115 protein-coding genes and 2 pseudogenes (2 of these 117 only partly in view) are annotated in these 115,343 nt (G+C 44.0%); 31 read left to right on the top strand and 86 right to left on the bottom strand.

Going from position 1 to position 115,343, the window contains the following annotated elements:
* The 5 genes from JKJ11_RS18650 to JKJ11_RS18630 form a co-directional block, all read left to right on the top strand.
* A protein-coding gene (locus JKJ11_RS18650) for a LysR family transcriptional regulator (RefSeq protein WP_252039743.1) crosses the window boundary here: on the top strand, positions 1 to 245 show its 3' portion. Its footprint begins 679 nt before the window's first position; the window shows 245 of its 924 coding nt (coding positions 680-924); its start codon lies beyond the left edge, outside the window; the stop codon is at positions 243 to 245.
* Positions 246 to 259: 14 nt separating this feature from the next.
* Entirely contained in the window at positions 260 to 646 is a 387-nt protein-coding gene (gene gloA2, locus JKJ11_RS18645) for an SMU1112c/YaeR family gloxylase I-like metalloprotein (protein ID WP_006074341.1), read from the top strand.
* A gap of 363 nt (positions 647 to 1,009) precedes the next feature.
* Positions 1,010 to 2,101, top strand: a complete 1,092-nt coding sequence (gene pdhA / locus JKJ11_RS18640; RefSeq protein WP_252039742.1) for a pyruvate dehydrogenase (acetyl-transferring) E1 component subunit alpha — start codon at positions 1,010 to 1,012, stop codon at positions 2,099 to 2,101.
* Positions 2,094 to 3,092, top strand: coding sequence for an alpha-ketoacid dehydrogenase subunit beta (locus tag JKJ11_RS18635; RefSeq protein ID WP_252039741.1), 999 nt, complete (start codon positions 2,094 to 2,096; stop codon positions 3,090 to 3,092). Before pdhA ends, JKJ11_RS18635 begins: the two co-directional genes overlap by 8 nt.
* Entirely contained in the window at positions 3,089 to 4,237 is a 1,149-nt protein-coding gene (locus JKJ11_RS18630; RefSeq protein ID WP_031493776.1) for a dihydrolipoamide acetyltransferase family protein, read from the top strand. The genes JKJ11_RS18635 and JKJ11_RS18630 overlap by 4 nt, the downstream gene beginning before the upstream one ends.
* 17 nt (positions 4,238 to 4,254) lie before the next feature.
* Here JKJ11_RS18630 and JKJ11_RS18625 read toward each other — a convergent pair whose 3' ends face one another.
* The 8 genes from JKJ11_RS18625 to JKJ11_RS18590 form a co-directional block, all read right to left on the bottom strand.
* A complete protein-coding gene (locus tag JKJ11_RS18625) occupies positions 4,255 to 4,623 on the bottom strand; it encodes an MmcQ/YjbR family DNA-binding protein (protein ID WP_006074345.1) in 369 nt (122 codons plus the stop codon).
* An 84-nt stretch (positions 4,624 to 4,707) separates the two neighbouring features.
* Entirely contained in the window at positions 4,708 to 5,751 is a 1,044-nt protein-coding gene (locus tag JKJ11_RS18620) for an NAD(P)H-dependent flavin oxidoreductase (RefSeq protein WP_252039740.1), read from the bottom strand.
* Between the two features lie 34 nt (positions 5,752 to 5,785).
* Entirely contained in the window at positions 5,786 to 6,439 is a 654-nt protein-coding gene (locus tag JKJ11_RS18615) for a glutathione S-transferase family protein (RefSeq protein WP_252040012.1), read from the bottom strand.
* Positions 6,440 to 6,466: 27 nt separating this feature from the next.
* Positions 6,467 to 6,898 carry an NUDIX hydrolase gene (locus JKJ11_RS18610; protein WP_252039739.1) on the bottom strand — a complete coding sequence of 144 codons (432 nt, stop codon included), beginning with the start codon at positions 6,896 to 6,898 and terminating at the stop codon, positions 6,467 to 6,469.
* Positions 6,882 to 7,319 carry an ACT domain-containing protein gene (locus JKJ11_RS18605; protein ID WP_006074349.1) on the bottom strand — a complete coding sequence of 146 codons (438 nt, stop codon included), beginning with the start codon at positions 7,317 to 7,319 and terminating at the stop codon, positions 6,882 to 6,884. Before JKJ11_RS18605 ends, JKJ11_RS18610 begins: the two co-directional genes overlap by 17 nt.
* 149 nt (positions 7,320 to 7,468) lie before the next feature.
* Positions 7,469 to 8,212 carry a class I SAM-dependent DNA methyltransferase gene (locus JKJ11_RS18600; RefSeq protein ID WP_006074350.1) on the bottom strand — a complete coding sequence of 248 codons (744 nt, stop codon included), beginning with the start codon at positions 8,210 to 8,212 and terminating at the stop codon, positions 7,469 to 7,471.
* A 238-nt stretch (positions 8,213 to 8,450) separates the two neighbouring features.
* Complete coding sequence (locus tag JKJ11_RS18595) at positions 8,451 to 9,395, bottom strand: electron transfer flavoprotein subunit alpha/FixB family protein (RefSeq protein WP_252039738.1); 945 nt, start codon at positions 9,393 to 9,395, stop codon at positions 8,451 to 8,453.
* Positions 9,396 to 9,422: 27 nt separating this feature from the next.
* A complete protein-coding gene (locus tag JKJ11_RS18590; protein ID WP_252039737.1) occupies positions 9,423 to 10,172 on the bottom strand; it encodes an electron transfer flavoprotein subunit beta/FixA family protein in 750 nt (249 codons plus the stop codon).
* A 135-nt stretch (positions 10,173 to 10,307) separates the two neighbouring features.
* Between JKJ11_RS18590 and JKJ11_RS18585 the strand changes: the two genes are divergently transcribed.
* Positions 10,308 to 11,975 carry an electron transfer flavoprotein-ubiquinone oxidoreductase gene (locus JKJ11_RS18585; RefSeq protein WP_252039736.1) on the top strand — a complete coding sequence of 556 codons (1,668 nt, stop codon included), beginning with the start codon at positions 10,308 to 10,310 and terminating at the stop codon, positions 11,973 to 11,975.
* A gap of 22 nt (positions 11,976 to 11,997) precedes the next feature.
* Here JKJ11_RS18585 and JKJ11_RS18580 read toward each other — a convergent pair whose 3' ends face one another.
* Genes JKJ11_RS18580 through JKJ11_RS18550 form a run of 7 tightly spaced genes read right to left on the bottom strand, consistent with a single transcriptional unit; the run spans position 11,998 to position 19,562 of the window.
* Complete coding sequence (locus JKJ11_RS18580; RefSeq protein WP_031493739.1) at positions 11,998 to 12,756, bottom strand: SDR family oxidoreductase; 759 nt, start codon at positions 12,754 to 12,756, stop codon at positions 11,998 to 12,000.
* Positions 12,757 to 13,680: a 3-hydroxyisobutyrate dehydrogenase gene (gene mmsB / locus JKJ11_RS18575; RefSeq protein ID WP_252039735.1), complete on the bottom strand. Its 924-nt coding sequence runs from the start codon at positions 13,678 to 13,680 to the stop codon at positions 12,757 to 12,759. It lies immediately after the preceding gene.
* 11 nt (positions 13,681 to 13,691) lie between these two features.
* Positions 13,692 to 14,822: an enoyl-CoA hydratase/isomerase family protein gene (locus JKJ11_RS18570; RefSeq protein ID WP_252039734.1), complete on the bottom strand. Its 1,131-nt coding sequence runs from the start codon at positions 14,820 to 14,822 to the stop codon at positions 13,692 to 13,694.
* 9 nt (positions 14,823 to 14,831) lie between these two features.
* Entirely contained in the window at positions 14,832 to 15,614 is a 783-nt protein-coding gene (locus tag JKJ11_RS18565) for an enoyl-CoA hydratase (protein WP_252039733.1), read from the bottom strand.
* Positions 15,615 to 15,638: 24 nt separating this feature from the next.
* Entirely contained in the window at positions 15,639 to 16,793 is a 1,155-nt protein-coding gene (locus JKJ11_RS18560; RefSeq protein WP_252039732.1) for an acyl-CoA dehydrogenase family protein, read from the bottom strand.
* 59 nt (positions 16,794 to 16,852) lie between these two features.
* Positions 16,853 to 18,346, bottom strand: a complete 1,494-nt coding sequence (locus JKJ11_RS18555; protein WP_252039731.1) for a CoA-acylating methylmalonate-semialdehyde dehydrogenase — start codon at positions 18,344 to 18,346, stop codon at positions 16,853 to 16,855.
* A 16-nt stretch (positions 18,347 to 18,362) separates the two neighbouring features.
* Complete coding sequence (locus JKJ11_RS18550) at positions 18,363 to 19,562, bottom strand: thiolase family protein (protein WP_252039730.1); 1,200 nt, start codon at positions 19,560 to 19,562, stop codon at positions 18,363 to 18,365.
* A 244-nt stretch (positions 19,563 to 19,806) separates the two neighbouring features.
* Between JKJ11_RS18550 and JKJ11_RS18545 the strand changes: the two genes are divergently transcribed.
* From JKJ11_RS18545 to JKJ11_RS18525, 5 genes are all read left to right on the top strand, one after another.
* On the top strand, positions 19,807 to 20,184 hold the full coding sequence (locus tag JKJ11_RS18545; protein ID WP_006074362.1) for a MerR family transcriptional regulator: 378 nt from the start codon (positions 19,807 to 19,809) through the stop codon (positions 20,182 to 20,184).
* 71 nt (positions 20,185 to 20,255) lie between these two features.
* A complete protein-coding gene (locus JKJ11_RS18540) occupies positions 20,256 to 21,425 on the top strand; it encodes an isovaleryl-CoA dehydrogenase (RefSeq protein WP_252039729.1) in 1,170 nt (389 codons plus the stop codon).
* Positions 21,426 to 21,436: 11 nt separating this feature from the next.
* Positions 21,437 to 23,050, top strand: a complete 1,614-nt coding sequence (locus JKJ11_RS18535; RefSeq protein WP_252039728.1) for a carboxyl transferase domain-containing protein — start codon at positions 21,437 to 21,439, stop codon at positions 23,048 to 23,050.
* A gap of 12 nt (positions 23,051 to 23,062) precedes the next feature.
* A complete protein-coding gene (locus tag JKJ11_RS18530; protein ID WP_031493625.1) occupies positions 23,063 to 23,860 on the top strand; it encodes an enoyl-CoA hydratase-related protein in 798 nt (265 codons plus the stop codon).
* 6 nt (positions 23,861 to 23,866) lie between these two features.
* Positions 23,867 to 24,793, top strand: coding sequence for a hydroxymethylglutaryl-CoA lyase (locus JKJ11_RS18525; RefSeq protein ID WP_252039727.1), 927 nt, complete (start codon positions 23,867 to 23,869; stop codon positions 24,791 to 24,793).
* Here JKJ11_RS18525 and JKJ11_RS18520 read toward each other — a convergent pair whose 3' ends face one another.
* Positions 24,794 to 27,208 (bottom strand): beta-mannosidase, encoded by a 2,415-nt coding sequence (locus JKJ11_RS18520; RefSeq protein WP_252039726.1) that lies wholly within the window; start codon positions 27,206 to 27,208, stop codon positions 24,794 to 24,796.
* Between the two features lie 351 nt (positions 27,209 to 27,559).
* Here JKJ11_RS18520 and JKJ11_RS18515 point away from each other — a divergent pair, with 351 nt between their 5' ends.
* Complete coding sequence (locus JKJ11_RS18515; RefSeq protein ID WP_088878374.1) at positions 27,560 to 28,126, top strand: PhnA domain-containing protein; 567 nt, start codon at positions 27,560 to 27,562, stop codon at positions 28,124 to 28,126.
* Positions 28,127 to 28,185: 59 nt separating this feature from the next.
* Here JKJ11_RS18515 and JKJ11_RS18510 read toward each other — a convergent pair whose 3' ends face one another.
* Positions 28,186 to 29,127, bottom strand: coding sequence for an endonuclease/exonuclease/phosphatase family protein (locus tag JKJ11_RS18510; RefSeq protein ID WP_252039725.1), 942 nt, complete (start codon positions 29,125 to 29,127; stop codon positions 28,186 to 28,188).
* Between the two features lie 577 nt (positions 29,128 to 29,704).
* On the opposite strand from JKJ11_RS18510, the gene JKJ11_RS18505 reads away from it, so the two are divergent.
* The 4 genes from JKJ11_RS18505 (at position 29,705) to JKJ11_RS18490 (ending at position 33,662) form a co-directional block, all read left to right on the top strand.
* On the top strand, positions 29,705 to 30,943 hold the full coding sequence (locus tag JKJ11_RS18505; RefSeq protein WP_252039724.1) for an aromatic amino acid transport family protein: 1,239 nt from the start codon (positions 29,705 to 29,707) through the stop codon (positions 30,941 to 30,943).
* Positions 30,944 to 31,087: 144 nt separating this feature from the next.
* Complete coding sequence (locus tag JKJ11_RS18500; protein ID WP_252039723.1) at positions 31,088 to 32,524, top strand: methyl-accepting chemotaxis protein; 1,437 nt, start codon at positions 31,088 to 31,090, stop codon at positions 32,522 to 32,524.
* 178 nt (positions 32,525 to 32,702) lie between these two features.
* Positions 32,703 to 33,149 carry an IS200/IS605 family transposase gene (tnpA, locus tag JKJ11_RS18495; RefSeq protein WP_252039722.1) on the top strand — a complete coding sequence of 149 codons (447 nt, stop codon included), beginning with the start codon at positions 32,703 to 32,705 and terminating at the stop codon, positions 33,147 to 33,149.
* A 300-nt stretch (positions 33,150 to 33,449) separates the two neighbouring features.
* Positions 33,450 to 33,662 (top strand): hypothetical protein, encoded by a 213-nt coding sequence (locus tag JKJ11_RS18490; protein WP_006074373.1) that lies wholly within the window; start codon positions 33,450 to 33,452, stop codon positions 33,660 to 33,662.
* Here JKJ11_RS18490 and JKJ11_RS18485 read toward each other — a convergent pair.
* The gene (locus tag JKJ11_RS18485) at positions 33,637 to 34,296 is read right to left on the bottom strand and encodes an HAD-IA family hydrolase (protein WP_006074374.1); all 660 of its coding nucleotides are present in this window, start codon (positions 34,294 to 34,296) and stop codon (positions 33,637 to 33,639) included. The two genes, JKJ11_RS18490 and JKJ11_RS18485, sit on opposite strands and share 26 nt — an antisense overlap.
* 124 nt (positions 34,297 to 34,420) lie before the next feature.
* The gene (locus JKJ11_RS18480; RefSeq protein ID WP_038226690.1) at positions 34,421 to 34,921 is read right to left on the bottom strand and encodes a hypothetical protein; all 501 of its coding nucleotides are present in this window, start codon (positions 34,919 to 34,921) and stop codon (positions 34,421 to 34,423) included.
* Between the two features lie 73 nt (positions 34,922 to 34,994).
* On the opposite strand from JKJ11_RS18480, the gene JKJ11_RS18475 reads away from it, so the two are divergent.
* Positions 34,995 to 35,471 (top strand): CreA family protein, encoded by a 477-nt coding sequence (locus tag JKJ11_RS18475; protein ID WP_006074376.1) that lies wholly within the window; start codon positions 34,995 to 34,997, stop codon positions 35,469 to 35,471.
* Positions 35,472 to 35,523: 52 nt separating this feature from the next.
* Here the strand turns inward: JKJ11_RS18475 and JKJ11_RS18470 are convergent, their stop codons facing one another.
* Entirely contained in the window at positions 35,524 to 36,471 is a 948-nt protein-coding gene (locus JKJ11_RS18470) for a sensor domain-containing diguanylate cyclase (protein WP_124942026.1), read from the bottom strand.
* A 213-nt stretch (positions 36,472 to 36,684) separates the two neighbouring features.
* Here JKJ11_RS18470 and JKJ11_RS18465 point away from each other — a divergent pair, with 213 nt between their 5' ends.
* Together JKJ11_RS18465 and JKJ11_RS18460 are read left to right on the top strand one after the other, a co-directional pair.
* Positions 36,685 to 37,989, top strand: a complete 1,305-nt coding sequence (locus JKJ11_RS18465; RefSeq protein WP_124942025.1) for an inosine/guanosine kinase — start codon at positions 36,685 to 36,687, stop codon at positions 37,987 to 37,989.
* 165 nt (positions 37,990 to 38,154) lie between these two features.
* Positions 38,155 to 39,903 carry a formate--tetrahydrofolate ligase gene (locus JKJ11_RS18460; RefSeq protein ID WP_252039721.1) on the top strand — a complete coding sequence of 583 codons (1,749 nt, stop codon included), beginning with the start codon at positions 38,155 to 38,157 and terminating at the stop codon, positions 39,901 to 39,903.
* Between the two features lie 68 nt (positions 39,904 to 39,971).
* Here the strand turns inward: JKJ11_RS18460 and JKJ11_RS18455 are convergent, their stop codons facing one another.
* Entirely contained in the window at positions 39,972 to 40,598 is a 627-nt protein-coding gene (locus tag JKJ11_RS18455; protein WP_081836463.1) for an OmpA family protein, read from the bottom strand.
* Between the two features lie 189 nt (positions 40,599 to 40,787).
* Here JKJ11_RS18455 and JKJ11_RS18450 point away from each other — a divergent pair, with 189 nt between their 5' ends.
* Both JKJ11_RS18450 and bamJ read left to right on the top strand, forming a co-directional pair.
* Positions 40,788 to 41,414: a thioredoxin domain-containing protein gene (locus JKJ11_RS18450; protein ID WP_252039720.1), complete on the top strand. Its 627-nt coding sequence runs from the start codon at positions 40,788 to 40,790 to the stop codon at positions 41,412 to 41,414.
* 15 nt (positions 41,415 to 41,429) lie between these two features.
* Complete coding sequence (bamJ, locus tag JKJ11_RS18445) at positions 41,430 to 41,903, top strand: BamJ family beta-barrel-assembly machinery protein (protein ID WP_006074753.1); 474 nt, start codon at positions 41,430 to 41,432, stop codon at positions 41,901 to 41,903.
* A gap of 65 nt (positions 41,904 to 41,968) precedes the next feature.
* Here the strand turns inward: bamJ and JKJ11_RS18440 are convergent, their stop codons facing one another.
* The gene (locus tag JKJ11_RS18440; RefSeq protein WP_256200716.1) at positions 41,969 to 42,565 is read right to left on the bottom strand and encodes a beta-phosphoglucomutase family hydrolase; all 597 of its coding nucleotides are present in this window, start codon (positions 42,563 to 42,565) and stop codon (positions 41,969 to 41,971) included.
* A gap of 269 nt (positions 42,566 to 42,834) precedes the next feature.
* Between JKJ11_RS18440 and JKJ11_RS18435 the strand changes: the two genes are divergently transcribed.
* On the top strand, positions 42,835 to 44,580 hold the full coding sequence (locus tag JKJ11_RS18435) for a methyl-accepting chemotaxis protein (protein ID WP_124942021.1): 1,746 nt from the start codon (positions 42,835 to 42,837) through the stop codon (positions 44,578 to 44,580).
* A gap of 53 nt (positions 44,581 to 44,633) precedes the next feature.
* On the opposite strand, the gene helD is transcribed toward JKJ11_RS18435, so the two are convergent.
* Both helD and JKJ11_RS18425 read right to left on the bottom strand, forming a co-directional pair.
* Positions 44,634 to 46,703, bottom strand: a complete 2,070-nt coding sequence (gene helD, locus JKJ11_RS18430; RefSeq protein WP_252039719.1) for a DNA helicase IV — start codon at positions 46,701 to 46,703, stop codon at positions 44,634 to 44,636.
* A gap of 207 nt (positions 46,704 to 46,910) precedes the next feature.
* Positions 46,911 to 48,485 carry an arylsulfatase gene (locus JKJ11_RS18425; protein WP_420883079.1) on the bottom strand — a complete coding sequence of 525 codons (1,575 nt, stop codon included), beginning with the start codon at positions 48,483 to 48,485 and terminating at the stop codon, positions 46,911 to 46,913.
* A 307-nt stretch (positions 48,486 to 48,792) separates the two neighbouring features.
* On the opposite strand from JKJ11_RS18425, the gene JKJ11_RS18420 reads away from it, so the two are divergent.
* Complete coding sequence (locus JKJ11_RS18420) at positions 48,793 to 50,358, top strand: arylsulfatase (RefSeq protein ID WP_006074758.1); 1,566 nt, start codon at positions 48,793 to 48,795, stop codon at positions 50,356 to 50,358.
* Positions 50,359 to 50,432: 74 nt separating this feature from the next.
* Here JKJ11_RS18420 and ssnA read toward each other — a convergent pair whose 3' ends face one another.
* The 8 genes and pseudogenes from ssnA to JKJ11_RS18380 all read right to left on the bottom strand — a co-directional run bounded on the left by ssnA (position 50,433) and on the right by JKJ11_RS18380 (position 63,355).
* Entirely contained in the window at positions 50,433 to 51,761 is a 1,329-nt protein-coding gene (gene ssnA, locus JKJ11_RS18415) for a putative aminohydrolase SsnA (protein WP_006074759.1), read from the bottom strand.
* Between the two features lie 15 nt (positions 51,762 to 51,776).
* On the bottom strand, positions 51,777 to 54,893 hold the full coding sequence (gene ygfK, locus JKJ11_RS18410) for a putative selenate reductase subunit YgfK (protein WP_006074760.1): 3,117 nt from the start codon (positions 54,891 to 54,893) through the stop codon (positions 51,777 to 51,779).
* Between the two features lie 411 nt (positions 54,894 to 55,304).
* A pseudogene (locus tag JKJ11_RS18405) lies at positions 55,305 to 55,784 on the bottom strand (MarR family winged helix-turn-helix transcriptional regulator); the annotation flags it as partial.
* 105 nt (positions 55,785 to 55,889) lie between these two features.
* Complete coding sequence (locus JKJ11_RS18400) at positions 55,890 to 57,248, bottom strand: NCS2 family permease (protein WP_038223062.1); 1,359 nt, start codon at positions 57,246 to 57,248, stop codon at positions 55,890 to 55,892.
* A gap of 116 nt (positions 57,249 to 57,364) precedes the next feature.
* Positions 57,365 to 58,681, bottom strand: a complete 1,317-nt coding sequence (gene guaD / locus JKJ11_RS18395) for a guanine deaminase (RefSeq protein ID WP_038223055.1) — start codon at positions 58,679 to 58,681, stop codon at positions 57,365 to 57,367.
* A 118-nt stretch (positions 58,682 to 58,799) separates the two neighbouring features.
* Positions 58,800 to 61,670 (bottom strand): molybdopterin-dependent oxidoreductase Mo/Fe-S-binding subunit, encoded by a 2,871-nt coding sequence (locus tag JKJ11_RS18390; RefSeq protein WP_038226665.1) that lies wholly within the window; start codon positions 61,668 to 61,670, stop codon positions 58,800 to 58,802.
* Entirely contained in the window at positions 61,670 to 62,467 is a 798-nt protein-coding gene (gene ygfM, locus JKJ11_RS18385; RefSeq protein WP_252039718.1) for a molybdopterin-dependent oxidoreductase FAD-binding subunit, read from the bottom strand. Before ygfM ends, JKJ11_RS18390 begins: the two co-directional genes overlap by 1 nt.
* 294 nt (positions 62,468 to 62,761) lie before the next feature.
* Positions 62,762 to 63,355 (bottom strand): NTP transferase domain-containing protein, encoded by a 594-nt coding sequence (locus tag JKJ11_RS18380; protein ID WP_006074766.1) that lies wholly within the window; start codon positions 63,353 to 63,355, stop codon positions 62,762 to 62,764.
* Positions 63,356 to 63,412: 57 nt separating this feature from the next.
* On the opposite strand from JKJ11_RS18380, the gene yqeC reads away from it, so the two are divergent.
* Both yqeC and yqeB read left to right on the top strand, forming a co-directional pair.
* On the top strand, positions 63,413 to 64,216 hold the full coding sequence (gene yqeC, locus JKJ11_RS18375; RefSeq protein WP_252039717.1) for a selenium cofactor biosynthesis protein YqeC: 804 nt from the start codon (positions 63,413 to 63,415) through the stop codon (positions 64,214 to 64,216).
* 22 nt (positions 64,217 to 64,238) lie between these two features.
* The gene (yqeB, locus tag JKJ11_RS18370) at positions 64,239 to 65,828 is read left to right on the top strand and encodes a selenium-dependent molybdenum cofactor biosynthesis protein YqeB (RefSeq protein ID WP_252039716.1); all 1,590 of its coding nucleotides are present in this window, start codon (positions 64,239 to 64,241) and stop codon (positions 65,826 to 65,828) included.
* Between the two features lie 261 nt (positions 65,829 to 66,089).
* Here yqeB and JKJ11_RS18365 read toward each other — a convergent pair.
* From JKJ11_RS18365 to JKJ11_RS18355, 3 genes and pseudogenes are all read right to left on the bottom strand, one after another.
* Positions 66,090 to 66,485 (bottom strand): annotated as a pseudogene (locus JKJ11_RS18365) (MGH1-like glycoside hydrolase domain-containing protein); the annotation flags it as partial.
* Between the two features lie 66 nt (positions 66,486 to 66,551).
* Positions 66,552 to 67,034 carry a tetratricopeptide repeat protein gene (locus JKJ11_RS18360; protein WP_038226657.1) on the bottom strand — a complete coding sequence of 161 codons (483 nt, stop codon included), beginning with the start codon at positions 67,032 to 67,034 and terminating at the stop codon, positions 66,552 to 66,554.
* A gap of 485 nt (positions 67,035 to 67,519) precedes the next feature.
* The gene (locus JKJ11_RS18355) at positions 67,520 to 67,768 is read right to left on the bottom strand and encodes a DUF3297 family protein (RefSeq protein WP_006074773.1); all 249 of its coding nucleotides are present in this window, start codon (positions 67,766 to 67,768) and stop codon (positions 67,520 to 67,522) included.
* Between the two features lie 295 nt (positions 67,769 to 68,063).
* On the opposite strand from JKJ11_RS18355, the gene JKJ11_RS18350 reads away from it, so the two are divergent.
* The gene (locus JKJ11_RS18350) at positions 68,064 to 68,294 is read left to right on the top strand and encodes a PAS factor family protein (RefSeq protein ID WP_063603473.1); all 231 of its coding nucleotides are present in this window, start codon (positions 68,064 to 68,066) and stop codon (positions 68,292 to 68,294) included.
* Between the two features lie 77 nt (positions 68,295 to 68,371).
* Here the strand turns inward: JKJ11_RS18350 and JKJ11_RS18345 are convergent, their stop codons facing one another.
* The 28 genes from JKJ11_RS18345 to JKJ11_RS18210 all read right to left on the bottom strand — a co-directional run bounded on the left by JKJ11_RS18345 (position 68,372) and on the right by JKJ11_RS18210 (position 85,662).
* Positions 68,372 to 68,590: a DUF7661 family protein gene (locus tag JKJ11_RS18345; RefSeq protein WP_062458998.1), complete on the bottom strand. Its 219-nt coding sequence runs from the start codon at positions 68,588 to 68,590 to the stop codon at positions 68,372 to 68,374.
* Between the two features lie 28 nt (positions 68,591 to 68,618).
* Positions 68,619 to 69,083 carry a GNAT family N-acetyltransferase gene (locus tag JKJ11_RS18340; RefSeq protein WP_198558855.1) on the bottom strand — a complete coding sequence of 155 codons (465 nt, stop codon included), beginning with the start codon at positions 69,081 to 69,083 and terminating at the stop codon, positions 68,619 to 68,621.
* A gap of 47 nt (positions 69,084 to 69,130) precedes the next feature.
* Positions 69,131 to 69,964 carry a DUF3626 domain-containing protein gene (locus JKJ11_RS18335; RefSeq protein ID WP_252040011.1) on the bottom strand — a complete coding sequence of 278 codons (834 nt, stop codon included), beginning with the start codon at positions 69,962 to 69,964 and terminating at the stop codon, positions 69,131 to 69,133.
* Entirely contained in the window at positions 69,957 to 70,472 is a 516-nt protein-coding gene (locus JKJ11_RS18330; protein WP_252039715.1) for a 2-thiouracil desulfurase family protein, read from the bottom strand. Before JKJ11_RS18330 ends, JKJ11_RS18335 begins: the two co-directional genes overlap by 8 nt.
* Before the next feature lie 243 nt (positions 70,473 to 70,715).
* Complete coding sequence (locus JKJ11_RS18325) at positions 70,716 to 71,972, bottom strand: Nramp family divalent metal transporter (RefSeq protein WP_286036767.1); 1,257 nt, start codon at positions 71,970 to 71,972, stop codon at positions 70,716 to 70,718.
* Positions 71,973 to 72,136: 164 nt separating this feature from the next.
* The gene (locus tag JKJ11_RS18320) at positions 72,137 to 72,589 is read right to left on the bottom strand and encodes a GNAT family N-acetyltransferase (RefSeq protein WP_252039714.1); all 453 of its coding nucleotides are present in this window, start codon (positions 72,587 to 72,589) and stop codon (positions 72,137 to 72,139) included.
* A 162-nt stretch (positions 72,590 to 72,751) separates the two neighbouring features.
* A complete protein-coding gene (locus tag JKJ11_RS18315) occupies positions 72,752 to 73,216 on the bottom strand; it encodes a GNAT family N-acetyltransferase (RefSeq protein WP_171390788.1) in 465 nt (154 codons plus the stop codon).
* A 98-nt stretch (positions 73,217 to 73,314) separates the two neighbouring features.
* A complete protein-coding gene (locus JKJ11_RS18310; RefSeq protein ID WP_252039713.1) occupies positions 73,315 to 73,908 on the bottom strand; it encodes an O-methyltransferase in 594 nt (197 codons plus the stop codon).
* Positions 73,909 to 73,985: 77 nt separating this feature from the next.
* Positions 73,986 to 74,363 (bottom strand): DUF805 domain-containing protein, encoded by a 378-nt coding sequence (locus tag JKJ11_RS18305; RefSeq protein ID WP_006073470.1) that lies wholly within the window; start codon positions 74,361 to 74,363, stop codon positions 73,986 to 73,988.
* A gap of 43 nt (positions 74,364 to 74,406) precedes the next feature.
* Positions 74,407 to 75,189 carry a carbon-nitrogen hydrolase family protein gene (locus JKJ11_RS18300; RefSeq protein ID WP_252039712.1) on the bottom strand — a complete coding sequence of 261 codons (783 nt, stop codon included), beginning with the start codon at positions 75,187 to 75,189 and terminating at the stop codon, positions 74,407 to 74,409.
* Positions 75,190 to 75,301: 112 nt separating this feature from the next.
* Positions 75,302 to 75,766, bottom strand: a complete 465-nt coding sequence (locus JKJ11_RS18295) for an OsmC family protein (RefSeq protein ID WP_096442644.1) — start codon at positions 75,764 to 75,766, stop codon at positions 75,302 to 75,304.
* A gap of 33 nt (positions 75,767 to 75,799) precedes the next feature.
* Positions 75,800 to 76,324: a GNAT family N-acetyltransferase gene (locus tag JKJ11_RS18290; protein WP_096442646.1), complete on the bottom strand. Its 525-nt coding sequence runs from the start codon at positions 76,322 to 76,324 to the stop codon at positions 75,800 to 75,802.
* A 92-nt stretch (positions 76,325 to 76,416) separates the two neighbouring features.
* A complete protein-coding gene (locus JKJ11_RS18285) occupies positions 76,417 to 77,103 on the bottom strand; it encodes a hypothetical protein (protein WP_252039711.1) in 687 nt (228 codons plus the stop codon).
* 161 nt (positions 77,104 to 77,264) lie between these two features.
* Positions 77,265 to 77,861, bottom strand: a complete 597-nt coding sequence (locus tag JKJ11_RS18280) for a DJ-1/PfpI family protein (RefSeq protein WP_252039710.1) — start codon at positions 77,859 to 77,861, stop codon at positions 77,265 to 77,267.
* Positions 77,862 to 77,891: 30 nt separating this feature from the next.
* Positions 77,892 to 78,422 carry a GNAT family N-acetyltransferase gene (locus tag JKJ11_RS18275; protein ID WP_096442654.1) on the bottom strand — a complete coding sequence of 177 codons (531 nt, stop codon included), beginning with the start codon at positions 78,420 to 78,422 and terminating at the stop codon, positions 77,892 to 77,894.
* Positions 78,423 to 78,460: 38 nt separating this feature from the next.
* A complete protein-coding gene (locus JKJ11_RS18270; RefSeq protein ID WP_252039709.1) occupies positions 78,461 to 78,697 on the bottom strand; it encodes a hypothetical protein in 237 nt (78 codons plus the stop codon).
* Between the two features lie 8 nt (positions 78,698 to 78,705).
* Complete coding sequence (locus tag JKJ11_RS18265; RefSeq protein WP_252039708.1) at positions 78,706 to 79,206, bottom strand: opioid growth factor receptor-related protein; 501 nt, start codon at positions 79,204 to 79,206, stop codon at positions 78,706 to 78,708.
* Positions 79,207 to 79,243: 37 nt separating this feature from the next.
* On the bottom strand, positions 79,244 to 80,020 hold the full coding sequence (locus tag JKJ11_RS18260; RefSeq protein WP_252039707.1) for a carbon-nitrogen hydrolase family protein: 777 nt from the start codon (positions 80,018 to 80,020) through the stop codon (positions 79,244 to 79,246).
* 103 nt (positions 80,021 to 80,123) lie between these two features.
* Entirely contained in the window at positions 80,124 to 80,561 is a 438-nt protein-coding gene (locus JKJ11_RS18255; RefSeq protein ID WP_236110320.1) for a GNAT family N-acetyltransferase, read from the bottom strand.
* Positions 80,562 to 80,707: 146 nt separating this feature from the next.
* Complete coding sequence (locus tag JKJ11_RS18250; protein WP_088878331.1) at positions 80,708 to 81,172, bottom strand: acyltransferase; 465 nt, start codon at positions 81,170 to 81,172, stop codon at positions 80,708 to 80,710.
* A 113-nt stretch (positions 81,173 to 81,285) separates the two neighbouring features.
* Positions 81,286 to 81,771: a P-loop nucleotide/nucleoside kinase family protein gene (locus JKJ11_RS18245; RefSeq protein ID WP_252039706.1), complete on the bottom strand. Its 486-nt coding sequence runs from the start codon at positions 81,769 to 81,771 to the stop codon at positions 81,286 to 81,288.
* A gap of 50 nt (positions 81,772 to 81,821) precedes the next feature.
* Positions 81,822 to 82,088, bottom strand: a complete 267-nt coding sequence (locus JKJ11_RS18240) for a hypothetical protein (protein WP_088878328.1) — start codon at positions 82,086 to 82,088, stop codon at positions 81,822 to 81,824.
* Between the two features lie 145 nt (positions 82,089 to 82,233).
* The gene (locus JKJ11_RS18235) at positions 82,234 to 82,644 is read right to left on the bottom strand and encodes a GNAT family N-acetyltransferase (RefSeq protein WP_252039705.1); all 411 of its coding nucleotides are present in this window, start codon (positions 82,642 to 82,644) and stop codon (positions 82,234 to 82,236) included.
* A 142-nt stretch (positions 82,645 to 82,786) separates the two neighbouring features.
* Positions 82,787 to 83,524: an SDR family NAD(P)-dependent oxidoreductase gene (locus JKJ11_RS18230; RefSeq protein ID WP_252039704.1), complete on the bottom strand. Its 738-nt coding sequence runs from the start codon at positions 83,522 to 83,524 to the stop codon at positions 82,787 to 82,789.
* A gap of 86 nt (positions 83,525 to 83,610) precedes the next feature.
* Positions 83,611 to 83,931 carry a DUF4144 family protein gene (locus JKJ11_RS18225; RefSeq protein WP_124942000.1) on the bottom strand — a complete coding sequence of 107 codons (321 nt, stop codon included), beginning with the start codon at positions 83,929 to 83,931 and terminating at the stop codon, positions 83,611 to 83,613.
* 80 nt (positions 83,932 to 84,011) lie between these two features.
* On the bottom strand, positions 84,012 to 84,428 hold the full coding sequence (locus tag JKJ11_RS18220; RefSeq protein WP_252039703.1) for a GFA family protein: 417 nt from the start codon (positions 84,426 to 84,428) through the stop codon (positions 84,012 to 84,014).
* A 126-nt stretch (positions 84,429 to 84,554) separates the two neighbouring features.
* Positions 84,555 to 84,959, bottom strand: coding sequence for a bleomycin resistance protein (locus JKJ11_RS18215; protein ID WP_252039702.1), 405 nt, complete (start codon positions 84,957 to 84,959; stop codon positions 84,555 to 84,557).
* An 85-nt stretch (positions 84,960 to 85,044) separates the two neighbouring features.
* Positions 85,045 to 85,662, bottom strand: coding sequence for a nucleotidyltransferase domain-containing protein (locus JKJ11_RS18210; RefSeq protein ID WP_252039701.1), 618 nt, complete (start codon positions 85,660 to 85,662; stop codon positions 85,045 to 85,047).
* Between the two features lie 360 nt (positions 85,663 to 86,022).
* Here JKJ11_RS18210 and JKJ11_RS18200 point away from each other — a divergent pair, with 360 nt between their 5' ends.
* Entirely contained in the window at positions 86,023 to 86,262 is a 240-nt protein-coding gene (locus tag JKJ11_RS18200) for a hypothetical protein (protein ID WP_252039699.1), read from the top strand.
* An 11-nt stretch (positions 86,263 to 86,273) separates the two neighbouring features.
* Here JKJ11_RS18200 and JKJ11_RS18195 read toward each other — a convergent pair whose 3' ends face one another.
* The 15 genes from JKJ11_RS18195 to JKJ11_RS18125 all read right to left on the bottom strand — a co-directional run bounded on the left by JKJ11_RS18195 (position 86,274) and on the right by JKJ11_RS18125 (position 100,695).
* Positions 86,274 to 86,417 (bottom strand): hypothetical protein, encoded by a 144-nt coding sequence (locus JKJ11_RS18195; RefSeq protein ID WP_252039698.1) that lies wholly within the window; start codon positions 86,415 to 86,417, stop codon positions 86,274 to 86,276.
* Positions 86,418 to 86,514: 97 nt separating this feature from the next.
* Positions 86,515 to 87,327: a DUF2971 domain-containing protein gene (locus JKJ11_RS18190; protein WP_252039697.1), complete on the bottom strand. Its 813-nt coding sequence runs from the start codon at positions 87,325 to 87,327 to the stop codon at positions 86,515 to 86,517.
* A 145-nt stretch (positions 87,328 to 87,472) separates the two neighbouring features.
* A complete protein-coding gene (locus JKJ11_RS18185) occupies positions 87,473 to 88,036 on the bottom strand; it encodes a hypothetical protein (RefSeq protein WP_252039696.1) in 564 nt (187 codons plus the stop codon).
* A gap of 26 nt (positions 88,037 to 88,062) precedes the next feature.
* Positions 88,063 to 89,004 carry a hypothetical protein gene (locus JKJ11_RS18180; RefSeq protein WP_252039695.1) on the bottom strand — a complete coding sequence of 314 codons (942 nt, stop codon included), beginning with the start codon at positions 89,002 to 89,004 and terminating at the stop codon, positions 88,063 to 88,065.
* Between the two features lie 148 nt (positions 89,005 to 89,152).
* The gene (locus tag JKJ11_RS18175; protein WP_252039694.1) at positions 89,153 to 89,908 is read right to left on the bottom strand and encodes a HEPN domain-containing protein; all 756 of its coding nucleotides are present in this window, start codon (positions 89,906 to 89,908) and stop codon (positions 89,153 to 89,155) included.
* Between the two features lie 143 nt (positions 89,909 to 90,051).
* On the bottom strand, positions 90,052 to 91,137 hold the full coding sequence (locus JKJ11_RS18170) for a YecA family protein (protein ID WP_072611967.1): 1,086 nt from the start codon (positions 91,135 to 91,137) through the stop codon (positions 90,052 to 90,054).
* Between the two features lie 106 nt (positions 91,138 to 91,243).
* Entirely contained in the window at positions 91,244 to 92,434 is a 1,191-nt protein-coding gene (locus tag JKJ11_RS18165) for a hypothetical protein (RefSeq protein WP_252039693.1), read from the bottom strand.
* Positions 92,435 to 92,564: 130 nt separating this feature from the next.
* The gene (locus JKJ11_RS18160; RefSeq protein WP_252039692.1) at positions 92,565 to 93,326 is read right to left on the bottom strand and encodes a hypothetical protein; all 762 of its coding nucleotides are present in this window, start codon (positions 93,324 to 93,326) and stop codon (positions 92,565 to 92,567) included.
* Positions 93,327 to 93,541: 215 nt separating this feature from the next.
* Positions 93,542 to 93,772, bottom strand: a complete 231-nt coding sequence (locus JKJ11_RS18155) for a hypothetical protein (RefSeq protein ID WP_252039691.1) — start codon at positions 93,770 to 93,772, stop codon at positions 93,542 to 93,544.
* Positions 93,773 to 93,941: 169 nt separating this feature from the next.
* Positions 93,942 to 94,205 (bottom strand): hypothetical protein, encoded by a 264-nt coding sequence (locus JKJ11_RS18150; protein WP_006073519.1) that lies wholly within the window; start codon positions 94,203 to 94,205, stop codon positions 93,942 to 93,944.
* A 179-nt stretch (positions 94,206 to 94,384) separates the two neighbouring features.
* On the bottom strand, positions 94,385 to 95,227 hold the full coding sequence (locus JKJ11_RS18145) for a histidinol-phosphatase (RefSeq protein WP_252039690.1): 843 nt from the start codon (positions 95,225 to 95,227) through the stop codon (positions 94,385 to 94,387).
* 188 nt (positions 95,228 to 95,415) lie between these two features.
* Positions 95,416 to 96,060: a M91 family zinc metallopeptidase gene (locus tag JKJ11_RS18140; protein WP_006073522.1), complete on the bottom strand. Its 645-nt coding sequence runs from the start codon at positions 96,058 to 96,060 to the stop codon at positions 95,416 to 95,418.
* 261 nt (positions 96,061 to 96,321) lie between these two features.
* Positions 96,322 to 97,434, bottom strand: a complete 1,113-nt coding sequence (locus tag JKJ11_RS18135; RefSeq protein ID WP_252039689.1) for an NADH:flavin oxidoreductase — start codon at positions 97,432 to 97,434, stop codon at positions 96,322 to 96,324.
* A 212-nt stretch (positions 97,435 to 97,646) separates the two neighbouring features.
* Positions 97,647 to 100,145 (bottom strand): hybrid sensor histidine kinase/response regulator, encoded by a 2,499-nt coding sequence (locus tag JKJ11_RS18130; RefSeq protein ID WP_252039688.1) that lies wholly within the window; start codon positions 100,143 to 100,145, stop codon positions 97,647 to 97,649.
* 154 nt (positions 100,146 to 100,299) lie between these two features.
* The gene (locus JKJ11_RS18125) at positions 100,300 to 100,695 is read right to left on the bottom strand and encodes an ASCH domain-containing protein (RefSeq protein ID WP_252039687.1); all 396 of its coding nucleotides are present in this window, start codon (positions 100,693 to 100,695) and stop codon (positions 100,300 to 100,302) included.
* A gap of 283 nt (positions 100,696 to 100,978) precedes the next feature.
* Here JKJ11_RS18125 and JKJ11_RS18120 point away from each other — a divergent pair, with 283 nt between their 5' ends.
* From JKJ11_RS18120 to JKJ11_RS18105, 4 genes are read left to right on the top strand one after another with little or no spacing between them, the layout of a single operon-like run.
* Entirely contained in the window at positions 100,979 to 101,812 is an 834-nt protein-coding gene (locus JKJ11_RS18120; protein WP_252039686.1) for a phosphate ABC transporter substrate-binding protein, read from the top strand.
* Positions 101,813 to 101,814: 2 nt separating this feature from the next.
* Positions 101,815 to 102,672, top strand: coding sequence for a PstC family ABC transporter permease (locus tag JKJ11_RS18115; protein WP_252039685.1), 858 nt, complete (start codon positions 101,815 to 101,817; stop codon positions 102,670 to 102,672).
* Entirely contained in the window at positions 102,669 to 103,529 is an 861-nt protein-coding gene (locus JKJ11_RS18110) for a PstA family ABC transporter permease (RefSeq protein WP_252039684.1), read from the top strand. The genes JKJ11_RS18115 and JKJ11_RS18110 overlap by 4 nt, the downstream gene beginning before the upstream one ends.
* A gap of 1 nt (position 103,530) precedes the next feature.
* The gene (locus JKJ11_RS18105; RefSeq protein WP_252039683.1) at positions 103,531 to 104,247 is read left to right on the top strand and encodes a phosphate ABC transporter ATP-binding protein; all 717 of its coding nucleotides are present in this window, start codon (positions 103,531 to 103,533) and stop codon (positions 104,245 to 104,247) included.
* Positions 104,248 to 104,362: 115 nt separating this feature from the next.
* Here JKJ11_RS18105 and arcC read toward each other — a convergent pair whose 3' ends face one another.
* The 8 genes from arcC to JKJ11_RS18065 form a co-directional block, all read right to left on the bottom strand.
* Positions 104,363 to 105,304 carry a carbamate kinase gene (arcC, locus tag JKJ11_RS18100; protein WP_006073540.1) on the bottom strand — a complete coding sequence of 314 codons (942 nt, stop codon included), beginning with the start codon at positions 105,302 to 105,304 and terminating at the stop codon, positions 104,363 to 104,365.
* A gap of 94 nt (positions 105,305 to 105,398) precedes the next feature.
* Positions 105,399 to 106,835: a dihydropyrimidinase gene (gene hydA, locus JKJ11_RS18095; RefSeq protein WP_006073542.1), complete on the bottom strand. Its 1,437-nt coding sequence runs from the start codon at positions 106,833 to 106,835 to the stop codon at positions 105,399 to 105,401.
* A 187-nt stretch (positions 106,836 to 107,022) separates the two neighbouring features.
* Positions 107,023 to 108,243 carry a YgeY family selenium metabolism-linked hydrolase gene (locus JKJ11_RS18090; protein ID WP_006073544.1) on the bottom strand — a complete coding sequence of 407 codons (1,221 nt, stop codon included), beginning with the start codon at positions 108,241 to 108,243 and terminating at the stop codon, positions 107,023 to 107,025.
* 101 nt (positions 108,244 to 108,344) lie between these two features.
* Positions 108,345 to 109,547 carry a diaminopropionate ammonia-lyase gene (dpaL, locus tag JKJ11_RS18085; RefSeq protein ID WP_006073546.1) on the bottom strand — a complete coding sequence of 401 codons (1,203 nt, stop codon included), beginning with the start codon at positions 109,545 to 109,547 and terminating at the stop codon, positions 108,345 to 108,347.
* Between the two features lie 76 nt (positions 109,548 to 109,623).
* On the bottom strand, positions 109,624 to 110,811 hold the full coding sequence (gene ygeW / locus JKJ11_RS18080) for a knotted carbamoyltransferase YgeW (RefSeq protein ID WP_006073548.1): 1,188 nt from the start codon (positions 110,809 to 110,811) through the stop codon (positions 109,624 to 109,626).
* 411 nt (positions 110,812 to 111,222) lie between these two features.
* Entirely contained in the window at positions 111,223 to 112,518 is a 1,296-nt protein-coding gene (locus JKJ11_RS18075) for a nucleobase:cation symporter-2 family protein (RefSeq protein WP_006073549.1), read from the bottom strand.
* Between the two features lie 11 nt (positions 112,519 to 112,529).
* Complete coding sequence (locus tag JKJ11_RS18070) at positions 112,530 to 113,036, bottom strand: (2Fe-2S)-binding protein (RefSeq protein ID WP_006073551.1); 507 nt, start codon at positions 113,034 to 113,036, stop codon at positions 112,530 to 112,532.
* A gap of 12 nt (positions 113,037 to 113,048) precedes the next feature.
* Positions 113,049 to 115,343, bottom strand: partial view of a molybdopterin cofactor-binding domain-containing protein gene (locus tag JKJ11_RS18065; protein ID WP_124941982.1) — the 3' portion only. The gene runs 930 nt beyond the window's last position; the window shows 2,295 of its 3,225 coding nt (coding positions 931-3,225); the start codon falls outside the window, past its right edge; its stop codon occupies positions 113,049 to 113,051.

The following is a 115,343-nucleotide window of genomic DNA, read 5'->3' as shown; positions in this document are numbered from 1 at the left end:
ACCACTCTCAGATGCGCCTCCATGGCGTTAAACAAGGTCTCGGCATCGGAATATTTCATGATTTTGTTATTTCTGAAGCCATAGAAGATGGCAGTGTTGTGCCCGTCCTCTCGGATTGGACCATCAAGAGTAACTACCATGGAGCCGTTGCACTCCAATACGCACAAACCAAGTATATGCCGGCCCGCTTACGCGTGTTTATTGACTATGTCGTCAAGGAACTGCCATCCAAGCTAACCAATTAACGACGGAAGACAAAATGCTTAATGGGATCCATCACACCGCCATCATTTGTTCCGACTACGCAAAGTCGAAACACTTTTATGTCAACATACTAAAGCTGGAAATCATCGACGAGAACTATCGCGAACATCGAGACTCCTATAAACTAGATCTCGCCTTACCTGATGGCACGCAACTTGAGCTGTTCACTTTCCCTGGAGCTCCTGAACGTCCTAGCTTTCCAGAAGCTATGGGTTTAAGACATTTAGCATTTAATGTCACCAAACTAGAGCAAATTGTCGATTATCTAAAAGCAAATGATATTGACGTAGAACCAATACGAATTGACGAATACACTGGTAAGCGTTTTACGTTTTTCCAAGATCCTGACGGTCTACCACTCGAACTATGTGAAGAGATCTAGAGCTCAAGACCCACATATGTCAGAAAACCTGTTGTAGTTGCCCAACCTCTACATGAAATTACAACAGGTAATACCAGTGACATATATCACACCAAACAATCGCGCTCGTTCAAAACCAGTCGATATCCCCAGATTTGATTTTCAATTCCATATATTAATTCACATAAGTACCCCTGTAAGGTTAATTTTACTAGTATCAGGGCATCTAAATGCGGCACTTTTTAACAATTTGATTACACTTATAGTATCAATGATTCTTTTGTCTTCAGACGATTACCATCATGTCTGAAAACAAAAATCAAGGTTGTACCCTGGGATTTTCTAGCACTAGCTCTTATCAGAGCGTGCGAAAAGGAGTTCGAGATGAACGTACAAGCATTACCCATGCATCGTTTTATCGACTACCAAGGTAATCTCGTTAAGCCGTTGCCCCACTGGGCAGATGAGAACACCTTACTTCAGTTCTATCGCGACATGGTAGTTGCGAGAACATACGATGCAAAAGCCGTTGCTCTTCAGCGAACCGGCAAACTTGGTACCTACCCTTCCCATCTTGGCGCAGAAGCCATCGGTATCGCCATCGGTCACGCTCTCACAAGATCAGACGTCTTTGTTCCTTATTACCGTGATATGCCCGCTCTCTGGGTTCGTGGTATCGCTATAGAGAAAAACCTCCAATACTGGGGAGGCGATGAGCGAGGCAGTGATTTCGAATTTGATGATGGCTCACCATGCACCGATCTTCCCTTCTGCGTTCCTATCGCCACACAATGCACTCATGCCGTAGGAGTGGCGTCCGCGTTAAAAATTAAGGGGAAGCACGATGTCGCTTTGGTAACTTGTGGAGATGGAGCCACATCTAAAGGCGACTTCTTGGAATCACTCAACTGTGCTGGTGCATGGAACATTCCTTTGATTTTTGTCGTCAACAATAACCAATGGGCGATTTCCGTCCCTCGCTCGCTACAATGTGGCGCAGAATTTTTAGCAGACAAAGCGGTTGGAGCAGGATTACCCGGCCTGACAGTAGACGGCAACGATGTTATTGCGATGTATGACACCGTTTTACAAGCGGTCGATCGAGCTAGAAAAGGAAAAGGAGCCACTTTGATTGAAGCTATCAGCTATCGACTAAGTGACCATACTACCGCTGATGATGCTAGTCGTTACCGTAGTGATTCAGAGCTACAACAAGCGTGGGACTATGAACCAATAAAACGTCTGAAATCCTATCTAATCGCGCGCAGCCTTTGGTCTGATGAACAGGAACAGTTACTGGTTCAAGAAGCCAAAACCATCGTTGAAGAGGCTGTTACTCGCTATTTAGCCACCCCACCTCAACCACCAGAGTCGGCATTCGATTATCTCTACGAAGCCCCGCCAAGCGAACTAGCACCACAAAGAGATACGCTGATTAATAAGACGTTGCGAATACAGGGAGGCAAACATGATTAATCAACAAACTCCCGAAATCACGCTCATTGAAGCGGTTAACTTGGCACTTCATTATGAAATGGAGCACGACAACAACGTCGTGCTACTAGGCGAAGACGTTGGAGACAACGGCGGTGTGTTTCGCGCTACTGTCGGTTTAAAAGAGAAATTTGGATTAAGAAGGGTGATTGATACTCCTCTTGCCGAAGCCCTAATAGGAGGTGTTGCAGTTGGCATGGCAACACAAGGGTTAAGACCTATTGCGGAATTTCAATTTCAGGGCTTTGTCTTTCCTGCGATGGAACACCTCATCTGTCATGCTGCAAGAATGAGAAACCGCACTAGAGGTCGGTTAACCTGCCCTGCGGTATTTCGGGCACCGTTTGGTGGCGGCATACACGCCCCTGAGCATCATTCTGAAAGCATCGAAACCCTGTTTGCTCATATTCCTGGATTAAAGGTCGTCGTTCCCTCCTCTCCTCAACGAGCATACGGACTTCTGCTAGCTGCGATTCGTAGTAACGACCCTGTAATGTTTTTCGAGCCAAAGCGAATCTATCGAACAGTCAAATCACCCGTAGTAAACGATGGACAAGCTCTGCCTCTTGATACCTGCTACACACTAAGAAAAGGACGAGATCTCACGGTCGTCACTTGGGGAGCTTGTGTAGTTGAAACCCTGCAAGCCGCCCAATCGCTTTCGGAACAAGGAATTGAAGCAGAAGTCATCGATCTCGCGAGTATAAAGCCTCTCGATATGGACACCATTATTAAATCACTGGAAAAAACCGGGCGTTTACTTGTCGTCCATGAAGCAAGCCAAAGCTGTGGTGTCGGAGCGGAGATCATTACTCGAGTTTCCGAACATTCTATGTGTCTTCTCAAAGCCCCACCTAGGCGTGTTACTGGGCTCGACACCGTTATGCCATATTACAAAAACGAAGACTATTTCTTAATTCAAGAACAAGACATCACACTTGCCGCACGCGAACTTGTGGAGGGCTGGAAATGAAGTCATTTTTATTACCAGATTTAGGGGAAGGACTCGCTGAGTCTGAAATTGTTCAATGGCATGTTAACGTTGGTGAACATGTAGACGTTGATCAGGTGATCTTAACCGTCGAAACCGCGAAAGCCGTTGTAGAAGTGCCAGCACCTTACAGTGGGAAAATCGTCAGCCGTCATGGGGAGGAAGGTGACGTCATCAACATCGGCAGTTTGCTGATTGAGATTGAAGAAGTGGTCACGGAAGCGTCTGCCACCCACTCTAAAGCCACATCAAGCGATGCAGCAACCGTTGTTGGCAATGTGTCAAATCACACACACCACGTTGAAGTTGATGACTTTTGGGTTGGGCCTGCTCATCATTCAAACTCAGAACAAACAGTCACGGCGATGCCGTCTGCTCGGCTTCTCGCTAAGAAGCTCGGTGTTGACCTATTAAAGGTGAAAGGAAGCGGACATGACGGTGTTATCACTGACACAGATATTTACAACGAACTCGACCGACAGACACCCGGAACGGAAGTGCTTAAAGGTGCAAGACGCACCATGGTCGGCACTATGGCGGAGTCACATCACAACGTTGCTTCTGTGACGATCACTGAAGAAGCGTTGTTGTCCAATTGGTCACAAAAAGAGGATATCTCCGGCCGTTTAATTAAAGCTGTTGTGTTTGCTTGCCAAAAAGAACCGGCTTTAAACGCATGGTTTGATGCCGATACAATGACTCGTTGTGTTCATAGCAAAGTGAATATCGGAATCGCGGTAGATAGTAGCCATGGATTGTATGTCCCTGTACTCAGAAACGCCGACAGCTTTGACCAACAAGGAATTCGCCATTGGTTAAATGACACTGTAGAGGGCATTCGAGCCAGGCGAATAGGCAGAGAACAACTACAACACGCGACGATAACACTGTCGAACTTTGGTGCCATTGCTGGAATTTTCGCGACCCCTGTCGTCTCACCGCCTCAAGTCGCTATCGTAGGAGCTGGTCGAATTATCGAGAAACTAGTTTTACAAGACGGCCAGCCAATAGTCATCAAAGCGCTACCTTTGTCGATCACATTCGATCATAGAGCCTGTACTGGTGGCGAAGCGGCGCGATTCGTCAAAGTACTGGTTGAACACCTGCAGCAGCCAACTATTGACTAAACGTTAAACGGGGTGAGTTAGTCGTCAATCACGATACCTAGCTCACCACGTTTTTTCTTACTTAGACCTAACGCCACCAACCGATATGATTCTTTAAGGTAATATTGTAATTCTTCGTCAAGTCGACCTGACGTCTCCACCTGCTGTATCCACTTCATTCCACGACTCGCAAAGTATGGCGCAGGCCGATAGCCTTCACTGTCACTAAGAAAATCAAAATTCAAATCCGACGTTTTGAAAGTAAACGCTGCCCCGCTCTCTTTGTTCCAGCCCCCAATAGCGAAGACTTTGCCACCGACCTTCCAGACATGAGCATCACCCCATTGAATAACATGACTGGTCGCAGGGAAAGCGCCGCAAAATTCGTTGAATTGGTCGTAATCCATTGTGGTTTCTCTATAGTAATTCGGGTTTATTAATAGCCATGGTTTATGAATAAATAAGGTTTATCGCAATATTACGTTAATTACTCAGACTCTAGCGAGATCTCTGAGTATCTTTTCTGCCGATACTTCTTTACAACCGTCAGTGCTTTCTCCACACCAAAGCGGTGAGAAGTCTGCGCTACCTTGCTGCTCTGCCTGTCCTCTGAGCTGCGTGATATCGATAGACGCATAGGGAAATTGCGGTGCTTCCTGTGTTACAAAACCAAGCTCCCTCATTGCACGATTGACTATTCCTCGTGCCGGTCGGCCCGAGTATACATTGGTAATTGCAGTATGCTGAGACTGAGTGCTTTTGATAGCATCACGATGTAACGTCGATGTCGTGGCCTCATCGCACAATAGAAATGCGGTCCCCACCTGAACTACCTCAGCACCTATGTTAAACGCGTGCTCAACCTTGTCAGCAGTGCTGATGCCTCCAGCCGCCACGACGGGTACAGTAACATTATCAACAATTTCCTTGATAAGATCTTCGACCGGTAATTGAGTATCAAGATCATCCGTTAGGAACATTCCCCTATGACCGCCCGCTTCCACTCCTTGAGCAATAATCGCATCCGCCCCGTTTGTCTCTAACCAAACCGCCTCTTCGACGGTAGTCGCCGAAGACAAAATACATGTCCCCCAGCTTTTTACTCGTTCTAAAAGAGCCTTGTTCGGCAACCCAAAATGGAAACTGATGTAAGGAGGTTTAAATGCTTCAATAGCATCAGCGATATCCTCGCTAAATGGCATGCGCGTTGCCATGCTAGGTTGAATGGCAATATCGAGTTTCAACTCTTCAAAATAGGGTGCAAGTCGATTACGCCACTGAGCTTGGCGTTCTTGATCAAAGTTAGGCATTAAGTGGCAGAAAAAATTAAGATTGTATGGTTTATCGGTCGCTGATGTAATGGACTCTAACTCTTCTACAATACGCTCTTTAGAAAGCATGCCACAAGGTATGGAGCCTAAACCACCAGCTTCGCTTACTGCTATCGCAAGCTTACTGTCTTGCACTCCGGCCATAGGCGCTTGAATGATTGGCAGTTCAGTATGCAGCCATGATGAAAACGTCCTTTGTTTCATGTGTAATTCCTTATTAGTCTATCCGGCTATCCCGTTATTTGTAATATCCTTTGATAAATGGAGAAAGGTCTATTTCTTCTATTTCACTGACTGCTTTAATCGTTGGGTTAGTAGACAATCTTTGTAGATAATCCGCCAAATGAGCAAACGTCATTGGATTTCTTTCTACAGGGAGTGACCATTCTGCCAGCATAAATAAAAAATAATCACAGGCAGAAATGTTTGCACCTAATAGGTATTCGTTACCCTCAAGCTGATCATTAATAATGCCCAGCGCCTCTGCAATACGCTCGTCTTGGGCCGACAAGAGATTGGGAATGGTCGAATCATCATTGGTATGACGATGTGGATAGTAACGCACCATCAATTCGGCTTGCAGTGTATTGTTTAAATAGGTTAACCACTGAAAAAATTGCGGACGCAACGGACTCCCAATCGCCGGAATCAGCTTGTGTTCGGGGTGACTTTCACAAAGGTGAATACAAATCGCTGGACTTTCAAAAATAGCCTGACCGTTCGCTACAAGAGTAGGAATTCGTCCCGCAGGATTCAGCTTTAAATAATCTGCAGACTTTTGAACCTTCTCCTTTTTGTCCACCAAGAGCAGTTCATAGGGAAGCTTCATATGATGAAGCAAAAGATGCGGTGCCAAGCTCGCATTGTTAGGGTAATAATATAATTGATACAAAACAGCGTCCTTTCTTCTTTTCATTCCTTACGTTGGTAACATCTCTGAGATACCCTCTGGATAAATCGGTATCTTTCCTGCCAGTAGCTCGCTTTCTTCAACCCATTTAACGACAAATTCCACTCCATTAGTTTCAATCCCATCGATATGCGTCTTTTGATAGTAACCTTGATCAACAAATCGCCCCTGATAGACAAACACAATCTCATGTCCAGAGCGTCCATCGAAGGTAAAGAGGTTCTCACTAACGCCAAGAAGTTCAAGGGACGTTACATCTGCGCCGATTTCTTCTTTTACTTCTCGTTCAGCGGCCTCTAGCGACGTTTCACCAAACTCAATGCCACCACCAACGGGGCTCAGGTAGTGCTGGTCTTTTGCAGGGTCGTAACCTTCTGCAAGTAACACCTTTCCGTTATGTCGAAAAAGGCAAACGGCTTTAGCTCTAATGGCAGCGGTCATTAGATGCTCCATCATTGCTGGATTTGTCGTCACTAAACTCTTGTAAAGCTAGTAAAGCTTTTTGAGCTTCTAGTGATGGCACGAAAATATGGTCGTGATAGTAGGCAGCAATAACGTTGGCACTAATGCCTTTGTCTGCCAATTTTGAGGCGACGGCTGCGGTTAGACCTACAGCGTCAAGGCTAGAATGAACATTAAGCGTAATTTGTTGAAATACTGACTCAAAACTCAATTTCGCTTTGACAGCTTCGGCTTTAGGTAGGACAAGTGTGAGGCCTTCCGCTTCAATGAAGGTAGCAATCAACTCGAGTTTTGTATATTCCTTAAGCGCCCCTTTCACATGACAGAATACGACTTCGTCTTCGAGAAGACATGGACTCATAGAGCTCAATAACTGCTCTAGCTCGGTAATACCAGCCATCAAACATTCCTTAGTGACTTAAAACAGAGTGCATTATCCTGCAAGCGAAGTGCACTCGCTTCAAGTTAAGGGTGTTCAATATGATAGCTAGGTTGCATATTTAACGAGCTTTGGTTTTCTTACTATCGCTGCAACCTAACTGTATGCTGTTACTTCTTAACGCATACCGCTAGAACATTGCCAGATTGCTGATCCCAAGGCGTGATTTTTTCATAGTCATGTTCAAACAGGTGTACGTCGAATAGCGGTTCTAATAGTGCTTTTAGTTCTTGGATAGTAAAAGCCACCATCGGGTGTTCATCAAACCAACTTTGCGTTTCGTCACCTGTGTTTTTTTCAATGTTAAGCTTAAGCGCCTGACATTCACCTTGGCCTTCATAATACCAACCTGAACGAAACGTAAATTTACTGCCTTCGCTCTCTACCGAATGCTGAACAAAAGAATGGTTATTGATTTTTAACCTATCAACCGCATTGAAGCAAAATACGCCACCGACTGACAGAGCATTAAATACACTATTGATGCACTGTTTAAGCCTTTCTATCCCGTCACAGTAGTGAATCGAATAGAGAAAACAGGTAATCAAATCAAGTGGCTGTGTAACAGTAAATTCGCTCATATTTTGTAGCGAAAACTGAGCTTCCGGACATCTAATCGACGCGAAATCCAACATAGGTTGATTGATATCCAAACCACTACTTTGATAACCATAATCAATAAAGTGACGAACATGAGGGCCAGTGCCACATGCTAAATCAAGATGAGTATTTCCTTGGTTTCCAAACAATTGATGCAATCGTTTTACGTTATGACTCTGCGCTTGGTAATCAATATCGACACACATTAGGTCGTAGTAACCAGAAAGGTCAGTATAGAGAGAATTGGCGGACATGTTTGCCTAGTCGTTGCCGACGAAAAAATGCGGGTGGCGCATCCTATACGAAATCAACGATATTCATAACAAAAAGTTAGCACCCAAAAGCAACTTCTCTACCAATTCACTTTTAAGAGCAAAATAGTCTTTACTATTCAATATATTGGAAATACATTATCGAGTAACAACCAACCTCATACGCGCTGTAGGAATTGTCCTAACAGCAAAGTAGCGACTTTGTTTTTAACCTAAGCTCTTAAGGTACTTTGTCGATAAGCTCCGGCATAATGTCAAACAAATCCCCTACTAATCCATAGTCCGCAACTTGGAAAATGGGCGCTTCAGGATCACTGTTTATCGCGACGATCACTTTAGAGTCTTTCATCCCTGCCATATGTTGGATTGCACCTGAAATACCGATAGCAATGTACAAATCCGGTGCGACTATTTTACCCGTCTGACCAACTTGCAGGTCATTTGAAACAAACCCTGCATCAACCGCAGCTCGCGACGCACCAATAGCACCACCGAGTTTATCAGCGAGCTGTTCCACCAAAGTAAAGTTGTCTTTACTGCCTACGCCACGCCCACCTGAAATAACAACACGAGCAGCCGCCAATTCAGGGCGCTCACTTTCATTTTGTTGTTGAGAGACAAATGCAGAAAGACCATTCCCAACATCATGACCGCCGACCGTTATCACTGTCGCTTGATTCGCGGGGTCATGCCCCACTGCTTCAAACGCCGAACCGCGTATCGTCATGAGTATTTTTTCCTCTGTCGACTTCACTTTCGCTAGCGCGTTACCGGCATAGATTGGACGGATAACCGTATCTGCCGTCACAATTTCCACTACATCAGATAGCTGGCCGACGTCGAGCAGCGCAGCAATACGTGGCAGCAGATTTTTCCCAAATGTCGTCGCTGGAGCCAAAATATGTGTAAAGTCTTTGGCAAGCTGCACCGCTATTGGTGCTCCATTCTCAGCAAGTAAATGACTAAATTGTTCATTGTCTGCGACGATCACCTGCTTGACGATATCGCATTGGCCAATACACTCTATTACCTCCTGGCATTGATACCCCATGACAAGCACCGAAATGTCTTCACCTATTTGCGCTGCTGCGGATAGCGTTTTAAAGGTATCAAGCGCTACGCTGTGGTTATCGTGCTCTGCAATAACAAGAATTTGCGTATTCATAATCCTTTCTCCTTGATACTCACCGGCTTAAAGTACTTTTGCTTCATTCGTTAACTTATCGATCAACTCATCTACAGTTGCGACTTTCACGCCTGCTGGACGCGCTTTGGGAGCTAAGACTTCCAAAACCTGATGTTTCGGACTCAAGTTCACGCCCAATGAGTCAACATCGATAACATCCAGTTGCTTGCGCTTGGCCTTCATGATGTTAGGTAAGGACGCATAACGAGGCTCGTTCAACCTCAAATCGGTACTGATTATGGCTGGTAACGTCAGCTTCAAGGTCTCCAGTCCCCCGTCTATCTCTCTAGTGACTTCAACATACTCACCCGACAGTATGACTTGCGAGGCAAACGTTCCTTGAGGTCTACTCGTCAAAGCCGCTAGCATTTGCGTAACTTGATTGTTGTCCGTATCGATCGATTGTTTACCTAGTAGAACCAATGTTGGCTGTTCTTTCTCAACCATCGCTTTCAAGATTTTTGCTACAGCTAAAGGCTCAGGTGATGTTGCCGCTTCTATATGAATCGCTCTGTCAGCTCCCAAAGCAAGGGCATTGCGCAACGTTTCTTGCACTGTCTTATCACCAATACTCACAACCACTACTTCGTCTACAGAGCCAGACTCTTTAAGTCTTATGGCTTCTTCCACGGCAATCTCACAGAAAGGATTCAGCGACATTTTGACGTTAGCGGTTTCAACGCCACTACCATCTTTAAGGACACGAACTTTCACATAGGGATCAACGACACGCTTTACAGCAACTAACACCTTCATACCGACTCCTTGAATAGAACGAACAAGCCTAATGGTTATTATTTGAGCTTAGTAAAGTTTACGTTTACGTCAACTGCACTATAGTTATACGTAGAGTTCCGAAATGGGCCCATTTGGTAAAATTAGGTGGTGAACATGGAAAGAGAATGCATGGAATTTGACGTGGTTATTGTTGGAGCTGGCCCAGCGGGGCTTGCTTGTGCCATCCATCTTACACAGCTTGCGACGCAAAACGACTCAGAGCTATCGGTATGTGTGATTGAGAAAGGTGCCGAAATTGGGGCTCATATCCTCTCTGGTGCAGTGTTTGAAACCAGAGCGCTTGATGAGCTTATTCCTGACTGGCAATCGCTAAACGCACCTGTGAACAATCCTGTGCAGCAAGATGACTTCATCTATCTAACTACCCAGTACAATCATCTAAACATACCGCCATTTCTGACGCCAGCCACCCTACACAACAACGAAGAGAATCACATCATCAGTCTTGGCTTGTTGTGTCAATGGCTTGCAGAGCAGGCAGAACGCCTTGGCGTTGAAATCTTTCCTGGCTTTACAGCGCAGAACGTTCTTTATTCAGATACAGGCGCAGTAGTTGGTGTTTGTACTTCAGATATGGGATTAGATAAGCAAGGAAAACAAAAAAGCACGTTTGAAGCAGGAATAGAATTAAAAGGTAAGTACACCATTTTCGCTGAAGGTGCGCGTGGCCATTTAGGCAAGGAACTTATTCATAGATTTAAGCTCGATCAGGGCAAGCAGCCACAGCATTACGCTCTTGGATTCAAAGAAGTTTGGCAACTACCCGATGAGCAGCCCCACTACGCCAAAGGCAAAGTCATTCATGGCGTCGGTTGGCCCTTGCACGACTCTAAAACCACAGGAGGCACCTTTGTCTACCACTTGGACAATCATCAAATCGCTGTAGGTCTTATTGTCGACCTTAATTACACCAACCCTCACCTAAGTCCCTTTGACGAATTTCAACGCTTCAAGCACCACCCAGCCATTGCGAAATACCTTCATGATGGAGAACGTATCTCGTTTGGTGCAAGAGCCATCGCTAAAGGTGGTCTTCGTTCGCTCCCCAAACAGCAATTCCCTGGAGGGCTGCTCATTGGTTGTGACGCTGGCACACTGAACATGGGCAAAATAAAAGGCACTCATACCGCAATGAAGTCCGGCATGTTATCTGCCGAGGCGGTTTATCAGCAACTCGCGAAGGGATGCGCGCATAATGAAGCGGATTATCAAACCTTGTTTGAAGCGTCTTGGCTCCATCAAGAACTCAGCGACACACAAAACTTTGGCGCTAACTTGCATCGTTTTGGCGAACCTCTAGGGGGCATGCTCAATGTGCTCGAGCAAAATGTGTGGACCCGTTTATTCAAACGCCCGATTCCTTGGACAGTCACTGATACCAATGACGATCATTCACAGTTAGCACATAAAGCCAACGTTCCTAACATTAGCTACCCAAAACCCGATGGCGTCTTGAGTTTTGACAAACCCTCATCCGTCTATTTGTCGGGTACCCAGCATGAAGAGAATCAACCGTGTCATCTGCAACTTCTCGATGTCAATGTGGTCACCGATAGCCATATTCCACAGTTTGACGAGCCTAGTCAGCGCTATTGTCCTGCTGGTGTGTATGAGATTATTGAGGTGGGAGGTCGCAAACAGCTGCAAATCAACGCCAGTAACTGTCTGCACTGCAAGACTTGCGATATTAAAGACCCATCAGCCAATATAAAATGGACCCCACCAGAAGGCGGTGGCGGTCCAAATTATCAAGCTATGTAATCGTCAATGAGAACAAAGGCGGTTAAATCACTAAGCCGCCATCCACTTCGATGACACGACCGTTCACGTATTCATTTTCCAGTATAAAACGCACCGTATGAGCGATCTCTGACGGATCGGCCATTCGTCTTACGGGAACCATATGCTCAAGTCTTTCACGAGCTTCTGGCTTCATTTGCGCGGTCATTGATGTCTCAACGACGCCCGGAGCAATGGCAGCAGCGCGAATGCCATAGCGCGCAAGTTCTTTCCCCCAAACAGAAGCCATGGTCGCCACCGCCGCTTTAGAAGCGGCATAGTTGGTTTGCCCCATGTTTCCCGCCCTCGACACGCTTGAGATGTTGATAATCACACCTCTTGAGTCCGTTTCGATCATTTTTACTGCGGCTTCACGGCCACATAAAAACGTACCGGTGAGATTGACGTTAATGACCGAGTTGAACTGGTCTAAAGACATCTTAGATATCTCACCATCTCTCGCTTTAACTAGCATGCCATCACGAAGAATACCGGCATTATTGATTAAACCATTTAGCGCACCAAAATCAGTGACAATGTCACTAAATACAGATTCCACCTGTTCTTCATTGGTCACGTCAACTTGGTAGATCTGTGCTTTAACCCCTAAATCCTCACACAACTGTTTGGTCTGTGCCAACGCTTCAAGGTTCACGTCCATCAATGCGAGATGCGCTCCTTGTTGTGCGAGACTTGTCGCCATTGTTTGACCTAATCCTTGGCCAGCACCAGTAATGGCGATAACGCTCTGTTTCAGTTCCATCTACTTCTCCCTTTCACTACGAAAATACTCAAACAGACTGGAGAAATCTAACTCTGCATTGCCATTATTGTTATGAAATGCATAGAGATTACGCGCTAATGCGCCCATAGGAACAGCCGATTGGCTATTAGCCGCTGCCTGCATCCCTAACCCCAAGTCTTTTGACATCAACTTACTCATAAAGCCCGGAGCGTACTGATTGCTCGCTGGAGCGGATTCCATTACTCCCGGACAAGGGTTATATAGTTCTAAAACCCAGTTTCTTCCAGAGCTTTGTTGCATAATATTTGAGAGTACCTCAGGGTTGAGACCGTTATCGATACCAAGGCTTAAGGCTTCGCAGGTGCCGGACATTACAATACCCAATAACAAGTTATTACAAATTTTGGCCATTTGGCCATCGCCAGCTTGTCCGGCATGAAATATGTTCTTACCCATATGAGCCAAGATTTGTTTGGAGGTTTCAAACGCTTGATCAGTTCCACCAACAATAAATGTAAGCGTTCCAGCCTTGGCACCTGCTACGCCACCAGAGACAGGCGCATCAACAAAACTCAATCCATTTTTGGTCGCCTCTTTAGCAACTAACTTTGCGGAATCCGGCTCGATTGTCGAAGAATCTATAAGGAATGTACCCGGTTTTACCAGTTTGAGTAGCCCTTCTCCTCCATGGTGGTCACCTAAATACACCGCTCGCACATGCTCTCCCGCAGGAAGCATGGTTATTACAGCATCAACATTTTCAACCGCAGCTTCTAGGCTGATAAATGCCTTCGCACCGACAGACTCAAGCTGCTTAGCAAGCTCAGGGACAAGGTCAAAGACATTGACGGAAAAACCCGCTTTTAACAGGTTTTCCACCATAGGGCTGCCCATGTTACCAAGCCCAACAAACGCAATGGTATTACATTCTGACTTATTCATAGCGCTTCTCCTTAAACCCGACCAAGCTGAAATAGCGGATGTTCTTGCTCTCGCCACAATGAGGTAAACAACTCGTCAATTACGGCTTTATTAACTGAGTTGATGTTTGGATACTTCCAATGCGGTGCGCCGTCTTTGTCAACTAGACGTGAACGCACCCCCTCTTCAAACTCCCCCAATGTGGCACTCCTAACACCAAGAATCAGTTCGAGTCGAAAGCAATCTGCAAGTGTTAAATGACTATAATCGTTGATTTGTCGAAAGCAGATGTGAGCTGTGATAGGGCTGCCTTGTGACAGGTTATGCTTTGCCGCCACCAACCACTTATAGTTACCCTGTAACGCCATAATGTTGGCAAACACACTACCAATGTCAGTGGCGTTACACGCTGCACAGATTTCATCCAAACGTGGTTTCAACTGTGATGCTGGTAAAGTAGTGTCATCTTTTTCGGCCAATTTCTCCAAGCACTCAGAGAGAAATTCGTAACTGTCGTCAACGCAGCTCCAATCGGTTTCCTGCAATTGATTAATCAGTTTCTCTTTTGCATCTGGGGCAACTAGGTGATCTGCCATATGAATGTCCATCGCATCCGTGGCATTAAACATGACGCCCGTCAGTCCTAAAAATAGGCCCAAGCGGTCTTCAAGTTGATTAAGAAAGTAGGTAGCGCCTACATCGGGGAACAGACCGATGCTGATTTCTGGCATGGCTAAGCGTGATGTAGGCGTGACAACCTTATGGCTAGTTCCCATAAAAAGCCCCATTCCTCCGCCCATTACAATACCGTTCCCCCAACCAATGATAGGCTTACAGTAGCTATGAATGAGGTAGTCGCATTCGTATTCCACGCTAAAAAACTGCTCGCAATACGCTTTGGCCACATCCGCGGGTTGTGTCTTCATCATAGTGTGCATGGCTCTGACATCGCCACCAGCGCAAAATGCCTTTTCTCCCGCACCATCCAACACGACACACACAACTCGCTCATCCTGATGCCATTGTTCAAGTTGTTGTTTTAGTAACACAATCATATTGTGAGTAAGTGCATTCAATGAGGCGCTATTGTCTAGAGTGGCAACTGCGATAACATAACCACCTTCACCACAAGGAATTTCTTGAAAGTTAACCGTATCTGACATTTTGCTCTCCTAGCTGTTCTTCCATTCGGGTGGCCTTTTTTCTAGAAAAGCATTCACCCCTTCTCGCTGATCTTCAGTATCAAACAATCGGATGAACAGTTCTCGTTCTTTGACTAAACCATGAGAAATAAAATCGTGTCGATTTGACTGAATCAATGTCTTGCATGCCGTTACCGAGCTCGGTGATTGATGAGCTACTTGCTCTGCCAATGCTAACGCAACAGACAACGCCTTACCCCTTTCGACAACCTCTTCAACCAATCGTATATCCAGTGCTTTTTGTGCCGACACTTGTTCTCCACACAAAATGATTCGTTTTGCCCAGCCTTCACCTACCAGAGCCGTAAGGTTTTGCGTTCCCCCCGCACAAGGTAGTAAACCAACTTTAGCTTCCGGAAGTGCTAAAACGGCCTGTTGCTCTGCAATTCGAATATCACAAGCGAGCGCTAGCTCTAAACCGCCTCCCATTGCGTAGCCGTTAATAGCGGCAATTGATACGCCGCGAAAAAGGGACAACGCCTCAAACGCTTCTCCGAACACTCTTGACATGGTGCAGGCACTTTCTTTATCCCCTTGAGCAAAAACCTTCAAATCAGCACCGGCGGAAAAGAATTTGTCTCCGTTGCCGGTGATAACCAGCGCATAAACATCTTTGTTATCGTTTAGCTCAAATATCAGCTGTTTAAGACGAACTAAGCTTTCACACGTCCACGTATTGGCAGGTGGATTGTGCATGGTTAACACAGCCACGTGATTATCAATGGTATAAGGAATCGAACTGACCTCTGACATTTTGTCTTCTCCGTGTTGAATGCGTTACTCAATCGCGAATGCGTCGCTTAGAACTCGTCTTGCGATGATCATACGCATGATCTCGTTGGTCCCTTCTAAGATTTGATGCACTCTTACGTCTCTGAAATGACGCTCAAGCGAATACTCTTTGATGTATCCGTAACCGCCAAAGAGTTGCAACACACCATCGCACACCTTAAATCCAACGTCGGTAGCAAATCGTTTCGCCATCGCGCAATAGGTTGTCGCATCTGGATGTTGGTTATCGAGTTTAAATGCCGCCAAACGTACCATCTGTCTCGCCGCAACCAACTCCGTTGCTAAGTCTGCTAACTTAAACTGTAAGGCTTGAAACTGACTCAAACTGCTTCCAAACTGCTTTCGTTCATGGAGATACTGAGCAGCTTGGTTTAACGCATGTTGTGCCGTTCCTACGGAACAAGTCGCGATATTAATTCGCCCACCATCCAGCCCTTTCATAGCAAAGGTAAAGCCTTGTCCCTCTTCACCTAAGCGATATTTCGCGGGGACAACAACGTTATCGAATGTTATGGCTCGCGTTGGTTGACTATTCCAGCCCATCTTAGGCTCTTTGCGCCCATAACTGATCCCATCACAATCTGCTGGTACAACAAATGCCGAAATACCTTTAGCAGCAGCGCCACCCGTTCTTGCCATTACCACTAGTACATCGGTCTCCCCACCTCCTGAGATAAAGGCTTTTGAACCGTTAATGATATAGCTATCGTCCTGTCTCTCAGCAGTTGTCAGCAGAGAAGCCGCATCTGATCCCGCAGTCGCCTCCGTTAGACAGTAAGACCCCAGCCAGTCTCCACTAATTAAACTAGGACAAAACGCCTGCTTAGCCTCTTCCGTACCAAAACTGGCTACCATCCATGTCACCATATTGTGGATGGTCATAAAAGCCGTGGTGGAGGTACAACCCATGCTTAGCTTTTCAAACACAATAGACGAGTCAAGGCGGCTTAATCCTAAGCCACCTTCTTGCTCTGGTGTATACAGTGCCAAAAAGCCCAATTCACCTGCTTGCTTTAACACATCTTTAGGGAAGATACATTCTTCGTCCCATTGTGCTGCATTAGGCATTAAGTGCTCATTGGCAAACTGAAAAGCCGTCTCCGAAAACGCTCGTTGGTCTTCATTCAGTTCAAAATCCATAGCATTACCTCACCATCCACTGTCATGACTTAATCACTCTGCGATTTTCCGCAGTGAAACTACTTAAGTTGAATCGTCAAATTAGGCCCATCAGGAATATCATCGTCAAACCAACGCGACGTGACTGTTTTGGTTTCCGTATAGAACCGCACAGCTTGCTTACCGTAAGCATGCAGATCACCATAAAAACTCCCACGCCATCCGGTGAAAGAGAAAAATGGTAATGGCACGGGAATAGAAACATTGATCCCTACCTGACCGACAAGCACTTCGTGTTGATATTTCCTTGCAGCAGCGCCACTAGCAGTGAAAATTGAAGTTCCGTTACCGTAGGGATTTCGATTTACTAGCTCAAGCGCCTGTTCGAGCGTATCCACTTCAATGCACACTAAAACCGGACCAAAAATTTCTTGTTGGTAGATAGACATGTCAGTCGTAACACCGCTAAACAAGGTGGGGCCAACCCAATTGCCATTGGGATAGCCATCTACTTTACAGTGACTACCATCCAGTTCGCATATCGCTCCAGATCGCTTACCTTCCTCAATAAAAGACAAAACTCGCTGCTTAGCCTGTTGGCTGATTAATGGACCGTAAGCAGCTTCAGGATCCTCTTTGGATCCAGGTTTAATCTTCGCCATTTCAACTTTCAGTTCAGCTATCCATTGCTTAGAGGAACCAACAAATACAGCGACTGAAATCGCCATACATCGCTGCCCCGCCGCTCCGACGGATGCTCCTACAAGGTTATTTATTACCTGAGCTTTATTTGCATCCGGCATAACCACCATATGATTTTTAGCCCCTGCAAATGCTTGAACCCGTTTGTGGTATTGAGTGCCTACTTGATAGATGTATCGAGCGGTCGGTACCGAGCCTACAAATGATATGGCTTTGATATCCGGATGTTTCAGCAAATAATCCACTTGAGGCTTAGTACCGTGAATCACTTGAAGAACTCCCCTAGGTGCACCCGCCTGCTGAAATAACTCGGCGAGCATTATGGATGTTAGCGGCACCTGTTCAGAGGGTTTGAGGATAAAGCTGTTTCCGGCCGCAATCGCAATAGGAAACATCCAAAGCGGAATCATGGCTGGAAAGTTAAAAGGCGTAATGCCACAGCAAACGCCAAGAGGCTGAACAATAGAATAGCCATCTATGTCTGTCGCTACATTCTCGACGGTCTCTCCCATCATATTGCTGGCAATATTGGCGGCTTGCTCGACGACCTCAATGCCACGCCAAACATCTCCCTTGGCATCCGCCAATGTTTTGCCTGTCTCTTTTGAAAGCAATTCAGCGATATCATCATGATGTTCCTTGAGTAAATGCTGATAACGAAGCATCACTCGCGCGCGTTCAGAAACAGGTACGTCTTTCCAATCCTTTTGCGCTTGTAAGGCACTTTCAATAGCACGCTGCATCTCAATGTCTAGCGTGACTGGTACCGAGCCAATGATTTCATTGGTCGCTGGATTGGTGACGTCTAGCCATTCAGATGCTAATGATTGACGGCATTCACCGTCGATAAACAAAGGCACTTTCTCACTCATGATCTCCCTCTCCTTATTAACGTGGAATTTCCACAGCTATTGCGGTCGCTTCCCCACCACCAATACACAATGCAGCTACACCTTTGAGCGAGCTTTTCTCGCTCTCTGAATCCGCTAGTTTTGCTATCAAACTATGAATTAGAGTAACCAATATTCGTGCGCCACTTGCACCAAGAGGATGACCTAACGCACAGGCTCCTCCATTCACATTCACTTTGTCGCTATCCAATTTAAAATGATTCACCGCTATTTGCGTGACGACAGCAAACGCCTCATTGATCTCCCATCCATCCACGTCATCCACGCGCCATTCGAGTCTAGTAAGTAACTGTTTGATAGCTCCAACGGGGGCCAGGGTAAATTCACTAGGCTTTCTGGCAAACGATGCATGTCCTTTAATAATGGCTAAAGGTTTGAGCTGCTGAGCCATAGCCTGCTCTTTTTCCATCAGTAGAAGCGCAGCCGCTCCGTCAGAGATAGCACTTGAGTTCGCTGCGGTAATAGTGCCATGTTGACTAAAGGCGGGTTTCAGCTTTGGAATTTTGTCGAGATTGATGGTTTTTGGCAGTTCGTCATCATTAATGGGCCCATATCGCTTGCTATCGAGTGGCGCTATTTCGTTGCTAAATAAACCTTGTTGCTGCGCATTGAGCGCACGCTCTGCAGACATGGTCGCCCAGCTGTCCATTTGCTCGCGAGAGAAACCAAGCTCATCAGCGACGGCTTGACCGTACACGCCCATTAGCTTGCCTTCATAGGCATCCTCTAAACCATCGGTAAACATATGGTCGTACACAGACTTGTGTCCGATTCGCATCCCTTGTCTTGCATTGGGCAACAAGTAAGGCGCGTTGGTCATGCTTTCCATACCACCAGCGATCACACAGTTTGCCTCGCCAAATTGAATCATCGAATGGGCAAGCATTACCGTTTTCATGCCAGAGCCGCATACCTTATTAATCGTGGTACAAGGAACCGACTCCTCTATTCCAGCGCCTAGAGCAGCCTGTCTTGCTGGCGCTTGACCACACCCAGCAGGCAACACACATCCCATCAAGAGTTCATCAACGGAAGATCGGTCTAAAGCAACATCATTCAACACCGCCTTTATCGCAGCACTTCCCAACTGTGGAGCAGTGAATGACGACAGTTCACCTTGAAACCGTCCCATCGGTGTTCGTTTTGCAGCGACAATCCAGACTTCTCGTTGATGCATTACTCTCTCCTTGTGCCCTTGTGACGACGTTGGTCTTTAAACTGCATTCTCGACTATTTCCTTGACGTATGAGTAAGCATAGCACTAACATTTACGTAAACGTAAAGAAACAACTTAATAACGTATCATTTTTTCATTACGCTAATGTCGGACATCACTACATCAAACGACTGGGTAATGACTTTTAAAATTAATGCAGTGGTCGCGAAGCCTGACCAAAACATAGTTCGGAGAGCAGTAACCGATGGAAACTTATAAGATCAGCGAGCTCGCAAAAGAATTTGATGTAACAACTCGCAGCATTCGTTTTTACGAAGATGAAGGATTAATACAACCTGACCGTAAAGGGACGATGCGAATCTATCAACGAAGAGACAAGATTCGCTTGAAGTTAATACTGCGCGGTAAAAGACTTGGGTTCTCTCTTGCTGAGATACGCGAGTTATTTGAGCTTTATGACACACATCAGGGAGAGCATCAGCTCACGCAAATGCTCAACATCATTGATGAAAAAGAAGCGGTTTTAAAACGCCAACTTGAAGACATTAATGCACTACTGGAAGACTTATCTGTGGCAAAGAAACGTTGTATCGAAGCCTTAGGAAAGCAGAAAACAAGCTAATTGCTCCTGACGCTGTGATGCATTGCCAAAGTAATAGGATGTAGAGTCTCTTCCAGATAAAGGGAGGTTCTATGATTAGTCAGTACAGCCCACTGAATTTTGGGCTTGATGAATCCATCAATTTACTGCGCGAGCATGTCAATGGTTTTGCTCGTGAGCGCATCGCCCCTATCGCTGCGCAAGTGGATGCGGATAACGCATTTCCAAACCACCTTTGGCCAGAGCTTGGTGAGATGGGTCTACTCGGCGTAACCGTTGACGAGCAATATGGTGGTGCTGCCATGGGGTATCTTGCTCATGTCATCGCTCTAGAAGAAATCAGCCGCGCTTCTGCTTCCATTGCCCTCAGTTACGGAGCTCACTCCAACCTTTGCGTTAATCAAATCTTTCGAAATGGTAATGACGCCCAGCGAGCAAAATACCTCCCAAGACTCGTTGACGGTACTCACATTGGTGCATTAGCGATGAGTGAAGCAAATGCAGGCTCAGATGTCATAAGCATGCAGCTTCGCGCAGAAAGACACGGTGACCACTTTGTGCTTAATGGCTGCAAGATGTGGATTACCAATGGCCCAGATGCGGATGTGGTTGTGGTTTATGCCAAGACTGAACCTTCAGCGGCTCAACACGGCATTACTGCTTTCATTATTGAAAAACAATTCGAAGGATTCAGCCACGCACAAAAACTCGACAAACTTGGCATGAGAGGCTCCAACACCTGCGAACTTGTGTTTCAAAACTGCAAAGTACCCTTAGAAAATGTTCTAGGGGAAATCAATCACGGTGTTGAAGTACTGATGAGCGGGCTTGACTACGAGCGTGTCGTGCTAGCAGCGGGTCCGCTAGGCATCATGCAGGCCTGCCTTGATTTGGTTGTCCCCTACGTTCACGAACGAAAGCAGTTCGGCCGCTCTATTGGTGAGTTTCAATTGGTCCAAGCAAAACTCGCTGATATGTATACACGCTGCAATGCTGCACGTGCCTATTTGTATGCGGTCGCCAGCGCTTGCGATAGAGGCGAAATTACTCGAAAAGATTCTGCTGGTGTCATTCTCTACAACGCTGAGCTTGCAACACAAATGGCGTTAGATGCGATCCAATTGTTAGGCGGGAATGGCTATATCAATGAATATGCAGCAGGACGTTTGTTGCGTGACGCTAAGCTATATGAAATCGGTGCCGGCACATCGGAAATCCGCCGCATGCTTATCGGCCGAGAGCTATTCCAAGAGTCTCAATAGCGGAGGGATTTATGACTAAAATTGTCAGTAAAGTGAAACCCAATTCAGAGCTTTATCTAAAAAACCAAAAAGCAATGAATGCGCTTGTGGCACAGCTTGAAACCGACCTTTCAACCATCGCGGAAGGCGGTGGCGAAAAAGCCATTCAACGTCAACGTGCAAAAGGAAAGCTTCCGGTTCGCGAACGTATTAATGCCCTGCTCGATCAGCATTCTGATTTCCTTGAAATTGGTCAATTTGCAGCATGGGAGGTATACGAGGACAAAGTACCTTGTGCAGGAGTCGTCGCTGGAATTGGTACGGTTTGCAACACTCAATGTATGATCATTGCTAACGATCCCGCCGTTAAAGGCGGAACCTACTACCCGCTGACCGTCAAAAAGCACCTTCGAGCCCAAGAAATAGCGGCGCGATGCCACCTTCCCTGTATCTATCTTGTTGACTCCGGGGGAGCAAATTTGCCTCACCAAGCCGAAGTATTTCCAGACAAGGACCATTTCGGGCGCATTTTCTTTAATCAAGCTCGAATGTCGGCAAAAGGCATACCGCAAATCGCTGTGGTTCTCGGCCTATGTACCGCTGGCGGCGCGTATGTTCCCGCTATGGCTGACGTATCCATTATGGTCAAAAATCAAAGTACGATTTTTCTCGCAGGCCCCCCTCTCGTAAAAGCAGCGACCGGAGAAGAAGTGACCGATGAAGAACTAGGCGGCGCGGACGTACACTGTAAAAAGTCCGGTGTCGCTGACTATTATGCCCACAACGAACAACACGCGTTGGAGTTAGCACGACAAGCCGTTTCGAGCACTAACATAAGCAATACGCTACCAGCCACTCATACCGCGACAAAAACAGGATCACCTAGTTATGACCCAACTGAGATATATGGCATTGTAAACTGTGACTTAAGGCTGTCCTTCGATGTCCGTGAAGTGATAGCTCGAATCGTCGATGACTCTGAATTTGACGAGTTCAAAGCACTTTACGGAGCAACCTTAGTCTGTGGTTTTGCTCGAATTGATGGACGACTCATTGGAATTGTTGCCAACAACGGCATCTTATTTTCCGAGTCAGCCCAAAAAGGCGCGCATTTTGTTGAACTGTGTGCCAAACGTAAAATCCCGCTGCTGTTTCTTCAGAATATCACCGGTTTTATGGTCGGCAAGCAATATGAAGAAGGCGGTATAGCAAAACATGGCGCGAAACTGGTCATGGCGGTCTCATGTGCCGATGTGCCCAAGTTCACTATCATCATTGGGGGTTCATATGGCGCAGGCAATTACGGCATGTGTGGCCGAGCCTACGACCCAACAATGATGTGGATGTGGCCAAATGCGCGTATCTCAGTGATGGGGGGATTACAAGCGGCCAACGTACTCACTCAAGTAAAACGTGAGGTGAAGAAACGTCAGAATCAACAATGGCCTGAACAGGAAGAGCAAAGCTACAAACAAAATATCGTCGACCGATATAACAATGAAGGCCATCCCTATTACGCCAGTGCTAGGCTTTGGGACGATGGCATTATCGATCCCAAAGACACACGCCGTATTTTGACACTTGCATTGCATGCTACTGATAACGCTCCTATCCTCGATAGTGAATTTGGCATCTTTCGAATGTAACGGGCGGCGGCTATGACTGAACTTAATGCTATTCAATTTACCGTCGACACTAAGGGAGTCGCTCATCTGACGTTAGATCGTCAACATAAAAGCAATGCCTTTGATGACGCGATGGTTGCCGATCTGCTCGATGCACTGCATCGCGTTGGGAACGACAAGAATATCCGCTGCTTAGTGTTACGTGGTAACGGAAAGCACTTCTCCGCAGGGGCTGATTTAGCCTGGATGAAATCCATGGCTAACAAAAGTCAAAACGAAAACTTGGAAGATGCCCAAAAACTTGCCGAACTAATGAAGCGTCTAGACACGCTAACGATTCCAACCGTAGCTGTCGTTCAAGGTTCGGCATTTGGCGGGGCTTTAGGGTTGCTGTGCTGCTGCGATGTAGTGGTTGCCCATGCCGACTGTCGATTTTGTCTTAGCGAAGTGAAACTTGGACTTGTACCTGCGACCATTGGACCTTACGTCATTCGTACCATAGGTGCCCGTTATGCTCGACGTTATATGCTGAGTGCTGAAGTCATGGGCGCCCCTCAAGCTCTGGAGCTTGGAATTGTTCACGAGGTGCTACTAGGTAGTAAGATAGATCCCTTCGTGGATGCACTGGTCGACAAATTCGTTGCCAATAGTCCAAACGCAATAGCAAACACTAAGGCTTTGATTCAGCACTGCCACAATCATCCAATCGATCCTCAATTGATTGATTTCACAAGCCAAGTTATTGCCGAGGCCCGTACCTCTTCTCAAGGTCAGAAAGGTCTGCAAGCCTTCTTCGACAAAGTGCCGCCTATTTGGAAAGAAGAGGAGTAAATTCTAATGGCTACCCTTACTAATCCTGTCCTTCCTAGTCACGTTAATATTGTTGAAGTAGGTCCGCGAGATGGATTACAGAACGAAAACAACGTAGACACGTCACACAAAGTGAACCTAATCAATCAACTGACAGCCGCTGGACTAACACATATTGAGTCAGGAGCGTTTGTGGCGGCAAAACGTATTCCTCAAATGGCGGATTCATCGGAGGTTTTTCAACAAATAACGAAGAAGGAAAACGTCACCTACTCCACACTAACGCCTAATTTACAAGGCTTAGAAGCGGCTATCTCAGCAGGTGCTGACGAAGTGGCCGTATTTACTTCCTGCTCTGAGTCTTTTACTCAACGAAACATCCATTGCTCAATTGGAGAAAGCATTCGACGGTTCATTCCCGTCATTGAAGCTGCTCATCAACACAATTTAAGAGTTCGTGGCTACCTCTCGTGCATCGTTGATTGCCCCTATGAAGGTAAAACCACGCCTGAGCAAGTGGCAGCGATCAGTGACACCCTAATAGAGTTAGGTTGTTATCAGGTGTCACTAGGCGACACCATCGGTACAGGAACACCACTGAGAATAGCTAGGGTGTTAGAAGCTATCTTGGAGAATGTCCCCACATCGCAATTGGCCGTTCATTTTCACGATACGTACGGACAGTCGCTTGCCAATCTTTATCAAGCGCTACTAATGGGTATTCAAACCATAGACAGCAGCGTCGCCGGACTTGGGGGATGCCCTTACGCCGATGGAGCGTCTGGAAATGTGGCAACTGAGGACGTGCTCTATCTCTGCCATGAGTTGGGAATCGCAACAGGTGTAGACCTTGAGTCTGTCGCCCAAGCTGGTTGGACAATCTGTAACGCACTGAACAAAGAGCCAGCATCAAAAGTGTCACTGGCTCTAAGGGCGAAGCAAGGTCAACGTTAATTAGTAGCTATTGCTTAAGTCATAAACACGTAGCGTCGATAGCAGTGTCTCTAACTCCTCACCAATATAGTTAACCTGATAAGGCTCATTAGGCAACAAAGTAAAACTGGAATCACTAAATCGCCCAGAACCGTCGTGCTCCAAATGAACGAAAAACGCTGGTTTATCGGAGGTTAATATTATCGTACTTCCGTCGATCTCCACTTGGATTTTCGCTTTGTTAATGGCCAACTGTTTCACTTCCGGTTTGGCAAACCATGTATTCTGACTCCCCTCACCTTGAGATTCGAAGCGGACAAAGAAGAAACCCTGGTCAGCTCTCGTCTGCCACTGCGATTTGTTCAACGACCAAACTTCTTGGTTTTCATCCGGTGCGATATCAAGGTTCAAATTCCAGTTGCCAAGTGATTCACCATTCCAACTCATCCACACCACTTCACCAGTGACCTTCTCTTGAGTTCTTCGGTTGTTAACCAGCCTCAATGTCAAGGCATCATCAGTCTCAACAAACGGCACATAGGTAGGAGCAAATACACGTTTGGCATGATAATGAAGTTGTTTCCAACGACCGCTGTATTCAATACTCGACCAAGAGCTTACTGGCCAGTTATCATTTAACTGCCAGTACAACATGCCTCGGCAAATCGGTGATATAGAGCGCCAGTACTCACAACCGGTTTTAATCGCAATGGATTGCTGTACTTGGCTTAAATACAGCATCTGCTCAAAGCTAGCTGGAAAGCGAAAATATCTGGTAAACATCTCGGTAATAATGCTATTACCAGAGGCATTCTTTTGGTGTCCTTCAAATGTAGGTGAGGTTACGTTCCAATCTTCTTGCGGTACAAAGGTTTTTACTTCTGATAATGAAGGCCACGACTGAAAGCCAAACTCCGAACAAAATCGGGGTTTAATATTATGGTAAGCATTAAACGACGCACCAGAATGCCACACTTCCCAAAAGTGCATATCACCTCGAGCGTCATCGTGCCATGAATCGCCATAATCGAGTTCTCCGTTACAAGGAGACGAAGACCAAAACTTTCGTGATGGATCTTCTTGAGTGACAAAATCGGCGAGTTTACGATTTAATCGGTCATAATTTACGACATAGCGATCTCTGCTGTTTCTCGATTCTTCATACCAATTTAATGCACCTATTACTTCGTTATCACCACACCACAAGGCAATACAGGCGTGGTCTTTTAACCGCTGAACTTGGTAGCGTACTTCGGGTTCTACATCGTCAATGAATGTCTGAGTGGATGGATAAAGCGAACAGGCAAACATGAGGTCTTGCCATACTAGCAAACCTAACTCATCACATGTTTGATAGAAGATATCGGCTTCATACTGGCCGCCACCCCAAACTCGAATCATATTCATGTTAGCGGCGACCGCATCACCCAATAAGGACTCATAACGAGTTTTGCTTTCTCGCGCAGGCATGGCATCCATAGGAATCCAGTTCGCACCGCGCGCTGTAATAGGAAAATCGTTAATACGAAATTCCATCGCAGAGCCAATGTCATCTTCTGCATTGTTAAGCTCTAGCTTACGCAAACCAAGGCGTTTGTTTATTGTTTGACCGTCCATTGTGACGTTTAAATCATACAGTGGCTGCTCACCATATCCCGCTGGCCACCAGAGTTTGGGAGTCTCAATGGTAAAACTCACTGACGTCACCTCGCCGTCTGAGCTTTTAACTCGCGTTTCAATTTCATCAAATCCAATCGATATCTCTACGCCAGAAACAGCTTGGTGGTAAACCTGTACCACAACTTCAACTGAGCCGTCCTCTTTCCAGATTTGCTCCGTTGATACGCGATCTAAGCTAGCTTCGTTAACCACGCTGATGAAGACATCGTCATAGATGCCGGAAACAACTAGGCAAATTCCCCAATCCCAACCCGAGTGGCACTGGGTTTTACGGAGCAAGTTCATATGAGGAATTTGGTTATTGCTTCCCATCGAAGACGGTATTGGGAAAGGTAATGATATCGATCTATTTTTAGCTTCAAGATGGGCTGGCGTAAAAGTGATACAAATGGTGTTAATGCCAAGCTGAACATATGGCTTGATATCTATCCTACGCGAGACAAACATATTGGAAAAAGTGTCGACTTCTGTTCCGTTGATGACAAGCTTCGCTACCGTATCTAGGCGAGACAAGCACAAGAGTAACTGCTCAGAGGATAACTGCTGCTGACTCAATTCAAAGGCGCGACTAATTTGCCACTCACAATCCCGAACCCACTGAGCCTCTTGCTCGTTACAACCCCAATATGGGTCGTTAATCACACCGGCTTTAAGTAGAGCAGAGTAATTATCGCCTGGTACTTGCATTGTTACTTCAACTTCCGGTTTTTGTTTACTTGTTAACAGCCAATCACCGTTCAGATTTATTCTCGTCATACACTTTCCCTAATATGCTTCAGACTTAAAATAACTATATAGTTTTATATTTACTCTTAAACTATATAGTTATCTAGTGAAACAAATGGGTTATGTGAACTGTTTATTTGTGGAGTAACAAAAGTTTGAACTCATACCCAAACCTTGCTTTGATGCGCATTTTAATCTCACTCAGTGAGAATATTCTTACAGCCCAAAAAGTCTATCGTGCGGTTTTAGTCGCTCCCGATCACACTTTTGGCTAAAACCATGTATAATGCGCGGCTATCAAACCGGTGATACTCAAAGTAAGTACCACATAACTATTCGGACGGAGGCTTAGGCCCGTCTCACCAAATAAAAGGTATAAGTATGTCTATTGAAGCAACTATGCTTGAACGCTGCGAAAACAAATGTGAACTATGTGGTGCTGAAACAGCACTTAAGCCTTTCGCGGTGGCTCCACATACCCAAATCACGGTTGATCACGCGATTATGCTTTGTGACACTTGCACAGACCAAATTGAAAACCCAGAAACAATGGATGTTAACCACTGGCGCTGCCTAAACGACAGCATGTGGAGTCAAGTTGCTCCTGTTCAGGTTATGGCTTGGCGTCAACTTAAACGTCTTTCTGCTGAAGGCTGGGCTCAAGATCTTGTTGATATGATGTATCTAGAAGAAGAAGTAGCCAAATGGGCAGAACTTGGCCTAGATGAAAACATTGAAAAGCCACGTGATGTCAACGGCGTAGAACTTAAAAAAGGTGACGACGTAACGGTTATTAAAGACCTGCCAATCAAAGGTTCTTCTCAAGTTATCAAACAAGGTACTGTGATTCGTGGCATTAGCGTTAACGCAGACGACCCTAAACACGTTCAAGGCAAAGCAAACGGCCAAGCCATGTATGTGATTGCAGAATACTGCCGCAAGAAATAAAGATGTTCAATTTATAATGAACGAAAGAGCGACCTTAGGGTCGCTTTTTTGTTGCTCCCCTATAACTTAAAACGTGTTTCGACCGGAACATGGTCCGACCCTTGAATCTGTTTTAAACTCTCTCGAAAGCAAATAGTATTTTGCGAATCACCAACACGCCGAATCCAAAAATGATCTATTGCAACTACAGGCACAAAAGGTATCGACAAACGTTTAATGAATTTAGGCCAACTGGCAACGGGTTGCTTATCAAAGCTTGGTAGTATTTTATTGAATCGCTTTGTCGTACTCGCCAAATTAAAGTCCCCGACCACAATAGTCACATCTAACGGCGACGCTTGCGCCATATCAACAACATCTTCAATCACCTCATTTCTTTCACGCCAGAGGAGTACCGATCGCGGTGATGGCGGATGGGCAGCTATCAAAAACAAATCTCGTTCGCTAGATGCTCTCCAAACCACTTGAATAATGTTGTGCCCCGATATCGAGGTGGTGGTATTCATACCATACAACGGTGCGCGGCTAAGTATCATTTGACCACTTGGATAACCGACTCGCCTCTGCCCACCATATTGATAAGGATAAAGGTCTTTCAACAGTTTAAGCTGTTCCCCATGTTGCGGGGACACTTCTTGTAATACCAAAATATCTGGGCGTCGCTCACGAACAAAATCAATAAAGTTCCCAAGCTGTTGATTGTCATAATAGGTGTTGTATTGCATCACACTGACGTAATTCTCATCACAACCATCAGAAGTAATAAACTGTGGCGTCGTTCCGAATAGAACCAATGAGATAACCGACAACACCGCAGCCATCATTGCTGCTGACGTCTGTTTAATAATAATCAGAACAATCGTGAAGATAAGATAACACGCGGGAATGAAGACAATAAATGCGGCCAGATTTTCCAGCTGCCAGTTCAGGTCAAAATAGTAGAGATAACACCCCGAAAGTATGGGGAATAGAATAATGCAGAGTAGTAGTAATCGTTGCAAACCATCTCATCTCCAACCGAATTCATATATTCAGTGTAGCGGCTTTAAGTCTATGTGCTCACACAGTTAATTGGTACGAGCTGGTTTGCATGTAGTAATGTTGATTAGTCTTCCGTTTGCGACAATTCTTCGCAGTCAGGTAATTCGAAGCCGATCTCCATAGCATCAAGCCATTCAAGTGCTTCTTCGTTTGTTTGTGTTTCCATAATGTCATCCTGTTTTAGAACAAGCGCCTTTGTATTCATAGCCCTAAACACTAGGCCGCTAACTACAAATCGCTTGAACACTCGTCATAGAGTTTTACCTAACGTATATGACAAAAGTAAGAAACCCAAGAGAAATCGACATTTATTTTGATACAACTCATTGTTAAACGATTGCGGAGCCAATAAATCTCCTACTCCAACGCTCACTGTAAACCAAAATTTACACTAGATAAATTTATGTTTACATTATGCTTGTTATTTGGATTATTACACTGCATACTTCTCGAAAATTCAGCATTAATGACTCAAATTTGAGTCTTCGTTAAAACGATAATGCAAAGTAACCTACAAGCTGTAAAGTAGACTGTACAATGAAATCAAAAGTTCTCGGAAGCACACTTATTATTGCCGGTACAACCATTGGTGCTGGTATGCTCGCCCTTCCAATAGCCTCTGCTGGTATTGGTTTTGGTACTTCTTTAGTACTCATGTTCGCCTTATGGGCCTTAATGGCTTATACCGCTCTGTTGATGGTAGAACTTCACCAGTACGCCGATCATTCCGCGACATTACACACACTAGCTAAACAAGTACTAGGGAAAAAAGGCAAATACATCGCGAGTTTCGCCATGCTATTTTTGTTCTATGCACTTTGTGCGGCCTATATCGCGGGTGGCGGTGGCCAGTTCGCTGACCGTTTAGATATGCTTTTTGGTATTCGTTTGCCAGGAACCGCGGCCACTCTTCTTTTTACCGTTTTAGTCGCGTTAACAGTTACCATTGGTACTCATGCGGTAGATAAACTCAATCGAGTACTCTTTACGCTGAAACTGATCGCAATGGGCAGTGTTCTATTTCTACTAGCTCCTAATGTCACCCAAGGCTACCTGATGAGTATGCCTGTTCAGCAAGGTCTCATTGTCGCTTCTATCCCAGTCATTTTTACTTCTTTTGGTTTCCACGGCAGCATTCCTGCGATTGTGAACTACCTCGAAGGCGACACAAAAGCGCTGAAAAAAGCAATTGTTATTGGCTCTAGCTTACCCCTTGTTATTTATATTTTCTGGCAAATTGTTACCTTAGGCGTGGTACAACAAAGTACACTGATTGAAAACTCTGGTTTGTCTAACCTAATTGGCTTATTGGCGGAAGCAGTCCATGTCGAGAAGCTCGCTACTATTATCGGTGTATTCGCTGATTTAGCCCTAGTAACATCATTCTTGGGTGTGAGCTTAGGTCTTTTTGAATACTTAAGAGATTTGGGCAGCAAGTTCACTTCAAAACAAAATGGCACCAAGCAAACAGAAGGCCTGTCATTCTCTCAACGCGCAATTGCTGCGCTAGTGACATTCCTTCCACCGCTATGTTTTGCTTTGTTCTATCCACAAGGTTTCATCATGGCACTAGGTTATGCAGCGATAGCACTTGCTGTACTGGCTATCTTCCTACCAACCATCATGGTGGCCAAAACACGTAAACAGTTTACAAGTGAAACTGGCTATCAAGTCGCTGGCGGACACATTGCACTTTATTCCTCGATGTTGATCGGTGTGATTATTGTTGGTTCTCAGTTACTTGTATCATTTAAGATCCTCCCTGCACTTGGCTAGTTAAGTGATCGTTATCACATTTAAAATGAATGCAGCTAAATGTATTTCATAAAATGTCGATATCATACCAAGATTGAAGGTCCTCAATGAGGGCCTTTAATTTTATCAGTCTATTCAAATAACAATATCACTCCCGGAGTTATCATGAGAGAAGTGAAATTTAGAAAGATCGACGCCTTGTTCATCAAGATGTCGATTAATGACAAGATGTGGGTACTATTTGCCCTATTTTTCGCCGCACTTACCTTTTCTGCGGTCAGTCGTTATCAAGACAGCATCTCAAATGCAGAGCAACAAGCAATCGCTAGTGCTGAAGCCAGGCTATCTAGTTATTTAGAAGTAAGTTCAGCAACGGGTAACTCAAGCATTTTGAAAAACTTCAACGTTATAGAATCCACAAGCCAAGCATCTTCGATCAATAGCGGTCAGGTAACAGCAACAGCTCGCGGGTTGGATGGCAAAAATTACAGCCTAACCACTTCAGCTTCTATACAAATAGACAACGCCAAGTCTCAAGCACTTACCACTCTTGCTCTCACTTATCTCTGGCTACTGCCTTTTTCTATCTTTAGCTATTGGTTGGCCACTTTCCTCGGTGGTGCACTATTTACTCTTTACTCTACCACTCAAAAAATTGCCGACGGCGACCTAACCTCTCGTCTTAATTTTGTCGCTGGCCGCGATGAGTTTGGAACCATAGGTGTGGCATTGGACCGCGCTATGGACACTTTAACTGAGCTAGTCACCACCGTTAAGTCATCTGCAACCAGCCTGGAAGAAACAGCCTCTTCTTTTCAAGAGGAAATGGCGAAAAGTAACAACCAAATCAACAATCAATATGCGTCACTTGACTCAGTTGCTACCGCTATGGAACAGATGACGGCTTCCGCTCAAGAAGTGTCGAACATTTCTCGTCAGTCAAATGAACAAGCGGAAGAAGATACCAAGCAAGTTGAGCTCAGCTATCAACGCGTTCAACAAGCTATTGGTGATATCAATCAATTGTCTGCGTTTATCGAAGAAGCTTCACATTCTGTAGCGGCTTTGACGGATAATACGACCCAAATTAATGAAGTAATTACCACCATCAATGCAATCTCTGAACAGACTAACCTATTAGCGTTAAACGCAGCTATTGAAGCTGCAAGAGCGGGTGAACAAGGCCGAGGTTTCGCAGTCGTCGCAGATGAGGTTCGCACGTTAGCTGGTCGTACTCAGACAGCCACGGTCGAGATTCAAGCTATGATTGAAAAGCTTCAATCTGAAAGCCAAAATATTGCCGCCATTACTCAACAAACGGTAGAACAAGCCGAATCCAGTAGCGCACTGATTTCGGAGATTGGACATGACGTCAATTCTATCGCCGACTCATCTCGCGCAGTAATGGACATGAGTACTCAAATTTCTACATCAGCGGCGGAACAAAGCGCGGTGGCTGCTGAAATCGCAGCAGAGCTCAGTGATATTCGAGTTCAGTCCGGTACCATTCGCGAAGTAGCGGAACAAAGCGAAGTGGGCGTATCAAACCTGACTAAAGCGACGATTACACTGGGAGAAGTACTGACTCGTTACCGCACTTAACGTGCTCTGCTCATAAAGCAGTATTTCAAATTAGAAAGCCAGCATAGCTGGCTTTTTTGTTTTCTAATCCTAAACCACCTTCTAGGAAGGTGGTGATCGTCCATTAGGGCTTTGCCCGAAGGACGCTCATGTTCAAGATATCCAAGTTTGTAACCAGCAAATCAAGGACAAAAAGAACATGAGCAGATATGAATCCGCTTCGCACGTATATTACAGGTGCCAGTACCATATAGTTTGGACGCCCAAGTACCGCCTCAAAATACTCAAGGGTAACTTGGGCAAAGAGCTGTACCGAAGTATCTACATCTACAGCAACATGAAAAACTGCAAGGTTGTAGAGTTGAACGTTCAAGTAGATCACGTCCACTTGGTTGTGAGAATGCCACCAAGTTTGAGTATTTCAAAGTATATGGGATTTGTAAAAGGACGGACAGCGATAAGGTTGTTCAACAAATTTCCGTATCTAAGAAAGCAGAAGTTATGGGGCAATAAGTTTTGGCAGCGTGGTTATTTTGTTGATTCGGTAGGAATGAACGAGGAAATAATCCGAAGATATGTCAGGCATCAAGATCGTGTTGGAAAGGAAGAAGATGAGCGTCAGATGCATCTGGGGTTGAGTAACTAAAAGTTAGCCCCCTTTTAGGGGGCCATTCAAAGCCACCTGCTCAGCAGGTGGATTATTTACTGGCTTATTTTCAATATACAAAGAAACACCAAATACAAACCTAGATGCATATTAAATTACACATCAACACGCATATTCATTCGTTGAACCAATATCTCATCTGTACAAATAGCGACCAATAATGACTGTTAGTGACATAAGTCGCATTAGCGCGTGAAATCGAGCAGTTTTCCACACTAGATATTTGAGCTCGTATTACTATTAGGAGGGTCAAGGTAACTTCGAGTAGTTAGGAGAGATATGTCACATAGCAAATCACAAGAACCATATACAGGACTATGTCCCGAGTGCGGAGCAGATGAAGGCCTGTTGTCTGAAGATAACGAAACGTTCTTGTGTGCGGAATGTGGCTACTACACCACAGAATTGACGAAGCAAACAACTCGTAGCTACCAACAAAAGTTCAATGCCACGTCAATCAAACCTTTTACGCTAAACTGTTCTGTTCATTAATGTGTTCAATGACCTGTTTCATTGATGTCAAACAGGTTGCATTTTTCTGTTCGTAGTCACAGCTGGTGGCAAAGTGTACGGTTCTAATACCCGCTGCTATGCCCATTTTGACGCCTTTCGATGTATCGTCAATATAAACGCACTCATCCGGTAGAAAACCCATCATGGTTACTGAGTATTGAAGCAAATCGGGTTCAGGCTTCCAACTGTTGGCATCAAAAGCAGAAATGACTTTACCTCTGAATTTATCACTCAAGCCAACAATAGAGAGCATCTTTTGGGCTTTAGAAAGTGGACTGTTGGTAACAACACAATATTCAATGCCTTGTTGGTCCAAGTGAGAGAGCAGCTCCAATGCTCCTTCCATAGGTCTAAGCTTCTGCTCAAACAAGCGTTGAGTTTCATTACGATAAATAGGTTCTAGTAAATCCAGCGAAACATGACTTTGTGCCAACGATTGAGCGGAAGATAGAACGTCCGCTATCTTGCCGCCCGAAAAGTTATCCGATACCGCTTCTATACTTAGCGTTACCCCTACCTGCTCAAACGTGGCAACTATCGCCTCACAACACAATCTTTCACTATCGACCAGTGTTCCATCACAATCAAACAACACACATTTTACTTTTGACATCAAACACCAAGCCTTACAACACTTATTTTTCGTAAAATATTAATATACTTCCCTGATCAATATGTGGGGCTAGGCGTGAGTTTTTATATATTGTTTTACTTGATGATCGAAACTTCCAAGCAGATCACCGTTTTTCAATCCAAAGGTCAGATTCTTTTGCAATATCTAAGGTTTGTATTAGAGACGCTATAATGGGCTCCGGGCTTAAATCCTGTGCGCTATGACAGGTAACTAAGTCCGAGAAAAGAACAACGGTGTCTTCTTTACTCACTAACACCGCGGCACAAGCTTCGCCACCCTCAAAGCCCAGATATAGGTCATGCGACTGGTCTAAAATAATTTGTGCGAAAAATTCCACTATCGCATTCTGATGGTGTTCAACCGCCCACCTTTTCGCCTGCAATAGAGCAAACATGACTGTTAATCTATGAAAATCAACCTTGTGCCACTCGATGTTCAAATCGCTTTCAGAGTCCACCTTAAGCGACTCTAAGTAGTTGCTCGACAACGACTCCTGATACAGTTCCCTTCCCTGTACGCTTTCAGGTGTTGGGAAATCAACGTCTATCTGGCTCGCTAGCCATTGATTTTTGTTGGTATAAAGTCGTTCTGCGACATCTTTCATAATAATCCTGTTCGATTTTTCGAGTAACCTTGGTTATGGTATACAAAAGCGTTAATAAAAAGGAATGCTCTCTATGTTTAAAAAGCTCTTGCTGGTCCCTGCCCTGACACTAGCCTTATACGGTTGTGGTGATAAAGAGGTAGGTGATGTATCGCTGGGTATGTTCACATTAAAAGATATCAAACTCAATACTCTAACCGATCCTATTGTTACCGGTGTTACTTGCCATATTGCCAGCATTGAAGCTGACTTAAGCCTATCTGATCCAAGTGATAGCTCTATCTCATGTCGACAAACTGGTGAGATAACACCAGAAATGATCGCGCAAATCGATAAGTCGAAGTCAGGTGAAGTGGTCTTCAAGAAATCTAAGAGTATTTTCTTTAAGAGCATGAAAGTACGTCGCATCTATGACAAAGATAACCAAACGCTTATGTATCTTTCATACTCTACCAAAGAAACGTCAGGTAGCTTTAAGCACAGTCTCTCAACTGTTCCACTATGGAATACTGCTGCCTATGTTGAGCCGGCCACTGAAGTAGCCCAATAAAACATAAGCGGGTACTTTAATAATTAGAAGTACCCGCTTCCGCCAATAGTCATTATTTACATTGACCCGCTTGTATACAACCATTACAGCTTGTGACGGAATCTAAATGGTCACAAAACACGTAACTGGTATTCTTCCCTTTAGCGTTGAGCTTTACTTCCATTAAGGCTTTATCTGCCAATGCCAACAGTTGATCTTCCAATCCTTTTTGCAGAGATGCGACCCCAAGACTTATCTTGATCTTGAACGGATGACCAGTGCTCGAATAGAGGGTTTTACTTGCTACCGATTCACGTACTCTTTCAGCCAATCTATAAGCATCCGGCAGCGAGGTTTTTGGAAGTAAAATAGTGAACTCATCTCCACCAAACCGAAAACAAAAATCCTCTTCTCGCACCGTCCCTAACAGGGTCTTCCCTATCGACTGGAGAACGTAATCTCCAATACTATGCCCAAATCGGTCGTTAATGGATTTAAATCCATCCACATCCAACATTAAACAGGACATGTCATGGCCATGTCGTTTAAACGATGCGATCTCATGCTTTAATTGGAGTTCAAGAAATCGACGATTATACAAGCCGGTTAGTACATCCCGAATAGCGAGGAACTCAAGTTCATTGTGGCGCGCCACGGTCTTTGAAATATCAATCGCTAACCCAAATATTCCGACCACCTCATTATGGCTGTTGAAAATGGGTGACTTCATATTTTGGTAGTGCTTAACCTCACCCGATTTCAACGTGTTCACTTCAACGTTTGAAACCGTTTTTCCATTCAGAACCGACACATCATTTTTGATAAGGTCACTTGCCTGCTCTATCGAGAAAAACTGATTGTCATCAGCACCGATAATCTCTTCTCTAGCACGAGCAAACAATTGACATACCGCTTCATTGACGTAGGTGTAACATCCGTTTTTGTCTTTAATAAAGAAATAACAATCCATGCGATCAAGCACTTCTTGAATTTTCTCTGGGCTTAGGCTTGAAATATTCAATATGCAATCCGTGTCATTGTAACTAGTCTTAGGTTAGTCGGCTGATAAACCATGTCAAGACTATGGTTATGCATTGGTTAACAGTCTGATTAAAGATTGGATTTCACCCCTTTCTGCATATGGTCAAAATCACACAAACGCTGCAATTTTATGAAACATTATTGAAGTCATTGTGATATCATGCCGCCAAATTTCGTTCCATCAGCGTTTACTATGAGATTCCCTGGACAACGTAAGTCAAAACACTATTTCCCAACTAGCAAGAAAGATCTGTCTGTTAGCCAAGCTCAGTCAGCTCCAAAGCTATTCCGACCGACTATTATTGGTGTTGGTCAAACGATCGTTGATATCGAAGCACGAGTTGACGATGCTTTTCTTGCTAAATACGACCTAAGTAAAGGTCACTCTCTGGTACTTGAAGAAAGTAAAGCAGACGCGCTTTATGAAGAACTGGTTGCTGAAGGACTAATTACTCACCAATTCCCAGGTGATACTATTGGTAACACGCTACACAACTATTCAGTTTTGGCAGATAGCAAATCTGTTTTACTGGGCGTTATGTCAAAGAACATTGAAGTAGGTTCGTACGGTTACCGTTATCTATGCCGAACGTCTTCACGCATGAACCTGAACCATTTACAAACTGTTGATGGTCCAATTGGCCGTTGCTACACGCTAATCACCGACGATGGTGAACGAACATTTGCGATCAACGAAGGTGAAATGAACCAACTTAAGCCAGAGAGTATTCCAGAGTCTGTGTTTAACAAGGCTTCAGCTTTGGTTGTTTCTTCTTATCTAATGCGTGGTAAGCCAGAAGATCCGATGCCTAAAGCGGTTGCACGTGCAATTGAGATCGCAAAATCTAAATCGGTACCCGTGGTGTTAACGTTAGGAACTAAGTGGGTTATCGAAGGCAACGAAAAGTTCTGGCAGGATTACATTAAAGACAATGTCACTATCGTTGCTATGAATGAAGAAGAAGGTGAAGCACTCACTGGATTCTCCGACCCACTACTTGCCGCCGACAAAGCGTTAGACTGGGTTGATTTGGTATTGTGTACAGCTGGTCCTGACGGCCTATATATGGCCGGTTATTGCGACAATGTTGCACTCCGTGAAACGACGCACGATATTCTTGAAGGCGAAATCGATGAGTTCAACAAATTTGAATTTAGCCGAGCAATGCGTAAAGCGGATTGTGCAGACCCGCAGAAAGTCTACTCTCATATTGGCCCATATTTAGGTGGCCCACTGGAAATTAAGAACACCAACGGCGCAGGTGATGGTGCTCTTTCGGCTCTACTTCACGACATGACAGCCAATGACTTTCATTGCCAGAATGTTCCAGAGTCAGATAAACATGTTGCACCTTGCTTAACCTACTCTTCTCTTTCACAAATTTGTAAGTATGCGAACCGAGTGAGTTACGAAGTCCTAACACAGCACTCGCCACGACTCACCCGCTCTTTACCAGAGCGAGAAGACAGCTTGGAAGAAGCATACTGGGATCGATAAAAAAGAGGCTTCGGCCTCTTTTTGTTTTCAAAACAATCAACTAAATAAAGAGTGATTAAAAATAGAACAGATTGCTGAATATTTAACTTTACAAAGGATTTTTAACCAGTATTATCCTGACGCAAACGTTTTCCTCAATAATTTTGTGGCTTTTAAGGACCGTTAATGCTATCTGATATTGATATCTGTCGTACGACGTCTCTTTCCCCTATTTCTGAGATTGCTAAGCAATCTGGACTACTCGACTCTGAGTTTCATCCTCAAGGTTTTCACAAGGCAAAAGTATCCTTAAACGCGGTAAACCGACTCAAAGACAATATTGATGGCAAGCTTGTTGTCGTCACTGCCATCACTCCTACACCACTAGGTGAAGGCAAAACCGTGACAACAATTGGTTTATCACAAGGCCTGAAAAAGCTTGGTCAATCGGTCATGGCGTGTATTCGTCAGCCGTCAATGGGTCCAATTTTCGGTGTGAAAGGTGGCGCTGCAGGTGGTGGTTACTCTCAAGTTGCACCGATGGAAGAATTGAACCTTCACCTGACGGGCGATATTCACGCGGTTACCGCCGCTCACAACCTTGCTGCTGCCGCAATTGACGCTCGTATTTACCACGAACAACGCCAAGGTTATGAAGCGTTCGAATCTCGTACTGGGCTTAAAGCATTAAAAATTGATATCAAGAATGTCGTCTGGAAACGCGTAGTTGACCACAATGACCGAGCACTTCGCATGGTGACAGTTGGCCAAAACGAGGTGAACAAAACCATTAATGGTTATGAACGTGAAGACGGATTTGATATCTCCGCAGCCTCAGAGCTGATGGCGATTTTAGCACTATCGAAAGACTTAAAAGATCTGCGTTCACGTATCGGCCGCATTGTCGTGGCTTACTCTTTAGATGGTGAGCCAATTACCACCGAAGATCTTCAGGTTGCAGGTGCTATGGCTGTTAGTATGAAAGAAGCCATTGAGCCAACCTTAATGCAGACTCTTGAAGGGGTTCCAACGCTTATCCATGCGGGTCCTTTTGCCAATATCGCTCATGGTAACTCATCCATTATCGCCGATAGCATTGCGACAAAGTTGAGCCGCTATACGATCACTGAAGGTGGTTTTGGTTCTGATATGGGTTTTGAAAAAGCGTGTAATATCAAAGCCTCTGCAACAGATAAAAAACCTGACTGTGCTGTGATCGTGGCGACACTTCGTGGCTTAAAAGCGAACTCTGGACTCTATGACCTCAAACCAGGTACGCCTATTCCAGACTCTATCTACGGTAACGACTCGAACGCCCTGCAAGCTGGGTTCGAGAACTTGAAATGGCATATCAACAACGTAGCTAAATATGGTGTACCAGCGGTCGTCGCTATTAACCGCTTCCCTCAAGATAGTGACGAGGAACTTAACCTTCTAAAATCTTGGATTGAAGCGCTTGAACAAGATTGCCGAGTAGCAATTAGTGAAGGATTCGCAAAAGGTGGCGAAGGCACTAAAGAACTCGCACAGCAGGTTATAGCGGCCTGTGAGAACGAAGCGAACTTCAAACCACTTTACACACTCGATCAATCCATTGAATCTAAACTAATGGCCGTATGTGAAGGTGGTTACGGTGCCGCTCGAGTCACTCTGTCTTATCAAGCGCAAAAGCAGCTTGAACTATATGAAAAACATGGCTTCAATCACCTCGCCGTATGTCTTGCTAAGACCCCTCTGTCTATCACCACCGATGGCAGTATCAAGGGCGCACCAAAAGACTTTGATGTTGTAATACGTGAACTGCGTTTGTGTGCTGGTGCTGGTTTTATCTATGCACTTTGCGGCAATGTAATGACGATGCCAGGCTTACCAGACAAACCAGCCTTTATGTCTCTTGATCTTGATGACGAAGGCAACATCATTGGACTAAGTTAATCTACTTATCTGATTTAGCTATAAAAAAGCGACGTTACAACGTCGCTTTTTTTTAATCTATTAACTATCTACTGCGCTACTATCAAGGTCAATTCGACTCGCCTATTACAAGCCTTCCCATATTGTGTTTGGTTCGTGCACTCTGGAACATTTTCGCCATAACCACGCGTATAGATCATCTGCCTAGGTACTCGTTGACTGATCAAGGTTTGGCGAACGGACTCAGCACGTTTGTCAGATAGCTTATCGTTGATTGCCACAGTTCCGGTATTATCTGTATGTCCCCCGATTACAACATCAATCCCTTGCTGGCCAGATAAGAAGCTCGCCAGTTGTTGAAGCCATTGTGCAGAGGTGCTAGCTACATGTGCAGAGCCAGTATTAAAGTGGATTTTTTGCTTTAAACGGATCATGACATAGTCACCAGGAACTAACTCATAGTCGAGACCATTGTTGACCAAGTAGCGCTCAAGAACATTCCAAGACTCGGTGCGCATTTGCCCATAAGGTCCTTGAACGCTGGTTGAGGCGATTTTTGGCGCATCCGCCCATTCTGGATGCATCACATCAAACTCTGACTTCGGAGCCGTTTGCAGCATGTCTGGAAATAGTTTACTTGTTGTCGATGACACGGCACTACATCCCGCTAGTAAGGAGGCAGCCAATACCATCCCTGCTTGTTTCAACGTAAACATGTCACTCTCCAATTATTCCTTTATACGCTGTTAACTATCGGCGATTAATACAGAAACTTTATAGCGAAACATAAAAAAACTGACGGAATTTAGGTTTCGCTTTGTAACGATTTGACGAGCTGAATTGCTTGTAAGCAGACTTAAATAAACGTTAAACTCTGTGAGTTATTTTCATATAGAAGCTCAAACATGTTTAAAACTCTTACTAAAACTTTATCCGTGATGGCCTTGGCTCTTGTTGTTTCGGCTTGTAGTGACTCTGATACAACACCCGTTGAGGGCAAGCAATATCGCACACTTGATGCCAACCTGAGCACACTGCGCTTACCTCAAGTTACCGAAGTATTCTCTCTAGGCTGTGGTCACTGTCGTAACCTTGAACCAATGCTCCCTGAGTTAGAGTCATTGACTGACAGTAAACTTGGTAAAGTCCATGTGATGTTTAATGAAAGCGCACAAATCGCTGGTATGTTGTTCTACTCTGCCGTCATGCAATCAGAAAACAACGTCGTTCCTGCTGACATGAAAGACGAGCTATTTGCACTCGTTCAAAACCCAGATATGGATGGCAGCGCAAAGAAAGTTGAATTGGATCGAATCTTTGAATCTCGTGGAATGGTTAGCCCATACAACCTGAGCGAAGCGCAGCAAAAAGAGCTGTTTAATTACATTCAAACCGCAGAAACCGTATCGACTAAAGCGCAAATTAATGCAGTTCCAACGTTTATCGTTAATGGTAAATACGAGGTGATGCTATCGGGTCACCAAGACATTAATGAAATCGCTGAAACCATCAACTACCTAAAAACAAAATAACAATAAGGAATTACTGTGTCTAAAGTCTTAATCCCTCTCATTGTTCTGCTATTAGCGGCATTCATGATCTATCGAACTTGGACCAACAGCAAAGCTGGTGAGGAGAACTTTCAGCAAGGCCAAGCATTCCTTCTTGAAAACGCTAAGAAAGAAGGCATTATTACTACCGAGAGCGGCTTACAATATGAAGTGCTTGAAACTAGTGGCAATACTGAAAAACCAGGTCCTAAAAGCAAAGTTAAAGTGCATTATCACGGCACGCTTATCGACGGTACTGTGTTTGATAGTTCAGTTGACCGTGGTACACCAATTAGCTTCGGGCTGAACCAAGTTATCAAAGGATGGCAAGAAGGTCTTCAACACATGTCTGAAGGTGACAAATATCGCTTGTACATCCCAAGTACATTGGGTTATGGCAAGAAAGGTACTGGCCCTATCCCTCCGTCGGCAGTATTGATTTTTGATGTTGAATTGATTGAAATTCAATAATCAAAACTATAAACAAAAAGAGCACCTATAAGGTGCTCTTTTTGTTTCGTTCTCTATCGAAAAGGTCACTGTACCGGATGAAATTCAAAGCCTGACTCAGTAACCAAATAACAGTCCATTCCACCAGCATGCGCAGCTTGAAGGCCTAATTGAGTGTCTTCAAAAACTACACACTTCTTAGCGTCTACACCCATATTCTTAGCCGCTAACAAGAACGTTTCTGGATTAGGTTTGTGACTCTCAACATCGGTTGCCGACACTACACAGTCTAAGTCATTCAAAACTCCAGCGTGCGTCAATAGCTTCAAAGCAGAGTCACGTTGGCTCCCTGTACCTATCGACATGGGTTTGGTGCCTTTATATTGCTGAAACACTTCATAAGTGTGTGCTATTGGCTTACCTGTTAGTGGCAATTGTGCAAAAGCATTCATCTTAAATATCGACACTTGTTTCGGATCCAATTCGATACCATAACGCTTTGACACCTCACCCGCGATCTTGACACTTGGCATACCTCCCAGAGAATGCAGCCAATGGCGATCAAATGGAAAATCGAATTTCGTTGCCGTCATTTCCCACGCTAAGACATGGTTTGGCATGGTATCCAACAACGTGCCATCCATATCGAAGATAATTCCATCATACAACTCTAAATCTAACAACTGGTTAACCTCTTGTGGTTCATTAAGGGCATTAACATTACAAATTTATTACTAAAGAACGGCGTACGCTTACCGATACAATAGTAAATAATAAAAAAACGGCTTAGTTTTGTGTAGTCTTTCCATTTTTGAGTTTAGAAAAACTTTTATAAGTGACTAGAAATCAACAAGTTGATACATTCCGCGCTCAGAAATATTTAAGCACACATATTCATATTGCCAATCCAATTGCTGGCAATATCTTTCTCGCGAATATGAAAAGGTTGATAATGAAGATCAAGCACCAACTTCTACTTTTAGGGTCAATATCCGTATTGGCTATCGCCTCAATGTTAATGTCTAGTAGCTACTTTGCGAAGACTACAGATAACCTTACCAATGCTCTCACTAAACTGAGTCAACTTGAAGTCACTTTGTTGAATCTTCGTAGAAATGAAAAAGATTTTTTATTACGTAAAGACGAAAAGTACCTAGCAAAGTTCAGAGTCAACGCTGAACATTTCCGTAATCAACAGAATGAACTTCAACTCACCCTTGCCAACGCAGGTGTCTCTCTTCCAAATCAACTATCAGCGGAGCTTGCAGCGTACGAACAAGCCTTCACAAAACTAGTAAATGGTTACGTTGTACTTGGTCTAAACCTTTCACAGGGTCTGTCTAAGCAATTTCTTGAAGTATTCCATCAAGAGCTTGAGCGAGACATCACTCATGAATTATTGCAATACCACGATGACGTTATGTTTGGCAATGTTGCGACCGTGAAACCAACCAACAACCCATCACTTAATACTGTTGGTCAAAATGTCCTTAAGCAACGTGAAGTCATTGGCTTTGCCTACGACCAAGGTTTGCTTGGGCTAACTCGCAGCAATTCTCATAAGATTGAAACAGATTTTGAGGATTTTAATGCTCAATTAAACCGTGTACTTGATGACAAGATCCAAACCATCATGACCGCAAAATGGACCATTTCTGTTCTATTACTTGTTGTCATTGCCGCTCTCATCACTTACATAGTCAGAGCAATCAACCTTAATGTAAACCGCTTGCAGTCTACTATCTCGGATATTGCTGAACACAATGACCTAACCAAAAGAGTATCAGTTAAAGGCAACGATGAGATAGCCTCGATTGGTAAAGCCGTCAATTCATTGCTGGATAACTTTGCTTCATTAGTTGGCAACACACAGAAGCAGTCTTCAGAGCTTAGAAGCAGCAGTACCAATATGGAAGATGAATTGGAGAATGTGATTCATCAATTCCATAGTCAAAGTGACCACACTAACTCAATGGCAACGGCGGTTCAGCAAATGGTAACCACCATTGACGAAATTGCACAAACTACTCACAACGCCGCTGATGTGGTAAACAAAGCAGCGGACAACTCTCAAAACAGCCGCGCATTTGTTGAAAACACTGTCGGTAATATCGAGTCCCTTTCTTCCGTACTAGCGGAAAGTAACAATGAAATCCGTTCCTTGAATGAGCATGTTGGCAAAATTGGCGGAGCGGTTCATATTATCCAAGATATCGCGGAGCAAACTAATTTATTAGCACTAAACGCAGCTATTGAAGCAGCTCGCGCTGGCGAACAAGGACGTGGATTCGCAGTGGTCGCAGACGAAGTTCGTGCCTTGGCTAGCCGAACACATCAATCAACGGAAGAGATCACCAACCTCGTCAGTGCGATTCAGGCTCAAATGACAACGGTGGTTACCGACATAGAGCAATGCAACGCTCAAGGAGCAGAAACATTGTCTGCCTCTGCGAAGCTTGATAGCGCACTACAGCAAATCTCTGAGGACATGGCTGAAATTCAGACCAACTCCGATCAAATTGCCGCGGCGATTGAAGAGCAAGGCATAGTAATGGGTCAGGTAGGCGAATCCATCACAGAGCTTAATGAAATTTCTAATGACAACATGTCGAATGCACGTAACTGCTTAGATGAAGTGAAAAACGTGTCTAGCCAAACCACCAAAATGGACAGTGCCATTTCAATCTTTAAGATTTAGGGAACGGTAACTAAGACAAAGGCCACGTCAAAATGTGGCCTTTTTGTATTCCATTACTTTTTAACAAGCACTTGTTCGTGCTCCATAAGTTCACGTACAAATATCGATGGTGAGGATTGATACGTCACCCACACTTTGTTTTTTGCTCTTGTTAATGCAACATAGAACAAGCGCCGCTCTTCAGCGTGTTCATAAGTATCTGTGCCTATGGTCAGGGCATTATTTAGGTGAACGAACTTCCTTTTCGCTGGGAATTGTCCCTCATCAGCGCCTATCACAATAACGTAATCCGCCTCTTTGCCTTTACTAGAGTGACAGGTCATAAACTCCAACGACAAGTTTGCAAACTGCTTACACCAATCACCAAACAATTCCGGTTTATGATAGTGGTTACGTCCTAACAGCAACACTGATTTACCTTGTTTGGACTTGCTATTAAGTTCCTCAAGAATTTTCTCTACATGGCTGCCCTGCTCCACAATCACTGCCTTTTGCTTAGCGGATTTGTGGCTCTTAATATCTTTAGTCAGTTGTGTCGGATTGGCTTGAATGAAGTCAGACGCCACTACCAACAACTTGTCATTAAAACGATAAGTCGTATCTAACAAGTGGATAGAGGCGTTAGGGAATCGCTGTTCAAAGCCTGTCGTCAAATCCACATCAGATCCAGTAAACTGATAGATGGACTGCCAATCATCGCCCACAGCATAGAGTGTTGCATTGGTACCATCTTGAAGCTTTTGTTCACAAAGGGCTTGAACCAACTCTAAACGATCAGGGGAAATATCCTGATACTCGTCGACCATGACAAACTTCCAGTTCGATTTAAAGCGCGAAGCAGAAACATGTTTAGTCGCTTTAGTAATCATCGAGGTAAAGTCAATTTGCTCATTCTCTTTGAGCATCTTTTGCCACGCTTGATAACAAGGCCAACATAGCGCCAACTCACTATTAAGCCGCGCATACTCTTCTTCGTCTATGATCTTCTCTTGAATCGCTTTCTTCGATAATCCAGCAGAAATCAATTGGTCTAGTTGCTGTTCTAGCCACGCGATGAGCTTAGGGTTTTCACTTTGACTGCCAAGCTCCTCATCTCCTTTTAAGTAGGCAATAGGCCATTTAGATAAGTGTTTTTGCCAACGTTTGAAGTTGGTTGGTGTCATCCAATGCTTCTTCAGCCAGTCAATGCACCAGGCCGTTTTTTGTGTTTGCTCAGTCGCTAATGGCGTTAATTGAGGTGGTTGATTCTCAGTTTCTTTGAGTATCTTCAGTCCTAATTGATGGAAGGTCAGCACCGAAATAGCGTCAGCCGTTTGCCCCAGCTTTTTCTCAAGACGTTGCTTCATTTCATTAGCAGCGTCCCGACCAAACGCCACCAATAGTATCTGGTCAGCCTGTGCGAGATGACTTTGGAGCAGATAGGACACACGCGCCATCAGCACACTCGTTTTACCTGAACCTGCTCCGGCAAGGATCAAATTTTGATCATTGTTATGCAGAACCGCCATTTGTTGTGAGTAATTAAGTGGAGATGACTCAGATTGCGAAAATAATACTTGCCAATTCTCACGCTCATTTTCCAACCATGTTTGGTTTCGTTCTGCTAGCACTGTCGCTGTATCATCCAACCATGGAATGAGGTTGTTGATTCGCTTTGGCATTGTGCGCATCGCTTCAGAAAGTGACATGTTGATTTCAAGAAACTCGGAGTTTACTTCATCCGCCCATGACACCATTTGTGATTGAGGCAAAAATTGTGGCAGAGAACGCAAGCGTCGTAACTCATCTTCCCATTTCGGTAGATAGGTATTCAGCAAACCGCATTGTTTATGGTGCCATTGCTGGTAACAACTCACAGCATGTTTGGCAAAGTCCTGCGCTTCTCTCCAAGGTACCCCCTGAACCACCCAGCATACCTGTTTGCCATTCTCTTCGTGCGCAAACACCGACACGGATGACCATACTAACCCTCGCTTAACACTTAATTTTCCCGACCATTCACTAAACGGAATTCGAACCTCGGCGCGCACCGAGTGCAGCACAAGGCTATCGCCATTAAGTTCAAGAGAGCGAAATTCGTGTTGAGTAAATAACTCAGCGGTTGGGGAGGCAGTTAGCAGCATGTTGTTCTAAGGGTTCTAATCAGCAAATCTCTCACTAGTCTACTGTATCAGCCAATGATTTCCAGATAACTTTATGTAAAATCTGCGAAAAGGAATCCAAACTCGAATTACGATTTCCTATTATTCTCTAACAGACAGAGTGCTTTTCATTACGAACATGCACAAAAAAGCGCCCAATACTTAGGGCGCTTTCCGGACACAGATTAACTACTTATTCGTCGGGGTCTGAAGTTTGTCCATAACCTCATCCAAGTTAAAGCTTGCTGCTTTTTGCCTTGGCGGGAATTCTTTAAAGGTCTCTAAGAACTTCCCTACATAGACTTGAGCCGGAACTAACAAGTAAACACGATCCAACATCCAGTCATAGTAAGTATTGGAGGTAACATCAGCGACTTCATAAGGGTCCATTCTCAAGTTAAAGATTTTTGGCACGCGGAGTGTCACGAAAGGTTCTGCCCATATTTGCAACGTCCCCTCTACCCTCTGCTCCATAAATACGACTTTCCAGTTGTTATAACGCAGTGCGGTTAAATCACCATCGTCTGAGAAGTAGAAAATCTCCGCACGCGGTGACTCTTCACTTTCACCTGTTAAGTAAGGAAGGAAGTTGTAACCATCAAGGTGAACTTTAAAGGTCTTGTCACCGGCTTTGTGCCCCTTAAGAAGTTTCTCTTTTACATCAGGCTCACCAGCCGCTGCTAACAACGTAGGCAACCAATCCATGTGATGCATAATATTGTTGGAGACCGAGCCCGCTTCGATTTTACCCGGCCATTTCACCATCGCAGGGACACGATACGCTCCTTCCCAGTTAGTGTTTTTCTCACCTCGGAAAGGAGTAAGACCCGCATCTGGCCACGTATTCATGTGCGGACCGTTATCCGTTGAGTAAAAGACAATTGTGTTGTCTTCGATTCCCAACTCATCGACTTTTTTAAGGAGTTCGCCTACTTGGTTGTCGTGCTCAATCATCCCGTCAGCATAAAAACTAATGCCTGATTTACCGAGGTTTTCATCTTTCACATGAGTACGGAAATGCATGCGTGTCGCATTCCACCATACGAAGAAAGGTTTCTTGGCCGCTACCGCGCGATCCATAAAGTCTAGAGCCGCGGAAAGAGTCTCTTCATCCACGGTTTCCATACGCTTACGAGTTAAAGGGCCAGTATCTTCAATTTTGCCGTCGGCATAAGATTTGATAACCCCTCGAGGTCCAAATTGTTTACGGAATTCGGGGTCTTTCGGATAGTCGATATTTTCAGGTTCTTCCTCAGCATTTAGGTGGTAAAGGTTACCAAAGAACTCGTCAAAGCCGTGATTGGTAGGTAAAAACTCATCTTTGTCGCCAAGGTGGTTTTTACCAAATTGCCCTGTCATATAACCATGAGGCTTTAGAAGCTCCGCAATGGTTGCATCTTCCGCTTGTAACCCAAGGTCAGCCCCCGGTAGACCCACTTTACTTAAACCTGTGCGCAATACACTTTGACCGGTTATAAATGTCGAACGTCCTGCCGTACAAGATTGCTCGCCGTAGTAGTCGGTGAACATCATGCCTTCTTTCGCAATGGAATCAATATTAGGCGTTTTATACCCCATAAGACCAAATGTATATGCACTAACATTGGACTGACCAATGTCATCCCCCCATATCACCAAGATGTTGGGCTTATCTTCCGCATATGCACTGGCTGATATACCAAATAACGCGGTAGCCAAAACTGCTAAGCTCCGCTTAAACCTTCTGTGTGTTGTCATGTAAACCTCTACGTTAGTTGGTCGCATCCTGCCCATTAACGTATAGTCGCAAACACTCATAAGCGCCAAAAATCTAAGGCAATTTTCACTATTAATAGATTAATAAACATTAGCCAGATTTTTTGATTAATCTCACATAGCACTAAAGTTGTAAGTGACCACCCCATTGGAACTCAACCTTATGATTTAGATAAGAATATTTACCAGTTATAACTTTTTTTTATAGTGTTTATAAGACGACACCATCTCTGACCTCAAATAGAGTGCGAGGCAAATAAGCACCTCACTGGGTGTTTACTGCAAAATCAATGAGTAAAAGACGATGGAGTCTAGAATGGCAAACCACTTAAGTAAGATTGCAATGGGCGTTGGGCTTATTGCTACATCTTCAGTTGCAGTTGCAGCAGATAAACCGAATATCCTTGCGATTTTCGGCGACGATGTTGGTTATTGGAACATTAGCGCGTATAACCAAGGCATGATGGGGTATGAAACTCCAAATATCGACCGTATCGCTAACGAAGGTGCACTTTTCACTGACCATTATGGTCAGCAATCTTGTACAGCAGGTCGCGCAGCCTTCATTACTGGTCAAGAACCTTTCCGTACTGGTCTATTAACAATTGGTATGCCAGGTTCAACACACGGTATTCCAGACTGGGCTCCAACCACTGCTGATCTACTCAAAGAGCAAGGCTACATGACGGCACAGTTTGGTAAAAACCACTTAGGTGACCAAGACCAACACTTGCCAACTAATCATGGTTTCGATGAGTTCTTTGGTAACCTTTACCACCTAAATGCTGAAGAAGAACCAGAAACTTACTACTACCCTAAAGATCCAGAGTTCCGTAAGAACTATGGCCCTCGTGGTGTAATCAAGTCTTTTGCTGATGGCAAAATCGAAGATACTGGTCCTATGACGCGTAAGCGTATGGAACATGCTGATGAAGAGTTCCTAGAAACGTCTCTCGCGTTTATGGAAAAGGCAGTAAAAGCTGATAAACCATTCTTCATCTGGCACAACACCACACGTATGCACGTTTGGACTCGTCTGCAAGAGAAGTATCAAGGTAAATCTGGTATCTCTATTTATGCCGACGGCATGCTAGAGCACGATGACCAAGTTGGTATCCTGCTAGACAAACTGGACGAGCTAAACATCGCTGACAACACGATTGTTATCTACTCTACTGATAACGGTGCTGAAACAGTTAGCTGGCCTGATGGCGGTGCGACACCATTCCACGGTGAAAAAGGCACAACTTGGGAAGGCGGTATGCGCGTTCCTCAACTTGTCCGTTGGCCTGGCGTAATTGAACCAGGTACTAAGATCAACGAGATGATGGCTCACCAAGACTGGCTACCAACGCTTCTTGCTGCAGCAGGTGTTCCTGATGTGAAAGAAAAGTTAGCTAAAGGCTACAAAGCAAACGGTAAAGACTGGCGCGTACATATTGATGGCTACAACTTCAAGCCATTCTTTGAAGGTAAAACTGACAAGGCACCACGTGAGTCTCTACTTTACTTCACAGCAAACGGCGAATTGAATGCGGTTCGTTGGAATGACTGGAAACTACACTTCGCAACGTTAGAAGGTAACATCACTGACGCGGTACGTTTCTCTCCTAACTGGCCGAAGATCATTCACCTACGTGCTGACCCATTTGAGAAAGCACCACACGAATCTGGCATGTACCTACGTTGGATGGCAGACAACATGTGGCTATTCGTTCCAATTCAAGACGTACTTGGCGAATTCTTCCAAACTCTGCCTAACTACCCAATGCAGCAAGGCCAGATGATGAACCCTGCTTCGATTGACTACCAGTCTCTAGGTCTTCAAGGCAAAATGAAGCAACTTGACCAGCTTCAAAAACAAGTACAACAAATGAAGTAATCACCTCAGATTCTTTTCATAAAAAAGACCAGCTTATGCTGGTCTTTTTATTATTGGTCAATCAAACGAAAGGGTTAATCAAGATTGTCCATGTCTTTCCATAAACGAGCTGCGACTTCCCTCGCCTCTTTATAGATAGGCTCAACGTCGAATGGGAACTCACGGTTTAGATAAGAGAACTTACCTTCCACCATCACACTGTTTACGTTGCTCGCATTGAGTGCGAATGCAAAGTGACCCGGCAAGTTATCAGCAACCAAAGGTGTTGGTGAGGTGTAATCAAGAATCGTTAGATCCGCTTTATATCCTGCTTCCAAACGACCAAACTTAGCACCAAAGTTACGACCAAGAATCTCGTTGCCGTTCCATAGATGGCGCATAAAGCTATCAGGCCACATTTGACCACCAGCATCACGATGCTTGAAGAACGCAAATTTAAGCTCTTCGAACATATCAGCACCAATGCCATCGGTACCAATCGCGACATTTTTGAACTGACGTAACTGATGGTTATAACCTACATTGTTGTTCATATTCGAACGTGCATTATGAACCAAGAAACCATCGTGTTTGTTCAAGATATTAATGTCCTTCTCGGACAAGAATAAACCATGAGCAAGCAGTGTTTTGCTATCGATTAAGCCAAAGCTATCGAGGCGCTCAACAATATCTTGGTCGTAATGATGATGACTATGAGTCACATCGTAACGGTCTTCTGCAACGTGAATATGTAAGCCACGCCCAGTCGCTTTCACCGCTTCCGACAGCATTGCCATACCTTCATTCGACACGGTAAACGGAGCATGAGCGCCGATATGAGCTTCAACCAGATAAGGCTCAACACCTCGCTCTTTTTCTGCATCCACAAGTTGTGCGAAGCGAATATTCTCTTCTACACCTGCCGCCATTTCTTCAACGCCGCCGTTACGGTCAGTCGTCTCAAAACAGGTCATACCGCGAAGGCCAGCTTTTAAGAAGCCTTTACGAAGTGTCGCCAGAGACCCTTCAATGTAGTTCGGTGAGGCGTGATGGTCGATAACCGATGTACAGCCATGACGAATGGCTTCTAATGAACAAATCAAACCGCTGTAGTACAAAGCTTCTTCATCCAACGCACGGTCCATTCGCCACCATAGGTTCTTCAGGATGGAGATAAAATCTGGACTTGGTTTAATGTCCGCCATGATGCCGCGAGCCAATCCAGAATAGAAGTGGTTGTGAGAACAGACAATGCCCGGCATTACTAACTTACCAGTAAAGTCCTTCACTTCAGCGTTTGGATACTTGGCACTAAGAGACTCACCGACTTCTATGATAAGGTCGTTTTCAATCGCAATATCAATCCCTTCCTTAATAAAGGCAGGTTCCATCTGTACTGCTGTTGCGTTCTTAATTATCAACATAATTCTATTCTCCTTTTACACTTCTACAGCGCCAAGCAAGTATTTGTGGTTCGATAGAACGTACTGAATAATAGTGGCTTCATCAGCTAACGTTTCTGGCAACTCGATTTGACCATTTTGATTAATTGGATACGTTGCGACTTCCCCTTTAGCTCTTAGCAACAGTTCATCGCCTTGAACCAAGAAACCTGGGTTAGTGCTTGAATCAAAGTCTTCTTTCAGACTGAACAACGTAAATTTGTCTTTGTATGGTTTGCTGTCCCAAGGGCAGAACTGAGCACAGTTGCCACACTCGTTACAGTAAGCATCAAGGTGGAGCGTTTGATACTGGTCTTTAAAGCCCGGAATCGGCAGTGACATGTTGGCACGGTTCGGACAAACATCTACACACTTACTGCACACATAAGAACACTCTAAGCAGCGCTCTGCTTCTTGCTTAACAAACTCATTGCGGTCGTTTTCTTCTAGCTTGTTCGCTTCAAGCAGTGCAACTTTGATTTCGCCCTTCTTACGATAAACTTCTGCGGCCGTTACTGAAGACTCAACTTGAGCTAACGTTTCAGATTGAAGTTCACGTTCGATAATTGCTGACGCCGCTTTGCGACCACCAGAAATTGCCGAAACAATCGATGATGGACCGGTTTGCGCATCACCTAACAAGAACACGTTTTCGACCTGAGTCTCACAAGTGTCATTGTTGACTGCTGGCCAACCGTCGTCACCCATTGGCACACCAATACGCGTTAACACATCACGGTTCGCTTGTTCACCTACCGCTGTAATGACTGCGCTGGCTTTGAGTGAAATGGTTTCATCGGTTGCTACTGGACGTCTACGGCCTTTCTCATCAGGCTCACCCAATGTCATGACCCGCGCTACAATAGTGCCATCTTGATGGAACTCTTCTGGATTGGTTAAGAACTTGAAGTTCACGCCATCTTCGACCGCTTCGTCATACTCTTCTTTGTATGCTGGCATTTCAGCTTCAGTACGGCGATAAAGTACCGTTACTTTCTCAACACCTTTGACTTTAAGCGCGGCACGCGCACTATCCATCGCGGTATTACCTGCCCCAACTACTACCACATGGTCACCAAGCGCTAACGCTTCGCCATCGTTGTAGCGACGTAAGAAGTCTAGAGACTTGTAAATGTTGTTATTGTCACCCGCTAACTTGATAGGGTTACCTTTATCTGCACCGATACCCAGACAGATATACTGATAGCCCTGCTCTTTCAGTTGGTCGATAGTGATATCTGGATTCGCGCCATACTCAAATTCCACACCATGAGCTTCAACAAACTCAATGTCATGTCTAATGGCTTTCTCAGGAATTCTAAATTGAGGAATAATGTGTTTCACCACACCACCTGCGCTCTCTTCTTTCTCGAAGATTTTCACAGGGTGACCAGCTCGAGCAATGAAGTACGCCGCTGATAGACCTGCAGGACCTGCTCCAATAACCGCGACTGGCTGTTTGGTTGTATCCAGATTTGGATGATGCCATTTAGATTGGTAGCCATCCCAACCTTTATCCAGCGCAATTTTCTTCATTTCACGAATGTTCAATGCACCTTCGTAATCGCGACGAGTACAGTTGTATTGGCATTGGTGATCACAAATATGACCTGTGATGGAAGGCAGAGCGTTTCGAGCGTAAATGACTTCCAACGCTTCGGTATACTTGTGCTGACCCATTAGGCGTAGGTATTCAGGGATATCTTGGCTGATAGGACACGCTGTTACACAAGGTGCGACATAACAATCCGTTAGTGGCACTGGTTGTTCGACAGTAATTTCTTCTGGACCACGCCACTCTTTTTGCGTGTATTCAGCGCACAAAGACTTCTCGGCCAGTTTTTCCAAACGCTCTAGGTTAACACCACGCATTGCCCAATCAGTGCTCACTTCAAGCTCTTTGGCACAGTCAGCGAGGCGCAAGTAGCCACCTGGTTTGAGCAGGTCTGTCGCCATAGTGATTGGGCGAATACCAGTTTCAAAGATCTCTCTGATGTTAAACTTGCTTGCACCACCAGAATAAGAGATTGGTAACGTGCCATTAAATTCGCGAGACAGTTCCAACGCCACATTGATAGATAGCGGGAACAATGCGCGGCCAGACATGTACATTTCTTTGTCAGGAAGACGGCCTTTATTGTTCAATGTACCAAGAGTGTTGGTCAGTTTGACACCAAAGCCGATGTTCTTGTCTTTACCAAGCTTAACTAGACGATGAAGCATGGCCTTGGCATCTTGCAGTTGCAAGTCGTGAGAGAACGCTTCTTTGCTAAGGGAGATATAGTCAAAACCCGTTTGATCAAGAATGCTGCGAACACGGTCATAACCTAGCAGCGTAGGGTTTAATTTAACGAAGGTATTGATACCCTTGTCTTCCAACATATAACGACAAATCGCTTCGATTTCGTTTGGTGGACAACCGTGCATGGTTGATAGTGTTACCCCTTCAGTCAAACTAACTGGGATATCATCTACCATTTCGAATAATTGTTGCAGTTCAGTTTCTGATGTTTTGCTATTCAACAGTTTATTATTGGCAATAAAGTCTTTTAATTCTGTTGAATATTGTGCAAATTTAGGATGCTTTGAAGAATCGAGCATATTATCAATATACTCTTGCATTGGCTCGGTCAAAATACCATCTAAATCATAGCCAACACTCATGTTAAAAATAAATGATTTCGCTTGCTTCGCCGCTTTACTATCAAATACTGATTCCAGTAGATGCAGCGCAAACCATGCTTTCAAATATTCGTCATACGCTTTGTGTAACGTAAACTCGGTTGACCATTCCGTATTGAAACACTCATCTTCTGCATCAATACATGGTTTAGCAATTTCAAGACGATCTAACTTCTGAACAGTCTTAAGCTCCATGAAGCGACCACCAGCAAGCCAAGACGTAACTATATTCTGAGCTAATTGAGTATGAGGTCCGGCGGCAGGTCCTACAGGGGTTTCGCAGTTTTCACCCCATACCGCAAGGTGTTGGTTTGTCTGTTTTTTATAGAACTGCTTTTCTGGGATGCCGAAAATCGATTTGCTTTGATGATACTCACCAAACATGCGTTCAAGCAGCTCGGTGAATGGAATTGGGCGCATGATATCTCCCATGGTAACACTCCTTTATTAATTCGCTTGTACTTCTGTGTAAATGAATTAATGAGATAAGAGCAATCACTAAGCCAAGGTTGTCTAATTACTTAACATGAAGACATTTTAACTGCTATTTCGTGACAGAGGTCTGATAATAAAGGCTATTGAGAATAGTTATTAATTTGATTAAAGTGTAATCTTATTTAATACCGTTTTTTATGATAGTCAGCTCGAGTGTTTTGTTAATTACATCTATCATAACAATAAAAAAGCTATCATATTGATAGCTTATTATTCTCACAATAATTGTCTGCTAAATGTTTAGCTTTCTAATACGACTTCTGACTGGTTAGGTATATCGATCGCTTTAGCTTTGCGCTGCCGTTGGAGTACATTCTCGTCCTGCTTCGGCTCCGCATAACCACCTTTCTCTACATGCTCCAACCAAACTTTCAAATGCGCTGTGGTTTGTTGTCGTTGTTCCAACGAAAGACCGGACACCAACTGTTTTTGCTTATCAACGTGAGCATCAATCAGAGCGTTAGCGATGTCATATCCCGTTTGTGTAAGTTGAACCACAACACAACGTCTATCGCAGTTCGAATGGTATCGGGCAATCAGTTTTTTACTCTCTAAACGATCCAGCCGATGGGTCATTGCGCCTGATGTCAGCATTAAAGACTGTGTAAGTTCACTGGGAGTTAAACGATAAGGTGCAGAAGAGCGCAGTAGTGAAGCTAGCACATCAAACTCTCCGGTTTTTAAACTGTATTGACGGCATAAACTCGCGAGTTCTTGTTCCACACATTTACTCACTCGCATTAATCGCCCAATAAGAACCATTGGCTCTGTATCTAGCTCCGGTCGCTCGTGTTTCCACAGTTCAGCAATACAATCCATCAGGTCCATATTAATCCCCTTCCAACCAACAATAAGGGCACCAAGAAAGTGATTCGAGGTGCCCTTGCTTTTATATACTAATAATCACGTTCATCGAGCTCATCGACATGCGTCTTAAATCGCCCAACCGCCCGCGTAGAACACCACCAATACGATAGTAATCAACACAGTACCAACGTTAAGTTTTTTCCATTCGCCTGATACTACACGGCCACATACTAGTGTTAGGAAACCAAGCATGATACCTGTCACGATGTTACCAGTTAGTACGATGAATACCGCACAAACAAGACCTGATAACGCATCAACAGAGTCATCGAGATTAAGCTTGCTGACGTTACTCATCATCAATAAACCTACATACATCAGCGCAGGTGCAGTAGCGTAAGAAGGAACAAGGTAACTCAATGGAGCAAGGAACAGTAGCAATAGGAACAAACCACCTACCACAACGGCTGTCAGACCCGTTTTACCACCCGCTGCAGTACCTGCTGCAGATTCGATATAAACCGCAGCTGGCGCACCACCAACAAAACCAGAGAAAATACTACTGACTGAGTCAGACGTCAGTGCTTTACCACCATTGATTATGTTGCCATCTTTATCGAGTAGGTTAGCTTGTCCCGCTACCGCACGAATCGTACCAGTCGCATCAAAAATCGCTGTCATAACCAAGGCTAATACACTTGGTAGAACAAGTGGACTTAATGCACCCATAATGTCCATTGAACCAAGTAGTGAGCTTTCACCTGAACCAAACGATGGCATGGCGAATACACCTTGGAATTTAACACTTGGGTCAAACATCAGACCTAACACAGAAATCGCAACAATAACCAGTAAAATGCCGCCAGGAACACGACGCTTCTCTAAGCCGAAAATCGCGGCTAAGCCAAGTACTGACATGATTACTGGGAACGACGTAAACTCACCCAAGCTAACAGGAAGACCTTCCACTGGGTTTTTCACCACAAGTCCAACACCATTCGCTGCGATAAGTAGCAAGAACAAACCGATACCAATCCCCGTACCGTGTGCAATACCAAAAGGTAGGTTTGTTAGGATCCACTGCCTTACCCCTGTAACGGTAATCGCAGTAAAGACCACACCCATTAAAAAGACCGCTCCCAGCGCAACAGGTATAGATATTCCTTGCCCGAGCACCAAGCTGAAAGCGGTAAAGGCGGTTAGGGATATCGCACAACCAATAGCCATCGGCAAGTTAGCCCAAAAGCCCATGAGCAGTGAACCAAATGCCGCAACCAAACAGGTGGCGATAAAGACGGAGCCTTGGTCGAACCCAGCAACACCAAGCATGCTTGGTACTACGATCACTGAGTAAACCATGGCTAAGAAGGTAGTAAGCCCGGCAATTAACTCTTGCCTAAAATTACTACCACGTTGTGAGATTAAGAAGTAATTGTCGACCCAACTATTGTTGGTTGACGTGGGTTTATCTTCAGCAATCTCCATCGTACTTTGCTGATTTGAGATATTTTCGGACATGTTATATTCCTTTTCATTAAGTCTTGGTCATCCCTTGTATTGAGACCAATGCATCTGCTGTATTTGCTATATTTGCCATAAAATCAGCTGCGCTCATAAACCAAACACCCGTCAACGTAGGTACGATAAATACTTCTATCGTCGCCGAGGGTCATGAGCACAAACAGTTTTTCAATAAGTTCAGAAGAGTTGTCGTATCGAAGTTGCTGGAGCGGTGTCGCACAAGGATCAATCACAACAAAGTCAGCTTCTTTGCCAACCTCAAAGTTGCCCAATAGGTGGTCTAGAGAGAGTGCTTTCGCTCCACCTAGTGTCGCCAAATATAATGCCTCAAACGCCGAGAGCTTCTGCTGCTGCAATTGAGCAACTTTGTATGCCTCATTTAACGTTTGCATCATATTAAAAGTGGTTCCTGCGCCGATATCCGTCCCGATACCTACTTTCACGTTTCGTTTCCACGCCTCCTGCATTTTGAACAGGCCGCTGCCTAAATACAGGTTGGAAGTTGGACAAAACGCGATAGCTGAATCCGTTTCTTGTATGCAGTCCCACTCTTGATCCTCTAGATGAACACAATGTGCGAATACACTCTTTGATCCAGTCAGGCCATAATGGTGATAAACATCTAAATAACCGTCTTGTTCAGGGAAAAGTTCTTTAACCCAAGCAATTTCGTTCGTGTTTTCTGACAAATGCGTATGAATATACGTATCTGGGTATTCCTCTCTTAACTTATGCGCCATTTCCAATTGTTCCGGTGTGGAAGTGGGTGCAAATCTTGGGGTAATCGCGTAAAGCAGACGGTCCTTTTTATGCCATTTCTCAATCAGTGTTTTTGTTTGGTTGTAACTTGTCTCCGGTGTGTCTAGTAAGTAATCTGGCGCGTTGCGGTCCATCATGACCTTACCCGCGACGATTCTCATATTGAGTTTGTTTGCTTCAGAGAACAATGCATCTACGGACTCTGGATGAACCGTTCCGAATACCATGCCTGTTGTCGTGCCATTTCGAAGCAGCTGCTTAATAAAGAACTTAGACATCTCCTTGGAGTAGTCTCTGTCTTTATAGCGCGCTTCTGTAGGGAACGTATAGTTGTTCAGCCATTCAAGTAGCTGTTCACCATACGCGCCAACCATTTCTGCTTGTGGGTAATGAATATGGGTATCAATAAATCCTGGCATGACAATTTTGCCTGGATAAAAACGAATACGTACTGAGTCTGGGACTTTATCTTTGCCTTCTTCCCACTCGCCGACCCACTCGATACGACCTTGGTCAACAAGAAGAAGTCCATCTTCAATAAAACGTACGTGCTGTTCGATATCTTCAGGCTTATCAACTACTTTTGTGATATCAAGTATTGAAGCCCTAATAGCCTTAATTGATTGGGTATATTGCATAATTACCTCGACCTTAACGCCCCTATTCACTACTTTGCTCACTAACAGAGGCATTGCTTCCCGTTATTTGGAATAAATGTGCGGCAGCGTTTTTTGGTCTCCGCTGCCGCACTGTTTGTTATAATTTATTGAGACCTTTAAGGATTTTCTCTGGAGTAAAGTGCCACTCACGTAGCCATACGCCACAAGCATCATGAATTGCTGTTGCAATGGCAGGCGCTGCACCGTTTACACCAATTTCAGAGATAGATTTCGCACCGTATGGTCCAACTGGATCATCACTTGGCACCAACACCGCTTTGAAATCTTTTGGAATGTCACCAATCTTCGGCGCACCATAGCTCTTAAGATCGGTGTTGATTGGCACACCGTTGTCGTCGTAAATAAGCTCTTCAAACAAGCTGTGACCGATAGCGCGCATACTCGCACCGTAGATTTGACCAAGTGCCAAATCAGGGTTCACTGGAGTACCGCAATCGAGCAATGCATGGAACTTATCAAGTCGGATTTCACCGGTTCTAGTATTGACGGCAACTTCTGCAAAGTTTGCCCCGTAAGGGAAAGCGAACTCAGCAGTAGTGAAGCATCCTGAAGCCAACAGTTGTCCCCAACCCGTTCCGCTTTCTGCTTTATGCGCGATGTCGAAGAAAGTTACTTCACCAGCAGGCCCTTTTACCAAGCCAGGTGCGACGATTTGTACATTTTCAACCGACTCTTCAAGCATTTCCGCACCGTACTTCAAGATTTTCTCACGCATCGCTTCTGCAGCGCGTTTTGCTGCATTACCTGAGAAGCAAGTGCCAGAAGAGGCGTACGCGCCTTTATCGAAAGGTGCATGGTCAGTGTCACCAGAATGAATCGTAATATCTTCCAGTGGACACTTAAGAACTTCAGCAGTTAATTTGGCGATCACTGTATCAAGACCTGTACCGATGTCTGCGCCACCTGAATGAACGATGAAAGTACCATCGGAGGCCATCTTGATGCTGCAGTTCGCTTGGTCGATATCAGGAATTCCTGATTTCTGTTGAATGATCGCTACACCTCGCCCCACTTTCCAATCACCTTGATGATCTTTTGGTGAATCCCATTCGATGAGCTTACGACCTTCACGAAGAATTGCTTCTAACGCACAACTGTGTACCTTAGGAGTGGTGGTAGGCATTTTACCTTCGCCGATAGCACCAAGAATCTTAAGCTCTTGGCCTTCAACGACTCGGTTTTTCTCAATCATATCGAGATGGTCAATACCTAGCTCTTCCGCAAGTTCCGCCATCGCCATCGTCAATGCGTAGTTACCTTTCGGCGCACCATAACCTTGATAAGCACCTGTTGGACAGATATTTGAATAGTACGTAGTAACTCGGAAATCGACGTTGTCACAAGGGTAAAGCGGCAGTGACAAGGCAGGACCATTTGATGGTACCGTCAATGCGTGATTACCATAAGGGCCAGTATTCGCGAGGAATTCCATATCAATAGCGGTAAGCTTACCGTCTTTGGTCGCCCCAAGTTTCACGGTCACTTTCGCTACGTGACGAGTGGAGTTACAAATAAACTCTTCTTCGCGAGTATGGTGGAAATATACTGGACGACCCGTGGTATAGGTTGCCCAAGCACAAACGTCTTCAAGAAGGATGTCTTGTTTTGAGCCGTAGCCACCACCAACACGCTCTTTGACGATGTGAACTTTGTTCTGTTTCACATTAAGGATCTTGGCGACTTGGCGACGTACGTGCCAAGGCACTTGCGTAGAGTCGTGCATGATGACGCGATCGCCATCCATGTAGCTATAACAGATATGGGTTTCGACTGGCAGTTGCTGTACCTGCTTCGACTCATAAGTACGCTCTAAAATAACGTCCGCTTCTGCAAAACCTTTGTCTAGATCACCAATGTGTCCACGAACGCCTGCTGCGATGTTCTTTCTTGGCTCACAGCCAATTGGGAAATTCACAATCAGCTTACCTTCGCGAGGATCGGCGTTGGCGTTTTGTTGCTCTAGATCGTCTGGTGCCCCTACTCCATATTCAATAGGCTCATTATGGACGATTGGTGCATCTGGAGCGCGCGCTTCGTCGATACTCATGACAGGCTTGAGTACTTCATACTCAACATCGATCAGTTTCAGCGCTTCGTTAGCAATGTCTACTGACTCGGCAACAACAGCAGCAACGCGGTCACCAACGTGACGCATTTTTTGGCCGAACATACGTCGATCAAGCGGTGAAGGCTCTGGCGCACTTTGACCACCCGGCGTATAAGGAATATCAGGACAGTTAAGGTGAGTGATGACACTTACTACACCTGGTAAGGCTTCTGCTTTAGATACATCTAGATGCGTGATCCAAGCATGAGCATGTGGGCTGCGCAGCATTTTGATGACACAAGCATTTGCAGGAATTCTATCTTCTACATAACAAGGCTTAGCCTGAACCATTTTCGCAGAGTCGAGTTTTGGACAGTTCTTACCAACTACATCCAAGTCATCTCTAAACTCTGGCGCAAACATCTCGGTGTATTGAGGATCAGCTTGGCGTTTCACCGCCAATTCAACAACTTCATAGAATTGTTGGTAACCAGCGTCACGGCTAAACAAACCAGATAGCGCATCGTCTATTTCTTCGCGTGTAGGTTGTTGAATACGCTCTAGTAAATCAGTCAACAGCAATGCCAATGCAGGGTCGTTATATCCCGATTGAACAACACCAACATCAATCATCGCTTGTTGAACTAAACTGAGTTGATTCCAAGAAGACAGTGCTTCGGCCGTTTTGACTTCACCACCTTCCAATTGAGCTGCAATAAGCAGTGATGCGTTAACAAGTTTACCGTTGAACAACACAACATCTGAGCCCGCGAAACCCCAACCATCATCACTATTTCGGACCGAATGCAGTCCCATAGAATGCAATAGTGTTTGAACGTTGGTTTCTGGTGCGCAATGAGCCGTTTCAGGTCGGCCATTAAGATTAAATTGAATAGACATTACGCTACCCCCTTCGCCATTTCACGGCATTCAATTAGTAGGTCAGAGATCACGATGGCACTTAGGTAAGTTTTGTACTCAGCGCTACCACAAATATCCTCCACGGCGTGAATTGAATTCTTAATGGCTTGCTCTAATTCATCACCACTAAATGTCAGACCTTCAACATCGCGCAGTCTTACTGGCTTAGCGATTTCGTCAAAACGAGTCGCGACCCCTTCCATAGCAACAATCTGTTTGCCTTGCTTATCTACAGACACCGACGCATTAATAACGCGTAGGCCATCAGCGCTTCTTGCTACTCGTTTGCTTAGTGCAGCAAGCGTGATGTCAGGAATAACGATCTCTTTAATAAGCTCATCACTTCGTTGCTGGATGTAAGCTTCCAATTCAACCTGCTTATCATCCGCGAAGCGAACTAAAGCATTGAGAGCCATCAGGACAGGAACTAGCGGAGCTTCACACTGATGCGCAGCTATTTCACCACCAATCGTTGATTGATTTCTTAGATGTCTTGAATAGATGAAGCCCGCAGCTTGTTTAATGTTGTTTGGGACTAACTCACTATCGACAAGATCTTGAATTCGGCTCATAGCGCCCAAAGTGAGGGTGTTGCCATCTAGTTTGATATAGTCCAAACCAAGTTTGTCGATTGCGACAAAAACACCTGCATCACTGCGAGTCGGTGCTGCGTTTAACTTAGATCCTCCGGCAAACCACACCGCTTGACTTCCATGGTTAGCTTTAAGCTCCAACGCTGCACTCACTGTGTCCGGCGTGAGGTATTTAATATTCATATTCTTCGCCTTTTAGCATTGATTAGATTGAATTACAGAAAAACTGTTACTAGGTAAAAGGCAACATTTGAGCCAATGCTTACTTTGTTATTTAGTATTCGTGAGCTCGGTCTAATATTGAAAGAATTTGCGATATAGATCGTGATTTTCAATATCAAATTAAACTGTACAGACTAGCAAAGTGTTATTTATTGTCATTGATTTTAACCATCAATTAACAAATTAATTATTCATTATTAGGTGATAGATGAATATCAAATTGATACTTTCGATACTATTTTATCAAGTTGATAGTTAATACTTTGATTGCGTTAACTTAAGCAGTTTTTGGTAGGCTTCGGGAGTATCTACATCTAAATGAATAGTTGGGTCGCAAAGTCTAAGGTATGCCATCTCTCCTAGTTTTAGAATCGACTTCATCGAGTCAAAGTTCCCCTGGTCTCGTTGAGCCTTAAAGCTTGCCGTATGTATCAACACAGGGTGGCCTGTTGCGCGTGGTTCACCGGGGAATAACGTGCCAGTAACCTTATGTTCCCAAAGAGTTTTATAAATTCCCTTTTCGATACAAGGCATATCACCATGGCTGATATAGAAGAACTCCGTGTCGACCTCATTAATGCCTAATTGAAGTGAAGAAAACATACCTGAGCGGTAATGTTGGTTTCGTACAATGGTGACCTTTTTGTTGTCTTGAAACTGCTCAATCAACTCGTCTTCTCTATGCCCAACCACTAAAATCACACGAGTACAGAATGACAACGCATTTGTGATACTTTGCTCTAAGATCGTATTGTCTTTATAAGGTAGAGTTAATTTCCAGCATCCCATTCGAGACGATAATCCGGCTGCTGGAATGACACAGTCAATGTTATTTTTATTTTTTATCATACGAAATTCGAATTGAGTTTTTTGTATTTTAATCTATTGAATTGGGTAAATATGCCAATGTCGTCAAATAATTCTTTTTCCGAGTTTGCACATTCATTAATTTCAAGAGCCACCAGTACCCGTGAACCTATAACTATTTCTTTGGTGGGTGGCGGAGGAAAAACGCAACTATTGTATCGGCTTGCTAATGAATACCAGCAATTCGGGCACAATGTATGTGTTACGACAACCACCAAGATGTATTTTCCTAATGCACCAGAGCTGAATCAAGTCACTGACTTTGCCTCGCATTCACCATTGCCATCAACGGGTATTGCTTTTGTTTATAGTGAACGTTTGTGCCCAAACGACAACGATACAAAAGTGAAAGTTCGTGGCCTCTCTAACGAGCAGATTGAATCCCTAAAACGTCAGCAACTGTACTCTGTTTTTATCGTCGAAGCCGATGGTTCACACCGACTTCCTCTTAAGTCACCTGCTAGGCACGAGCCTTGCATTCCTAACCATAGTGATGTGGTAATTGGTGTCACTGGTGCAGATCCGATACTTAACCCGGCTAATCCTGAAGCCATTCATCGTTGGAATGAATTCAGTATGTTAACGAAATGCAACGAAGGGTCAGTCATCGGGAAAAATCAAATTCAAGCACTAGTGCATAGCGCTCAAGGTCTGTTTAAAGGATGCAGTGAGCAACAACAAAAAATATGGGTCATCAATAGATTCGATTTAGCCAGAGATAAAGCACAACTGACTGAATTGGCCAAGCAGATATTTGATGAAGAACCTCAGCTCGCTCAACTCGCGATAACACAAATGACGACAGATAACCCAATCCACCACATTTTCAATCGGACTCTATAGCATTTACACAGAGGTAGTTTGGATGAACATTTTCGCCAAGGCAGCACATTTAGAGCAAACCAATACACCATTTGCGTTTGCCAATATCATTGAAACAAAAGGCTCTTCTCCTCGTCATACTGGAACCATGCTCGTAGAACAAAGCGGACAAATTCATGGCACTATTGGTGGTGGGATGATAGAACGCTACGTTATTGAGCAAGCCATTGAAGCAATAAAAGAAAACAAACCTCGCGTCGTTACTGGACGAATGACGCGTACCGGCCCTGAAGCGATGGGTATGGATTGTGGCGGTGCAATGACGCTTTCAATTGATGTCTATGGCTCTCGCCCTCGCCTTTACTTAATTGGGGCTGGTCATGTAAACAGAGCCGTTGCCCAAGCCGCCGCTCCATTAGGATTCGATATTACTGTTGTCGATGCTTATGAGGGCAGCTTAGCAGAGGAGCATTTCCCGAAAGGCACTCATCGAGTACTAGGCAACACTATGCTCAGTGCCATTGACTCTCTTGATATCACACCAGATAGCTACGTGATTATCGCCACCAACCACCAAGATCAAGACGCTATCAACGCAATCGCCCAGAAAAAGACCACGTATACGGGTTTAATGGCCAGCCGCAGAAAAGTACAAACGCTATTCCAAGGCTTACGCGAATTAGGCACCAGCCAAGAAGAAATCGATCATATCCACTCTCCTATCGGCTTTGATATTGGCGCTGAAACACCAGAAGAAATCGCCATCAGTATTTTGGCTGAAGTACTTAACGCGAAAAATGGCGCTTCAGGGGCCAAATTGAAAGAAAGCGTTGGTAGCTTTAATCAAAAACTGGTGCTAGTACGCGGTGCGGGTGATATCGCAACTGGAGTCGCTGCGAGATTGCACAATTCCGGCTTTAAAGTAGTCATGAGTGATATTGAGAAGCCAACAATGATTCGCTGCACGGTTTCATTTGGCCAATGCCTCTACGGCAAACCTGTCACGGTAGAAGGCATTACGGCAGAAAAAGTTCAGTCTTTTGATAAAGCCTGCCGATTGTTAGAAAAAGGCAAGATTCCTGTGTTTGTCGACGAAACAGGAAAACTCGCCGAGGCCATCAAGCCTGATTTTGTCGTTGATGCCATTCTAGCGAAAAAGAACCTTGGCACACACAAAGGAATGGCACCCGTCACCATTGCTTTAGGCCCTGGCTTTACCGCTGGTGAAGACTGTCACGCAGCGATAGAAACCAATCGTGGACATCAACTCGGTCGAGTAATTTACGACGGTCCATGTCAGCCTAATTCAGGTATACCAGGTAGCATTCTAGGTTATACAGAGCAACGGGTGATTAGAGCGCCTGGCGTAGGTATCTTTACTGCGGAAGTGAAACTTGGCGATTTGGTTGAAGAAGGGCAACCTATTGCGAAAGTCGATGACATGGTCGTCTACGCGCCATTGAGCGGTAAAGTGAGAGGCTTACTCAACAACGGATTGAGTGTTCATCAAGGCTTTAAGGTGGGCGATGTCGATCCGCGTGGTGAAAGCGTTGATCACTGCACGATTTCTGATAAAGCGCGTGCGGTTGCAGGCGGTGTTCTTGAGGCAATGTTGTGTTTAAGTGGTCGGTAGTGGGTATTAATAACCCATCACCCACATAACGACGCCTTACTGGCTTGCGTCCATCATCCTCATGAAAATGAGGACCTTCTACAGCGCGTAGAAAACCAAACGTGGTGAGCACGTTAAGTAAATTGAGTTTACGATTCGCTAGCGGAGATTTCCTTTTTCAAGGAAATGACGAAGGTTTTTGATATCACTACATTTCAACAAACAACGCCTGATGGTCTCATCAGGCGTTTTCTTTTATTAAAACTTACCGAGCTAACTCACCTACTTTCCGTAGAAGTTACGGTACATCATGTAAGTGTGGGCTGCTGACCAACTGAAGTTGCTGGCACCTTGAACCGCACCTGTTTCTGGGTTGTAGTTTTCACGAATTGCGCCGTCGCTACCAAAGCCTTCACCGTTTTGGAACAGGTCTTCAGCGATACGTACCGCATCATTATGGCGTCCATACTTTTCAAGAGCTTGAAGGCCGAAATAGAATTGATCCAACCAGACACGCCCACGCCAATAGATATCAGCTCCGTAAGCTGGGTTATCACGACTTGCCGTCCCTAATGACACCCCTTCACCTTGATATTCTGTAGAACTATCAAACTTACTCGCATCAAGCATGACATCCATGACTTTGTCCGCGTTCGCTTGAGTCGCCGCACCGTTAAATTTGGAATAAATATCATATTCCTTTTCACAGCTTCGATTTAGGCTTTCAATCTATTACGCTTGTTTTTACCAAGTTCTGTCGAGATCATCTGAATACAAAGAGATTGCTCGTTTATATTCCTTTATAGCTTCGCTATTGGTTGTCGACAATAAGAGATTCAATAACAACTGCACGGCCTCTTTGTGCCGTCCTAAGTTGTACAAGCACATTGCATAAAATGGCTGGACTTCTTCTGCTTTTGGGTATTCAGACATGGTCTGTTCAAAGTAATGCAACGCCTCAACATATTCTCCTAAGCTTCTGTAGGTACAAGCTAAGCCAAACAATGTGTCAAAACGCTCTTGATTCGCTAACTTACCAAGTAATGCCGATTTATAATGTGGAATCGCGGATTTTTCTTTGCCTTCATTATCGTATGACCACGCAATCTGTAAATGTGCAGAAGCAGCGTACAGTGGATCAACAAGTAAAGTTTCGAGGAGTTGACGAGAGTCTTGATGCTTTCCGGCTTTGCGAAGCGCTATGGCTTCTGAAATGACGGTGTTCATAGAGGAATAACGAGTCCTTATCTTTTATGTACTTCAGCCTTACCGCATCGGTCGCATCGATACAGTTGCTCATCATCAGGATAGTCGACTATTTCGATTTCGCGACTCGAAAACAGACTGATAAGTAACCCAAACAACGTGTTACGTGTCGAATCACTGGCAGCTTTTCGCTGAAGTTTTAACTCTGAGTTGGGGCTATAGATCAACAAATGTGGCGTTAGTTGATTACAATGGCGGCAGAGAAATGGGCGCGTCTGATAGTCGCTATAGAGCTCCATGACCTAACCTTCTTTGAGATCTCATTAGAACATTTCAATTTAACGTAATGTAGATAAGATAAATTAACATATCTTAATCTGAGTGATCGTAAGGAACTGTCAAAGTAGACAAGGAATAATGCAGAAAGTAATGTGGAGTGGAATATCAACACATAAAGACATCGGGCGATACCTCTATGTGCTGAACAAGCAACCGTGGTTAACGAATTAAACGTAGTACGCTTCCACAGTGCCTTTTAATTTGATTAGTATAGGTTGACCGCGACGATCCAGTGCTTTTGGTGAAGGGATTTTTACCCAACCTTCGCTGATGCAATATTCTTCAACATCAGTACGCTCTTTACCGTTTAGGCGAATACCAATCTGGTGCTCAAAACACTCAGCTACGTGGTGTGGGCTGCGTGGGTTACCTGAAAGATGATCTGGTAAAGCTGGCTTTGCGTTGTTGTCGCTCATGATTATGACCTAGTGTATTTAAGAAGTGGCTTATTGTAGTCAATACCGTACCAGCGCTCAAGAAAAGTCATGGCATAGCGAATCTCGACTGCTTTAATAATGCGCAAACCAGCAACACCAATCTATGGCTCTTCGAACTATACAACTTAATGGAAGGAAAAGCGTCCCCACTCTGGTGCGCAACCAAGCACATATTTTTACATTTCAATTACAACATCGATCTACATCACAGAGATTCTGCTACAAAAAAGGATAAACTTGGGGTCCCCCGAAGCTACACACAAAATAATGAACCATGGATACTACTAAAACTCTTATTTACGATACTTTAATTCGTCTTGCTGATCATGCCCCGGAACAACATGCACAAATCCGTCAAGATTTGTATGAGCAACTAGAACTGCCCTTTAGCAAGCAGGTTGCTCTCTATACCAACGTACTTGCTCCAGCCAGTCTAGGACGACTTGACGACAAAGAACGTCTCGACAATGCCGTTAATCTTGCCGATTCAATCTTAAACTCATAAAAAATAAGCGTTGATTCTCAAAATGTTAGAATCAACGCTCTGTTTGTAGTCATGCTCCATCACCCACTTTTTATTGTTCACAGCTTCAACACTCTTGGAAATTTAACGCTGGCCATCTCATGATAAATATCATCTAAATAGGTGACTAAATCCTCTTCCTTTAAGTCAGAAGGTATCACGACATCATAGATCTTTGCTCTAATACCCACTTGTGATTCTCGATACAAAACCCAAGTATCGTGCTCTCGTGTCACTGACATGATTTGACCAAACACATTAAACTTTAATCGCGTCATCGAATCACCCTGTTATTCCCCGGTTAATCTACACGTGGCCAAAACACTGCCTTGTAACCAAACCCCACTTGTGGTCTTGATACTTATCTTCCACATAGTTTTGTGAGGTGTACTCACCAACGACATCACGCCAGAAACTCACTGCGTGATCAGCTCCGGCGACTTGTTTGATTTCCCACGTACCTTGGAGTTGCATAAATAATTGAGTAATAAACTGCTTACCGACTTTATTCTTACGAAAACAAGGAAGTACATAGAAATCACAGATTTCATAACATTTTGGTGTTTTTTCTTCAATCGCAGCTAATGCCGCGAGTACTCCATCCAAATAAAGTAAATAGCCTGATACCTTGCCCTCGATTTTTGGATAGATTTCGAACAGTCCACTAGCATCTGGTTTGTCATCAATGATTCTTGAAAATTCGGCCGCATAACCCTGATATAAATTTGCGTATATCTGCATATTTGAGCTATCAACTTTTACAATCTTCATAGCGTGCTCTCAACAATAGCCAATCACATTTTGATCGCCTTTATGGCTTAAGCTCGATATCCAAACCTCGCTAAGTAGTGCCAGATTTTCTTAATATCTTGCTCGTCAAAGTGCTGCTCCGTTACCGCCAAACCAAGTAACTTTGCATCGATCATTCCATCTCGCGCTAGTTCTCTCGCTAATTCGATAAACTGCACACCTCGATAATCGGGGTATTGATTCATTGTTTCAATAGACAGTTGATAGCCGTTATGCCACTGGATGGGAATACCCAATTCAAGCGCATATTGTTCAATCATAGTGGCTTGGAAAACAGGATCTAAGACTAAGCACTCAACGTCATCTTTTAACGATACTGTCCCGTGAATGTGTGCTTCAATGTAGTCATCAAGTAAGTCTGCAGAAGAAGACGTTGCGATATTGATCAGGTTATTCAGCGTTTCTGAAACAGCAAAATCTTCTGGTTCAAAAAAACTGTCTGGGTAACAATACGTCGCTCGTTCGAGCACATGCGGTTTTAACTCAAAAAACGCCGACCCAAACCTAGGTGACGCTCCGTTCGCATAGTTTCGGAAGTTAACCGCGCCGTACTTCGGCCTCAAATTCATAGGTGCACGGTCATAAGCACCATCAAATACCCGTTGTTCCCATAACCAACGGTCGCCACCTTCAAAAGCCGTCAAGCCGCCGTTACTCGTATTGGTTTCAAACTGGGATTTCAGCTCACCATCTTTGGCGATGGCGAGCAAAAGAGGCTGCCCTTCAGGCGTGTATCTATCAGGATGAAAGTTGATCGTAATGCGGCTAGTATTCGTGGATGGCTTACCCTTCGATTTAGCTCGTATATTATCCAGTGCTGTACTTATGATGTCTTTATCCATGAACTTCCATCCGCTCATGCAACTCCAACGTTTCCAACTCATGTTTGAGATTGGTGAGAGTATGTTGACTATACACCTTGATGCCTTCCCTAATTAACATGGCGGCAGTCACTCCTTGCCCGGGAATTTTTACGCCTGTGAATGTGCCATCATAAATCTGTTCGCTGCCACATGACGGACTACCCTCTGCTAGTATGGCGTAACGAATACCCTGTTCACGACACTTCTTAAGTGCAAGCTCTGCACCATGCAAAAATTCAGCGGTCACCTCATGACCGTCATCCCCAAAAACAGAAGCTTTGCGATCAATAACATCTGCACCTTGTCCTAAAACAATTTCTGCTGGCGGTCTCGGCGTAGGAAGACCTGCCGAGACTTCGGGACACATAACTATTAATTCGACATTCAGCTTGAGCCAAACTAAATCTTGCTCAGAAATAGATAACCCACTCGCGTTGTAGCGAACCTTGTTCCCTAGCAAGCATGAACTAATCAGGACTTTTTCCAACGTTTTCTCCTTGATAGGCTGTAAAGCAAGGTGATAATCAATTGAATGACGTGTACTAAGCATAATCGATAATTGGAGTTAGATATTCAATCAGTAAATCAAGATCTTGTCGAACTTCTAACAATTGTGTATTTAAGGTTTTCAAGTTCTGTATGTGATAAAAAAAGACGCTTTGAAAAGAGAATAATCTAAAATCAAAAACGGAAGCCGCTCGGCTTCCGTTATATTGAGAAATAATCACACTTAGACGATTAATGTGAACATCAAGTAGGCGTTCAAAGCAAGCACTAAACTTACAATCACGATACCCGCATAAGAAACCCATTTGTTATTTCTGAACTCTCCCATTAAACGTTTACTGTTGGTAAAAATAAGCAATGGGATAATGGCGAGAGCGATCCCAAAGCTCAATACAACTTGGCTCATCACTAGGATATCAGTAGTGTTCATCCCCATACCTATAACGACAAACGATGGCGCCATAGTAATAAAGCGACGTAACCACATCGGAATAGAAAAGCGAACAAACCCTTGCATCACGACTTGACCCGCCATAGTACCAACGACAGTAGAAGATAAACCCGAAGCAATTAGTGACACACCAAATAAAACCGACGCTGCTTTACCGACTAATGGTGTTAGTGTCATATAAGCCGTTTCAATTTCAGCAACGTGTTGGTTGCCAGAGTAATGAAAGACCGCTGCTGCCATCGCCACAATGGCGATATTGACGAATCCTGCAATAACCATCGCGATCAACACATCAAATCGAGTACTGCGAAGGCGAGTCTCAGTACTTTCCCCATAGCTGTTCTTAAACAAAGCAGAATGAAGGTAGATAACATGAGGCATCACCGTCGCCCCCAGAATCCCTGCGGCAAGGTAGATTTGACAAGAATCAGTAAAGCTAGGTGTAAGCAAGCCTGTCATCATCTCACCACCTGCTGGGTGAGCGAAGAAGAGTTCGGCAATATAAATAACCGCAACGAGCATGAGTAAAGACCCTATCACTACTTCTAAAGGCTTTTGTCCTTTTTGATGCAGCATTAGAATCATAACTGTCACAACGGCGGTTATCAGAGCCCCTTCCATTAAGCTTATGCCAAATACTAATTGGAAACCGACTGCGGCGCCGATAAACTCGGCTAGATCAGTGGCAATGGCAATGATCTCTGCTTGAATCCAGTAAAATCCAACCGCCCATTTATTCGGTAGGTGATCACGTAAATGTTCGGCTAAGTTTTTCCCTGTAACAATACCCAGTTTGGCAGACAAATACTGAATCAACATCGCCATTAAGTTCGCCCAAAACACTACCCAAAGTAGTTGGTAACCAAATGAAGATCCTGATTCAATATTTGTCGCGAAGTTACCTGGGTCGATGTAGCCAATGGCTGCAATAAACGCTGGGCCTAACATCAATAACTTACGTTTTATTTTGGCAAATGATGATGCTTTTTGTGCCGCATTAGCATCTGCGTATATGGATGCGCCATTCATAAGTATCATTCCTCTTTCGTCTATGAGAGAAATGATACTCGCACGCAAATGATAATCAATCGCATCTTTGTGCATAAAAATGATAACTAAGTTTTCACCACTTAATTACCAACAATTAATACATATTACCTATCAAAAATCAGATGCAACTTTAACCATCACGATCAGTAAACGATGCTTGCAGCTATATCTCCCCAATCGAATCGTCCGTATTCTTTAAACCCAAGTTTTTGATAGAATTGTTGGGCTACCTTATTCTCATCACAGTAGCCTATGTGTATCGCTTTAGGTTTAAGCTCTTCAATTTCTTTGATAAGTGCCTCCATCATCAACCGGCCATACCCCTTTCCTTGATACGACTTATCCGTCATCACACGAAAAATATAGTACTCACCAAGTTTGTCACTCGTTGCCCATGGCGCATTTTTCCATTCGCTATACATGACAAATCCTATGACTTCACCATCAACCATAGCAACTCTCGGTTGATAATCCGGATTCACCGCAGCTTGAGCCATTGAGACAACATTTTCTGAGACGAAATCGCGTTGTGCTTCATCCAATTGCAACGCCAATACCGCATTTAAATTGTTATTCGTTATTTTCTCTAATTGCATGCTTTGATCGTTCCTATTACAGATATTTTGCTATTAACACGGCATTCCTCGTGAACCACGTTAAGCCTTTCTTTGCAGTAGATTAACCACTCATAATGTCGCGAAGCTTGTGAGCCAGCAAACATGAATTTATAAGAACTTCCTCCGTGCAAACACACTTCACTAATCAGCATTAGTGAAGTTCGAATCCAAAGAAAACACCAACTCAATCTCTCGCCCTTCCACTAAGGTGCCAGTCTCGACAAAACCACAGCTAAGGTAAAAGCGCTTAGGCCCTTTTTCATCACGAACGACACTCGTAAACAAATCTATTGTTCCAAACTCTTGTCTCAACTCCTGATAAAGCAAAGTGATAGCTTGTCTACCGAAGCCTTGCTTTTGATAGTTTTTATCTAACATAAATCGCCACAGTGAGAGTCTATTGGATTGTGAGTCGACGTTAACCAGAATAAAGCCAATGGGCTGTTCTTTGACATAGATAGCTCTATACCACGGAGACGCCATAAAATTTGCTTCCGCTAGAGAGATAGCATTGCTATCAATATGTGAAGTTTGATGAGGGGCGACTTCAAGCTGACAGATTGCGTAGAAGTTGTCACCCGTGATGGTTCTTAGCTCCATGCTCATTGCTGGGTATCCGACTGAATAAAGAACAGTGAATATACTCGTTAATTTGGCTCGCTTTTTCAATAAGTTAATGACGAGTTTTAAGCTTTAACATGGCACTAATTAGGATGGTTATTGTCTTTATAGACTAACAACTCCCCCTTCCCAACAGGAACCAACGACGTAGTTAAGTTACTCTGGCTCTCTACCCAAGCGACAAACCCTTCTAGCTCTGAAGCATGAGATATGGCATTGTCACACACAAGCAATCCACCTGGTTTTAGGCGTGAGAATAGTGGCTCAGCAATCGACAAATAATCGCTTCTGTCTGCATCGAGAAAAATGAAATCGACCTGTTCGGGTGTCTGCTTTAGAACCTCACAAACATCGCCTGACCATTGGGTAATATTCTGCAAAACTTGAGCTTGTTCGAAGTTGTCACGGGCCTCTTCTATCTTGAGAGGGTTGACTTCAATGGTGTGCACCATTCCGGTGTTCGGGATTGATGCGGCTAACCAAATCGTTGAGTATCCATTTGAGGTGCCAATTTCTAAGATACGCTGAGCATTCGTGGCTTTAACCAGCACCGAGAGAAACTCACCGGTATCTTTTGTAATGTTGAGGTACTTTTTCGCTCGCTCTGACTGCAGACGATCGTTGTCATTGCCTAATCGCTCCAATCGTTCTAAAACCTGTTGCGTCTTAGTATTCATATTTCAGCTTCCTTGTAATGTGGCGCTAATTAAACAAGACCAGCTCAGATCTGAACTCCAGATCTGAGCAAAAACGATTATCCGTTAATCTCGTATGCCTTCGGGTTACTACCATACTGATTGGACTCTGGTTTGCTGTCCAACACCAAGAAGTACAGTAGTATTAAAAAACCGATTATTGGAATGATATACAGCAACATCCACCAGCCGGAGCGACCGGTATCGTGTAAACGACGTGCGGTGACAGCTAAGCTCGGTAACAAAATCAACAGCGTGAACACCCCGCTCAAAATCCCGACTTCTTCGGCAGAGTTGTACCAGCCAAGTGCATTATCTATCACTGACAAAATGATCGTTAATATCAAACTGTATAAAAAGAAATACCAATACTCTTTCCGCCTGGCGCGACCTTTAAAATCAACAGGCCGTTTTAATACACTTAGAAACCAATTCATAGACCACTTACCTTTTGTTTGTTATCTCATTAAAGAACAGACTTTACTTAAGCTTCTTTTCTATCTGTCCTATCTCACTTATCAGATCCACACCAATCACTTTCTTGGTCTCGATCTTACTCAGTTCGATAGTTTCAACAGCAGCTACTGATTTCAGCTGCGCCAAAATTTCACCACTGGGCGATATCACTTGGCTATTACCACAATATTCGCCAACGATATTCTGGGTTTTATCTATGCCGACTCGATTACATGTCGCTACATAACAGTGGTTTTCAATCGCTTTGGTGCGAGAGAGAAGTAGGCTCTGTTCGCCACCAAAGTTTGCTGGATGCAACAAAACATCGACATTGGATATTGCGTATTCGCGAGTAATTTCCGGAAACCACAAGTCAAAACAAATCGCGACTCCGAAAACACAACCTTGGTATTCAAACGTCATCAATGAATCACCGCGAGAGAAGTACTGCTTGTCGATATTGGTTTGGCTGATTTTTCTATAGCGGTGCTGTAGGCCAGTTCTATCTATAACTGCAACACTATTGTAGAAACGCCCTTCATGATGCTCTGCAATGCCAGCAACGATGACTGATTGATAAGTCGCAGCCAGTTGCTGTAACGTTTCAATAGTGGGACTGTGTTGATACTCCTCACACAGCTCATGGATATCCTGAGGCGAGTCAAAAATATAGCCAGTAGAAAACAATTCAGGCAGCAAAATGACATCCCCAACCTCTTGAGTTTCTGAGAGAAGTTGAGCGACTTGAAGTAGATTCTGATGTTGGTCTTTATAGACCACATCGGTTTGAACAATAGAGATCTTCATCACTGAATAGCCTTGTCCTTGTTAAACTTGATCTAACATACGATAGCTATTCAATGAATTGTATAGTGGTTTTGTCGGGTATTGTCAGAACTCGATCGGACGACACCAATCCTTAACTAATTTCGGTCACAATTTCAGTCTTTACAGAATTGGCGATAAAGCAGTTTTCATGCGACAAATGGTGCATTTTTTCAAGCTGTTCTCGAGTAGGTACACGCTCTCCAGAGAACACTACATCCGGGCGCAAAATGACTTTGGTGACTGCCATTCTTCCCGCTTCATTCTCTGCAAGTATTCCAACAGCTTTATCGATGTAGCTGTCGATAACATATTTTCGTTTTGCGGCAATCGATAAGAAAACCAGCATATGGCAGCTCGATAAAGCAGCAATATAGGCTTCCTCTGGATCAATGTTTTCTTCTATGGAGAGAGGCAATGGCACCACATGGGGTGAAGGTGATGCAGGCACCGTCAAACCGCCATCAAATTTCCATACATGACCACGGCTGTAGTTATTATCGCTAAATACTTCGTCTTGTTTTCGCTTCCAACTTACCTGTGCGTAATGCTCTGACATTTCATCCTCCTGATAGTAATGGCGATAATTAAACTAACCTTGAATGCATTCAACCCAATATCTCGCAATTGGGTTAGGAAACACCTCCCCCATGACGATATTTTCTAACTCACCGCCATTGGATTCAATAACGCGTCTTGAAGCGACGTTATCTTCATCTGCGGTCACTAAGGCTCGCTCTATACCTAAGGCATTCGCTTTGGGTAAAACAAGTTTGAGCATATGCTTTCCATAGCCTGCCCCTCGATAAGAAGGGGCAATATCGTAACCAATATGACCACCTTCTGATGACAGAAATTCATTATCAATATGATGACGGACACGAATCGCACCTAGAATTCTCTGTTCAGAATCTAGCAACCAAAAATGACTGCAAGGCACGTAGCCTTGGCGTAAATTGATGCCCTTTTCTTCATCGATTAAACGCTGAACATATTTCGGAAAATCACTGACGCCTTCGCGGTAATACTCCGCATTATCCACATCGTGGAGCTCAAAATCTTGGTAGAAAACTGCAAAGGCTTGCATCCGCTCTAATGAAGGGGTAACGAGTTCCATGTTATTGATTCCTTTATCTTTGCAAGCTGTTAGTTCTTTATGCCAACAACCATAGCAGACATAATACCTTCGCTTCTAGACAGCTGAGTCGATTACTTCAAAAACTCCGTGACTTTTTGAAGATTGAATCTCAGTAACCGTTTATCAAAATTGCTGGCACTTTCGCTATCCACCACACCATTTTTGAATTCATAGCGAGAGCCAACTTTTTCGACGTATTTATTAAAGTCGACCGTTTGCTCGTACTCCGTGAATATCTGTTGCAGTTTCACATCGTTTATCACTACGTCGTTGATTGTCCATTTCCAATGATCACGCCCCATCACAAACAAGCCATCGATGTAGTGTTCTTCTGGCTTTTCGACAAATGGCAACCAATCAAAAGAGAACCATTTATTCTCGTCTTCTTTTTGCAACCTAATGCTCACGCCAACTTCATCCGAAAAAAGAAACGGTATCCAAAAGCTATTACGCTTAATCTTGAGCGTATACGCGCTGCCATCCATTAAATCAAAACGCTTCAACAAACTAATGTAGAGTAAAAAGTTTTGGTTGTTACAAGTCTTAGACTCGTCGATATTCACCAAATGCGAATCAACGGAAATAGGAAAACAAGGTGCAGAAAAATCTTCGGTTTTAAACCTCTTAAAGCGCTCGCTGAGTACTTCATTGATTCTATGATTCTCTCCCATCAAACTCGCTCCCGCGAATATAGTAAGAAACACAACAATCAATGAGAATGTCAGAAATAAAGGAATGGTTCGTTTAGATTTGCCCATCAAACACTGCCTACATGAATATGCTTTATCGGTGCTGGCCGATAATATTTTTATCCATTAAGAATAACACCCATAAAGAGCGTGATATGTATGGAAAGGTCGTCTTGTGTCTACGTAGGAACTAACAATGAATGACGTTGGTTGGTTGTAAAGTCGTTTTGCTATAAATATGCCCCAACCACTGATAAGCAATGCTCGACCGATTTTTCTTTCTCACCTACAGGGGCGACGTAATGTATCGCGGCCTTCGCATGCTCTATGTCAGCAAGTTTACCTATTACCCAAGCCGCTAAGTACTGCGAAGACATACAACCACCGGATGTAGCCACATTACCGTGTGCATGTAGAGGTTGTTCCAACACCTCGATTCCTAGATCTTGGACCCAAGGTTTCGTGGTGAGGTCGGTACAAGCGGATACTCCATTCAGTAAATCCAACGCAGCCAGAAGCAACGTACCGGAACACTGTGCGCCAATGATTTGCCTGTTAGGTTCAAGAGAAAGCCGTGACAGAATGGTTTGGTCCGTCGCAATTTGTCGCGTCAACATACCGCTGCCAAACAACACGGCATCGGCTTGATTTGCAAACTCTAACGGCTGCTGCGCTACCACCTCTACACCATTCATTGATGTCACCACATCCGTCGGACACGTTATCTGAACATTCCACCCGTGCGGTTTCATACGATTCAAAATTGCCGAGGCAATAAAAGAGTCCAGTTCGTTAAATCCATCAAACGTTAGTATTGCTATATCCATATAACCCTGCTCCTATACAACCATCGCTTTCTATAAACTGATTTTTGAGTAAATCACGGTGTTACATAGCTCACCGTTTGGCAATCGACGTTCATTGAGCGCAATGCCCTCTAAGTGATAGCCGCAACGCTCAGCAACTGAACGACTTTTTGCGTTCGTTTCAGCAGCTCTGATAATCACCCGGTTCGCCTCTAATGATTCAAAGGCATACTGCTCCACAAGCTTTACCGCCTCAGTTACATAACCGCAGCCTACGCTTGATGTATTCAGCCAATAACCAATTTCGAAAAATGGCACCGCCTTATCACGAATGATCAGCCCCACGGCGCCTACTAACGTATCGGTCTCTTTATCAATGATTGAAAAGCGCAGTTCATTTTCGAAGTTTTCAAAATCTGCCATCGCTTGTTTGGTGGTCTCCACCGACTCTTCTTGGGTCAAAGCGTATGGTACCCAAGGAAGATATTCTCCAAGCTCCGCTTTACTCGCTTGGATTGCCGCCAACATTTGTGGCTGGTACTCCAATGAAGGAGGAACGAGTTTTATTCTGTCTGATTCCATAGGCATTACTCCTTAACTTCATCACGCAATAGCGCCAATTAATCTAAATGGTCAGGGGTATGAAGGTAGGTTCCACAGTTCTGGCATTTATAATCCCCTGTCGCCTCTCCATCCATCAAAGACATTAATATCGCTGAGAATAACCCAGAGAAAAAGCCCGTAGCTTCATTCTTATGTTGTTTACTCTCTGTACCAAACGAGGTGTATTTATGCTGCGTTAACGCCTTGCAATTACAACAGAACGCCTTCAGCTTCTCCGTACTGTACTGGCTCATTAGTTGTTCTAGTCCTCCAAGGCATTACGCCAATATTGGATCGTTTTATTCGACACAGTGCCGTCTTCATTAGCTGCAGTAACAAGAAACTCGGATAGGTTTATTGCAACCTGTTCATTGCCCAGCAAATACAAACTACGAATCGCTCGTGTTAGTCTCAATTGATTATGATCGTGGCTTTTTAACCAAACGTGATTCTTCCCATTCAGCGGCAAGACAGAGGTGATTTCAAATCCATTTCTCTGCATTCCCCAAAAATCCAACATGACATCAAGTACCTTCAAATGAGCAACTCGAAGTGCTTCTGAATTGGCAAACACGTCTCTATCTTTCTGTGTTACTAAAGGAGCATGCTGATTAAACTTGGTTCCCTCATCGATTGGGAAAAACACCTGAATATACTTATGGTCATGCTCCAACCAAAAATGGTTATAAGCCAACAGTTCATCAATATAGCGACCAAATTTATCTGGACTTTCTCCAGATATAAAACGAGCAATCTCACTCATTTACTTATCCTGACAATAGTTATTGTTGTATTTTTAGCTATAAACCTAGTAGCTTATTTGAGTATGTGACACAGCCTTTGGCTCCAAAGCCATGCTCCGTCTTTTCATAGTCGAAATAGGTGATAGATTTCTTGTTTCGCTCTGCTTCAACAACAAGATTACCCTGTTTATCGATAACTGCCGTAGGAGCAGTTTGCTCAAAGGTTGTCGAGTTAACCGATATCACTGTAAATACGTTTTCAATCGCCCGAGTCACAAGATGCGATTTAATAATCGAATAACGATTGGCATCAAACTCTTGTTGAACATCACATAAGCTCACGATAGCAACATCGACCTGTTCTTTATAGAGTTCTCTAAAGAACTCAGGGAATCGAATTTCATAACAGATTCGAACACCAACCTTAATACCCTGAATATCGACAACGCCATTAAAGTCATTCCCTACTTCAAAATTCTCCGCATCCCAACCCCACAGGGCTCGTTTGTCGTAGTAAAACACCTCACCTGAGGGTTGGATGATCGCAACCGAGTTCGCCTTATTCTCTCCAAACTTACGAATAAGGCCCAAGAAAAGAGTGATCTGCGTGTGTTTAACCAAATCTACAATCTGATTAAACGCGGCGTCTTGAAGTTCAAAATCAATATCGGCAACAGCACCAATTTCAATTGATGGATAACCAGACAAGGCGCATTCTTGAGTGACTAACACATCTGCACCATCGCGCTTGGCTTCGAAGATAGCATGCTTGATTTGTTCATGGTTTTTGGTTGATTGAGCACTAATTGGGAACTGTAATAATGCAAACTTCACAGTGTCTACTCCTTGAAATTGGCTTCGGCGCTTAACAAAGGGCCGCGTCAGCACTCATTTTATTAATCTAATCCATCTACGTTCTGCTATGTAAAATGCACAACTAAACAACAGGTTCCACTTCGTACTTCATTTCAATAAGCTGATGCTCACCAACAATCTCAACTTCTCTGATATATTCAAATCCAAAGTTCTCGTAGTACTTTCTTAAATAAGCGTGGGCGTGGATATCGATACATCTCACTCCGATATTGCTGGCATGTTTTATTAGGGCCCGGACTATTTTTGATGCAACGCCATCACCACGATATTCCTCAGAAACCGCCACTCGCGCCATGGTCGATGAACCGTCTTGATTCACCGTTAAACGAGCGGTCGCGACAGGCTTACCGCCATCCCAGACTAGAGCGTGAAATGAGTCATTATCTAACCCATCCAAGTCCAACTCTGTTGGGATATTTTGTTCAAGCGTAAATACTTGATAGCGTATAGCCTGACCCATTGAAATCAGTTCAAGACTCTTGCCAATAGTAACGTCCATGGTCATTCCTTTGTTTTACTGTATGGTTGGTGTGGCGTTTTCAATACCACTTGCCACTCTATGCTATGTCGTTCACCAACTTACTCAGTCAAACAAAATACTATAAAAAATGGCACTAACACCTTGTTTATAATTACTTTTCTAACTTAAGGCAAGCTTCGTAGTTTTTTAGCCGGATTCCCTGCGTAAATACCTTTCTCCGTAATGTCCTTTGTCACGACACTTCCGGCACCGATAACAACCCCTTCACAGATATTGACCGAAAGAATCGTAGCGTTTGACCCTATCGTCACGTTGTCGGCAATAACAGTACGTCCCCAACTCTCTGGGTTTGGATCGGGTTGACCGCTCTTAAAAAGGTCATTGGCAAACATAACCCCGTGACCTACAAAGCAATCCTCACCGATAGTCACATATTCACAAATAAAGCTGTGCGATTGGATTTTAGTTCGAGCACCGATAACTGAGTTCTTTTGTATCTCAACAAATGGGCCAACAAATACTTCATCTTTCAACTCACAGCCATAGACATTCGCAGGTTCGATAATCGTGACGTTTTCACCACAAACAATGTCGGTGATTTGAGACTTTAATAGTCTTGGGTTCGCCATTAGTACTCCAGAATATTTGGTTTTAAAAGATAGATAGGTGTTAAACGGATGGGTCGGATTTAGAAGGGTTAACGGCTTGGTCCACGCAAGCCAATCAAGTTACCAAACGGGTCTTATATCTTCACTATGTTCAAACCTTCATCGTCCGTCGGTTCTTCAAAGTACTGCGTCACATGATGAAACACATCCTCAGTGTCAAAATGTGCCCTTTCTGGCTGCTCAACCCGACGCTTGCCGATTTGAACCAAACAAACCTCATCCGACACATCGAGATAGCAAAGTTCATGAGCACATTGCACTTCAGAACATAAAGATGAAAACCACGAACGCTGTCTAACTGTATTTGCAGGAAAGTCCATTACCACATCAACGCCCACCGTTAATAAGCTCTGAACATGTGACTTAATAAAAGGTTTAATAAGAGTAGAGAACTTGATGTAGTCCTCAAACGATTGGATTTTATTGGGATAGTGTGCGGCTAACCACTCATCCTCAGAAATGAGTACCGCCCTTTGATTGGCCGCAATTAGCTTGGATTGTGTTGTCTTACCTGCGCCCATTTTTCCGCAAAAGAAGACTAACTTCCCTGTAATTTCCATAAGTTTTCCTACTCTAAGAGGCTGAGTTCAAAAGGAACTGACAGCAACCTCTACAACTTAATATCTACGTTATTTCGAACATAAGTAGGTGTCGACAACTCCTCGTCTAAATCCTTGAACTTCGGTTGCTTTGGCATTGACTCAATAATCGAATTCAATTCCTGATAACTGATACCTACCACACGGCAGGCCGTCATGATTCCATCGATAAAACACTTTTTATCGCGCTTTTGCTGATGCTCACTGGCAGGTATAGACGTGTATAGCTCACACTCTTTGACTAATAAGGCTAGAAGTTCTTCTTTCGGTGCTTCCATATAACCACTCACTCTCGACATATCTTATTGTTAATATCAGCAATTTCGCCATTGAAATGCAAACCAGAACATCTTGAGTCGAGTCATGATGACAAGCATCAACGCTTATACATCAACGAATAGAAGCTACCCACATGTTTTACGGCTATGCTCTTGGCTTAAATTTCTTGGTCATGCCTTGGCTAGATGGCGAAACCAACCTATACCCTAACTTTTCATAGAATGCAGGCTCGTCAGCAATCATGGAAACATACGAGCCATCCAAAGCAACGTTGGCTAGGTAATCATCAATATATTCCATCACTTTTCGTCCTAAACCTTGCCCCTGATAACTAGGATCCACCGCCACGTCTACCACTTCAAAGTTACATGCTCCATCGCCTACCACGCGACCCATTGCAATCAGTTTTGCTCCATCTCTTACAGAAATACCATACAAACTGTTTGGCAGTGCTATCGTTGCCGCTTCTAATGATTTAGGTGATAACCCTGCGGTCACGCGCATTTCACAAAACTCTTTCGGACTTGGGACTGTTTGTTCGTATTGTAATGTCATTGTGTACTACTCCTTTTATATTAAACGGAGAATACACAATAACACTGTATAAATAAACAGTTATACTAATTTTAGTGGTTAAAGCCATGTCTGGTTAAGTCAACAGCAACCACAACAGATCCAACTAAAACTCATCCACTGCCTAGGTCAACGAAAGCCCACCATCGACCACCAGCGTATGGCCAACAACATAACTGGATTTATCTGACAGTAAAAACTCTATCGCATTCACTATCTCGTCAATGTTCCCAAATCGTTTGATAGGCACTACCTCAGAAACATCAGCACGCACATTAGGAGACTCTATTTGTCTCTCTTCCCAGCGAGGCGTCCACGTAACACCAGGCGCAACAGCGTTAATTCGAATACCAGCACCAATATTCTCCAGTGCTACGGATCGGGTTAACCCTTCTAAAGCATGTTTTGAAGCGCTGTACATAGATGCATTCGGAGTAGGTCTAAGACCGTTGATGGAGCTTACGTTTACGATCGAAGCACCAGTGTTCATTAGTTGCAGTTCAGCACGTAGGCATAGGGCTTGACTCAAAAAGTCCACCTGAAGCGTTTCTTTAAGTAGCGGTGTATCAACCTCAGACAGCTGCCCGCGCGAGACCAGTGCTGGAGAAGCGTTATTTACCGCAACGTCAAGCTTACCGTACTTGTTAGAGATATAATTGAACAGTTGATTTAATTGTTGTTCGTCAGAAATATCTACCGAGTGATAATCTACACTACTTAACTCTGGATACTCAGCAAGCGCACTACTCCATACCTCTTTTGAGCGAGAACAGGTAACAACTTTATATCCTTGGTTTACAAGTCTCAAAACCACGTACAAACCAATTCCTTTTGAACCACCAGTAACCAATGCAACTTTCACCGTCAAACTCCTTTCAATCTGAATCTCTAGACCGTAGCAACGTTAAAAACTCCCATGTCGCTATCAACTCGAATCCTCTGCTCCATTTACTTCTCAAACGACAGCGATTGAATAGCCTGCTCCACCGACGCAAACTGTATTTTTGTCAAACACACTTCAGCCTTAGAAAACTCGTGCTCTTGAATAAGTTGAGTAATTTCAGATAACGACAAAACAGAGTCGTTCAGTTCGAATGTATAACGTCCGCTCGCTTGGCAAATTGTGAAGCTGTGACCATCACTATCGATCAAGCGATCAGAACTACTCCAAATCAAAGACTCTAATTCACTCGCTAACGCTGACTCAGAGCCAAAATACATAAGCTCTGGGTCGCCCTCTAGTTTGAAAATACACGGCCATCTAACCATTGTTGTTCCTATACACTTATGCCATCAGCACTAACGATAACAAGTGAGACAAGCCATTGTAGCGTTCGCTCAATAGTGCTCTAAACCTCGTCAGCAAAATACGCCATGATCTCCTCAGTGGTCATTTCCTTGGTCTCATTCGCAAAGCAATAATACCCAGGGCGCATATCACTAAAATACTGCATATCCATTTCCAACCCTTCTACGTTAGGAAACAGACCTAATGACATATTGTAATCACCGGTTGCTTTAAATTTGTAGAAAAGATGAGTTCCACATTCTGTGCAAAAACCACGAGAAGCCCAAGACGATGACTGATACATTTTAACTTTATCACCACCTTCAATCTTCACTTGAGTGCCACACTTCACCGCAAAATATGGAGCACCGCCCCACGTCCTGCAGGATTGGCAATGGCACACAGTAAACTTGGGATTAACATTTTCGGCTTTGATTGTCACCGCGCCGCAAAGGCAACTTGCTTCTGTATAAGACATTGAACTACTCCTAATTTAATGAAATAGACTGTGATTTTTTCGAGTGACTGGCTCACTTAAATGGATTTTTGCTAACTGAAAAGTGGCTTTGAGGGCAAGTAACTAAAATAATGTACTCAGCACTTGTCATTGACGTTCATCTTCGCAGAATCGGAATAGGTAGCCATCAGGACTTTCGACAATAAACTGAGCTTGTGTGACCGTTTTACCGTCAACTGAATAAGATTTGCTTTCCATGGGAAGAAAGATCGAACTCGGTGCTTTAGACTGCACTGTTGAATATAACGCGTTGATATCACTTACATCCCATTGGAAGTTAACACCTCGACCAAATGGATGCTCTAAGTTGCCAGTTGACCATTTTCGGGAGTCGCCACCTACTCCCTCAAGCATCAAGTCAACTCCCTCACGCGTTAAGTAAACAAACTCCTCTTCTTCTCGTTGGTACTTGATAGCAAAGCCAAGGATGTCGACAAAGAACATGATGTTGTCCTTGATGCTTTGACAATAGAGTTCTGGGACGACTCTCATGTTGGGTTTTCCTTTGTTTGGCTGATGCCTAAAATCACATTTACGTGAAAGATAGTGAGCGTGATAACTCCATATGAATTGTTTGCTATATGCGAACCACTTTACTAGCTAACTTGTCCAGAAGATCTATATCTAACGGATTTTCGTAAACTTGCTCAAAAAGACTATAAATAACATTGTCGTTTTGCTTCATGTATTGAAAGCTTTTCTTTGAACCCAAATACCACTCACCACGAATGTCAAAATACATCTTCAAAAGATCATGCTGGAGCCAAGTTCGACGATAGTTACCGTCTAGATCTCCATCGCGCGCTCTTTCGAGCATTTTCACAACCCATTCCTGAATGTGCAGTCTATCTACTTCAGACATTGGTTCTTTACCTTTGGCAAGTTTCTGCTTCACTCGCGCTATATAATCTGCTCCTATATCGCGAGTCTCATACACTACTTTTCCATCAGCAAATCGCAGAGCTTCTTCTGGAACCGAATCAAGAAATGATGTTGGATATACCCACACATCAAGAAATGTTCCATGAAAAAGTCGAGCATCTTTATGCTCCTCTGAACGATCCCAAAAACAAGCGATGTCTATATCGCTCGTCTCAGTCGCCTCATTTCTTGCGTGAGAACCATAAAGGATGACTGTATGAGGAGCATATATCGCAATGACTTCCTCTATCGCTAAATCTAAGATACTTTCCATTTTGTTCTCCATGCATACAACGCCCTGTTAAGAGGTGAGCAACGCAATAGCGATGCCGCCGTCTGTCACCTTAAACACTAAAACCAACGCATAGTGAAAATGCCACGCGTTGCAAATCCCTTTTGAACACTTGTTAGGGGCATTTTTAACATACCGCATACAATATGGTTTTTAAGCATTGTTTTTTATACTATTTATAATTATTATACGCCTCTGAGACTTAACCATCTCTGGAGTGAAACTCTAACTAAAGAGGTTCCTATGACATTAGGAAAAGACGGACTAGCAATCGAAACGGCTTTATAGCCATAACAGAGTCCCGTCAGACCTGAGTCTGACCTATTTAGAAGGAAGAAAATAATGCTGAATAATTACATTCACTCATACGCTTTGTTCACTGATGGTGAACTACTATCTCGTCTTGACCGCGCGTCAGACCAACTTGAAGAACTCATTGCGCAGTCTCTTGACTGTCAGGATGCAAACGAGGCCAAAACCTTACGTGGCAAACTATTCGAAAAGCAGGAAGAAATTCGTGTGTATATCGAAGCATTAGAAGAGTTTGGTTACGACTACTCAGGTAAAACCTACCTAAATTAGTCAAAGGCTGCCTAGTGCAGCCTTTTTTCTTTTGATTCGTATATGATTTTTTCAAGATGTGCCATTGCTCTATCACTGTCAGATAGCAGCTTTTTAGCACGCTGTAAGACCTGTTCTTTAGAGCAAGGAGTTCTCTTTGAATCATTTTTTTTCATAATCATCCCCTTTAGCCATTGATTAAATCATACGCCTTAACCAAAAGTTGCACAAGTTATCGCTTTCGAGTGCACATAACGCCTTGTTAATTGCGTTCTAAATTTTGTAGTCAGAAACTTCTAAGTTCCAAGTCCCTTCCTTACGGCGTACTAATTGAACATTTACACCACTTGATTGCCAAGCTTTGCGGATATTAAAGTAATCATCTTCGTTCATACCCAAACGGGTAACATTGCTGTAGGTAGAACAACCTAAATATGCTTCAACTATTGATTCTTTGGGAATTGATAAACAATACAGTGGACGCCCCAGAATTGTTACTTGATTCCATGTTCCTGCTTCATTCTCAAACTCACATGCTGAGTAACGAGATTTCTTAGAACCATTAGTATTTTTTACAACTCTCACCTCCTCTTCGTACCCCCATGTTAGATCTTTCATAAGAAATGCGTTTTTAAACAGACCGTAATTATGATGTCTGAAACATTGATATTCTGTACCTATAGACATTAGTGACTCGGCGCTTGAAGTCGGGAGCATATTTTGTGGCATGGTTGATGTGTAAACTATCTCACCATATTGGGCTGGAATTACACATGAGTTTTCATCCAGCAAGTTAGCCTTTTTCATATCAATGCCAATAACGACACCTCTGTGGTCATCACCATAATGTGACCACATCAGAGGGTTTAGTGGGTTGCGCGTAAGAGACAACACCCCATAATTTCTACTTAGGCGATTGCGGTGCGGATTTTTCTGTAGCTTACTACTCAATGTATCTGATTCTTCAAAACAGATAGCTGTACCTTCAAATGGATCATTAAGGTCTTCCAAACAAGAAAAGCCTATTGAGCTATTCTTGATTACCTTCGAAGCAGCCTGAAATGACATATATTTATAAAGAATCATGCTTAACCTATTTCCTCGAAGCAACTAACGCCGCGTTAAGTAGTGAGCAACGCCTACCACCTAAACTAAACCTTTACATCGTAAACACCGAACCCAACTTACAGTGCAAAATGCCAAGCGTTGGGAATCCCTCTTAAATTGCTTGTTATAAGCCGTATTCAAGACTCACTGTATCAAAATGGTATGCACCGCTACGAATTGTTGTGAGCATCTCATACCAAGTCTTCATGTCACTAGGGGCTATTAAACGTTTCTCTTCAAAACCGCACAATATTTGTTTTTTAAACTCAGAGTCATCAAATAAAAGGTCTGGATGTTTTGCACTAAACCAAACTTGGAAGACTAGCGTCTCCGGTACCCAAGTCTTTTTAATTGCACTGTACATTGTTACCCCATCGATTAGTGAAAACTCATTGAACAACGACTTAAATTCATGGACAGAGTCTTTGTCACGATCTGCATGTTTAAAGAAATTCCGAGATTTGAAAAGTTCTTTTAGCCAAAGTTTTTTCTTGTCCTCACGTATAAAGTCGCTATCCCTTAAAAAGCTCTGAATGTTGTATTCTTCTCCTATATCACTTAGAACTTGGTTAGCCGCCTCCACAACTGTATGTGTTGAAATAATGTCATCTTCGCGAAAGAACATATGTATAGCTTGAAGCAACTGTCTTTCTGCCACATCAAATTTAGTAACTGATATTGTATCCATATTCCCTCTTGAACAGTTTGTTATATTCATTTTGCCCAAGGGTCTTCAAGACAAATATCGATCATGTCTAAATTTGTAATGTCGATGTTGGCATACCTGTCATTTCGTTCGTTAACTCTTGGCGTACCATAGATAAAAACATAAGCAGTCGGGTTCGGAGATTTATAAAGTTTTTTAATCCTTTTTGCTACCAACTTTTTCATCTTGTAATGTTCAATTAGCCGGTTACCAATCATAACCGTGGTGGTGAACTCTTTGTCGCTGCTATTACCCTTTAGTTTTTTCTTGAATTTTATCTGGTAACCGTGACCTGAGCGTAACCTATTGATAAAAGCCCAGCCGTGATAAATAGAAGGCATTTGCGGCAAGTCAGAAACTATCTGGTTTTCTATTTTGCTAAAAAGGCTTGTGTAAGGTTTATCTTTACCCCCAATATTTAGTCTGCGTAGTTCTAAAGTTCCATCTTTCTTGTACCTAGCATACCTACTAACAACTGTCCTTACCGAATAGATACTACTAGTAACACCAATTTCTTTCAGTTGCCTTTCAGCTTTAGACTTCAGTATGTTAACTATTCGTACTTTGGCGTTTTTAGCGCGGTTATTAGTTTTATAATGGTCGTAATACGATTCAGGTCTTTTCTCTAAGAATGTGTCTACGATTGAAGTATCAAGCGTTTTATGAGTCGCTGTTGGCGTTGTTGGCTCTGCATACTGAAGCTTCAGAGGTACATTTCTAGAAACTTCACACCCTTTGGTGTGAGAACCAAATACTCGGAAATGAGGCACTACTTTTAGTGAGCTAGTATCTTTATCAAGGTTTGCACAAGTAACATTAGCTGAACAGTTTGAACCCGGACACAAAAATGCTCTCTTGTCTTCGAGCATTCCCGACCAGTAAAGCTCATATGCCTTATCTGGGTCGATAAAATCATCTATTTCAATAGAATATGCCACATCTAAAGACATCTTATGTTACCTCCGAATGAATATAACGCCCAATTAAGTAGTAAGCAACGCTACCACTTAACCCGAACATTGTGCCTTAATCCCTGAAGCCGATTCAAACCAAAATGCCTAGCGTTGCGAATCCGCTTAAATTGCTTGTTAGATGAATTTATTGACGTGCTTTTAGTACGCTCGCAATCATATTAATAGCTACTATCGAACTATTAAGTAAATCTTGTGCCTCATCTTCACTATAAATTTTATCAGGGTGCTGTGTAGGGTTCCGAAAGTTACGACGAATCATGTCTAAAGTTTCGAGTAGCTCCACACTAGGCTTAGGGTTATTCTTAGTTTGAAGCTTATTTACCATAGGCCCCCACATTGGCTTCTTGATTCTATTCGTCTTTACGAATGAGAAGTATAGTTGCTTAACCATTTCTTCTACACAGCGCATGAGGTGAAAAGCCGTTGCAGTTGGAAGTCCCATAGCTACGGCTTTAGTTGCACTAGAGAAATCGTGTTGCGCAATGTCAGGTAGTTCTTCCCAACTCCCCATAGCTAAAAGAGAGGAGGGATTTTTAAGAAGCATATCGATGTTAAACCTCTTTGGAGTAACAACCAATACCTTCTTTAGTTGCAGCTCAGCATCAAGAGCCCCATCTGCACTTTCTACGATTTTTCCTATTTTGTTAGCTAAAGCCTCATCAATTACTAGTTCAGGATCTAAAGCAGCTAATTGGTCTTTTATTTCAGGAAGTTTTCTAATAACTTGCTCAGTGACTACAAGCTCCATATCTTTTATATATCCTAAGTAACTCTCAAGAGCTTTAACCGAGAAGTCGTTTGTCTTACCTTTTAACGTAACAAATAGACTTTTGTAGTTAAAACCAAAGGCGTAATAATCATATATGTTTTGTTCTTTCAAATTTACCTCTATTTCTAATTTATCTAACGCCCAATTAAGGGGGAACAACGCCTCCACCCAAACCTAAAGCATTGTGCTATAAACACTAAAACTGAAGTAGAAGCAAAAGTGCCAAGCGTTGTGAATCTCTCTTAAATTGCTTGTTAGTGGCAAATTACACGCTCGAACTCCCAGTCAACATACCGAAGACTTGAGAAAGTCACAGGTGTACCATATTGACACGGGTTACTAGCAAGCTTTTTCAGACGTGCTTGTTCATCACCACTCAAAGTGCCAAACCATGCTTCATTAAAGTAGGTATTTTCTATATAACTAAACATCAGCTCAATTAGATGAGTTGGCAAACTTGAGGGGTGCACTTCCAACAATGACTCAGCAAACGTTTTACAGCTTTCAAAGTGCTTAGGCCAAGAGAATACAATTGCATGGCCTTCATCGGTTACTAGCGTATTTATTGATATATTTTCAATGAAAGGAGTTGACGGTTCTAGCGATTGTAACCTTTTACCTTGAACTGTAAATTCCGTCGAAAAACAACCACTAAGAACCACATTCAAGCTACCTTTAAAATGGAAAGTCATGGAAGAGAAAGAGCTATAGTTTTGTCGAGCAAAATTGTCCGTATAAAATTCTAACGTTTCCTTGAAATCATCGACACCTTTTAGAAACCCACTTTTCATTTCTAATAGCTGAGCTTGTAACATCTGCTGTTCGTTTACGGTCAATCCACGATCTATGTTTTCACCTACAAATGGTAGTCCTTTGATTATGCGAATTTTCTTAAAATACTCCAAAGCATATGAACGATAGCCTGCAACAAAACATTGCTCAGGACTATTAGTAAACTCTTCGTCTTCGATACACGCAAAAAAGGCTTTATCATGTTTAGAGCAAAATCCTTTAAAAGTGGATGCTTTTTTCCACCCTACTGACTCAAGTTCAAAGCCACCTTGGTGAGAGGGGGAAAACGTACAAACATGATTATTACTATCGGTAATACGCTTTAGTGGACCAGATTTTTGTATCGAGTGCGCGTCAATAACCTTTTTGCTACAAGTTTCCTTACTAGCTTGAGGATGGAGGCACTCTTTATGTTGGGTTCTCTTTTTGAACTCACCCAATAATCTAGATAGGCTATATTTGTCTTCCTGCTGTCGTGACAAATGGCACTTCTTGTATTTCTTCCCAGAACCGCACCAACAAGGTTCATTTCTACCAACTTTCATCATACCTACCTTTTTACCACTAACGCCGCATTAAGGTGTGAGCGGCGCTTGTCTATACTTGAGCGAAGCGAAACTGCCAAGCGTTGCGAATCACTCTTAAATGCTTTTGTTAGTTTTGGTTCTCGACTTTCCCTAAAGGTTCATTTTCTAGGAGACTTTCGAGAATGCCAAACACTGTTGACTTATACTCATTATGAACAGCCGAGGATTGGTAGTTAGGTGCCACTAATGCATGAAACGCGTAGTTTACTGGCTTCGTAAACTCAATTTTATTGACATACTCTGAACAAAAACCAGAGTTAGTATACTGTCTAGCTGGCACTACATAGTTTTTTGCTAGACTATTTATTTCAGTATCAACGTGGCCATCAAGAGCTAACGTTTTCGTTGATAGGAATTTGATGCCATCATAAAAACTTGGCTCGCAAGATACTAACCACTCTAAAACTAACTGAGGAAATATGTACTCTGGCTTAAACACAGAGTTGTTCTTGACCTTAAATGAACAACAAAGAATTACAGGCCAAAGGAATAGATAATCCGTCAAATAGTGTTCAAAAGCTTCTACTAATTCAGCAGGAACGTCCCCTTTTTGTTTATCAAGAAACTCTATGTGACTCTTTAACCGTTTAGACATCTCATCAGGGGTAATGGATATGTCAATAAAACTAAGTTTTGTCATATCAAACTTAGATACAAAGCAATGGTCAATATCCGGACGATTAAGCTCTTCCCATGCACCATATGCAGAACTTGATAAATATAAGCATGGAAAACCAGACAAACTAAACCTATTGTTTCCAATCAAATGATTTAGCTGAAAAGGAATATGGAACAAATCTGCCCTATCAAAGTTTGAGTTATAGCTATCGCTCCCAGTCCGTATACGATAGCCACTAAGTATATTGTCCCGATCAAACCTAGGGTCTCCAGGCAAACTCCTAAAAGTCGAAAATGGAAAGCGAAGGGTGTCATGTATTTTTTCTTCAAACAGCTTGTATGCCGCAGAGCGCTTTCCTTTTAACCCAAGCAAAACCGCCTCTGAATAGCATTTATAAATATCTATGACTTCTTGCAAACGAGGGTAATTTTCGCCCTTGTAACCTATATGTAGCCCTCGAGTCGAAATATAATCTGCAACTCCATCTAACGCTTTACAAACAGAGTGATGAAAATCAACTCCATCCCATTCTCGATGGGTAAGAAATACAGGATCATCCAAATAATCCGCTAGCGCCTTATATACTTCTAATTGCGCTTTTAACTCATCATTCGAGTATGGTTTTTGACTACCAAACACTTATTATTCTCCGTAAAAACTAACGCCAAGTTAACTGGCGCCTTCACCGAGCCAGCAAAACACACCGAACCTCAAACCAAAAGTGCCGAGGGTTTGTGCGTCCATTTCAACGCCTTGTTAAGTAGCGTTCTCACATACTTGCGTGTAAAGATGCCATAATTAAACTAAGTCGAACATCTTCAGTGGGCTTTAAGGTTCCATTTAACCAGCAATCACTGTCTAATTTGTCTTTATGATTATCAGTGCCACTCCAACGTTCACCCTTAGACCCAAAGTCTTTTACTTCAACGCGTGTAAAACCAGATTTCTCTTCCATACTTACGCTGGATTCTGGAACCCACCCATTGACCTTAATTTGATGGTCCAACTCATAATCAATATCAATGCTCAACCAATACTGCGTCTCTTCACCGTTTTCGGTGAGATCTTTTAATATAAAATCATGCTTACACCATGAAACAAAGCTGTCTGTAGATTTAAGAAAATACCATGTCAAATCTAGTAGCTCCTTACACCTATCAGTACTCGGTGGCGGTGCGTCATTGTGCTCAATATCGTTTCTTATAAGCATTAACTGCTTGAGCATGTATGGCCGTACAAGTCCTAAAGACTCAAGATACTCTAAATAACCTTTAGGCGAGTCTTTCAGTGCTACCTTTTTTAATGAATAAACATATTCAATAAATTTCAATCTTTGGTTTAGACAACGTTTAAGGTTTGATACAACATCAACGCGGCTAAACTCAGATGAGTCTTCCGTTAAAAGTGCTTCTGCATGTTCCCAGAGCTTGTAAGCACGGATTCTGTCTTCAGCACTTGTGAAACCGTAACTCTGCATTTCTGGATACCAGTCCCAAATGAAGTTACGAACCCAAATAACTTTACTTTCCATAAAAGCCAATCTGTCCTTTAACTACTTAACGCTTATTAGACGGATTTAATCCACCTAACTCCCCCACACAATGCAAAACTAACCCCTAACTTTCAATCACCTACAACAAAAAATGCAAATACAGTTGCATATTAAACAGAAAAAGCGGAATTATTCCGCCTAATGTAGGTAAATACGGATTTCTAGCCCTGCTAAGTACGCGTGCATGGTTAGTGTCAGTCGTCGATTGTCTTAGTCCCGCACTGTTCGCAAATACAATGACGTGAGAAATCGTCCATCGAGGCCAGAAATGCGCCAAATGCCCAGCCTTTTAAAAAGCCAGTCAAAAACTCTTTGCGTTTACGCTTCTTGTCTTCTTTGAATGGGCTTTCTTTGCGTACCAATACGACGACGTGGTCAGTGTTTTTCCCGCAAACACTGCAATAACGGTTTTCTCTTTTTTCCATCACGGCTACCGCACTCTTTTTAGCAAGAGCAAGCTGTTGATTTTGTTAAAGTCTGTTAATGAGCGTTACTTTATGAAATTGTGGCGAAGGATACTGTTAACTTGGTTGCATAATTGATATGCAACCAATGTCGATTATTCGTACATAGGTGAGATGGGACTGATTTTAGCTAACGCTTTTCGCAGTCTTTCTTGTTTTTGATGAGATTAGTGAGTGCGGTGGCTTCGGTGCGTTCAGCGTCTTGGTAGGCTTCGAAAACGTCTCCGTTGTGGTAGCCCATAATGTGTAACGTGACTTGAATGATAAAAGTGAAGAAGCCGATAATCAGAGTCAGGAAAGGAACTACGCCAAATTGTTCAAACCACAATAGCGCAGCGGAAATCATAACGACAACCAATGCCGTTATGGCTTTGTTTTTACTAGACAGTGTCATACAACCACCACTCTACTTTTCGTCTGAGTTCATCCTAACGCCAATGCGTTGCACATAATTGGGGTGAGTTCACGAAGCCGAAATACAGAGTACGGAATAGGAATAACTGTGAGCTAAGCCGCTTTACAACATACTTTACAATCGAGGCTTTAAAATTAGGTTTAAAAGCGGCGCTGCTATTAGAGAATGGACACATCCTGCCAATTGCCATCAAGTAAGATACGCTGCTGTTGATACCCCGCTTCTAATAGGATTTCTCGACACTTCTCGTGATACACGCCTAAGTGATGAGGCGCGTGAGCGTCGGCGTTAATCTGTACTGGGATATTCTTTGATTTGGCATGCTTAAGTAGCCAAGGGGACGGATAAACATCGTCGGTTGCGCCGCGCAGCATACCGCCATAATTGACTTCCAATATCACGCCAGCCTTTGCAACTGCGTCTAGTGTGGCAATGGCGATCTCTTGGTACCAGCTATCTTGTTCATCAAAGAAAGCGAGCGCTTTATTGTGCTTTTTGACCAAATCGTAATGACCCAAAATATCAAATCCACCAGCTTCGCATAACTCTCGAACGCGCTGGTAATAGACTTCAATCATCAAGCGCGCGCTGCCGTTGTGCACTTCATCCAACAACACTTTAAATTCATCGTGTGGTCCGTCGACACTAAGCATAGAATAACGCTCGTTTGGGGCGTCTAATGTATGAACCGAGCCAATCTTATAGTCGAGGGGATACGCGCCCCACTTCGTATCGCTTGGCGCAGTCAAACCGACTATAAAGTCGATTTCTAATCCTAAATACACGTCAATGTCAGAACGATCTTTTTGCTGTTTAATGTCGGCAACGTAGGCCTCTAGGTTTTCCGCTAACATGCAGAAATCGTTGTCGAAAGGCAAAGGAGCGTGAGAGCTAAAGCCCACCGATTTAAAACCAAGGGATACGGCTTTATCCACCATCTCTTTTGGTGTTCCTTTCCCATCACAATAATGACAATGCATATGGTAATTGCTTAATAACATGGTTGACTCTCCAAACCCGTTAATCCTTATTTTAGCTATGGATATAGTAACCCTGGTTATCATCCAAGCAAGCGATAACTGCCTTGGTTTAGCGTTGATTTTGTAAAGTGGTGTGATGAGCCAGCGCGTAAAAGTAAAGCCGCAGTGTAAACACCGCGGCTCTTATCTCACTGATTAGCAATAAAGGATTAGAAGTACTGAGTACGCTCCGCTAAGCCAAATTGACGGCGGAAACAGTTTTCACTCATTGGATTGTTGGAATATTTTCCTAACCCGGTTGTCCAGAGTTCCTCATCTTTCCCATCCATCTTTGTACCTTGAAGACAATGGAGCGAATGAATGAGCTCGTGAGCAAGTACGACATAAGGTTCCGCTTTTTCACCTTTGCGCGTCATCACCTGCACGTTAGTGAAGTGCATATAACACACTGAGCCAGTGGCATTGGTAGCTGCGGTTTGATTGACGGCGGAGTTATGACTACCACCAGCCATCCAGAACGGACAACCTTGGGGAGCAAACCTTGCTTGATTACTCGCAGTCATGCCCGTTACGTTTGCTTGACCATCGCTGTCATAGAGCACATCGCGCTTAAAGCCACTTTGAGTGAAGTTAAGGTGTGTTGGCACACAAATGACGTTGATGTTGTTAGGGAACGAGCCCCGCGCCGCAGGCTTAGCCGCTTGAATTTCAGAGAGCAGCGATTTGCCCGCTGATACTTGTTTAAGTTTTCTTAGGTTCTCTTCCATGATTGGTCGAAAAAAGGGATTTTTGCTTGGATCGTACTGAACAGCGAATCCGGGGAAGTTATTAAGTACTTGCGTAATTAATGCCATAGCTTACCTCTATTTGAATACTCGACTACTCACTCAATGTTCATCCTGAACCGATCATTGCGATGATCGTATTGAGTTAATACTTAGTGTAGTCACTATTCAGAGGTTGTAGGCATAAAATGGAATTTTTCGTGCTAGATCATGAAGATTGGTATATCGACAAGAGCCAGTGGCATTCTGGCTCCTATACGCTACTTCTGTTTGGGGCTAAGTTTACACAGCGACTTGGTTAGCAAATAGCGACGTTACGTAGCGGTAAGATTACATAGCGGCAAGCGCAACTTTTCTTTCCTTATTCACCACACAGAAGTTACCGCGCTTAGTACGACATTTTGAGCAGCGCTCACACTCTACTGGCGCTCGATCACCCTTTTTCCAACGCTTAATCAACTTAGGCTCTGACAACAATGGGCGTGAAAGTGCGAAATACTCAATACCAGTATTTTCTGCAATGGATTCAATCGCAGCAATATCCGTCAAACCACCAACCGTAATCACAGGTACGTTCACTTCTTGGCTGATCGCATGACCGTATTCGTGAAAGTAGCCTTCCTCTTGAATGGTATAACCATCGTGAGTTTCGCCAACCATAGTGTTAGCTTTGCCGTGGATATTGCCAGAGATAACCAGCGCATCGACACCCATCAATTCAAGTGTTTTACATACCACTCGCGTTTCGTCGAACGTTAAACCGCCTTCAAAAAACTCAGTGGCTGTTAGTTTCACCAAAATCGGGAAGTCATCACCAACTTGATCGCGGCATGCTTGATAGATTTCAACTAAGAATCGCATGCGGTTTTCTATGCTACCGCCATATTCATCATCGCGACGGTTATAGTACGGGCTCAGGAACTGGTTAATCAGATAGGTATGCGCGGCATGCAATTCTACCCCATCAAAACCTGACTGTTGCGCTCTTAACGTTGCTTTAGCAAAGGCATCAACAATGTAGTCAATCTCTGCTTTGGTCATGGCTTTGCCTTGTGTTTGCGTACCCATTTCAGGGACATCACTCGGCGCAAAGATCACCCTTTCACCAACGTTAAACGTGGTTTTCGTGCCACCATAAGCCAACTGCATTACAATCTTCGAATCATGCTGATGAACCAAATCGGTTAGCTTTTGGTACTCGTCGATAAAAGAGTCATCGTACATCCCCATCATGCCAGCATTGGGTTTTTCTTCTTTTACGATGTTGGCATAGCCAGTCACAATTAGACCAACCTCACCTTGGGCAAGTTCTTCATAGATGGCGTAAAGCTTGTCAGTCATATGACCGTCTTCTGTCGCCATATTTTCCCAAGTTGCACTTCTCATGAAGCGGTTTTTCAGCACCAAATTGCCGATGCGACTCTCTGTGAACAAGTGGCTCAACTCCAATCTCCTCAATGTATTGTTATGCTTATTATTGGTATCAAAAGCGAGGCGCGATAATACAGAGAATGGACGAGGTAAAACTTAATCTAGATTAATATATTGGCGTGCAATCAATGGAATGTTTGATTACTTCATTGGAATAGAAGCTAAAAAGTCAGTCAGCCATAAACAACGACCTGACTGACTCATTTTTTTGTGACATTGTCACGCTAAGCACTAGTGCGATTTTCTGATTTGGAATCATCGTCGCCTATCTGACAATGAGATATCCAACGTTCCAGAGACTCACCAAGTGCTTTTGCGTTAATAGGTTTAGAAATATAGTCATCCATCCCTGCTTCTAAGCATTTTTCGCGGTCGCCTTGCAGTGCGTTTGCCGTCATTGCAACAACAGGAATCGAATGGTTGATGTTGATATTTTTAGTATTTCTTATCTCTCTCGTTGCTTCATAGCCATCCATTTCTGGCATTTGGCAATCCATATAGACAAGGTCGTAGTTGGCAGGTGTTCTAAGAGCAGCTAGTGCCTCAAGTCCATTCTTAGCTTTATCGACTTTGATACCAAATTTCGACAGCAGCGATTGCAGCACGACTTGGTTAGTGGTGACATCATCCACAATAAGAATGCGCGCGTTGTATTGGGTTTTCTTCGCCGGCGTATGTCGTGTCACAAACGCTTCACTTCTATCACTTCCCGACAAACCCGATACTTTTTCTAACACACTCAACAGGTCGGCTTGCTGCATCGGTTTGGTGAGGTAACCGCTAAAGCCTGCCTTCTGCATTTTCTTCGCATCGCCACGCTGCACTACCGATGAGAACATCACCAAGCGAGTATCATTGTAATCAGGGTTATCTTGGATTTGTTTGGCTAGCTCGACCCCGTCCATATTCGGCATTTGATAATCAAGAATCGCAATTGTGAAGAATTGCTGTTGTTTGTGGTTATCAGCTAAAACCCTCAACGCCTCTTCACCACTATTAGCTACCTGATATGGAATCTCCCAACGAGTGAAGATCTGCTCGAGTAAATTGCAGTTGGTATCGTTGTCATCCACCACTAAGATACGTTGTTTTTTCAGGTCTCCAGTAGGCAAATAGACCACGGACTGTTTAGATGAGTTTTCCAGACAAACTGTAAACCAAAATGTCGATCCTTTGCCCGTTTCACTGGTGACACCGATCTCGCCACCCATAATTTCCGTTAAGCGTTTGCTGATGGAAAGCCCCAAACCCGTCCCACCATATTTTCGAGTGGTTGAACTGTCTGCTTGCGAGAAACGCGAGAACAGCTTTTGTTGCTGCTCTTCACTAATGCCAATACCGGTATCGCGTATTTCGAATCTCAGTATACTGTCGGTGAGTCGTTTTTCATCCACGGTCACGTACACCGCAACTTCTCCGTCTTCAGTAAACTTAATCGCGTTACTAACCAAATTGTTGAGCACTTGGCGAATACGACCAGGGTCCCCTCGGTAACAAAGATCCATCACAGGTGTAGCCGGACATACCAGCTGAATCCCCTTCTGTTCTGCCGCAAAATAGAGCATAGCCCCGACATCCTCGACCACTTCACCCAAGTCAAAATCAATCAACTCTAAGTCAATCTTACCTGCTTCTATTTTCGAGAAATCGAGTATGTCGTTGATAATAGAAAGCAATGATTCAGCGCTATTTTTGGTGGTTTCAGTCATTCGTATTTGCTGCTCGTCGAGCTTGGTATCAAGTAGCAAATTGGTCATTCCGATCACGCCGTTCATCGGCGTTCTTATTTCGTGACTCATGGTAGATAAAAATTCACTCTTCGCTTTAGCTGCAGCTTCTGCGCGGTCGCTTTCATCACGAAGCTTCTGGTTATACTCCTTCATTTTTTGATCATTTTTCAATAAGTTGAACGCCATATCTCTAAAGCTCGATGTGAGCATAGCGAACTCGTCTCTTCCTTTTAAATGGCGGCTACGGTTGAGTGTTTCTAATCCATTTTGAAGTTGTCCTTTAGCAACGAGTTGGGTTGCACTCAGTAATGTATCCATACGTTGCTTAACACGTTTAGAGCTCCATGCCGCCACAAAAAGTGAGATCAGTGCTGCAAACAAGGTTCCAAAAAACAACACAAAGGAGGTTTGACTCGCGGACTTTGACGACTCCATACTGCGAATGGTGATAAGCTCTTGCTCTATTTGAATAAACGTTGCAAATTCCCCACGTATTTCATCAATAATACGTTTACCTTCTTTCTGTTGTGAAAGGTCTTCGATGCTGTCTTGCTTCGCTAGTCCGTTCTCCAACAAACGTCTTTGAATAATGGCTTTATCTGCAATGTCTCTGAGCCAAGTATTATGCAAAGTATTGATTCTGTTGAGTCGTTCGACTTGAACGGGGTTATCACTCACCTGTTTAGATAAGGTAGTGATTTTTTTATCCCACACCTCTAACGATAAATGAAAAGGTTCAAGAAACACTTCGTCACCGGTGAGCAAAAAGCCTCGTTTACCCGTCTCCATATCCACCGTGAGGCTCAGCAGCTCCTGCGCGCGACCAATAGCTTTGTGTGTGTGCTCAACCCAACGAGCGTCCTCCTCCATAGATTGAGTGTTTTGAAACACGGCTACAGAAACGGCAAGCATCAACAAAACAGGCACAGAAAAGCTGAGTAATAGCTTCTTGGTAATTGAGATGTCATCGAACCATCGATTGAGACTCGGCATAATCAACCTATCGCTACTGAGGTAATTATCTTTAGTCTAGGATAGGAAAATTGGATTGTTAGAAAATCGAAAGGACTGTAATAACTAATCTTCTGAATTAGCAAAAGAAAACTAAGTCTCGCTACTCAGTTTTCTTGTTCTCTATCAGCAGGGTTTACTCGTCATCAACGATACGAATCTCGATAGCAAAGATGCCATGCTGAGGTATCATTTCTTTATATTCATGGAAGCTGTATAACATTTCTATCCCTTCTTCAATGGTATTGCACAGCTTGGAGAGGACTTGCATACCTTCACTCGTCAATAGTGCTCTTGGATCGGGATATTGACGTACTTCGACTACTTCTACGATTAACGCATTTGGCTTAATGACATCCAAACCAACAAAAGGAGGGCCGGAAATCACCTGAAATGCGATTCTGTCTCCCGGCATTAGTTTGTCGTATTCAATCGCTTCATAGCTATTATTGGTTCGAATCTCTACTTTCTTAACACCAGAACGTATAGCGTCTAACGGTGCTTGATAAATCTCTAATGGGTATTCAGTCATTGGTCTCTCATACTGTCTTTTGGCCTTTTAACGTTAAGATAGAAGGTGTAATTATTTAAAGCCATCCTTCCTTATCAAGACATTTCTCAAATAAAGTCCAAACCAACCTTAAATCATAAACATTTATGATTTAAATCAAACACTAATCGTCATTTCTGTCTAGCAGTCACATAGTTTTCGAAAATGATTAGGCGTAATCTAGATTGGTTAATTTGACATGATTTACACCGAATACATTCCGTGATTCGTCCCTTATGTTTTCGATTAAGACAAAGGAGTAGTTATGCGTTTTAAAACTGGTTTCATCAGACTTTTAGTCTGTAGTCTGTGCTTTATTCCAGTCATTAGTCAGGCCGCAGATACCGATACATTTGCTGGCCAATCAGGCACCATTAATATTGCGGGCGGCACCGCACATATTCCCGTAATGAAACTCGCATCGCGCGCCATTATGAAATCCAACCCCGATATTCGTATCACCATCGCTGGAGGTGGTTCTGGTGTTGGAGCACAGCAAGTCGCCAAAGGTTTGGTTGATATCGGCAATACCGGTCGCGCACTCAAACCTAGTGAAGGTGAGCAGGGTTTGGTCACCTTCCCTTTTGCTATAGATGGTGTGGCTATCATCGTTAATCCAGAGAACCCCGTTAAAGACCTAACCCAACAGCAAGTTATCGACATTTATTCTGGAAAAATCACCAACTGGAAAGCGCTGGGTGGTGAAGACCGTTCTATTAACCTTTTTACCCGCGATGAAGCTAGTGGCACACGCGCGGTATTCTTTAAAAAGATGCTCAACAGTACTGCTATCGTAACGAACGCCAACGTTATCCCATCAAATGGTGCCATGAAAACCGCCATTGCCCGTGACCCTGGCGCCATTGGCTATAGCAGTGTTGGTTACATCGATGACACAGTGAAAGCCCCTGCGCTCGATGGTGTCCACCCAACCAACGAAGCTTGTGCATCTGGCGAATACAAAATCGTCCGCAAATTGTATATGAACACCAAAGGTGAACCTCAAGGTTTAGTCAGCGAGTTTGTTGACTTTATTTATAGTCCTCAAGGCGCAGAGTACATCAGCGCATCTGGTTATATCCCATTAAGCAAGCGTTAACCATGCGCCATTTGGTTGCACCAGAACGAGTACTACTTTCCCTAGTGATGGTAGTGCTCGTTTTGATGTCATTGTTGTTTGGTTTTCTGATTTGGTTTGCATTGCCTGTTGTTACTGACCCAAGCGTCGCCGTCTTTTCTCTTCAATGGCAACCTGATCAAGGACACTATGGCATTTTCTCCATGGTATTCGGCTCTGGTGTTCTTGCTATTACAGCCAGTTTAGTTGCCTTCCCTTTTGCTCTTGGCATTGCCAGTTTCTGCCAATATAGCCGTTACCAACCTATCGCTATTTGGATTCGCCGCTTAGTCAGGCTAATGGCTGGCATTCCGACTGTGGTCTACGGTTTAGCCGCGGTTTTCTTGTTGGTTCCACTATTAAGAGAGACCTTTCGTAGTGGTTCCGGCTTTTCCTTGCTTGCTGTTATGTTAATGATGGTGCTGCTGATCTTACCCGTCATGATCATGATGTTGGACTCTCGGTTTCAAGCCTTGACACAGCAGTTACGATTAACCTCTTGTTCACTCGGCATGACCGACAGTCAAATGATTGCCCACGTCATCGCACCAAACTCAATGCACGCCGTAGCAAGCGCCGCCTTGTTAGGGTTTAACCGAGCGATTGGAGACACTCTGTTACCACTGATGTTGGCAGGCAATGCGCCACAAATCACAGGAAGTATTTTAGATTCTGTTCGCACCCTCACCGCTCATATTGGCTTGGTTCTCGCCACCGAAAATAGCAGCGCTATGTACAATTCGTTATTTGCTGCGGGCCTACTTCTACTAACTATTAGCGTTTGCGTTACTGTACTGATTCGCAAACTGACTCACTCAACTGATGGAGGAATAAACGGATGAAAGCTCGCTTATTCCATCTCTGGAGTGTGCTGTGCACGTTACTGTTACTCGCGGCTTTGAGTGTTTTTATCGGCTTTATTATTTATCGCGGTGCACCAACGATAAGTACTGAGCTGTTTTTTGGTGATGCATCACCCATTGACGCAATGTTAGGCCGAGAACCTATCTGGGATGGTATATGGCCCGCGTGCGTTGGCACCCTGTCGGTCATCTTATTGGCGCTAACACTAGCCCTTTTGCCTGGACTCGCTACCGGAGTTTGGCTCGCGACGAGTAAACCTTCGTTGTTAAAACGTTGCCTTGCGATTGGCATCGATATTCTTGCAGGCATTCCGTCTATTTTGATGGGGCTATTTGGTTTTACTCTGATTCTCTCTTTAAGGCATTCTTTTTTACCCTCTGCCAATGCTTGTTTGCTGTTATCCGCTTTGTGCCTCGCCATGCTAATCATCCCTTATTTGGCGGTTGCTACACGAACGGCTTTACAAGCTCTTCCGTCATCACTCAACGTCACAGCTCTTTCTCTGGGGATGTCGCAATGGCAAGCGTTACGAACCGTTTTGTTACCACAAGCGAAAAGCGGCATTATCGGAGGCATTATGCTCGCCATAGGCAGAGCCGCCGAAGACACAGCAGTCATTATGTTAACTGGGGCAGTTGCCAACGCTGGATTGCCCGGTGGTATTTTTGAACGCTACGAAGCGCTACCTTTCACCATTTTTTACTACAGTGCGCAATATCAAAGTGAGACTGAACTGCATATGGCGTTCGGTGCAGCATTTACCTTACTTTGTCTGACTGCCAGCTTGTTTTCGTTAGCAGGACTCACTCAGCGTAAATCGATAAGGAGAGCCTAACATGAGCTTTCAACCCTCTTCACCGCTTGCTGGTTCAGTCTCAAATTTGACCATCGCCTTTCGCTCCAATCAAGTTGTCAGCAACGCCAATATGGATTTTTATCGACACCAGATCCATGTACTTACTGGTGCTTCTGGCTCTGGAAAAACCACTTTTTTACGAGCTCTGAATCGCCTCAATGACTGTTTTGCCGAGTGTAAAACTACAGGTGATATCAAGCTTACGCTCAATGATACTCAGCACTATGTTCAGCAAATGCCTGAACACCAACTTCCCCAACTTAGGCAAAAAGTCGGGATGGTATTTCAACATCCTCAACTGTTGCCGGGTTCAATTCTCGATAACCTGTTGCTTCCATTGAGAATAGTCAACTCAGTCACTGGACAAAAGGCACATCAAATCGCCCAAGTCGCACTCAAACAAGCAGCTCTTTGGGAGGAAGTCAGTGATCGCTTGAGTGATCATGCTGCTTCGCTATCGGGAGGACAGCAGCAACGGCTTTGTTTGGCGAGAACGTTGGCTTTGGAGCCAGAAATTTTATTACTTGATGAGCCTACCGCATCATTAGATAAACACACGGCGCAGCAAATAGAGGCGTTGATTGTAGAATTAGCCAAGCGCTACACCATTATCATGGTGTCTCACTCAGCCAAACAAACGGAAAAGTTGGCTAACCGAGTTAGCCATTTTGAGTCAGGAAAAGTATTTACACGTTAACCACATCTTCACGAAGTAAACTAATGTGTTGAGTAGAAATAAGGTATCGAATAAAAGTAAGGAAAAAAAACAGGCCGTAAAACAAACACGGCCTGAGTGGGTTAAGTTAAATCGTTTAAGCCGGAACCGCCTCAAAATCTAGCGATACACACGTTCCGCAATTTTCAGCCAGTACATCTAAGCTCTCATCAAGTGCACCGATATAGGCTCTGCCACCAAACTCTGCGAAGTCCACAACCGCATCCACTTTTGGTCCCATGCTACCTGCTGGGAATTGGTATTGTTTCAACTCACTTGGGCCCACACTGCGCAGTGCTTGTTGGTTCTCTTTACCCCAGTTTAGGAACACAGCTGGTGCGTCAGTTAGGATAAGTAGCTTCTCTGCCCCTAGCTGTTTCGCTAACAAGGTTGCGGCTAAGTCTTTATCAATCACGCCTTCAACACCTTTGAAGCCAGATTCGCATTTACATACTGGGATACCACCGCCGCCACAAGCGATGACAACCTGTCCAGCTTCTAGCAAGGTATCAATAGAGTGTTTGTCGATGATGTTTTTCGGAAGTGGTGAAGGCACCACTCGACGCCAGTATTCGCCATCACGCTTCATCGTCCATGCGTTCTTCTCGGCTAACGCGCGGCCTTCTGCTTCATCGTAAACTGGACCCACAAACTTAGTTGGATCAGAAATACTTGGGTCATCACAGTCGACTTCGATACGAGTTAGTAGCGTAGTCACGTCTCTTTCAGGCAATTTGTTTTGTAGCTCTTGAGCTAGCATGTAGCCGATCATGCCTTCACTTTCTGCGCCCAATACATCCAATGGATAAGGTGATACTTTGTCGTACGCTAGGTTTTGCAATGCTAACAGACCGACTTGAGGACCGTTACCGTGAACAATCACCACGCGGTATTCTTTGGCAATTTCAGCGATCGCTTTGGCGGCAATTTTGATGTTGTCGAGTTGATTAGCGAAACTTGGCTCATCGCCACGTCTTAATAGTGCGTTACCACCGAGGGCAACCACTACAGTGCTTTTGTTTGTTTTGCTTGCGTTCATAGGGACTCCTTGAAAGACGCCGATCATTCGCTGTGCTCGGCCTCCACATTCTGTATAAGTAATAAATCGTGTGTTATTTGAGTTGTTTCTGTCGTTATTCTGCTGAGAAAGGTTGACGGTGAATAAACTGCCCGTCCCCCGCTTCACCGGTAAATTCACCATCGTACGCAACTAACTTACCTCGGCTGAACGTCATGAGTGGCCAACCTTGACACGCAATGGACTCGTAAGGCGTGTAGTCTGCATTGTCATGTAAGCTATCGTGTCTGATAGTTTGTTTCTTGTTCGGGTCAAACAACACCAAATCGGCATCCGCGCCACAGCCTAGATGGCCTTTTTGTGGATAGAGACCAAACAGTTTGGCAGGCTCATAACTGGTTAGAGACACGAACTGATTGGGGGTAATTCGTCCAGCTATGACACCTTCTGAGAACATCAGAGGCATACGAGTTTCGACGCCAGGAATGCCGTTTGGTGTTTTGGTAAAATCTTTTGCGCCTAGCTGTTTTTGTTCTGCATACGTAAACGAGCAGTGATCAGTCGCGACAGTATCAATCGAACCGTCCGCTAAGCCTTTCCAGAGTTTTTCGCTTTCCGCTTTGTCTCTTAATGGTGGACTAAGCACGTATTTCAGCGCGTCTTCACGTTCGTAACGGTCATTGTTCAACACCAAGTATTGTGGGCAAGTTTCAACCCACACTGGCTGGTTGTTCTCTCTTGCGAGGCGGGTGTAATCCAGTCCTAGACCGTTAGAGAGATGTACGATGTAGAGCGGCGCAGAATCAGCTAGTTTGGCAAGGTTGATCACTCTTGCTATCGCTTCCGCTTCACATTCTAGTGGACGACTTAGCGCATGATATTTCGCTTCTACTTTGCCCTGCTCTATGAACTGTTTGCGTTTCAGTGACAGTGCTGCATCGTTCTCTGGGTGAACCGTTGTCAGTGCGCCAACTTTTTTCAATTGCGTTAACGCTTTAAGGACCGAACAATCATCCAGCTTGTAAGAGTACGTGAGGTACAGTTTGAAGCTCGGAATGCCGCGCTCATGCACCATGGCATGCATCTGTTCCAAAATCTGGTCATCAATGTGCTGAATAACACCATGGAAACTGTAGTCAATGACCGCTTTATCAGCCGCGTAACCATGGTAAACATCCAATTGATGGAACAAATCACACCCTTTTGGACCAAAGCCCATATGATCGATGATCATCGTCGTGCCGCCACAAGCAGCCGCTCTGGTGCCAGTAAAAAAGTCATCACAGCTTCGAGTGATTCCTGCATCAATGTTGAAGTGGGTATGTACGTCAATACCGCCTGGCATGACGTACAACCCTGTTGCATCCACCACGCGAGTATCTTCACTCACGGGCTTTAGGTTCTCAGCGACTTGCTCAATCTTTCCATCAATGACCAAAACATCGGCTTTACGAATTTCAGCATGGTCAACCACAGTGCCATTTTGAATCAGCAATGGCGACGATGAATTATCGAGAAGGGATTCGATATTGTTGAATTGTTCAAAAGTCATAAGATCACCGGAAAGTTACATGTCGCATCAAGATAAAGGAGTCGCGATAAGCTGTGACGGAAAATCCCATCCTAGAGCGGACTCCGCCAACTTCAGGCAGACACAAGTTGGCACTCTAGGATGGAGAACGACGTGAGTCGTCACGCGCTAACTGCTACAACTCAATGTGTTAGCGCGTGGTACTACCTTATTGGTTGCGTTTTTTCTCTAGATACATTTGAGGGATAACCGCGTACATTGCTGCACAAGTCACCAAATGCTCTTTCCAAGTCTTTTCGTTTGGCGCATGAGCTTCTGGCTCTTTACCTGGGCCAAAGCCGATAACTGGAATGCCGTAACGACCCATGATAGATACGCCGTTAGTAGAGAACGTCCATTTGTCGACAAGTGGTTTTTTGTCGAATAGTAGCTCGTATGATGCTTCTAGAGTCTTAGTTGCAATGTGGTCTTCGTCGATCTTCCATGCTGGGAAGTAACACTCTGTTGGGTAAACCAAACCGGTGTAAGCAGGACGGTCATAGTTGTACATAGACACTTTCGCGCCATACTTCTGAACTGCAGGTAGGTTTTGAATCTCTTCGATTGCGCCTTCCCAAGTTTCACCCCAAGTGATACGTCTATCGATAGATACTGCACAGCTATCTGCTACCGCACAGCGGCTTGGTGAAGTAAAGAACACTTCAGACACAGTTAGCGTACCTTTACCCAAGAATGGGTCATCGCCAAGGTTGCCAGCCAATTTCTCGATATCGTTAAGAATGTGGCCCATTTTGAAGATAGCGTTATCACCACGCTCAGGTGCAGAGCCGTGGCAGCTAATACCAGATACGTCGACACGGATTTCCATACGGCCACGTTGACCGCGGTAAATCTGGCAATCTGTAGGCTCAGTAGACACCACGAATTCAGGACGAATATCGCTTTCTTCAATGATGTACTGCCAGCATAGGCCGTCACAATCTTCTTCTTGAACCGTACCAGTCACAAGCAATGTGTACTCGTCTTCTAGGCCCAAGTCTTTGATGATCTTACCTGCATAAACCATAGACGCCATGCCGCCTTCTTGGTCTGATGCACCACGACCACCGATAACTTCATCGTCTTCCATACCTTCGTATGGGTCAAAGTTCCAGTTGTCTAGGTTACCCACACCTACAGTATCGATGTGTGCGTCCATTGCGATCAATGTAGGACCGTTACCAATCCAGCCTAATACGTTACCCATCGGGTCGATGTCGACGCGGTCAAAACCTACTTTTTCCATTTCTTCTTTGATGCGAAGAACGACTTTTTCTTCGTCACAACTTTCGCTTGGAATCGCAATCATATCGCGAAGGAAACGAGACATATCAGCTTTGTATTCTTGCGCTTTTTCCAATACGGTTGCAAAAGGGATACTTACAGTCATTGTTACTACTCCAAATTCTGTTCCCAATGGAGCATTGCCCCACCGGGAATGTTAATGCTTGAAATTACTAATCTTTCTTTGTCACTTTTTTCTGCGTTGTTTTAGATTGTCGCGTGCTTACCTTGCCAAACGACTTCGCGATAGTGCACAGGATCTGTGTCGCCTTCGGTGTTAATAACCAAAACAACAGAATCTTTATTAAGCGCTAAATGCTCTTTTAGGCTCTCTTTTTCACGGCTGTATTCCACCGCTGCCAATAGACCCAAACCAACCGCGCCAGACTCACCAGAGATAACCGCAGGATCGCCACTTAGAGGGTTGCCCAATACGCGCATACCAAACGCAGCTACACGGTCTTCGCAGGAAACAAACTGAGTGGCACAGTTTTTAAGCACTTCCCAACCCAATGGGTTTGGTTCGCCACAAGCTAGACCAACCATGATGGTGGCAAGATCGCCGTCTACGTTGACCATGTCGCCAGTCTCAGCAATACCTGAACGATAAATACAGTCTGCTTGGTTTGGCTCCACAACGACTGAGCGAAGCTGACCTGGGCCACAATATTCAGCCAGATAGCCCAATACGCCACCAGCCATTGCGCCTACACCCGCTTGTAAGAACACGTGCGTCGGTTTATCCAGACCTAGCTCAACCATTTGTTCAACGGCTTCCACTGCCAAGGTGCTATAACCTTGCATGATCCATGTTGGGATCTCGGTATAGCCTTCCCACGCCGTGTCTTGAACCACTTTCCAGCCATGCTCGTTAGCGGTTTTGATGGCTAGTCTTACGGTATCGTCGTAATTCATGTCAGTAACAATGCACTCTGCGCCAAGGGCACGAATGTTGTTAACGCGCTCATCAGCTGCGCCTTTTGGCATGTATACAACTGCGTTTTGACCCAGTTGATTCGCCGCCCAAGCGACACCACGACCGTGGTTACCATCGGTAGCCGTTGCGAAGGTCATTTTGGTTTTGATTTGAGTTTTGAAAGTTTCGAAATTGAAACCGTCGATGTCCATCTTGTATTCATCACACAAGAGTCGTGCGATAGCGTAAACGCCGCCTAACATTTTGAATGCGTTTAGGTCAAAGCGATACGCTTCGTCTTTAACAAGAATGTTCTTCACACCAAACTCTTTTGCAAGGTGGGTTAGATTGTGAAGAGGTGTTGGTTGATAGCCATCTAATTGCAAATGAAATCGGCGCGCTTTTTCGGCTTCACTGATGGAAAACTGATCGGAGAGGCGTCCATTAAAATGCTGGTTATCGGCAATATGAATATTAAAATTCAACTTTGACATAGCGATACCTTATTTAATCCATTTACACGCTCGCCTTCGAAGGAATAAAGGCGAGGTGTAATATTACGGGAGTACTTTATTTAACTCTTTTTTCTGATTCGTTTAGTAGCTCATCAAGAACGCCTGCGACATCTTGATATTTTCTGTTCAGAATCATTGCCGCGATAATATACGGCTTCCAACTTGCTTCTTTATAAGTTGCAATGCGGTACTTCTCGAATACAGACTCTTCTACTTCACCTTCTTCACAAGACACGCCTGTGATATCTGCAGGTAGACAGTGCATGTACAACGCTTCACCGCCTTTAGTTAGCTTCATCATCTCTTCAGTACAGTGCCAGTCTTTGTGCTGTGCGTTTTGTGCCAAACACGCTTTCTCTAGCTCTTTTAGTCCATCATGGTCATTAGCGCGTAGCAGGTCAGTACGCTCGCCCATAACTTTGTAAGGTGCCCAAGATTTTGGATAAACGATGTCTGCATCTTTGAACGCTTCTTCCATAGAAGTTACTTGAGTGAAGCTACCGCCAGACTCTTGTGCGTTTTTCTTCGCTTCTTCAACAACTTCAGGAATTAGGTCATAGCCTTCAGGGTGCGCTAGCACGACATCCATACCGAAACGGCTCATAAGACCGATGATGCCTTGTGGCACAGATAGAGGCTTACCGTAACTTGGTGAGTAAGCCCAAGTCATCGCAATCTTCTTGCCTTTAAGTTGGTCTAAGCCACCGAAGTGCTCTTCTAACCATGCTAGGTCAGCCATAGACTGGGTTGGGTGGTCTATATCACACTGTAGGTTAACCAATGCTGGACGATGAGGAAGTACGCCTTCTTTAACACCATCATCTAACGCTTCACCTACTTCACGCATGTAAGCATTACCAGCGCCTAAGTACATGTCATCACGAATACCAATTGCATCAGCACAGAAAGAAATCATGTTCGCAGTTTCACGAACTGTCTCACCGTGAGCGATTTGAGATTTACCTTCATCAAGATCTTGTTGCGCTAGGCCTAACATGTTGATAGCGGAAGCATAAGAAAAGCGAGTACGAGTCGAGTTGTCTCTAAATAAGGAAATGCCTAGGCCGTTTTTAAATACATTAGTGGCGATATTTTCACCACGCATGGTTTTTAGTACTTGTGCAGTTTTTAATACTCTTTCTAATTCTTCTGGGCTTTGCTCCCACGTTAATAGAAAGTCTTTATCGTGAAGTTTTGATTCTAGTTGAGAAATTTCTTTAATCAGTTCATTCATATTTTTCATTTGCTATCCCATTATCCATCTAGATTAACTATAAAAAATACAACTCAAGATAATATTCGCATGCTATTTATATTTAACAGGCTAACAAAGCGTATTTGCCCTCTTGTTTGTATTTGTATTTACTCCTAACTGGCCGATCGTCTGGCCTTCAGATTTCTGTCACTGGTTCTTATATTCCAAGTTCTGTGCCAATAATTCGTATCAAATAAAAAAGAATGAAATTTCTTTGAAAGCCCCGTCTTATAAGGGTTCGTCGTTTGACAATGGAAGGGATGAAAACGATGACAGTCTCAACTATCAGTCTGATTAGAGCACCGAAACCAAATTGATAGCGATAGTAAAAGGGTGAGTATCATATTGATATTGGGTGATAGACACTCTTCTCAGGGCGAGAAGAGTGTCTTAGAAGGGTTATTCTTTGCTGGCTTTTGACTTAGGAAGGATAAGGTTTAGCGTAACGGCAGCTAAGGTGCCTGTGGTGATGCCAGAGTGGAAAACAAGTTTCAAACTCTCTGGGAAATGACGCAGCAGATTAGGCTCGTAGGTAACCGCTAAACCTGATGCTAACGCCACACAAACCACGATCGCATTGCGTCGAGAATCAGTGGCTTTCATTAGCATTCGAATACCCGCGTAAGCAATCATACCGAACATAACGAAACCAACCCCACCGAGCACAGGTTTTGGCACCGTCACCGCTAATGCTGCAAATTTAGGGAACAGACCACCAAGTACCAACAAACAGCCTGTCACTGCGACAACAAAGCGGCTAGCGACTCCACTAATACCAACGATACCAACGTTCTGACTGAAACTTGCCACTGGCATGGCTGAGAAGAACGAGCCAAAGGTACTGCCTAAACCATCGGCCAACAGTCCTTTTTTCAAGTCATTCCCTTTCAGCTCGACACGACAGTTGCTCGCCAGTGCCATAAAGTCTCCTGTTGCTTCTGCAACTACCACCAAATAGACCAAACTCATGGTAATAATAGCTGGGATGGAAAAACTCATCCCAAAGTGCAGAGGCATAGGAGCTGCCACCCAATTCGCTTCGCCAATTTGAGTAACATCGACCATACCCAGTGGAATAGCCATCATATAACCTGCGGCTAATCCAATGATGATACTCGATGCAGCGACAACGCCTTTACAGAACACTGATACGCCTATCACCACGGCTAACGATGCGGCTGCCAAGAATATTTTCGGCAACGTCGCGAACTCTGGATGACCTTGAGGGGCATCACCAATCCAGTTCATTGCTACAGGTAAAATGGTCAAACCAATCAAGGTTACAACCACACCACTAACAATGGTAGGAAATAGCTTGCGAATATGGCTCATATAAAAGCTTGAACCTACCACCAGAAATGACCCTACAAATGCGGCTCCAAGCACTGCATCCAACCCTTCGGTTTTGCCAATGGCGATAATGCTGCCAATAAAGGCAAAACTCGAACCCATAACGACAGGTAGCCGGATTCCGATCTGCTTAAAACCAATACATTGCACAATAGTGACCAAACCCGACACAAGCAATGACGCGCTGATTAGCGTGACAATGTCTTGAGGCGGTAAGCCAATCGCGCTCCCCGCTATAAGCGGCACTGCGACAATACCTCCTATTGATGCCAACATGTGCTGTACTGCGAGAAATAAGGTAACGCCATACGGGGGTTTTTCGTCTAGTTCATAGAGGAGTTCCATACTGCTTCCTTTTATAGGCTGTGCTCTACTTGAGATTGAGGAATGTTGCAAAACTCTGTGGCGCGCCTAATTGCTTCTACAATCGGCTGATAACCAGTGCATCGGCACAGGTTGCCTTCCAGAGCATCACGAATTTCTTCTTCAGTCGGGTTTGGATAGCGTTTAAGCAACGCCCAAGCACTGATGATCATGCCTGGCGTGCAGAAACCACACTGTGTTCCTCCGGTGGTCAAAAACTCATCCATAAGAACCACTCCCAGTGGATCCTTTCTTAACCCTTCAATGGTGACGATTTCACTGCCTTCGCACTGAATAGCCAGTGCCAGACAAGAACAAACCGGCTTGCCATCTTTAATCACGGTGCATGCACCGCACTCACCTACCGCACACCCTTCTTTCGTGCCAGTAAGTGACAATTGCTCTCTTAACATGTCGAGTAGCCGTGTATTACCCGTGACTTCGAGGTTATACACACCGCCATTCACCGTTAGCGATATTTGTTTTGTTTCTTTAACCATTGAAATGCACTCCTATGCTAACGACTGGTCATCTGACAGTTTGGTTTGGATTTCCGACATAAGCTCTCGGAACATGTTCAGATAAACAGGCTGTTTGTATGCAGCTGACCAACGTCCACCAATTTCTGTTTCGATAATGTCTGATAGCACGCTGATAGCACGGCCAATAACCTGCTCGTCTAACGTGGTTTCACACAACACTTCTTCTACTTGATACAAGCGTCGTGGATAGCTAAATAGCGCGCCATCAACAAGACGACACTCTTTGACTATGCCCTGTTCGACATTCATCAAACAGCTCAAGCTCAAACGCGTGATGTTCAGTGCATTACGACGTCCTAGTTGAACGTACTCGGTTAGCTCAAATGGTTTATCTGGAATCGTAAGAATGATCTTAGTCAGTAGCTCATCTGGTTGAATGTCCGTGCGATAACCGCCTTTAAGAAGCTCAGCTATAGGTAAACGTCTCACTTGTTTTTCAGACGCTAGCTCAATTTCTGCCTTGTAAGCGATCAACGGCGGAATTGAGTCGGCACATGGTGCTGCATTGGCAATGTTGCCACCTAACGTTGCACGGTTTCTGATTTGTGTTGAACCTATGGTTTTGCATGCGGTTGCTAATAATGGGAAGTGGTGACGTACTTCTTCGTGCTCCACTACATCAGTGATGCATGCACCACCACCAATCACTATGCTATTACCTTCGTGAGTGATGGCTTTTAGTTCTTTGAGGCCCGTGATATCGAGCAGCGGTGCTGCGGTTTCTTGCAAACGATGCTGAACAAGCACATCGGTACCACCCGCTAAGATAGTCATTGAACCTTGCTGCATTAACGACAACGCCTCACCCAAGGTTTCGGGTCGAGTCACATTGAGATCGCACAAGCGGTTCACTTGATGATGGTTGTCACCGCTGCATAAGAGTTCGCTTTGACGCACTGGTTTTTTAAGGTTGTAGCCTAAATACACTTGCTCCAGTGTCAGTGGTAAAGTTCTGTGACGTTTTTTGGTGGCAAACGCAACAGCATTAACGATGGCAGCAGCGGCGAGCTCTGCGGCAGGTTCACCAATACTTTTCGCGCCGTAAGGGCCTGCTGGGTCAGGATTTTCTATCGCGTGGATATTGAGGTTGGGAATATCTTTAATAGTAGGCATTAAGTAGGTATCGAAGTTATCGGATTTCACTTCGCTCTGTTCGATATTGTAGTCTTCTAAAATACCGAATCCGATACCTTGAGCGATACCACCCGCTACTTGGCCTTCAAAACCGACAGGGTTAATGACTTTACCTACATCGTGTACTGCGGTTACCCCAAGTACATCTACTTTACCTGTCGAGGTATCTACTTTTACTTCTGCAACTTGGCAGCCGTAAACCCAAGTAAAATATGGCGAGCCAGTACCCTTCTCCTCATCCCAATGAATCGGAGGTGGATCGAACCAACCGTAGGCCGCAAGGTTAATCCCTTGTTGACGACAACGTGAAATCGCCTCTTGCAGTGGCACTTGAATATCAGACTGTAAGTTCGATTTAATCTGACCGTTGCGCCATGTGGTATCTTCAATTCGCGTGACTTTGAGATCGGATTTTATGGTATCAAACAAACGAGCTCGGATGGTTTCTGCGCCGAGTTTCACCGCATTACCGCCCGTCATTGTGGCGCGAGATGCAACGGTAGGTCCGCCGTCAGCGATTAGGCTGGTTGGCGACTCTGAGAAACGTACCATATCCAAAGGCACACCTAACACTTCGCCCGCTATCATTGCCATGGTGGTTTGCAGGCCTTGTCCGTTCTCGCACACACCGGTTGAGATATTTAGACTGCTGTCTGCATTTAACGATAATAACGCAGTGGAGTTATCTGCACCTTCCGCTCCTAAAGAGCAGCCGCGATAACTAAGTGCTAAACCAATACCATATTTGATGGGCGAATTGACGTTGTTCTTGGCGTTCATTTCCGCCATACGCTCATAGAACTGAGATTTTTCCGCTGCGGTTTTCAATACTTCTGATGCTGAAACCGTATGCTGATCAAAACATTGTCCTGTCATGCTCAAAGAGCCTTGTTTCAGAACATTGCGTTCACGCACCGTAATTGGGTCAATATCGCATGTTAGTGCTATCTCATCCATCAAGGATTCGTGAGCGAAGATAATCTGAGGAGAACCAAAACCACGCATTGCGCCCGATACGCTGTTGTTGGTGTAAACCCCTGTCACGTCTACTCGAACATGGTCAATATCGTACGGACCCGCGGCTTGAACTGAAGATCGCCAAGTTACAAACGGCGTACAAGTCGCGTAGGC

The sequence above is a fragment of the Vibrio sp. SCSIO 43133 genome (assembly GCF_023716845.1).
In the GTDB taxonomy this organism is placed as follows: domain Bacteria; phylum Pseudomonadota; class Gammaproteobacteria; order Enterobacterales; family Vibrionaceae; genus Vibrio; species Vibrio mediterranei.
Note: the sequence above shows the minus strand (reverse complement) of the source record. Positions and strands in the feature narration are given on the sequence as shown.

Excerpts from the sequence above, each read along its gene's own strand:
- helD (WP_252039719.1), bottom strand. The coding sequence starts at position 46,703 with ATGCTGCTAACTGCCTCCCCAACCGCTGAGTTATTTACTCAACACGAA.
- JKJ11_RS18245 (WP_252039706.1), bottom strand. The coding sequence starts at position 81,771 with ATGGAAATTACAGGGAAGTTAGTCTTCTTTTGCGGAAAAATGGGCGCA.
- JKJ11_RS18450 (WP_252039720.1), top strand. The coding sequence starts at position 40,788 with ATGTTTAAAACTCTTACTAAAACTTTATCCGTGATGGCCTTGGCTCTT.
- JKJ11_RS18145 (WP_252039690.1), bottom strand. The coding sequence starts at position 95,227 with ATGTTATTAAGCAATTACCATATGCATTGTCATTATTGTGATGGGAAA.
- JKJ11_RS18625 (WP_006074345.1), bottom strand. The coding sequence starts at position 4,623 with ATGGATTACGACCAATTCAACGAATTTTGCGGCGCTTTCCCTGCGACC.
- JKJ11_RS18555 (WP_252039731.1), bottom strand. The coding sequence starts at position 18,346 with ATGAGTGAGAAAGTGCCTTTGTTTATCGACGGTGAATGCCGTCAATCA.
- JKJ11_RS18120 (WP_252039686.1), top strand. The coding sequence starts at position 100,979 with ATGCGTTTTAAAACTGGTTTCATCAGACTTTTAGTCTGTAGTCTGTGC.
- JKJ11_RS18545 (WP_006074362.1), top strand. The coding sequence starts at position 19,807 with ATGGAAACTTATAAGATCAGCGAGCTCGCAAAAGAATTTGATGTAACA.
- JKJ11_RS18235 (WP_252039705.1), bottom strand. The coding sequence starts at position 82,644 with ATGACATTACAATACGAACAAACAGTCCCAAGTCCGAAAGAGTTTTGT.
- JKJ11_RS18355 (WP_006074773.1), bottom strand. The coding sequence starts at position 67,768 with ATGAGCGACAACAACGCAAAGCCAGCTTTACCAGATCATCTTTCAGGT.
- JKJ11_RS18270 (WP_252039709.1), bottom strand. The coding sequence starts at position 78,697 with ATGAGCCAGTACAGTACGGAGAAGCTGAAGGCGTTCTGTTGTAATTGC.
- JKJ11_RS18310 (WP_252039713.1), bottom strand. The coding sequence starts at position 73,908 with ATGAATACTAAGACGCAACAGGTTTTAGAACGATTGGAGCGATTAGGC.
- JKJ11_RS18300 (WP_252039712.1), bottom strand. The coding sequence starts at position 75,189 with ATGAAGATCTCTATTGTTCAAACCGATGTGGTCTATAAAGACCAACAT.
- JKJ11_RS18345 (WP_062458998.1), bottom strand. The coding sequence starts at position 68,590 with ATGACGCGATTAAAGTTTAATGTGTTTGGTCAAATCATGTCAGTGACA.
- JKJ11_RS18635 (WP_252039741.1), top strand. The coding sequence starts at position 2,094 with ATGATTAATCAACAAACTCCCGAAATCACGCTCATTGAAGCGGTTAAC.
- JKJ11_RS18225 (WP_124942000.1), bottom strand. The coding sequence starts at position 83,931 with ATGGTTAGATGGCCGTGTATTTTCAAACTAGAGGGCGACCCAGAGCTT.
- JKJ11_RS18525 (WP_252039727.1), top strand. The coding sequence starts at position 23,867 with ATGGCTACCCTTACTAATCCTGTCCTTCCTAGTCACGTTAATATTGTT.
- JKJ11_RS18160 (WP_252039692.1), bottom strand. The coding sequence starts at position 93,326 with ATGGAAAGTAAAGTTATTTGGGTTCGTAACTTCATTTGGGACTGGTAT.
- JKJ11_RS18280 (WP_252039710.1), bottom strand. The coding sequence starts at position 77,861 with ATGGATATAGCAATACTAACGTTTGATGGATTTAACGAACTGGACTCT.
- JKJ11_RS18380 (WP_006074766.1), bottom strand. The coding sequence starts at position 63,355 with ATGATAAAAAATAAAAATAACATTGACTGTGTCATTCCAGCAGCCGGA.
- JKJ11_RS18285 (WP_252039711.1), bottom strand. The coding sequence starts at position 77,103 with ATGGGCAAATCTAAACGAACCATTCCTTTATTTCTGACATTCTCATTG.
- ygfM (WP_252039718.1), bottom strand. The coding sequence starts at position 62,467 with ATGAATATTAAATACCTCACGCCGGACACAGTGAGTGCAGCGTTGGAG.
- JKJ11_RS18540 (WP_252039729.1), top strand. The coding sequence starts at position 20,256 with ATGATTAGTCAGTACAGCCCACTGAATTTTGGGCTTGATGAATCCATC.
- JKJ11_RS18070 (WP_006073551.1), bottom strand. The coding sequence starts at position 113,036 with ATGGTTAAAGAAACAAAACAAATATCGCTAACGGTGAATGGCGGTGTG.
- JKJ11_RS18515 (WP_088878374.1), top strand. The coding sequence starts at position 27,560 with ATGTCTATTGAAGCAACTATGCTTGAACGCTGCGAAAACAAATGTGAA.
- JKJ11_RS18290 (WP_096442646.1), bottom strand. The coding sequence starts at position 76,324 with ATGGAACTCGTTACCCCTTCATTAGAGCGGATGCAAGCCTTTGCAGTT.
- JKJ11_RS18500 (WP_252039723.1), top strand. The coding sequence starts at position 31,088 with ATGAGAGAAGTGAAATTTAGAAAGATCGACGCCTTGTTCATCAAGATG.
- JKJ11_RS18610 (WP_252039739.1), bottom strand. The coding sequence starts at position 6,898 with ATGACCGCTGCCATTAGAGCTAAAGCCGTTTGCCTTTTTCGACATAAC.
- JKJ11_RS18490 (WP_006074373.1), top strand. The coding sequence starts at position 33,450 with ATGTCACATAGCAAATCACAAGAACCATATACAGGACTATGTCCCGAG.
- JKJ11_RS18335 (WP_252040011.1), bottom strand. The coding sequence starts at position 69,964 with ATGGATAAAGACATCATAAGTACAGCACTGGATAATATACGAGCTAAA.
- JKJ11_RS18195 (WP_252039698.1), bottom strand. The coding sequence starts at position 86,417 with ATGAAAAAAAATGATTCAAAGAGAACTCCTTGCTCTAAAGAACAGGTC.
- yqeC (WP_252039717.1), top strand. The coding sequence starts at position 63,413 with ATGTCGTCAAATAATTCTTTTTCCGAGTTTGCACATTCATTAATTTCA.
- JKJ11_RS18560 (WP_252039732.1), bottom strand. The coding sequence starts at position 16,793 with ATGGATTTTGAACTGAATGAAGACCAACGAGCGTTTTCGGAGACGGCT.
- JKJ11_RS18115 (WP_252039685.1), top strand. The coding sequence starts at position 101,815 with ATGCGCCATTTGGTTGCACCAGAACGAGTACTACTTTCCCTAGTGATG.
- JKJ11_RS18185 (WP_252039696.1), bottom strand. The coding sequence starts at position 88,036 with ATGGATACAATATCAGTTACTAAATTTGATGTGGCAGAAAGACAGTTG.
- JKJ11_RS18210 (WP_252039701.1), bottom strand. The coding sequence starts at position 85,662 with ATGGAAAGTATCTTAGATTTAGCGATAGAGGAAGTCATTGCGATATAT.
- JKJ11_RS18325 (WP_286036767.1), bottom strand. The coding sequence starts at position 71,972 with ATGAATGGCGCATCCATATACGCAGATGCTAATGCGGCACAAAAAGCA.
- JKJ11_RS18265 (WP_252039708.1), bottom strand. The coding sequence starts at position 79,206 with ATGAGTGAGATTGCTCGTTTTATATCTGGAGAAAGTCCAGATAAATTT.
- ssnA (WP_006074759.1), bottom strand. The coding sequence starts at position 51,761 with ATGTTGATAATTAAGAACGCAACAGCAGTACAGATGGAACCTGCCTTT.
- JKJ11_RS18390 (WP_038226665.1), bottom strand. The coding sequence starts at position 61,670 with ATGTCTATTCAATTTAATCTTAATGGCCGACCTGAAACGGCTCATTGC.
- dpaL (WP_006073546.1), bottom strand. The coding sequence starts at position 109,547 with ATGTCAAAGTTGAATTTTAATATTCATATTGCCGATAACCAGCATTTT.
- JKJ11_RS18350 (WP_063603473.1), top strand. The coding sequence starts at position 68,064 with ATGGATACTACTAAAACTCTTATTTACGATACTTTAATTCGTCTTGCT.
- JKJ11_RS18250 (WP_088878331.1), bottom strand. The coding sequence starts at position 81,172 with ATGGCGAACCCAAGACTATTAAAGTCTCAAATCACCGACATTGTTTGT.
- JKJ11_RS18305 (WP_006073470.1), bottom strand. The coding sequence starts at position 74,363 with ATGAATTGGTTTCTAAGTGTATTAAAACGGCCTGTTGATTTTAAAGGT.
- yqeB (WP_252039716.1), top strand. The coding sequence starts at position 64,239 with ATGAACATTTTCGCCAAGGCAGCACATTTAGAGCAAACCAATACACCA.
- mmsB (WP_252039735.1), bottom strand. The coding sequence starts at position 13,680 with ATGAATAAGTCAGAATGTAATACCATTGCGTTTGTTGGGCTTGGTAAC.
- JKJ11_RS18455 (WP_081836463.1), bottom strand. The coding sequence starts at position 40,598 with ATGTTTACGTTGAAACAAGCAGGGATGGTATTGGCTGCCTCCTTACTA.
- JKJ11_RS18605 (WP_006074349.1), bottom strand. The coding sequence starts at position 7,319 with ATGGCTGGTATTACCGAGCTAGAGCAGTTATTGAGCTCTATGAGTCCA.
- JKJ11_RS18505 (WP_252039724.1), top strand. The coding sequence starts at position 29,705 with ATGAAATCAAAAGTTCTCGGAAGCACACTTATTATTGCCGGTACAACC.
- JKJ11_RS18130 (WP_252039688.1), bottom strand. The coding sequence starts at position 100,145 with ATGCCGAGTCTCAATCGATGGTTCGATGACATCTCAATTACCAAGAAG.
- arcC (WP_006073540.1), bottom strand. The coding sequence starts at position 105,304 with ATGAACGCAAGCAAAACAAACAAAAGCACTGTAGTGGTTGCCCTCGGT.
- JKJ11_RS18150 (WP_006073519.1), bottom strand. The coding sequence starts at position 94,205 with ATGACACTGTCTAGTAAAAACAAAGCCATAACGGCATTGGTTGTCGTT.
- JKJ11_RS18275 (WP_096442654.1), bottom strand. The coding sequence starts at position 78,422 with ATGGAATCAGACAGAATAAAACTCGTTCCTCCTTCATTGGAGTACCAG.
- JKJ11_RS18620 (WP_252039740.1), bottom strand. The coding sequence starts at position 5,751 with ATGAAACAAAGGACGTTTTCATCATGGCTGCATACTGAACTGCCAATC.
- JKJ11_RS18435 (WP_124942021.1), top strand. The coding sequence starts at position 42,835 with ATGAAGATCAAGCACCAACTTCTACTTTTAGGGTCAATATCCGTATTG.
- JKJ11_RS18155 (WP_252039691.1), bottom strand. The coding sequence starts at position 93,772 with ATGGAAAAAAGAGAAAACCGTTATTGCAGTGTTTGCGGGAAAAACACT.
- JKJ11_RS18565 (WP_252039733.1), bottom strand. The coding sequence starts at position 15,614 with ATGTCAGAGGTCAGTTCGATTCCTTATACCATTGATAATCACGTGGCT.
- JKJ11_RS18140 (WP_006073522.1), bottom strand. The coding sequence starts at position 96,060 with ATGGCATTAATTACGCAAGTACTTAATAACTTCCCCGGATTCGCTGTT.
- JKJ11_RS18180 (WP_252039695.1), bottom strand. The coding sequence starts at position 89,004 with ATGTCTTTAGATGTGGCATATTCTATTGAAATAGATGATTTTATCGAC.
- JKJ11_RS18520 (WP_252039726.1), bottom strand. The coding sequence starts at position 27,208 with ATGACGAGAATAAATCTGAACGGTGATTGGCTGTTAACAAGTAAACAA.
- JKJ11_RS18485 (WP_006074374.1), bottom strand. The coding sequence starts at position 34,296 with ATGTCAAAAGTAAAATGTGTGTTGTTTGATTGTGATGGAACACTGGTC.
- JKJ11_RS18190 (WP_252039697.1), bottom strand. The coding sequence starts at position 87,327 with ATGATTCTTTATAAATATATGTCATTTCAGGCTGCTTCGAAGGTAATC.
- guaD (WP_038223055.1), bottom strand. The coding sequence starts at position 58,681 with ATGCAATATACCCAATCAATTAAGGCTATTAGGGCTTCAATACTTGAT.
- JKJ11_RS18200 (WP_252039699.1), top strand. The coding sequence starts at position 86,023 with ATGCTGAATAATTACATTCACTCATACGCTTTGTTCACTGATGGTGAA.
- JKJ11_RS18460 (WP_252039721.1), top strand. The coding sequence starts at position 38,155 with ATGCTATCTGATATTGATATCTGTCGTACGACGTCTCTTTCCCCTATT.
- JKJ11_RS18585 (WP_252039736.1), top strand. The coding sequence starts at position 10,308 with ATGGAAAGAGAATGCATGGAATTTGACGTGGTTATTGTTGGAGCTGGC.
- JKJ11_RS18475 (WP_006074376.1), top strand. The coding sequence starts at position 34,995 with ATGTTTAAAAAGCTCTTGCTGGTCCCTGCCCTGACACTAGCCTTATAC.
- pdhA (WP_252039742.1), top strand. The coding sequence starts at position 1,010 with ATGAACGTACAAGCATTACCCATGCATCGTTTTATCGACTACCAAGGT.
- JKJ11_RS18535 (WP_252039728.1), top strand. The coding sequence starts at position 21,437 with ATGACTAAAATTGTCAGTAAAGTGAAACCCAATTCAGAGCTTTATCTA.
- JKJ11_RS18550 (WP_252039730.1), bottom strand. The coding sequence starts at position 19,562 with ATGCATCAACGAGAAGTCTGGATTGTCGCTGCAAAACGAACACCGATG.
- ygfK (WP_006074760.1), bottom strand. The coding sequence starts at position 54,893 with ATGGGAGATATCATGCGCCCAATTCCATTCACCGAGCTGCTTGAACGC.
- JKJ11_RS18295 (WP_096442644.1), bottom strand. The coding sequence starts at position 75,766 with ATGTCAGAGCATTACGCACAGGTAAGTTGGAAGCGAAAACAAGACGAA.
- JKJ11_RS18600 (WP_006074350.1), bottom strand. The coding sequence starts at position 8,212 with ATGTCCGCCAATTCTCTCTATACTGACCTTTCTGGTTACTACGACCTA.
- JKJ11_RS18110 (WP_252039684.1), top strand. The coding sequence starts at position 102,669 with ATGAAAGCTCGCTTATTCCATCTCTGGAGTGTGCTGTGCACGTTACTG.
- JKJ11_RS18220 (WP_252039703.1), bottom strand. The coding sequence starts at position 84,428 with ATGTCTTATACAGAAGCAAGTTGCCTTTGCGGCGCGGTGACAATCAAA.
- JKJ11_RS18320 (WP_252039714.1), bottom strand. The coding sequence starts at position 72,589 with ATGCAATTAGAGAAAATAACGAATAACAATTTAAATGCGGTATTGGCG.
- JKJ11_RS18580 (WP_031493739.1), bottom strand. The coding sequence starts at position 12,756 with ATGGAACTGAAACAGAGCGTTATCGCCATTACTGGTGCTGGCCAAGGA.
- JKJ11_RS18595 (WP_252039738.1), bottom strand. The coding sequence starts at position 9,395 with ATGAATACGCAAATTCTTGTTATTGCAGAGCACGATAACCACAGCGTA.
- ygeW (WP_006073548.1), bottom strand. The coding sequence starts at position 110,811 with ATGAAAAATATGAATGAACTGATTAAAGAAATTTCTCAACTAGAATCA.
- JKJ11_RS18480 (WP_038226690.1), bottom strand. The coding sequence starts at position 34,921 with ATGAAAGATGTCGCAGAACGACTTTATACCAACAAAAATCAATGGCTA.
- JKJ11_RS18215 (WP_252039702.1), bottom strand. The coding sequence starts at position 84,959 with ATGAGAGTCGTCCCAGAACTCTATTGTCAAAGCATCAAGGACAACATC.
- JKJ11_RS18630 (WP_031493776.1), top strand. The coding sequence starts at position 3,089 with ATGAAGTCATTTTTATTACCAGATTTAGGGGAAGGACTCGCTGAGTCT.
- JKJ11_RS18400 (WP_038223062.1), bottom strand. The coding sequence starts at position 57,248 with ATGGAGATTGCTGAAGATAAACCCACGTCAACCAACAATAGTTGGGTC.
- tnpA (WP_252039722.1), top strand. The coding sequence starts at position 32,703 with ATGAGCAGATATGAATCCGCTTCGCACGTATATTACAGGTGCCAGTAC.
- gloA2 (WP_006074341.1), top strand. The coding sequence starts at position 260 with ATGCTTAATGGGATCCATCACACCGCCATCATTTGTTCCGACTACGCA.
- JKJ11_RS18340 (WP_198558855.1), bottom strand. The coding sequence starts at position 69,083 with ATGAAGATTGTAAAAGTTGATAGCTCAAATATGCAGATATACGCAAAT.
- JKJ11_RS18240 (WP_088878328.1), bottom strand. The coding sequence starts at position 82,088 with ATGGAAGCACCGAAAGAAGAACTTCTAGCCTTATTAGTCAAAGAGTGT.
- JKJ11_RS18465 (WP_124942025.1), top strand. The coding sequence starts at position 36,685 with ATGAGATTCCCTGGACAACGTAAGTCAAAACACTATTTCCCAACTAGC.
- JKJ11_RS18075 (WP_006073549.1), bottom strand. The coding sequence starts at position 112,518 with ATGGAACTCCTCTATGAACTAGACGAAAAACCCCCGTATGGCGTTACC.
- JKJ11_RS18170 (WP_072611967.1), bottom strand. The coding sequence starts at position 91,137 with ATGATGAAAGTTGGTAGAAATGAACCTTGTTGGTGCGGTTCTGGGAAG.
- JKJ11_RS18570 (WP_252039734.1), bottom strand. The coding sequence starts at position 14,822 with ATGTCAGATACGGTTAACTTTCAAGAAATTCCTTGTGGTGAAGGTGGT.
- JKJ11_RS18530 (WP_031493625.1), top strand. The coding sequence starts at position 23,063 with ATGACTGAACTTAATGCTATTCAATTTACCGTCGACACTAAGGGAGTC.
- JKJ11_RS18125 (WP_252039687.1), bottom strand. The coding sequence starts at position 100,695 with ATGACTGAATACCCATTAGAGATTTATCAAGCACCGTTAGACGCTATA.
- JKJ11_RS18105 (WP_252039683.1), top strand. The coding sequence starts at position 103,531 with ATGAGCTTTCAACCCTCTTCACCGCTTGCTGGTTCAGTCTCAAATTTG.
- hydA (WP_006073542.1), bottom strand. The coding sequence starts at position 106,835 with ATGACTTTTGAACAATTCAACAATATCGAATCCCTTCTCGATAATTCA.
- JKJ11_RS18360 (WP_038226657.1), bottom strand. The coding sequence starts at position 67,034 with ATGAACACCGTCATTTCAGAAGCCATAGCGCTTCGCAAAGCCGGAAAG.
- JKJ11_RS18590 (WP_252039737.1), bottom strand. The coding sequence starts at position 10,172 with ATGAAGGTGTTAGTTGCTGTAAAGCGTGTCGTTGATCCCTATGTGAAA.
- JKJ11_RS18425 (WP_420883079.1), bottom strand. The coding sequence starts at position 48,485 with ATGCGACCAACTAACGTAGAGGTTTACATGACAACACACAGAAGGTTT.
- JKJ11_RS18255 (WP_236110320.1), bottom strand. The coding sequence starts at position 80,561 with ATGGACGTTACTATTGGCAAGAGTCTTGAACTGATTTCAATGGGTCAG.
- JKJ11_RS18315 (WP_171390788.1), bottom strand. The coding sequence starts at position 73,216 with ATGAGCATGGAGCTAAGAACCATCACGGGTGACAACTTCTACGCAATC.
- JKJ11_RS18420 (WP_006074758.1), top strand. The coding sequence starts at position 48,793 with ATGGCAAACCACTTAAGTAAGATTGCAATGGGCGTTGGGCTTATTGCT.
- JKJ11_RS18090 (WP_006073544.1), bottom strand. The coding sequence starts at position 108,243 with ATGACTGTAAGTATCCCTTTTGCAACCGTATTGGAAAAAGCGCAAGAA.